This is a genomic window from Bradyrhizobium japonicum USDA 6 (assembly GCF_000284375.1).
Classification (GTDB): domain Bacteria; phylum Pseudomonadota; class Alphaproteobacteria; order Rhizobiales; family Xanthobacteraceae; genus Bradyrhizobium; species Bradyrhizobium japonicum.
On sequence record NC_017249.1, the window covers coordinates 1306736 to 1416156 of the forward strand.

The window sequence follows — 109421 nt, forward strand, 5'->3', positions numbered from 1 at the left end:
GCTCGCCGCCCTCGGCCTCGCCGTCTCCAAGATCAACCACGATCTGCGCAATCTGCTCGCGTCGGCCCAGCTTCTGTCCGATCAGCTCGCCAGCGTGCCGGATCCGCGGGTGCAGCGTTTTGCGCCGAAGCTGGTGCGCTCGCTCGAGCGCGCCATCGCCTTCTGCCAGTCGACGCTGTCCTACGGCCGCGCCCAGGAAGCGGCGCCCGACCGCCGCATGATCATGATCGAGCCCGTGGTGCTGGAGGTGCGCGAAACCGCGGGCCTCGCCAGCGATGCCTCGATCGCTTGGGTCGCCGCGATCGAGCGCGGGCTCGCGGTCGATGCCGATCCCGACCAGCTCTTCCGCGTGCTGCTCAACCTCGTCCGCAACGCCGCCCAGGCGCTGGAAAGCCATTCGTCGGGCGACGGCGGCGCGCAGCAGATCCGGATCACGGGAAAGCGCGAAGGTGCCGTCGCCATCCTGGAGGTCTCCGACACCGGCCCCGGCGTCCCCCAGAAGACCCGGGACCATCTGTTCGAGGCGTTCCAGACCTCCGGCCGCCCCGGCGGCAGCGGGCTTGGTTTGGCCATCGCCGCAGAGTTGGTCCGCGCCCATGGCGGCGAGATCCATCTGGTCGAGGGCACCATCGGCGCCACCTTCCGGATCGTCATCCCCGACCGCCCCGTGGAACTCCTCTCCATCCGCAACGAGCGTCAGAGGGCGTAGTCGGCCAGCGGCCGAGTGAGCGACCGGGGCAATCTCGACCACTCTCGTCATTCCGGGATGGCCAGAAGGGCCAGGCCCGGAATCCATAACCCCTGCTGTTGGTTATGGATTCTCAGGTGCGCAATTGCGCACCATAGCTCGCGACTTAGTCGCGCCCCGGAATGACGGTGAGAGGGGCAAATACGCGAAAATCTCCCCAATCCAGACCTTGCCAATCGAGACAAGAGCGGTTAGTCAGAGCGCTCTTTCGCACCCCTCCGGCGCTGTCCGGAGGCTGCCTGCGGGCCCAGCCCGCACTGTTCGCGAAAAACGCGCCCGTAGCTCAGCTGGATAGAGCATCAGACTACGAATCTGAGGGTCGGACGTTCGAATCGTTCCGGGCGCGCCATTTCGCTACAAAACTGGGCACTCCAAAACCTCCCATTTCCGCGCCGGACGACGTCGTCGCACGGCAGCTCACTATTCGTAATCGCGTAAGCCTGGAGCAGGTAACCGACGCCTTCCTGGCGAGGCGTAGCCGGGAGCACTTGGTCGGCCGCAGCATCATGGCACCACGGCGAAGCAGGAGTGGCCATCTTCACCGGCCGTGATGGCCCGTTTAGATTAAGGTCTCGCCAGAGACGCCTGGACATTTCGGTGAATACGGAGATGACCCATGAAGCTCGCGCATGACGGCATCCAGCTGTCCTTCGACATTGCCGGCGCGGGACCGCTTCAGTTCCTGTTCGTCCATGGCCTCGGCGGGGATCGCACGCATTTTGCGCCGCAGATGGAGTATTTCGCGCGTCAAGGTCGGGCGTTGAATGCCGAGCTGCGGGGGCATGGTGAGAGCGACAAGCCGCAACAGGCGTATTCGATCGAAAGCTTCGCCGATGATCTCGTCTTTCTGTGCAACCGACAGCAGATCACAAGGCCGGTCATCGTGGGTCAAAGCATGGGTGGCAACATGGCGCTCGAAATCGCCGCCCGCTATCCGGACTTTCCTGCAGGCCTGGTGCTGCTCGATTCAGGGGTGCTCTTCCCTGCCTCGGCAGGGGCGGTGTTCGCCGGGTATCTGGAGGGCTTGAGGGGCGCGAATTTTGCGGACGAGGTCCGGAAAATCGTCGCGGACTCCTGTCTGCCGACCGATAGATGCCGCGCCCATGTCGAACAGACCTTTCTGGCGACGCCACAGCACGTGCTGGTGTCCACGTTTACAAGTTTGTTCCCCTGGGATGTGCATCGGGCGCGTGAATGCGCCCAGGCGTGCCGGGTCCCGGTGCTCTACATCGAAGCGGCCCATCGGCTCGCGGATCTGGATCGTTTTGCGGAGCTGTGCCCGCAGCTGGTCACGGCCAAGGCGGTCGGCTCCGGGCATTTCCTGTCGCTGGAGGTGCCGGAGCAGATCAACCCGATGATCGACCGGTTCATCTCGCTCTACGTGCGGACACCCGGGTAAGCTTCGTCATCGGCCGTGGCGCGCCATTTCCAGTCTTTTGGCGGCGCCCCACAATCGGGCAAGGACGAAACCCTTTGCAGGCCGGGCGAAGCCGGCCGGAAACAAACCCGGCCTAACCTTGCCCGGGCTTTCCCGACCAACCCGATTCAAGGGAGGATCTCATGAAAGCAGCGCTTCTGGTCCTGCCGCTTCTTGGCCAGCCCGCGATGCCGATTTCGGACCGTGTACCCGTCTTCAACGTGGAAGCTCTCTGCCGCGACGTTTCCGCGGACGACAAGGCCTCGGGGCTCTCCCTGGCGCAGGACGCCGGCGAATGCGTGCGTGATGAGACAATTGCGCAGCAACAGCTGAGCTCGACCTGGCTGACAGTTCCGGGCCCCGCGCGCGATAGTTGCGAAGGCGAGGCTGCTGCAGGGGGAATAGAAAGCTATGTCGATCTGCTCACCTGCCTGCAGATGGCAGGCTGGGCGAATCCGACTCCGCCGCCGAAGCCCCCGCTCAGGGGAGCGAGCAAGATGCGGAACGCCAAGAATGAGCTGAAGAACGAATTGAAGAATTAGCTGCGCAGGTGACACTGGGGGAGAGAAGACTGCGGAGCAGCTTCTTGGCAGGTCGCGTGTCACTGCGTGCGCGTTCGCCGGCAGCGGGGTCCTGCGAGCGATGCGACGAAGTTCCGGGCGCCGGGTGGCGGTCGCCATCAATGATGGGCCGACACGCCCTTGACGCATTGGGTCAACAGATCAACGCTGGCGAATTGGCCGACATCGCCCAGGCTGATCATGCCGACCATCCGCTTGCTCTTGTTGATCACGGGCAGCCTGCGGATTTTCAGCGTCTCCATGTGATGCACGGCTTTCGCCAGATCGTCGTCTTCCCGGCAGCAATGGATGCCTTCGGTCATCACGTCCCGCGCCGTCATGCGCGCGGCGTTGAAGTTCTTGCTCGCGAGGCCTTTGCAGACGATGTCGCGATCGGTCACCATCCCGACCAGATGGTCGTCATCGCCGATCGGAATGCAGCCGATGTCGTGCCCTTGCATCAACTTCGCGATCTCGGTGATCGGGGTGTCCGGGCTGACCCAATCGACACCCTTGTGCATCACGTCCTTGACCTTCATGGAGGACCTCCGTTGCGAACGCAGCCCCCGTGACGCGATCATACTACGAACCGGGCGCGACCGCACGCGCGCCGCGACGAAGGCGCAGGAAAAATCATCCCGCAAAAATCATCCCGCCGCCATGCTGCGTCAAGCGTGGGTGCTGAAGCGTCCATGCGGCGCATTGGCCGTCAGCCGTTCGAACTGTGCATGCGTCAGGTGAAGCAGCGTCTCATGGTCGCCGGCTTCGATATAGATCTCGGGCTGCGCGCGGATGCTGTCATCGACGATGAGATCGAGCCCGTAACACCGGCCTACCGCCGGAACGGCGCCATGCGCGCAGTCAGCGAACAGCCTGTTGATCTCGGTTTCGTTCGCCATCACGAGATCCGCGCCGAGCTTCTCCTTCAAGTCCGGCAAGTTGAGACGGTGCGATGCCGGAACGATCGCGAGCATGTAGCCGCCGTCATGGCGCAGCACGACGGCCTTGGCATAACGATCGCCCGAGACGTGGCAGGCCTGCGCCGTGCGCGCGGATGACATGGTGAAAACGTGCGGGATCTCGACATACTCGATGTTCTCGGCAGCCAGGTATCGGTGGAGCGTGGGGGCAATGGTCATGGCATAGCCTTTCGGATGGATATGCGAGCCATCCACCGTGAGGCTGCCCCGCCGCACGATGGGCGGCCGCGTGATTGCCGGATGCCAACATAGGCCTCGCGCTCGAGAGCCGCAATCGGGTCGGGGGGGCGGATCGTTCCGGGCGCGCCACTTCGGTAGAGAGGGCTGAATAGGCTGCCACCGAATTGCGTGCGCAGCCGAACCACTAAGCCGGCTTGCACTTCGCAAGCGCCTGCCCTTTCCGATTGATAATTTTGAATGCGCGTATCAGCGGTGCCGCAGACCGCCATGCACATTCGGAGAGTGGGCCGTAATCAGGCTCTTGTGCTTCCGGGCCGCCGCTTCGGCCTCGCGAGCAAGTCGTTCAGCCTTTAACCTCTCGCGGTTTGCATGAAACGCCGCTTGGATGCGTTCATGCTCGGAAATCGCTACTTTGGCATCGGTTTCCTTGAAGACCCTTTGCGCCTCACGTTGGGCGGCAGTGGGCGGCTTCCATCCGTAATTCTTATGAGCGGTCATTCCCTCCTCCTTCGGTGATAGCCGTGGGGGCTTGTTGGGTCCGACTGTCAAACTCTCTTCCTGTTTTTCAATTACCGCAATCGAATATTCGCCAGTCGTTCCCGCGCCGGCCATAGATCCGCGCGGCTTACGGGATCCTTGCCACGACGCTGGGCCGGTTTTTCTCGAGCCAGGCGATGGCCTCGGGTCCATCGACGACACATTCGAAGGTTTCCCAGGTCGGGTCCTCCAGGGATTCCGATTGCAATCGCTTCGCCGCATACTCGACGAGATCGTGCAGGCCTTCGTATCCTCGCCGGTGCTCGAGGGACTCTGCAATCGCCGTGCTGGTCCAGCCTCGCCGGGCCAGATCGATGATGCTCGGAACGTCAGCCTCGCTGAACCAGGGCGTGGCATCGAACTCGAGGCATCGGATGTTATCGGCGGTATGGCAAGTGGCGTGGATCATGGGCTTCCTCCGTTCGCCGGCCAAAGCGCGATGAGATTGGGTTGAATCGTCATCGCGCATTAGCTCCTTGTTTGAGCATGATCTCCGCGCAAACGCGTTCCGCGTTTGTCGCGAGGGAAAACCGCTCCACACTTTTCCGGATCATGCTCTCAGTTTCACATCGCTGCGTCGCACGCTCTCAGACTTTGACCAGGTCCCCCAGCAGGTTCGCCGCCACCGTCAGCTTGGCGAGCGTCAGGCCGCTGGCTGCAATCTCCTCGACCGAGCGGCGGATGCGCGCCGCTTCGGGGTGAGCCGCGAGCCAAGTCTCGACAGCCTGCTGACCGGACTGGCCGGTTGCCAGCATATCCGCGGCCAGTCTTCTCTCGGCGCTGGCGATCTGCTCGACGGCGCGATCGACCGCCATGCGTTCGAAATAATCATTTGCCGGCACGCTGCGCGCGGCCGCGATGATGCGGTCGAGGCGGAAATTCGCCTCGGCGGCGAAGAAGGTCGCGGCGGCATCGCCGATGGCGCGGGAGGTGCGCTCGGCGACCGTCACGATATCGGGTGCCGCAATCAGAGGGTCGAGATCGGCGAGCTCGCCGGCGAGGCCGGCCGGGACGCCGGCATCGGTGAGTTCCTGGCGCCGCTTGCCGCGCGCGGCCTGCAGGTCCGGCGGCAGGGTGGTGTCGAGGGAGGCCGCGATCTCGCGGATACCCGGGCCAAAACGCCCGATCACTGCCTCGAGGCCGTCCTTGAAATCGACATTACGCACGTACCAGACCATGCGGGAAATCAGGAGGTCCTGGACCGTCGCGTAGAGGCCGAGCTGCACCTGCCCGTCGATGCGGGTGTCGAGCGCGTCGATCGCGTCATTGAGCCGCCTGAGCTCGTAGATCGCGTCCACCGCCACCTGCGCCATGACGATGGTGGGAATATCGGCGTCGGTCTCGTCGGTCAGGCGCACGATACACGCCGGGCCGCCGCGGTTGATCACGGCATTGACGAGACTGGTCGCGATGATCTCGCGTCGCAGGCGATGGAGCTCGACCGCGGCCGGGAATTTATCGGGAACCTCGCGCGGAAAATACAGGGACAGTCTGCGGGCAAGATAGGGATCATCAGGCACGCTGGTGGCGAGCAGGTCCTCGTAGAGCGTCAGCTTGGCGTAGGCGAGCAGCACGGCAAGCTCGGGCCGTGTCAGGGCCTGGCCGCGCCGGGTCCGTTCGGTGAGCGCTGCGTCGTCGGGCAGGAACTCCACGGCGCGGCTGAGCAGGCCGCGCTGCTCGAGCGACTGCATCAGGCGGGTGAGGAAGCCGGTCTCGGCCACGCCCTTGCGCTCGGCGAGCGAGAGCGCCAGCGTCTGCAGATAGTTGTTGCGCAGCACCAGCGTGCCGACCTCGTCGGTCATCGCGGCCAGCAGGCTGTTGCGGTCGGCGAAGCTGAGGCGTCCCTCGCGCTCCGGGCGCGCCAGCGCAACCTTGATATTGACCTCGACGTCGGAGGTGTTGACGCCGGCCGAATTGTCGATGGCGTCGGTGTTGAGCTTGACGCCCTTCTGTGCCGCTTCGATGCGGCCGCGCTGGGTGACGCCGAGATTGGCGCCTTCGCCGATCACCCGGGCGCGAACGTCGGTGCCTGCGATGCGGATCGGATCGTTGGCGCGGTCGCCGGCCTGATCGTCGCTCTCTGCCGACGCGCGGATATAGGTGCCGATACCGCCAAACCACAACAGGTCCGTGCGCGCTTTCAGGATCGCCGTCATCACCTCGAACGGCGTGGCCTGTTCCTTGTCGAGATCGAGCAGGCTGCGGACTTCCGGTGCGAGCGGGATCGCCTTGAGCGTGCGCGAGAACACGCCGCCGCCCTGCGAGATCAGCGACTTGTTGTAGTCCTGCCAGCTCGATCGCGGCAGGTCGAACAGACGCTTGCGCTCGGCGAAGCTGGTCGAAGGGTCGGGGGAGGGATCGATGAAGATGTCGCGGTGATCGAACGCCGCCACGAGCCTCGTCGCCGGCGAGAGCAGCATGCCGTTGCCGAAGACGTCGCCGGACATGTCGCCGACGCCGGCGACGGTGAACGGCATGGTCTGAATGTCGGTGCCGAGCTCGCGGAAGTGGCGCTTGACCGCCTCCCAGGCGCCGCGCGCCGTGATCCCCATCTTCTTGTGGTCGTAGCCCTGGCTGCCGCCGGAGGCGAAGGCGTCGCCGAGCCAATGGTTCTTCTCGGCCGAGATCGCGTTGGCGACGTCGGAGAAGGTGGCGGTGCCCTTGTCGGCGGCGACCACGAGGTAGGGGTCGTCGCCGTCATGGCGCACGGTGGAATCGGGCGGCACGACGGCGTCGCCGTCGAGATTATCGGTGAGCTCGAGCAGCGAGCGCACGAAGATGCGATAGGCCTCGGTGCCTTCCGCGAGCCAGGCGTCGCGATTGGACGGCGGCGGCAGGCGCTTGGGCACGAAACCGCCCTTGGCGCCGACCGGCACGATCACGGCGTTCTTGACCTGCTGCGCCTTCACGAGACCCAGGATCTCGGTGCGGAAATCCTGCGGCCGGTCGGACCAGCGCAAGCCGCCGCGCGCGACCTTGCCGAAGCGCAGGTGAATGCCTTCGACCCGCGGCGAGGAGACGAAGATCTCGTAGAGAGGCCGCGGTGCCGGCAAATCGTCGATCCGCTGCGCGTCGAACTTGAAGGAGATCACCGCACGCGGATGTCCATCCTCGCCGATCTGCCACAGATTGGTGCGGATGGTTGACTGCACCAGATTGGTGAAGCGGCGCAGGATGCGGTCTTCATCGAGCGAGGCGACGGATTTGAGCTGCTCCTCGATCTCGGCAAGGAGTGCCGTCTCGCGCGCCGAACGCTCGCGATCGGTAAGCACGAGGCGTGGATCGAGGCGGGTCTGGAACAGTGCGACGAGGGTGGCCGTGATCGCGGCGTTCTTGCGCAAGGTCTCCCACATGTAATCCTGGGTGAACGGAGCGCGGATCTGGTGCAGGTAGCGCGACAGCGCCCGGATGGTCGAGACCTCGCGCCAGCCCAGGGCGGTGCGCAGGATCAGGGCGTTATATCCGTCGGATTCGGCGCGGTCCGTGACCACCGCCATGATCGAGGCTTCGAGGCGATGGCTGAATTCGGGGTTGATCTCGATCGGCTGGCCGTCGCTGGTCTCGATCGTCATCTCGTGCAGCCAGACCGGCTCCGGCCTGTTGCCGGGCACGATCTGATAGGTGCGTTCGTCGACCACGCGCAGGCCGTGATTCTCGATCACCGGCACGCGATAGGACAGCGACAGCGGTGCGGCGTCGGAGAACACCTTCAGGCCGAAGCGCCTGGGATCGTCCTCGTCCTTGTCGCGGTGCACCGAAATCGTCACCGGGCGGGCCGGCGTCAGCCTTTCGATGGTCGCGATATCGGCGATGGCCTGCTCCGCCGTGAAAACCTCGGTATAGCCGCCGCTGAAGGCCTGGGCATAACGATTGGCGATCATGCGCGCCCGCATGCCGTCGGTCGACGCCGTGAGCGCGGCCTTCAGCTTGTCGATCCAGGTCGCGGCAATGGCGCTGATGCCGGCTTCGAGCGCGGTGCGCTCGACGACGGGCGTTTTGCCCTCATAGCGCCCGATGATGAAGTGGACGCGCGCAAGCGCGCCTTCAGGGAACGATACGTAGGACGCCGACAGGGTCCCCTTGTAGACCTGCGACAGGAAGGCTCCGACGCGCGTGCGCACATCGGTGTCGTATTTGTCGCGCGGAATGAAGGTGAGAATGGAGACGAAGCGATCGAACTTGTCGACCCGCGCCAGCGCCCGGACGCGCGGGCGCTCGTAGAGGATCAGGACCTCGATGACGAAATTGTAGAGCGTGTCGACGTCGATCTGGAACAGCTCGTCACGCGGATAATCTTCGAGGATATGCATGAGCGCCTTGCCCGAATGGCCGTTCGGGTCGAAGCCGGCGCGCTGCAGCACCCGCGAAACCTTGTGGCGCACATAAGGGATCTGCCGCACCGAGCGGGTATAGGCGCCCGAGGTGAACAGGCCGACGACGCGCAATTCGCCTTCGAGCCGGCCGTCGGGTGCATAGAGCTTGATCCCCACATAATCCATCCGGATGCGCCGATGGACGAGGCTTGAGACATTGGCCTTGATGACGATCAGCAGGGTCGGCTCGTGCATGAACTCGCGGATTTCCGAGGTCATCACCACCATTTCGGTTCCGCGGCGCAGGACCTTCACGTCGGGATCGCGCAGGATGCCGAGGCCTTCACCGGTCGTGATGTCGTCGGAGGCATCGCTGTCGGGCGAGAAGCGATATTCGCGCACGCCGAGGAAGGTGAAATTGTCCGCGCAGAGCCATTGCAGGAACTGATTGGCTTCGGCGACCTCGTCGATCGGCAACGGCGGCGGATTGGAGGAGAACGTCTTGATTGCCTCCTCGACGCGGTCGCGCATGGCGCGCCAGTCGGTGACGCAGGCGCGGACGTTGTTCAGCGCCCTGGTGAGTCCGTCGATCAGCTTCTGGCGATCGGCGTCGGCGTCCAGGCGGGTGATGTGGAGGTGAATCAGGCTTTCGCGCGCTCCCTTGGCTCCCTCCGGCAGTGCTTCGCCGTAGAACCGCAGCAGCTTGCCCTCGGCATCGCGCTCCACGGCGATGATCGGGTGGGCGACGAGGCTGACTTCGATGCCCTGCTCGGCGAGTTCCGCCATCGTGGAGTCGTAGAGGAAAGGCATGTTGTCGTTGAGAATTTCGAGCACGGAAATCTCGCGCCCGTTCGGCAACGTAGGATTGACCACGCGGATATCGGCACTGCCCGACGTGCGCCGCTGCACATGCTCCCAGGCGTGCTCCGCCAGGAGGGCGAGGGAGGCGGCATCGTAATTGTCGAGATCCTCGATATTGCTGTAGCCGAACAGGGGCTCGGCAAAGGCCCGCGGGCTCTTGCCCGGCGGCACGCTGCCCGCTGCATCGCGGATCAGGGTTGCCCGGGCCTTGTCGTCACGCCACGCCATCATGTCCTCCATTTGCCGCGCCGTCCGACCGCAGTCGCGATCATCAGCCAAAGTCTGGAGTGCATCTCGTCGAGCGCCGCGATCGCGTGGATACGCAAAATCCTCGATCTCGTGCGTCGGCGGTTTCCGACGACAATACTACGATCCCGGGGCGAAAGGCGCACGCTGTTGTGAGGCGTGCTGAAATTCCCGACGGCAGCGGGCGAGGCCGAGGTCGGCGCCGACGGCCGTCGAATCATGAGGGCGATAAAAATCGCGAGCAATTTCAAATGTGTATGAGTTCGTGGTTTCATTCGGAATGGCGCGCGCCATGTCGGCATGAATCATCGCAGCCAGGATCGACGGGTCCTCGCGTGGATTCGCCGGCGCCGCGCGTTATCTGGCCGCGCTGGACCTGCAATTTGGCGCCTTGTGGTTTCGAAGCCGGAACCGTCAGCCTGCGAGCCTTCAGCGGCCTGCCAGTACCTCCTTGCACTTGGCCGCGAAGGCGTTGAGGTACGAGCCGATCTCGCTCGCCAGCGCATCCGACCGATCGACATTCTGCAGACTCATGTTGAGCGCGTAGACTGGAAGCCCCTCCAGCACGATGGGCGTTGCGACGGCAAGAACGGCAGGCTGCCACGACACCGCGCAATAGCCGTCGCGTTCGACGGAGCTGATCGATGTCCTGACGTCCGCGAGCAGCGCCTTCGTGGCCGCAGCGCTGCGCCGTTTGAACAGCTTCAGCAATCGCTCTCGCTCGGCCTCTGCAACGCCGGCCAGATATGCACGACCGAGCGACGTCAATTCCATCGGCACCTGCTGCCCGGCGACCACGTTGCGCAGCGCCGCGCGGGGGCTGTAGCGGATCGATTCGAGATAGACCATCATGGTCCTATCGGCGGTCGCGAGCCCCACGTTCAGCCGGCGCTTCGCCGATTCTGCCCGCATCATTGCTCCGATCGCATTGAGCACGGGTGATCCTGTCCGCATCGCGTGACCGATGCTGACGACGGAGGCGGCAAGGCGGTAGGTCCGTTCGCTGCGGACTTCGTCGAGCATCCCGGAATTGACCAGCGTTCGCGTCAGCCGGCTGACCGTCGATCGCGGTAGTCCGGTTCGCTCCGCGATCTCGCCGTTGCCCAGCGTGTCGACGCCGGGCCGGAAGGCGCGAAGGATTTCCACGCCCCTTTCGAGCGACCGATTGCCGTCTACCCCGCCCGCATATCTGCGTAGCTTCGCCACATCGAGCCTCCCACCGCATTTCCACTAAGTGGAATTAGGGGGATGTTCCTGATGGTGCAAGCCGATATAGGCACCGGGAAGAAGAATGCCCGGTCGCGCACGGCTCAACGAAGAAGCGGCACGGTCTGAAATCGGCATTCGGGAGCCCGCACGGAGCCTGTCATGTCCTATCAGCTCATCGAGTTTTCCGTCGAAGCCGGTGTCGCGACGATCGCATTCAACCGGCCGGAACGGCGCAACGCCATGAGCGATGAGATGCGCGCCGAGTTCGTCAGTGCGCTTGAAACCGTCTCCCGAGACAAGGCGATCAAGGCCCTGGTGCTGACCGGGCGCGGCAACGCCTTTTGTGCCGGCGGCGATATCAGCGGTATGAAGCGCCGGCTCGAGGCGCCTCAGGGCGAAGTCGCATTCAACGGATGGAGCCGTCAGCAGGGCGTGCACCACGTGCAGTCTTTCCTGCTGGGCCTGCCGAAACCGACGATTGCCGCTGTCAACGGCGCCGCGGCGGGCCTCGGTGCGGATACCGCGCTTGCCTGCGACTTCGTCATGGGAACGGAACGGTCGAAGTTCACCTGGTCCTACATCAAGCGAGGCCTGATACCCGACGGCGGTGGCCTGTATTTTCTGCCTCGCCGGGTGGGGCTTGCCAGGGCAAAGGAGCTGATCTTCACCGGGCGCGTCGTCGAGGCCGACGAAGCGCTCTCGCTCGGCATCGTCGATCGCAAGGTGGCCTCGACCGAGCTCCTAACGGCCGCGCAGGCCTGGGCGGCCGAATTGGCCCAGGGGTCTCCCACCGCGCTGGCGCTGGGCAAGAAGATCCTGAACGAGACCTTCGAGCATTCCGCGCACGACATTTTCAGTCTCGGCAGCCAGGCGCAGGCCATCTGCTACACCAGCGCGGAGCATCGCGATGCCGTGACGGCGTTCCTTGCGCAATCCTCGTCGAAGGGCTGAGCGATGGATGCCATCGAGCGGCTGATCCGACCACGCAGCGTCGCCATCATCGGCGCGTCCGCAGACCCGAGCAAGACGTCGGGGCGGCCGGTCGCCTATCTCCAGAAACACGGCTTTGCGGGCGAGATCTATCCCGTCAATCCGAAGGTCGGAGAAATCGGCGGTCTGGCCTGCTACGCCGACATCGCCTCGCTGCCGGATGTGCCTGATGTCGGCATTGTCCTGCTCGGCGCGGAGCGGGCGCACGCCGCGGTGCGTGAATTGTCCGAGCGGGGAGCTGCGGCGGCGATCGTTCTTGCCAGCGGCTTCACCGAAACAGGCGCGGAAGGCGCCGAGCGTCAGAAGCAGCTCATGGAAGCCGCCGGATCCATGCGCCTTCTCGGGCCGAACACGATCGGGCTGGTGAACCTCACCGACAATATCGTGCTTTCGGCATCCGGCGCGCTGGCGATGGATCACTTCCCGACAGGCTCGATCGGGCTGGTCTCGCAAAGCGGGGGTATTCTCGGAGCCTTGCTGTCGCGCGCTGCGGCGCGCGGGGTAGGGCTGTCCAAGCTGGTGTCGACCAGCAACGAAGCCGATCTCGAGCTCGCTGATTTCGTCGACTTTCTTGCCGACGACGGCGCGACCAGGGTCATCGCGCTCTACATCGAGGCGATCCGCAATCCGGCTCGCTTTCGCCAGGCGGTCCTCAAGGCGCGACGCGCCGGTAAGCCCGTTGTCGCCTTCAAGATCGGGCGATCGGAGGCGGGTGCAAAGGCGGCCGTCTCGCACACGGGTGCGCTTGCGGGCTCCGACCGCATGTACGACGCCTTGTTCAGGCAGATCGGTGTGCTCCGCGCGAAAACGTTTGATGAGTTGCTCGACATTTCCGCAGCCCTTGCGGCGGAACGGAGGCTGTCCGGCAGGCGCGTGGCGATCCTCACCTCGACCGGCGGCGCCGGCACGATCGTTTCCGACAGTCTCGGCGTCGCCGGCTTTGCAACACCCGCTCCCGACACTGAGACGGCCGCGCAATTGCGCAGCCTGCAGTCGGGATCGCACGCCACGCTCGACCGCAATCCGATCGACGTGACCTTGGCCGGTCTGCAGCCGGATCTGCTTCGCTCGGCAATTCGCATCCTGCTCGCAAGTCCGTCCTACGATGCGCTGACCATCATTGTCGGCTCGTCGGCGGTGGGATCGCCAACGTTGATGGCTGATGCCATCAACGACTGTTTGCCGATGAGCGACAAGCCCGTCATTGCTTATGTAAGTCCCTACGCGCCCGACGTCGTCTCCGTCCTCACCCGGCGAGGTGTCCCGGCTTATACGTCTGCCGAGAGCTGTGCTGCCGCGCTCGACGGGCTCGTGCAGGCCGGGATGCCGGAACAGGTCCAGACATCCGGCTCGATTGAGCCGGCAGTCGATATCAGCGACTTCCCGGCGGGATCGCTGGATGAGGCACAAGCCAAGGCGCTGTTCGCCCGCTTCGGCGTTCCGATCGTCGCAGAGAAGGTGGTCGCATCTTCAGGCGAAGCGGAACTGGCGGCACGCGGCTTCGGCGGCCCGGTCGTGCTCAAGATTCTCTCGCGCGAGATTGCGCACAAGAGCGATGTCGGCGGCGTCGCGGTTGGCCTGACCGCTGAGACGATTGGCGGCCGCCTGACGGTGATGGCCGAAGAGGTCGAGGCGAGGACCGGGAAGCGACCCGAACGCTTCCTGGTTCAGGAGATGATCTCAGATGGCGTTGAAATCATTCTCGGGATGCATCGTGATCCCCTGGGCACCGCGATCCTTCTCGGAATGGGCGGCGTCACCGCCGAACTGCTCAAGGACACAACGATGCGTCTGCTTCCGCCGGAGGGCGGCCTCGGCCTGGCCGAGGCTCGCGAGATGGCGCGCGATCTCGTCACGTGGCCGTTGCTAGATGGTTTCCGTGGCCGGCCGAAATGCGATGTCGAAGCGCTCGCAGCAACGATCGTCGCTTTCTCGCGCATGGTTGCGCAACTCGGCGACCGCCTCGCCGAGGCTGAGATCAATCCCGTGTTCGTGCTGCCGGCGGGCCAGGGTGTGAAGGCCGCCGACGGACTGGTCGTTCTCAATGTCTGAACAAAAAACGAGGGAGGTCCATATGGCCATCGGCGAAATCGTCAATCACGAAGGCACTCGCGAGAGGCGTTTCGCCGTGCGGCGCCGGCTGAATCTCGCCGTCCTCGCCTGTGCCGTCTTGCCGGTGGTCGCGGGACTGGGAGTTGCGCCGGCGTGCGCCGAATATCCCGAAAAGATCATCAAGATCGTGGTGCCCTTCGCGGCCGGCGGCGGGACCGACATCATCGCGCGAACGACAGCGCAGGACATCCAGGGAGACCTCGGCAAATCCGTCATCATCGAGAACAAGCCGGGCGCCGGGACCATCATCGGAACCCAGACGGTCGCCACCAGCGATCCCGACGGCTATTCGCTGCTGATGGCGACCTTCGCACACGCGGTCAATCCGAGCCTGTACAACAAGCTGCCGTTCGATCCGCACAAGGATTTCGCGGCCGTCTCGCTGATCGCGCGGTCCTTCAATATCGTCGTCGTCAACCCCGCGTCCAAGATCAATTCGATCGCCGATCTGGTCGTCGAGGCCAAGGCCAATCCGGGCAAGCTCAATTTCGGTACGTTCGGCACCGGCACCTCGGCCCATCTGGCCGGCGAGTTGTTCAATGCGATGGCGAAGGTCAAGATGACGGCGGTGCCGTATAAGGGCGCGGCGCCTGCGATCAGCGATCTCCTGGGTGGGCAGATCGACGTGATGTTCACCACCGTGGCCAGCGCGGCCTCGCTGGTGGCCGCGGGTCAGCTCCGGGCGCTGGCCGTCACGTCCGCCGAGCGTTCGGCGGCGTTTCCCCAGTTGCCGACCGTCGCCGAGGCCGGGGTGCCCGGCTACGCTGCCGAGTCGTGGTATGGATTATACGCTCCGGCCAAGACACCCGCTCCCGTGATTACGCGCCTGAATCAGGCGGTCGCCAAGGCCGTTCAGTCCGGTGGATTCAAGCAACTCGAGGCGAACGAAGGCCTCATCATGGTCGGCGGCCCTCCGGAAGAGCTCGATCGCTATGTTGGTCGCGAGGAGGAACGCTGGCGCAAGCTGGTCAAGGACGCGAACATCGAAGTGCAATAGGCTCCGTTCGACACTCCGGGCCCGGACTCTGATCCGCTACGGGCGACGCGTCAGCTCCACGCCATCGACCACCATTTTCCAGGTTCCCGCCTCCCGGTGAGGCGGCGTCGACACCTCGAAGATCGTCGAGATAAATGGAATGCCGACAACGAAATTATCGCCCTCGAATCTGCGCAGCGGGGCGTTGATCGACGTCGTCATGGTGTCGGCGATCGCGCCGCCGTTCCTGACGCGCTGGTAGCGGACCGTCCCGTCCTTGGTGACCTCGACGTCCATCGCCTGCGCGTGCCACTTGCCGACATAGTCGGCCTTGTCGTCCGGGATCGCCTGCCCACAAGCCGACAGCATCGGCAGGGCTGCAACCAGGATCACCAATGCAATCGGCTTTCTCATTGTCGTTCGCCATTCGGCAGCCGGGGGCCGCCACGGAGATGCAACGGGGCACATCTTCGTCGGGTGTCGCGCCGGCCCGGTTCAACCGGACGCGCCGATGCAGCGCGGCGCATCGGCACGCGCGTTAACAGATTGTTCATTGACCATTGCGCGCCCGCCGTAACCGCCGGTTAACCATGGATATTTACGGTGTAGCAAGCCTCTGAACAGGGGCTGTCAGTTGATTTCGAGTCCAACCCCATGGCGTTCGGTAGAGGCGCATCTCCGCGAAGCATCGCCCCGACGGAGCCTGCGGCTTCGTGGGAAGCGCCGCGGGCTGCGACGGCGAGGCCGGACGGCGCTGCTCCGGCGCAGATCAAGGGATCGCTGACCGTCACCGGTGCGCTCTCCTTCCTGCGCGAGAATGGCCGGCGCATCCTGGCGCTGGCGCTGGCGCTGTTCGCCCTCGGCGTCATTGTCCTGATGGTCTTGCCGGTCCGGTATGCCGCGACGGCCCTGGTCGTCCTCGATCCCCGCGAGCTGCGCGTGACCTCGGAGCAGGACGTGCTGCCGGGCATCGGCCAGGATGCCGCGGCACTTCAGAGCCAGATCGAGATCGCCAAATCGGACGGCTTTCTCCGGCCCCTGATCGAGCAGCTCAAGATCGCCGACGACCAGGACATCGCGGGCGGTTACACCGACATGACGCGCCTGCTCGAAAAATTCCGCAACCGTCTCGATATCTCGCGCCGCGGACTGACCTACGTCATTGCGATTTCATTCACCTCGAACAATGCGGAGCGGGCCGCGCATTACGCCAATGCCATCGCCGAGGCATTCGTCGCGAGCCAGGGTCGTGTCCGCACCGAGGCGACGGACGAGGCGGCCGATTGGCTCAAGGACCGGCTGAAGGCATTGAACGAGCGCCTGCGCGCATCGGAAGATGCCGTTGCCGCCTTCAGGTTCGAGCACAAGATCCTCAATGCCGGCAAGGATTCCACGACCCAGCAATTGCGGGTGACCGACCTCAACCAGCAGGTCTCCGCCGCTCGCGCGCGCACCGAGGAAGCCAGGGCGCGTTACGAGCAGGTGCAGCGCGACCTCAAGGCCAATGTCGAAGGTCCGGTGAAGCAGGACCTCCTGAGCATGCTGCGCGCGCAGCGCTCGACCCTGAACGATCAGATCGCGCAGAAGAAAGCGGTGTACGGCGACCGCCATCCGGATCTTGCGATCTCCTACAGCCAGCTGGCTGACATCAACCGGCAGATCGAGGTCGAGCGGAAGAAGAACATCGACACGGCGAAGTCCGAATATGAGGCTCAGCTGGAGCAGCAGAACGCGCTGGAAAAGCAGCTCAAGACGGTCGAGACGCAGATGCTGGTCGACGGCCAGGCGCTGGTGAAGCTGCAGGAGCTGCAGCGCGACGCCGATGCCAACAAGAACATCTACGAGCAGTTCCTGTCGCGGTTCAAGACGACCAGCGAGCAGCGTCAGCTGCAGAGCTCCCAGACCAAGATCGCCTCGCTCGCGATCCCGCCAATGCGCTCGACGCGTCCGCCCCTCGCCTTGCTGCTGGCGGCGCTCGCGATCGGCTCGATCCTGACCTCGACGGCCGCCGTTGCGGCGATGGGAAACACGTCCGACAGGCCCGCGCCTGCCGAGGCTCCTGCTCAAACTCATTCTCAAACGCTTGCGCGTGCGGAAGCGGCGGACGCGCAAGTCCAGCGTCCGGCTCCGGCCGCGCGCCAGCCCGAGGCGATGCCAAACCTGCCTGTCTGGGCCCGCATTCCCGATCTGGCGCCTGGCGCCGTGCCCAACACCGTGTGGCAAAGGCCGATCGCCGCGACGGCCGAGCTCGATCTCGGCGCATATCTGCGTCCGCTTCTCGAGCGGATCGATCGCGCGCCGGTGCGTGGCTGCAAGGTCGCCCTCGTGCTGTCGGTCGGCAAAAGTGCCGGCGGCAACACCGTTGCGCGCTCGCTCAATCGCGCGGCGGTGAATCGGGGCATGATGAGCGTGCTGATCCGGCTCCTGCCGGAATTCGCCGGTCACCAGCCTCCGGTGACCGAATGGCAGGACGGCTCCACCACGGCAGGGCTGCAGTCGATCGACGAGCTGCTGAGCGCCGGCAGAAAAGCCGATGCCCGGCCCGAGGACGATATTCGCTCGGAGTTCGATCTGATCGTCGTCCATGCGAGCAATCTCGCCTTGCAGCCCGACGCCATCGCGCTGGCTGCGCACGCGGATCTGATCATCCCGGTGGTGGGTGCCGGCGAGCTCGGTTCGGCGGCGATGCGGCGGGTCACCGCAGCGCTGTCGAGGTACAACACGGTGCCGACCGGTCTCGTCGTCAATCACGCGCCGGCGGGTTCAGTGGCGCCTGAGGGCAGCGCGTTAAGCAGGGCGGTTTGACGCTGGCAAGGCTGCGGCTCATGCCTGAGGCGCAGCCCGCAAGCGCGCCTGTAATCTGCTTCACACGCAAACGCACCCAATGACGCTAGGTGAACCAGGGCCCGCCTCCGCGCGGCCCGGTTCGGGTGGCGATGATGGCTGCACTGGCAAAGGCGATATCCCGCGCGACGAGAACCAGCGTTGATGTCGAAACCGTAAAGGTGCTCGTGATCTTCTCGGGCGCGGGCTTGCTGCTCTCTCTCGTGGCCGCGATGATCTACGGACAGCCCCTCAACGCCGCCTTGTTCTGAGATCGCGCGAGTTGGCTCCCTTTCGCCCCGAAGGCGGGGTAGGCCCGGGCGCGGGACTGATGTCACCACGAATTCACGGGACTTCACCCTCCGCGCATCTGACAAATGTGAGATGCGGGGCGTCCGTGAGCCTCGGCCACCCCATTTTATCAGCCTGCGGTCTGGTTTATCTCTGTCACTCCGATGCCCGCGCAAGGAGACAGACGCGTGATCGAGCATATTCTCAGATTCATGACGCTCGCGACGGTCATCGTCGGCATGGCCGCGATCTACGCGGCGCTCCACACCAACAATCGGCGTCTGGGCGCGGATATCTTCCTGCGATATTCGGACCGGGTCTCCGACCTTCGACGCCGCCTTCCGGTCGCGGCATTCCTTGAGCGGGGAACTGCCGGCGACGTCGAGCTAACGGCGGACGAGCGGAGGGCCGTGCATGAGATCATCCACGCGATCTTCGAGCTCTACGAGCTCAAGGTGCATGGCTTCTTTCCGCCGGCGATCTGGAAGATCAGGGAGCCCGATATCGAACGGCTGCTCTCGCTGCCGGTCTTTCAGCAGGAACTGGCGGGCCTGGAGGGCCGATATACGCGACATCCGCGTTTGGCAGCCTGGCTTGAGAAGATCAGGTCTCAGCAAGAGACGGCCTGACTTGCGCGGTGAATCGGTCGCAGTGAACCGGTCGACGGTCTCACCGCCACCCCAGCGCCGGCGCGACGTGCGTCAAGATCGCCTCGATCGCATGCGCGCAATAGTCGACGCCGAGCTGGTTCGGGATCGTCAGCAACAGCGTATCCGCCTCGGCGATCGCCTCGTCCTGCCGTAGCTGCTCGATCAGTGCCTCCGGCTCGGCCGCATAACTCCGGCCGAAGATCGCGCGCGTTTGCGGGTCGATGAAGCCGATCTGGTCTTCGCCTCCGCGCTCCCCGCCGAAATAGGCGCGGTCGCGATCGTTCATCAGCGCGAAGATGCTGCGGCTGACGGACACGCGGGGCTCGCGGGTGTGGCCGGCTTCCGTCCACGCGGCGCGATAGCTACGGATTTGTGCTGCCTGCTGCACATGAAAAGCTTCGCCGGTCTCGTCGTTCTTCAGCGTCGAGCTCTGCAGATTCATGCCGAGCTTCGCCGCCCACACCGCGGTCGCGTTCGAGCCGGCGCCCCACCAGATCCGTTCGCGCAGGCCTGCCGCATGCGGTTCGAGGCGCAGCAGTCCCGGCGGATTGGGAAACATCGGCTGCGGATTGGGTTCGGCAAAACCTTGGCCGCGCAACAGGTCCAGGAAGACCTCCGCGTGGCGCCGTCCCATATCGGCATCGCTCTGGCCATCGGCCGGGCGATAACCAAAGTAGCGCCAGCCGTCGATCACCTGCTCCGGCGAGCCACGGCTGATGCCGAGCTGGAGCCTCCCGCCGGCGATGAGATCGGCGCTGCCCGCATCCTCGATCATGTAGAGCGGGTTTTCGTAGCGCATGTCGATCACGGCCGTGCCGATCTCGATCCTGCTGGTCTTCGCGCCGACGGCGGCGAGCAGCGGGAAGGGCGACGCCAGCTGGCGCGCGAAGTGATGCACGCGGAAATAGGCGCCATCCGCGCCCAATTGCTCCGCCGCGACGGCCAGCTCGATGGATTGCAGCAGCGTGTCCGCAGCGGAGCGGGTCTGCGATTGCGGCGAGGGCGTCCAATGTCCGAAGGACAGAAATCCGATCTTTTTCATGGGCGTCATTTAATGATGGCGGGGGCGTCGTCAACCGCCTGCGCCGGCGGCGGGGGTATGCGACGGGGCCGGCGTGAAATGCTCGGCGCGGTCGACCAGGAGATCCAGAAAGCTTCGCGCGCGCAGCGACATCCACTGCGTCTCCGGATAGACCGCGTGCAGGGGCAGCGCAGCGATGGTGTAGTCCGGAAGCACATGTTCGAGCTCGCCGCTGCGAAGCCCCTCCGCGGCATTCCATTCGGGCAGGATCGCGATGCCGAGATGCTGCATCGTCGCCTCCTGCATCGCATCGGCGTCGTCGACGTGAATGGGCCCGTTGATCGATGCGACGTGACGGCCATGCTCGGATTCGAAGGCCCATTGCTGCGCCGGCGACATCCGTGAATAGACGATGCACTGGTGCGCGCTGAGATCGTCAGGCGTCCGCGGCAGCGGGCGGCCGTGCAGATAGGTGGGTGTTGCAACCAGATGGCGCTGCACGGTCCCGAGCCGGCGGGCGACCAGCGTGCTCGCCTCCAGGTTTCCAATGCGCAGCGCCAGCTCGATGCCTTCTTCCACCAGATTGACGAACCGCTCGCTGAAGCGGATGTCGACCCGCACTTCCGGATAATTCCGAACGTACTCGGCGATGACGGGCATCATGTAGCGCCGTCCGAACGACGACGGCACGCCGATCCGGAGCGTGCCGGTCGGGCGTGGCGCGGCCTGTTCGACACTCGACCGCGCCATGTCGAAGCTGTCGAGGATCTGCCGCGCGAGATCGTAGATCCGGTGCGCCTCGGCCGTCGGCTTCAGCGTGCGCGTCGTGCGCGAAAACAGCTGCGTGCCGAATTCGCTTTCAAGCATCGCAATGCGCTTGCTGATCGCGGGCTGGCCGATCCCGAGCTCCTTGGCCGCGGCCGAGAAGCTGCCGCCCTCCAGGGCGCGAACGAAAGCGCGCAGGCAATCGATCCGGTCCATAATTCATTCCGATCTGGAATAAATTATATCCCATTTATTCCGTAGTGCGCAACACGGCGGGTCGCTAGGCTCCCTCAAAACAAGCCATCACAGGGCAAGGAAACAGGGAGGAGACCACGTGGCACGCAACATCGGAATCGTCGGCGCCGGCATCGCCGGCCTGCATCTCGCGCTTTACCTGCAGAAACATGGTGTGGACGCCACTGTTATCACCGACCGGCCGCCCGAGGACTACCGCGACATCCGCCTGCTCAACACCGTCGCGCATCACCATGTGACGATCGCGCGCGAGGACTATCTCGGCGTCAATCACTGGAGCGATCCGAAGGACCATTACTACTACCACGATCACGTCTTCAATTTTCCGCAGCCGCTGAGCTTTCGCGGCGATTTCTCGAAGCCGAGCCGCGCCGTCGACTACCGGATCTATCTTCCTGCCCTGATGCAGGACTTCATGAAACGCGGCGGTAGAATTGAATATCGCCGTATCGAGGAGCGCGACATCCGTCCGCTGGTCGCCCGTTTCGATCTCCTGGTCGTCTCGACCGGCAAGGGTCCGCTGGGCCAGCTCTTCACTTACCGGCCGGAGCACACGCCCTATTCGCAGCCGCAACGGCGGCTGTGCGTCGGGCTTTACACCGGCGTGCGGCAGCCCGATCCCATGAACGTCACGCTCTCGGTGTCTCCAGGCCATGGCGAGATGATCGTGATCCCGACCATTACGTTCGGCGGTGTCGCCAACGCGCTGCTGATGGAGAACGTGCCGGGCGGCGACATGGAGGAACTGGCCACGCTCAGCTATGACGACAACCCGAAGCACTTCTTGAAGGTGCTGCTGGGCAAGCTCGAGAAGCATCACCCGACGACCTACGACCGCATCGACACCGCGCGATTCGATCTCGCGCAGCCGCAGGACCTGCTGCAAGGCGGCGTGGTCCCGACGGTGCGCAACACTGTGGTCGAGTTCGACGACGGCAAATGCGCGATCGCGCTTGGCGACGTCCATGCGATCGTCGATCCCATGATGGGCCAGGGCGCCAATGTCGCCTCCTATGCGGCCTTCGTGCTCGGCGAGGAGATCGTCAACGCGGACGCGCTCGACGTGCGCCTGTGCGAGAAGATCGAGCTGAAACGACAGGATCGCGTGCTGGCGGCCTCGCGCTGGACCAACGTGATGCTGCAGCCGCCGACGGAAGCGCTGGGCATGCTGATCGGCGCGATGAGCCAGAACCCGGCGCTGGCCAACGAGTTCACCGAGAATTTCAACTACCCGGACCGGCAGTGGGACCGCATCTGCACGCCGCAGCGCATCCAGGCCTGGATCGAGCGCATGTCGGCGCCGCCTGAGCCGGTCAGGGCGATTGCGTGAGGACCGATGCGAGTGGGGACTGACATGCCGCGCGCTAATCCGGCCTCGTTCCGCGAGGCCGCATCGCGCTTTACGACCGGCGTCGCGGTGCTGACCGCGCTGGACGAGCACGGCCGCGTCTGCGGCATGACCGCGAACAGCTTTGTCACCGTCAGCCTGTCCCCGCCGACCGTGCTGGTGTCGGTCATGCCGGGACGCATGCACCGGGCGATCTCGGCGACCGGACGTTACTGCGTCAACGTCCTGCCCGAGCATGGCCGGGACCTGTCGCGGCACTTCGCGAGCCAGCCGAACACCGGCGCGACGCCGGATTACGACATCGTCGATGGCCTGCCGCGTCTGTCCGGTTGCATGGCCTGGTTCGCCTGCGAGGTCACACGCCACGTCGACGTCAGCGACCACACGCTGATCATCGCCGAAGTCTCGAACTGCGACTATCGCGACACCACGCCGCTGGTGTTCTTCTCAAGCCGGTATCATCTCGGCCCGGGTGTGCCGGTGGATCGGTGACGGGGTGCGGGGTACAAGCGACGAACATTTCCGTATTCTGTCAGCTCCGGGAGGAGTTCGCGCGTGCGCGCTTTGCACGAAGCAGCGTATCGTCGAGGCCACCGGCGTGCTTGGGATCACCGGCGGCGCGCCATCGTCTCGGCGTCACGCCGGTCCACCGCCTGAAGGCGTGTGTGAATGCGCTCACTTCCCCGTAGCCGAGGAGCCACGCGGTTTGTGAAATCGACAGTTCATCTTTCTTCAGATAGCTCTTGGCAAGGTCGATCTTCATCTCGTCGAGGATACCACTGAAGGTCAGTCCCTCCAAAGCGAGGCGTCGCACCAGCGTGCGATGACTCATCCCCAGCCGGCGGGCGATCTCTTCGACCCGTGCCTCACGATGCGGGAGCAATGGGGCGATTGCATTCTCGACGCTCGATCTGAGCGAGACTTCGCCGGATTTCCGGTGTGCGAGCGCCTGCTCGCAATACGTCACCAGCAGATCGTTCAGATAGTGATCAGCGCTTTCGATCGGCATCGGCCCCACGGATACCGGGAAAGCGATCTCGTCGACATCGGACCCGAACTCGATCTCGCACCCCAGGAACGACCTGACCTCTGTGGGCGTCGTTCGACGGCGATGTACCATTTTGAGCCGGCTCGGGATCAGGCGGCGGTTGGTCAGGGCGCGGTTCATGCGAACGATCGAGGTCAGCCAGAATTCGATCTGGTGCCGATCCGAGCGCCGTTCCACGCCGATATATTTCAGCGTGATCGTCATCTCTTTCGCGGCGAATCGCAGCGAAATCCCCTCGTTGGCGAGACGGCAATAGCGTTCGGCCTTTGCGAAGGCTTCGGCAATCGTCCCAGAGGATGCTGCCACGTAATAGAGCAGGCCAATTTCACGAAGGTCGAAGTCTCGTGCGAGGTGAAAACCGAGGCTGTCGTCCTGCAACGCCTCGGCCCCAAGTTCCAGAAACCTGATCTGGCTCTCGGCGCTCAGGCGCGCCTTGCGATCCTCGATCTGCTTGAGAGTCAATCCGACCCTGGACAGCAGACCGTCCGCCTCGATGCCGGCGTCCTGCAGGCGTGCCCAAACCAGGCGGGCGATTCCGCCGGTCGCACTGGGCATTGTTTCAGGATGGGGCGAATGGGCAGCCGGCACACCGAACCCTTTCGTCGTTGCCGCTGCGGGCCTCGCTCTTTGGGCTCGCCGATCGTGACTGCGGCATGAAAAATCAACTTATTGGCTCACGATAACAAGAAACCGGGGGTCTTGTGACTTAAATCGCTTGTCTGCCCTGAGACTGGTCTTGCGTTGTCGGGGCAGCCCCTTTCCCCGAAAGCTACGATGGCTTTGATGTCCAGCAGTGACGGCGTCGCGCCGCCCATAAACGTGAAGATTTTACGAGGTTACGGAACGTTGCTCGGAATTCCTCATATCGCCCATGGCTCCCGGACGGTTGCGCTCGAGCGGGTCGGGGATTGCGAGATTAGTATGTTCGAAGCGCTTGGGGCCGGCTTGCCCGAGAGCCCGCTCTTCTGGATGGAGCTGTTCGACCTCAGCGTTCATTCGTCGCTCGACAGTCGCGGTTGCCACAACATGCGTGATGCCGTCGCAGCGTTCGAGGATTTTGCTTCGCAAGCGAGTCGTTTGGCGGCGGCGCCGCTTTGTGCAGAGAGCGAAACGGCAGGCTGACCATCGCCGTGCAGACCGCCAGTTCCCGGCAAGGCGGTGCAGCTGATTTGCCTCAGGCGTACGCCACCCAACCGCGGAACGTGAAGCCGGCGTAGAATAGGGTTGGGTCGGTAAAGCCAACGTCGCGCAAAATCGCTTCATCTCGTGCGGGCGAAAGAATGCTCAATTGCCCGTCGACCGCTTGACGTGCGGCCGCCGCCTTGTCGGGCTCGACTCCGGATGCAGCCAGGAACGCGGAATAGCGCGAGAGCCAGCGCGGCCGCTCATCATCGCCGTCAGGAATGCTGAAATGAGCTGCCACGAATGCCGCGCCAGGCTTGAGGCGGCGGTGAATTTCCGAGGCGATGCGACGCCGTTCCTCGACATCGACGAAGTGCAAAGTCAGCAGGCATGTCGCGCCGTCGAACGGTCCCGCCGGCGCATCGTTGATATAGCCTTGATGCAGATGCGCGCGCGAGGCGAACGGACCCAGCGTTTGTGTCGCCAGATTGAGCATCGCCGCGGACGGATCCACCCCATCGAAGGTCCAGCGCGGCTGAGCCTGCGCGAAGGCCCTCAATTCGAGGCCGCCGCCGGCACCGAGCGCCAGTATCCGGGCGTCTTCAGGCGAGCGCTCGGCCAGCAGGATCGCGGCCATCGACAACATCGCATTGTAGCCGGGAACGAAGCGCGGCGGTCCCTCAGTGTATTTCGCCACCATCTGCGGATCGGCGAACGCGCTTTGAATGTCAGTCACGATATTGCCTTGCTGAATGGAGCACGTCACGCGTGCACGCTCATGCCTTGATGTTTTCGGGACCCGAGGCGCTGACGCAGATCGTCGCTCAGCATTGCGAGCGTCACCTCGCCAAAGCGCCTCAGCAGCAGCGCCTCTGCATCGTCAAAGGCGCGATTGAGCGCGGCATTGACCGCCTGCTCGACGAGACAGCCAGGCGCTTCCGTCCGGTTGCCAATGGCGAGAAGCGAAGGACAGCCAAGCGCGATGTAGACGTCGCGCAGCGTCACCTTCGAAAGGTCGCAAGCCAGCGTCCAGCCGCCGCCGTGCCCTTTCTCGGATCGGACATAGCCGAGGTCCCGCAGCCCCGCCATGATACGGCGGATCACCACCGGATTGGTGTCCATCGCCCTCGCAAGAGTCTCGGACGTGAGGGGGACGTCCTGCTGCGCCATGTGCAGCAGCACGTGGAGCACGCCGGACAAGCGGCTGTCTCGTTTCATGTAACTTCATATGTTGCATAATGGCGCCGGCGTCAACCGGTTTTGGCGCATGCATGTTTGAGCCGTGCTTCGACCGACAGTGGGGGTCTGCTGTCGAGGATGGCGCGGTGTCGATGCTGTCGGGACGATCGCGTCAAGGGGCAGCACGCCCACACACCGCGACCGTGCCATCATGCTCCTGTTTTGCCCGACGGATCAACGGTCTCCTCCGAACCGTCTAAACCATTGATCGCGCTCATGCCTTCTACTGTGCATGGGGTTGTTTTCGACATTTTTGTTTTTGCGCGCCATTTCCTGTCGCCATGATGAATTGTCACGGTGACGCCGCCGCGCGCGAGGGCAACAATCAACCGAGGCGACCGTAGGGACGTTTGGTCCCGGGCCTCGAACGACGCCCGCTTTCATCAGTCCATTTTCAGGAGACGCGCCATGCAGGTTTACAATGTGGTGAAGTTCAAGGTGAAGCAGGGTGAGGAAGCCGCCTTCCTCGACGCGCATCGGGGCGGCAAGGCCAAATGGCCGGGCCTGGAGCACGGCGTCATCATCAAGACCGGCGAGCAGACCTTCTGCCTCATCGGCATGTGGGCCAGCCAGGATGCGATGGTCGCGGCGCGATCGGCGATGATCAAGACGCTCGACAGTTTCAGGTCGGTGCTCGAGGACCAAGGCAACGGACGCGGCGTGACGGATGCCGTGTCGGGCGCGGTCGTGCTCGCGTTGTAGCAGGCGGCTAGCCGCCCGCTACTTCATCACCCGCAAGCCCTTGGTCGTGAACTTGTGCGTCTTGCCGCCGGGGCGAACCGGTCGCCGTGTGCCGGCGGCCTTGCCGGTGCCGGGGGGCTGATGCGCGGGGACGAGCTGGTCGGGGCGGGAGCCGATCAGATCGGCGCGACCCATCTCCTTCAGCGCCTCGCGCAGCACCGGCCAATTGTCGGGGTCGTGATAGCGCAGGAAGGCCTTGTGCAGCCTTCGCTGGCGCAGCCCCTTGATCGCCTCGACCTTGTCGCTGCCGCCGCGGCGCACGCCGCGTAAGGGGTTGACGCCGGTGTGGTACATCGCGGTCGCGGTCGCCATCGGCGAGGGCAGGAAGGTCTGCACCTGGTCGGCGCGATAGCGGTTCTTCTTGAGCCAGAGCGCGAGGTTCATCATGTCCTCGTCGGTCGTGCCCGGATGCGCCGCGATGAAGTACGGGATCAGGTAGTATTTCTTGCCGGCCTGCTCGGCCGCGGCATCGAACATCCGCTTGAACTGGTTGTAGGCACCGATGCCCGGCTTCATCATCTTGTCGAGCGGGCCGCGCTCGGTATGTTCAGGGGCGATCTTCAGGTAACCGCCGACGTGATGGGTGACGAGCTCCTTGATGTATTCGGGGCTCTCGACCGCGAGATCGTAGCGCACGCCGGAGGCGACCATCACCTTCTTGATGCCCTTGGTCTCGCGCACCTTGCGATAGAGCCGGATCAGATCGTCATGCGAGGTGTTGAGGTTCGGGCAGATTTCCGGGAAGACGCAGGACGGCCGCCGGCACGCGGCCTCGACCTTCGGATCCTTGCACGCCATCCGGTACATGTTGGCGGTGGGGCCGCCGATGTCGGAGATCACGCCGGTGAACCCCGGCGTCTTGTCGCGGATCTTCTCGATCTCGCGCAGGATCGAGCCTTCCGAACGGTTCTGGATGATGCGGCCTTCATGCTCGGTGATCGAGCAGAAGGTGCAGCCGCCGAAGCAGCCGCGCATGATCGTCACCGAGAACTTGATCATGTCCCAGGCGGGGATTTTTGCTTCGCCGTAGGACGGGTGCGGCGCGCGCGCATAGGGCAGGTCGTAGACCGCGTCCATCTCGTCGCTGGTCAGCGGGATCGGCGGCGGGTTGAGCCAGAGATCGCGATCGCCGTGGCGCTGCACCAGCGGCCGTGCATTGCCGGGATTGCTCTCCCGATGCAGCACGCGTGACGCGCGGGCATAGGCGTCCTTGTCCTGCTCGACCTGCTCCAGCGCCGGCAGCCGGATCACGGTGGCGCCTTTCGTCCGCGATGCGCCCTCATCGGCGGAGTCGAGATCGTCGGCGTGCAGCTCGGAATAGTCTTCGGGCACGCGGCGGAACAGCGCGACGCCCCTGATGTCGCTGAGCTCGCGCGGCGCTTCGCCGGCGGCAAGCCGGTTGGCCACCTCGACGACGGCGCGCTCGGCATTGCCATAGAGCAGCAGGTCGGCCTTGGCGTCGGCCAGCACCGAGCGGCGCACCTTGTCGGACCAGTAGTCGTAATGCGCGATCCGGCGCAGCGACGCCTCGATGCCGCCGAGCACGATCGGCACGTCCTTGAATGCCTCGCGGCAGCGCTGCGCGTAGACGACGGTGCAGCGGTCCGGCCGCTTGCCGCCTTCGCCGCCCGCCGTATAGGCATCGTCATGGCGCAGGCGGCGGTCCGCGGTGTAGCGGTTCACCATCGAGTCCATGTTGCCGCCGGTGACGCCGAAGAACACCTTTGGCTTGCCCAGCACCTTGAACGGCTCGGCCGAATGCCAGTCGGGCTGGGAGATGATGCCGACCCGAAAGCCTTGCGCCTCCAGCAGCCGGCCGATGATGGCCATGCCAAAGCTCGGATGGTCGACATAGGCATCGCCCGTCACCAGCACGATGTCGCAGGCGTCCCAGCCGAGCGCGTCCATCTCGGCGCGGCTCATGGGAAGGAACGGCGCCGGCTTGCGCGGGCGCGCCTGCGCCATCAGGGGCTTTTCGGCGGTGATGATCTGGGTGTCCATGGCGCCTACGCATAGGACTCCGGGCGTACGAATACAACCGACGGACGCGTGAAGATTTGCGGTTCCGCCAGGGGCAAACCGGCTTGCGGGAGCGCGTTAACCGTTCGCGAACCCCTGCCGGCTCGCCGCCACGCTGGCGGACCATCCGCCCGGCGTTCTCGACGAGGCGGAGATTGGTCACCGTCGAGCCCAGCAGCGCCGCCTCGATCCAGGCCTTGCGCATGGCGAGCATCGCCTCGCCGCCCGGAACGGTGCGCGTGCCGCATATGCATATGAGCGATCCCTCTTCCGGGTTCTCACCGCGGCCGACATCGGATATCCGATTGCGCCATGGGCAAGGAAATTTCTGATGGCGGTGATGACGCCGGCGCTGCGCCGTCCGCCGAGGCCTGGCTCGGTGCGGTTGCGCTGATCGGCTTCATCCTGGTGGCGACCGCGCAGGCCTCAAATCAGATTCTGGCGCGCGGGCTTGCGGGCTCGGTCCCGCCCTTCGCGCTCGCCTTCTTCCGCTGGAGCATCGTCGCCATCGGGCTCGCGCCGATCGCGTTCGCCGAAATCCGCGCCGGCCGCGTGCCACTCGGCAAGAACATCTGGCCGATCCTCGCCGCCGGCTTCATGGGCATGTTCCTCTGCGGCGGCCCGGTCTATGCCGCGGGCATCTCGACCACGGCGATCCACATCGCGTTGATCATGGCGCTGTCGCCGGTCACGGTGCTGATGATCTCTGCGGTGCTCGGCATCGAGCATGTCGGCCAGCTGCAATGGCTCGGCACGGCGCTTGCGCTCGCCGGCGCCTTGCTCATCATCTCCGGCGGTCATCCGGAGACCTTGTTCGCACTGGAGACGGCGGCGGGCGACGGCCTGGTCGTGATCGCGATGCTCGGCTGGTCCGGCTACACGCTGCTGCAATCGCGCGCGGCGCCCAAGGCGTCGCTGCTGGCGCGCATGAGCCTGTTCGCAGGCGCCGGCGCGCTGTTCTCGCTGCCGCAGGCGCTGATCGAGATGTGGACCACGCCGGCGCAGGTCTTCAGCACGAAAGCGGTGTCGGCTTACGTCTTCGCCGGGATCGTTCCCGGGTTGCTCGCCTATGCCGGCTTTGCCTGGCTCGGCGGTAAATTCGGTTCGGTCCGAACCTCGCTCGTGCTCTATCTCGGGCCGATCGCGAGCGCCCTGCTGTCGTTCGCAATTCTCGGTGAACCGCCAAAACTGATCCATCTGCTCGGCGGTGTGCTGATCCTCGGCGGGGTCTGGGCGAGCCTGCGCAAATAGTTCCATCGATCGGAGTTGTGGTTCATTCGCAGGAACCAACCGCCTCCGCGAACATTCTGATCAAGGGACCGGTGCGAGCCATGCTCGCGCGCGCCCCGACCATCCCGGCGCCAGTGCCGTAACCGGATTTTGCCTCGACGCTTCGTTTCGGGGCGATGGGGGACTTGTGAGTACGGTCATAGAGAACTTGTTGTCGCGGAAGCAGAAGCTTGTGGAACAGCTCGAGAAGGCGCAGTCGGTCGACGACCGCGACAAGATCGAGCACCAGCTCGAACAGATCAACACCGCGCTGGATTTCCTGGACAGGCCGGGATCGAAGGACGCGGGGTAGAAGCGCTCAGTCCACCTTCAGTGCCTCCACTTTCAAGGCCTCCACTTTCAAGGCCTTGGCGTAGACCAGGCCGGAATTGGTGATGTGCGTCGTCATCAGCGCTTCGAAGGCGGCAAACTCGCCGCGCGCGAACAGATCGAGCAGCTTGCGATGCTCGTCGAAGGACGAGCGCGTGCGCACGTCGATCGGCGACGTCAGATTTGTGCGCAGCGCGGCGACGCGGCCCGAAACGAGCTGGTAGGATTCGATGAGATAGCGGTTGCCGCAATGCGCGAACAATCCTTCGTGGAAGCTCGCATCGGCGCGGCTATAGGCGATGTTGTCCTTCGCCGCGATCGCCGGCTCCATCGCCGCGATTGCCTCGCTCATCGTCGCAATCGCGCCGTCGCGATCGTGACGGAACGCGAGCTCGGCGGCCTTGGGCTCGAGCGCGATCCGGAAGGTGCAGAGCGCGGTGATGTCCTCGGCGCTCGGCGTGAACACGAAGCTGCCGACCTGCGGCCGGATCACAACCAGGCCCTGCGCCTGCAACTGGCCCATCGCCTCGCGCACCGGCGTGCGGCTGACCCCGAAGGAGTTCGCCACCATCTCCTCGGAGATGGCGGCGCCAAGCGCGAACTCGCCGTCGATGATGGCCTGGCGCAGCCGCAGCACCACCCGCTGCGACAGCGATTTCGGCGTATCGAGCTTGAGCGATCGCATCTGCTGTCTCAGATCACCTTGCCGGGATTGAGCAGGTGATCGGGATCGAGCGCGGCCTTCAGCGTCCGCATCAACGCGATCTCGGCTTCGCTCCTGGCATGGCCCAGCCACTTCTTCTTCAGCGTGCCGATGCCGTGCTCGGCGGAGACGCTGCCGCCCAGCTCGCGCACCAGACCGTAGATGATCGCATCCATCTCTTCCTTCGGTTGCTGCTCGACGGAAAGGCCGGTAACCCAGGACACGAGATGCAGATTGCCGTCGCCGATATGGCCGTAATAGACGCTCTCGCCCCCCCTGATGCCGGAGGCCAACGCGGCCTTGCAGCGGGTGACGAACTCGTCCATCCGCGCCACCGCCAGCCCGATGTCATAGGAGATGTGCGGCCCCAGCACCTGGCCGAACTCGGCGCAGATGTCGCGCACGCGCCAGAACGCCTGCGTCTGCGCCAGCGATTGCGCCACGGCGGCATCTGCGAGCAGCCCGCGCTCCATCAGCTCTTCGAGCCAGGCCTGGAAGCGCGGCGCATCCAGGCTCTCGTCGGTGCCTTGGGCCTCGACGAGCACGTAGAGACCTTGGCCTGCGGCGACCGGCGGCTTCACCCCGGCGCGCGTCGTGATCACGTCCCAATAGTCCGGCCACATCACCTCGAATGCCGACAGCAGCGGCCCGAGCCCGCTTCGCGCGGCATCGAGCAGAGCGATCACCGCGGCATAGTCCTTCAGCGCGCACAGTGCCGCCATGGTCGAGCGCGGTTTCGGGAACAGCCGCAACACCACGCGGGTGATGATGCCGAGAGTGCCTTCGGAGCCGATGAAGAGATGCTTGAGGTCATAGCCCGCGTTGTTCTTCATCAGCTTGTTGAGGCTGGTGATGATGGTGCCGTCGGGCAGCACCACCTCCAGGCCGAGCACCAGTTCGCGCGTCATGCCGTAGCGGATCACGCGGTTGCCACCGGCATTGGTGGAGAGATTGCCGCCGATCGCGCAGGAGCCGCGCGAGCCGAGATCGAGCGGAAAGAAGAAGCCGGCTTCGTCCGCGGCCTTCTGGATCGTCTCCAGCGGCGTGCCCGATTTCACCGTCATCGTCATCGACGCCCGATCGATCTCCTCGATGCCGGTCATGCGCTCGAGCGAGATTGCGACCCAGCCTGCTTCGGGCGATGCGCCGCGGCACAGCCCGGTCAATCCGCCCTGCGGCACGAAGGGCAGCCGCGCCTGCCGGCAGGTCGCAATCGCATCGGCAACGCCTTGCGCATCGACCGGTCGGATCACCGCAAGCGGCGTTTGCGGCAGGCTCGCGCTCCAGTCGTTGCAATTGCGCGCGGGCACGTCGGTGCCAACAAGCACCGCGGCCGCGCCGAGCTTGTCGCGCAAGGCGCCGAGCAACTGATCGGGCCGCTCAATGGGGCTCACCATGTTCATGCGAGACCTCCTCGGAATCTGGCTGCGTCTCATGCGCGCCGTGAAGGTGGAAAGGATTTGCGTCCGTCTTGTATGTAAGGTACAACATAAAAAGTAAAGCAAAAACAAGGCTCGGAAGGCCTCCTAAGATCGTTCGAGATCAGGGGCTTAGTCCGGGACCGCAGCTAATGGGTGGTGAGATGACGGAGGCAATTCGCGGGTTCTGGGTGGCGTCGGCGACGCCGCTGGCGACTGATGGCAGCGTGGACTCCGCCAAGCTCGCCGCTCACGCCAGGCAGCTCTTCGGCAAGGGCGTCGACGGCGTCGTGCTGTTCGGCACCACCGGCGAGGGTACCTCCTTCAATGTCACTGAGCGTGTCGCGACCATCGAGGCCGTGCTCAAGGCCGGCGTCGCGCCCGAGCGGATCGGCATCGGCGGCGGCTTTCCCGCCCTCACCGACAGCATCGCGCTGACACGCGCCATGCTCGGTCTCGGCCTGCGCCACTTGCTGTATCTGCCGCCCTATTTCGATCGCGGTGTCACGCCCGAAGGCATCGAGGATGCTTTTGCCGCGATCATCGACGGCGTCGCCGACGATCGCCTGCGCGCCTCGCTCTATCACATCCCGCAGGTCTCCGGCGTTGCGATCCCGACCAGCGTCGCTGCGAACCTGCGCAAGCGTTACGGCAAGGTGGTTGCGGGCCTGAAGGATTCCAGCGGCGACTTCAAACAGTTCCAGGCGTTCCGTGCTGCCGCGCCGGAGCTCGCCATCACCGTCGGCAACGAAGCCGACATCACCCGCGCGATCGCCGCCGGCGGCGCCGGCACCATCTGCGGCATGGCCAACGTCGTGCCCGAGCTGGTCAAGGGCATGGTTGACGGCAAGGACGTCGAGGCGCGCATGCAAGCCGCGACAGATGTCGTGCTGAACACGCCGTCGTTCATCGCGACGCTGAAGGCAATCCTCGCCGCGCAGACGGGCGACGCGGGCTGGCTGCGCGTGCGCCCGCCGTTCCGTGCCTCGTCCGATGGTGCGGCGCTCAAGCGAAAGATTGACGAGCTGATTGCTCCTGCCATCGCGTGAAATGTCTAACCTTCGTGACACGTTGCCGTAAATTCGCGCGCAGCGTGTCGCGATCCCAGCGATATCAATCGGTGATTGCCGTTCGGTGCGCTGATGCGCTTAGAACGATTCAACACTAGAGCGATTCAAGCTCGCCTACGGTTCTCTTCGATCCCGCCGACTGTTACAGGCGCGCACTTCAATGTTCGTGACTTGAAGTGGAATGAAAGTGCGTGCCTTCGTGGATGGCCAGCGCGTCAGCGGCCATCGTCATCGTGCCGGCAAGAGCCGTGCAGGTCTTCTCCTCGGCGCAGCGGTGCTGATCGTCGAATCCCCCTCGAACACGACGACCGCGCAGGCGCAATCGGCGCTGCCGCCGGTGACAGTGGAAGCGCCGGTGCAGCGACCGAAACCGGCGCGCGCATCTGAATCGCCCCAGCGCCGGACGCAAGCCGCCGCGCGCCAGCGCAGCCGGAATGCCGCGACACCCGCAGCACCGACGATATCGGAACGTGCAGCCGCCGCGGCTGCCGCGCAGCAGGCTGCCAAGCTCGGTTACCGTGCGATGCCGAGTTCGACCACACTGCGCAGCGGCGCCTCGCCCCTCGATACCTCGCAGGCGGTCAACGTCGTGCCTGAACAGGTGTTGAAGGACCAGCTCCCGCGGAACATCGACGATGCGCTCATCAATGTCTCCGGCATCACTCAGACCAACACGCTCGCCGGCAGCCAGGACGCGGTGATCCGCCGCGGCTTCGGCGACAACCGCGACGGTTCGATCATGCGCAACGGCATGCCGCTGGTGCAGGGCCGAAGCTTCAATCCCGCGGTCGAAAGCGTCGAGGTGCTGAAGGGGCCGGCCTCGCTGCTCTACGGCATCATGGATCCCGGCGGCATCGTCAACACCATCAGCAAGCGCCCGGAGCTTTATCAGCACGGTTCGGTCACGCTGCTGGGCTCGGCATTCAGTGCCTCGAAAACCGGTGCCGACGGTCTGCTCGACGTTACCGGTCCGATCGGCGATCAGGGCCTTGCCTATCGCTTCATCGGCTACGGCGTCAGCGAGGATTACTGGCGCAATTTCGGCCGCCACCGCGAGATGCTGGTCGCACCGTCGCTGGCCTGGTACGGCCAGGACACCACGGTTCAGCTCAACTACGAGCACCGCGAGTTCATCTATCCGTTCGATCGCGGCACGGCGTTCAATCCGGTGACCAAGGCACCGCTCGCGGTGCCATCCACGCGCCGGCTCGATGAGCCCTTCAACAACACCTGGGGCACCTCGGACTTGATGCAAGCCTCGATCGAGCACCGCTTCAACCAGGATTGGAAGCTCTACGCCGGCTACAGCTACAACACCGAAACCTTCAGCGCCAACCAGCTCCGCATCTCCACCCTCAACTTCACGACGGGCGTTGAGACGCGCAGCAACGACGGCACGCAGGGCTCGCTCAGCAATGCCAGCTATGGAACGTCGTACATTTCCGGCAGCTTCTGGCTCGGCAATATGCGCAACGAGGTGGTATTCGGCGGCGACGGCCAGTATCGCACCATCTATCGCGACAATCTGATCCGGCAGGCGACTCCCGCCATCAACGTCTACAATCCCGTCTACGGGTTGGTCGGACCGGGCACGACGGTATCAAACAGCGATAGCGCACAGACCGACAAGCTCGGCCAATGGTCGCTGTTCTTCCAGGACACCCTGCATCTCACCGAACGGTTCGCCCTGGTTGGCGGCGTCCGTTACATGGACTACGACCAGATCGCCGGGCGCGGAAAGCCATTCGTCACCAACACCAACGTGTCGCAAGACAAGGTGCTTCCCCTCGGCGGGGCCATTCTCAAGCTGACCAAGGAGGTCTCGCTGTATGCGAGCTACACCGAGTCGTTGAAGCCCAATTCGACCATTGCGCCGATCGGTATCGTGATCGATTCGAATGTCGCGCCCGAAGAAGGCGTGTCATACGAGACCGGCGTGAAGTTCGATCTGAACAAGCGCATCTCAGGTACGCTGGCGCTCTACGATCTCGACAAGACGAACGTGCAGACGACGAAGACGAACAGCGCGGGTGTGGTCGAGCTCCACACCGTCGGTCGCGCCCGCTCGCGGGGCGTCGAGCTGGATGTCACCGGCAAGCTCACCGACAGCTGGGCCTTGATCGGCAGCTACGGCTACACCGACGCCCGCGTGACGGCGTCCGAGGATGTGACGCTGCTCGGGAAGAAGCTGCAGAACGTCGCGCTGAACACGGCCTCGCTCTATCTGGTCTATGATTTCGGTACAGCTTTGCCGGGCCAGCTCCGCCTCGGCGGCGGCGCGCGCTATGTCGGCGACCGTCCCGGTGATGCGATCAACAGCTTCTTCTTGCCGTCCTATGTGGTCGCCGATATTTTCGCGACCTATGAGACGAAATACCAGAATACGCCGGTGATCTATCAGCTCAACGTCAAGAACCTGTTCGACACCGTCTATTATCCCTCCGCCGTCAACAATCTGAACGTCGCGATCGGCGATGCGCGCCGCGTGTCGCTGTCCGCAACGGTGAAGTTCTAGCGATGGCGGTGCGGCACAAAGCCATCGCGGTCCTGATCGCGGCGACGTCTGCCTGCCTTGCTGCCACAGGTACGAGCCGCGCCGAGGAGATCACGCTCTATTCGACCAGGGAGGCCGCCCTGGTCGAGCCGGTCGTTGCGGCCTTCACGGAAGCCGGCGGCGTCAAGGTGAAAATCGTCTTCGTCGAGGATAGCCTCGTCAAGCGACTTGCGTCGGAAGGCGTCGCATCGCCCGCCGACGTATTGATGACGATCGGGCTGGACAAGACGACCCAGCTCTCCACCCGCGGTCTGACGCAAGCCTTCACGTCGTCGCGTCTCGACCAGGTGGTCCCTCCAAATCTCCGTGGTAACGGCGCGCAATGGCTTGCGCTTTCCGTCCGACCGCGTGTTGCCTTTGTGCGCAAGGACAGCGCGCTTGCTTCGATCGACTATGAAGATCTCTCCGCTCCCAATTGGCGCGGCGAGCTCTGCATGCGCTCGCCGTTACATCAGAACAATGTCGCGCTGGTTGCGGCCTATCTCGTCCATCACGGCGAGGCCGCGACGGAGGCCTGGCTCGCCGGCCTGAAGGCCAATCTCGCGCACAAGCCTGATGGCAAGGACAACGACGTGATCCGCGAGATCGCGCAAGGCACGTGCAAGATCGGCATCGGCAACACCGTGGCATTGGCGCAATTGCGCGACGGACGGGAAGGGGCCGACTGGCGTGCCTGGGCGATGGAGGTCAGGGCGGTGCCATCGACATTCAGGGGCGGCGGCACGCATGTGAACCTCACCGGCGCGGCCATCGCGAAACAGGCGCCGCATCCGGCGTTGGCGCGACAATTCCTCGAATTTCTTGTCACGCCGGCAGCGCAGCGGATCTTTGTCGCTGCCGAGTTGGAATACCCCGTGCTTGCAGCAGCGGAGCGTGCACTCATTGTTGCCGAAATGGGCACGTTCATCGCCGATGCAATTTCGATCGACCAGATCGCCGCACATCAGCAGGCCGCGATCTCGCTTATCAAGAAGGTTGGCTTCGATGAGTAGGGTGGGGCATCACATCAAGGCCGCTCTGCACCAGATTCACTCGATCGCGGGCCTCGTGCTTGCGCTGCTGCTGGCTCTGATCGCGCTGACCGGTTCGATCATGAGCTTTGAGGACGAGATCGGCGACTATCTGAATAGCGCTATCATGCAGGTGGCGCCGCGCCAGGCGCCGGCGTTGATGCCGGACGAACTGGTGGCCCGGCTGAAGGCGGAGCAGGACCTCGGCAAGGTTTCGGCCGTCACGCTGTCGAGCGATCCGGCCGCGGCGGTGCGTGTCCGCTTCGCGCGCGACGAGCAGGGCGCGCGGCCGACATCGCTCTATGTCGATCCCTACGACGCGCGCGTGCTGGGTGCGCCGCGTGGCGAGGAGTTCTTCGCGACCGTGCGCAGGCTGCATCGCTGGCTGTTGATCCCCGGCGATGCCAAGGGGTGGGGGCGCCAGATTACCGGCATCGCCGCGCTCGGCCTGATCGTCATGCTCATCTCGGGCCTCGTGCTGCGCTGGCCGCGCCGCGCCGCCAGCGTGAAGATGTGGCTGAAGCCAAATCTCGGTCTCAGTGGCCGCGGCCTGCACCGCTCGCTGCACGCGGTGATCGGCACCTGGGTGTTGCCGGTCTATTTGGTGATGACGCTGACCGGGCTCTGGTACTCGTTCGACTGGTACAAGGACGGCGTGGTCTGGCTGCTGTCGCGTCCGCATGTTGCCGCCGCGAAGATGCAGCCGAAGCAGCCGCGCGCCGCGGGGCGTTCCGAGCCGGCTCAGCCGGCGGGATTTGATCTTGCGTGGTCGACGCTCCAGCGCGAGGAAGGCGATCGTTTCTCCAAAGCGCTGCTGACGCTGCCAGCTGGTCCGGGCACGGTCATTCGGATCCGGTCGTGGCCGAAGGATTCGACGCTCGATACCACGCGCGACGAATTCCGCGTGGATGCGGTCACTGGGCAGGTGATCTCGGCGGAGCGCTATGCCGACAAGACGCTCGGCGAGAAGATCATCGCGAACGTGCTCGACATCCATCGCGGCGCGTTCCTGGGTTGGCCCGGCAAGCTCGCCTTCATGATTGCAGCAGCGTTGATGCCGCTGTTCTCGGTCACCGGCATTTTGCTCTATCTGTCGCGCCGCAGGCTGCGGCGCCCCGCGCAGCCGCCGCTCGGGCGGCTGGTTCCGGGCGAGTGAACGGCCGCGAAGACTAGCCAAGCGCGCGACAATCGTTCAAAAGCCCTTGGCCTTACTTGCCAGGGTTCACGCCATGAAGCTTCCAACTGTCACCCCCGCCGATATCCGCCGCGCGTTGCTGCTGCGCGAGGAGATCGCGCTGCTCGATCTCAGGTACGAGGCCGGCTTCGCCACCGGACATCCGCTTTTTGCCGCCAACATGGCCGCGGACCGGATCGCGATCGAGGCCGAGGTGAGGCTGCCGCGCAAGGACGTCGCGATCGCGCTCTATGATGATGGTGAGGGGCTTGTTGCAACCGGCGCCGAACGGCTTGCCGTGCTGGGCTACACCAATGTCAGTGCGCTCGACGGCGGGCTGAAGGCCTGGCGCGATGCGGGCTATCAGGTGTTCGAGGACGTCAATTCCTATTCCAAGGCATTCGGCGAGCTGGTCGAAGCGCGGCGGCACACGCCGTCGTTCAGCGCCGACGAAGTGGCAAAGCTGATTGCGGACAAGGCCAACATCGCGATCCTCGATGTTCGCCGCTTCGACGAATATGCGACCATGAACATTCCGGGCTCGGTCAGCGTGCCCGGCGCTGAGCTGGTGCTGCGGGCAGGGCAGGCCGCGCCCGATCCCGACACCACCATCATTGTCAATTGCGCCGGCCGCACGCGCTCGATCATCGGCACCCAGTCGCTGATCAATGCCGGCGTGCCCAACAAGGTGCGGGCGCTGCGCAACGGCACCATCGGCTGGACGCTGGCGCGGCACACGCTCGATCACGGTGCTGAGCGGCGCGGTGCGATCGGGCCGTTCGAGGGCGGCCCGGCCAATGCGCGCGATGTCGCCTATCGCGCCGGTGTTCGCCATATCGGAGCGAACGAGGCGAAAGCGCTCGCAGCGCGGACCGATCGCACGCTCTATCGCTTCGACGTGCGCGACGCGGAGGAATTTGCGGCCGGCCATCTCCCCGGCTTCCGCCACTATCCCGGTGGCCAGCTCGTCCAGGAAACCGACATGGCCGCGCCCGTGCGCGGCGCGCGCATCCTCCTGACCGACGACCAGGGCGTGCGTGCCGACATGACGGCATCCTGGCTCGCGCAGATGGGCTGGGAGGTCTACGTCCTCGAAGGCGGCTATGACGTCACGCTCGAGATCGGCCCGCCGCGGGTGCTGCCAAAGCCCGATCCGGCGCATCGCTACCGCCGGCCCTACGAAGGTACTGACGTCGCCGAGCGCGCGATGCAGGCCTATCTCGACTGGGAATACGGTCTCGTCGAGCAACTCCGGCTCGACGGCACGCATGGGTTCTATGTGATCTGACCGGGCGGCCACCGTAAACACTTACCGCCCCGCCATCTTCTCCCCATATCCTAACCCTATTGTGCTGCATCTCCCCCGCGGTCTATGAGCTGCGGCAAAGTTGTGACCAACGGAGATTCCATGCCAGCCCCAGGTCAAAGCCCCGAGCGGAATGCGAAGGCGCTGTTGCTCGAAGGCGTCAATGACAGCGCTGTCGACCTGTTCCGGAGCGCGGGCTTCGCCAATGTCGAGCGGCTGACCAAGGCGCTGGACGGCGAAGATCTGCGGCGCGCGCTGAAGGGCGTGTCGCTGCTCGGCATCCGCTCGCGCACCCAGATCACCGATGAGGTGCTCGCGGCCGCGGACGGGCTTCTCGCGGTCGGCTGCTTCAGCGTCGGCACCAACCAGGTCGATCTCCTGGCGGCCCGCAAGCGTGGCATTCCCGTGTTCAACGCGCCGTTCTCCAACACGCGCAGCGTCGCGGAACTCGTGATCGGTGAGATCGTGATGCTGCTGCGTCAGATCTTTCCGCGCTCGGTGTCCGCCCATGAAGGCGGCTGGGACAAGTCCGCTGCCGGCAGCCGCGAGGTGCGTGGCCGCACCCTCGGCATCGTCGGCTATGGCAATATCGGCTCGCAGCTGTCGACCCTTGCTGAAGCCATGGGCATGCGCGTGATCTATTACGATCGCACCGACAAGCTCCGACACGGCAATACCGAGCCGGTCGAGAAGCTCGAAGAGCTGCTGGCGCAGAGCGACGTCGTCAGCCTGCACGTGCCGGAGACACCGGAGACATCAGGCATGATCGGCGAGAAGGAGTTGCGGGCGATGAAGCCGGGCTCATTCTTCATCAACAACAGCCGCGGTACCGTGGTCGATCTCGATGCGCTCGCAGGCGCCTTGCGCGACGGTCACATCGCGGGCGCTGCGATCGACGTCTTCCCGGTTGAGCCGTCCTCGAATGCGGAACGATTCAAGAGCCCGGTGCAGGGCCTCAACAACGTGATCCTCACCCCGCATGTCGGCGGCTCGACCGAGGAGGCGCAAGAGCGCATCGGTGGGGAAGTCGCGCGAAAACTGGTCGACTATTTCATCACGGGATCGACCATGGGCGCGGTGAATTTCCCGGAGGTGCAACTGCACTTACGTCCCGCCGGTGCGCGCTTCAGCCATGTCCACCGCAACGTGCCGGGCATGCTGCGGCGGCTGAACGAGGTCTTCCTCCAGCGCGACATCAACATTGTCGCGCAATATCTGGAGACCGCCGGCGACCTCGGCTACGTCGTGCTCGACGCCGACCTCGGGGGTGAGGATTCGGCCGCGCTGCTTGCGCAGATCCGGGCGCTCGAGGGTACGGTTGGCGCACGGCTGGTATTCGAGCACTAGAACGCTCCACGTTCCGGTTGCAATCTGTAGCCACGGCTCTCTACACTGTTGTCATCTTCGGGTACTAAAAAGCACGTCGAATTTGAGCTTCAGTTGCGTGGGTGCCGCCATGGAACGGGACGCCGTACTGATCGATCTCGCGCTTCAAGGTGGCGGTTCGCACGGCGCCTTCACCTGGGGCGTGCTCGACCGTCTTCTGGAAGAGAAGTGGCTAGAGATCGCCGCGATCTCCGGAACGTCGGCAGGCGCAATGAACGCGGCCGTGCTTGCGGATGGTTGGACGGCCGGCGGCGCCGAGGGCGCGCGCGACGCGCTCGAAAAATACTGGCGCCGCGTCTCGAAGGCTGCCGCCTTCAGCCCGCTGCAACGCTCGCCGCTCGATCGATTGATGGGGCGCTGGACCCTCGACACGTCGCCCGCCTACATCCTCACCGATTTGATGTCGCGGGTGCTCTCGCCCTATGATCTCAATCCGACCGGTTACAATCCGCTGCGCGCGGTGCTGGCCGAGAGCATCGATTTCGAACGCCTCGCGCGCTCGCCGATCCAGCTGTTCATCACCGCGACGCGGGTGCGCACCGGGCGCGGCCGTATCTTCCGCAACGCGGAGATCACGGCGGATGTGCTGCTGGCGTCCGCCTGCCTGCCGACCATGTTCCGCGCGATCGAGATCGACGGCGAGCCCTATTGGGACGGCGGCTTTGCCGGCAACCCGACCATCACGCCGCTGGTTCGCGAGAGCGACGCACACGACACCATCCTGGTCCAGATCAATCCGACCGAACGGCCGGAGGAGCCGCGGACGGCAGCCGAAATCCTCAACCGGCTGAACGAGATCTCTTTCAACTCGCCGCTGGTGAAGGAGCTGCGCATGATCGCGTTGCTGCGCCAGGCCGCCGACCCCGGCAGCGGCGAGGGCGCGCGCTGGGCGAAGATGCGGACGCACCGGATCAAGAGCGACATGCTGGCGGGGTTCGGCGCCTCGTCAAAGCTCAACGCGGAATGGGAGTTCGTCTCGATGCTGCGCGCCGAGGGGCGCCTGGCCGCGGACGCGTTTCTCGCCGCGCACGGTGCCGACATCGGCCGGCAATCGACCGCCGATCTCGACATCCTCCTGTCGGAGTGCTGAGACATGGGTCTTCTCGGCCTCCTCGTCGGGCTCGCCCTGCTCGTCCTGTTCGCCTTTCGCGGCTGGAGCGTGCTTCTGCTGGCGCCGTTCGCGGCGCTCGTTGCCGCGCTGTTCGGCGGCGAGCCGCTGCTTGCGAACCTGACCCAGGTGTTCATGGTGCATGCGGCGGGATTTCTGGCGCAGTTCTTCCCGATCTTCCTGCTTGGCGCGGTCTTCGGCAAGCTGATGGACGATAGCGGCGCGGTCACGTCGGTCGCCGCCTTCATGGCGGAGCGCCTTGGCGAGCGCCGCGTGATCCTGGCGGTCGTGCTCGCCGGTGCCGCGGTGACCTATGGCGGCGTCAGCCTGTTCGTTGCGTTTTTCGTCATCGCTCCCATGGCCCGCTCGCTGTTTCGCGCGGCTTCGATCCCGCGTCGCCTGATCCCGGCTGCGATCGTGCTGGGGACGTCGACCTTCACCATGTCGGCCTTGCCGGGCACGCCGTCGATCCAGAATGCGATACCAATGCCGTTCTTCGGCACGACGCCGTTTGCCGCGCCGGGTCTCGGCATCATCGCCTCGCTCATCATGCTCGTGGCAGGGTTGTGGTGGCTGCACCGCGCCGAAGCTGCGGCGCGCCGTGCCGGAGAAGGTTATGGCGACGATATCGAGGGCGCGACCGAGCGCGCCGCCGCCGACGAGCTCGTGCGCGAGCGCGCAACGACGGCGCGCGAGTTCGATCCGGCGGAGCTCCAGCACGGTCAGCGCAGCGAGCGACCTTCGCCCGTGTGGAGCGCGATCGCGCCGCTGATCGTCGTCGTCACGGTGAATCTGGTGATGTCGCTCGTGGTGCTGCCGCGACTCGATGTCAGCTATCTCGCCGAGCAGCGCTTTGGGGAGACGTCACTCGCGGCCGTCGCGGGCGTGTGGTCGGTCGCGGTCGCGCTGACCGCGGCCATCGTCACGACCATCGCGCTGAACCGAGCCCGCCTGCCGGCGCTTCGCCGCACCATGGACGCCGGGGCCAATGCATCCGTCCTGCCTGCGTTCAGCGTCGCGAGCCTCGTCGGATTCGGTGCGGTCGTCGCCTCGCTGCCGGCGTTCGCGATCGTGCGCGACTGGGTGCTGGCGATCGAAGGCGGACCGCTGGTCTCGCTAGCGGTCGCGACCAACATCCTGGCCGCTCTGACCGGCTCGGCGTCAGGCGGCCTGACCATTGCTCTCGACGCGCTCGGCCAGACCTATGTCGAGCTCGCCGCGCGCACCGGCATCGCCCCCGCGCTGATGCATCGCGTGGCAGTGATCGGCGCGGGGACGCTCGACATCCTGCCGCACAATGGCGCCGTGGTCAGCCTGCTCGCGATCTGCGGCCTGACGCATCGCGACAGCTATTTCGACATCGTCATGGTCGGCATCGCGACCTCGCTGCTGGCGCTGGTGGCCGTAATCGCTTTGGGTAGTGCGCTGGGATCGTTCTGAGCAGAATGCGAATGTGAGCGATTGACGGAACGGCGAAGGTTGCATTCAATGCGGCCAACGGACCAAATCCAATAAACAGCGAACGCCGGGTGGAAACGATGACGCGAAAGAGAGCGAAGCTCTGTGCATGGCTCGTGGGTGCGATGGCAGCCATGAGCGCAAGCGGCGCGTCGGCGGTGACGCTGGCGGAGGACGCGGATACGGTCTGCAAGGGTCTTATCGGCGGCGCGGATGCTGTGAAGATCGATTCCGCGACGTCGCAGGCCCCATCACCTCTCGCCGTCGCTGAGCGCGGGCCGACGCCATCGGGGCGTATCACGCCGGCCAATCCCGGTTTCTGCAAGGTGCTGGGTCACATCGACCCCGTTGATCCCAAGGCGCCGCCGATCAAGTTTCAGGTCAACCTCCCCGTCGAATGGAACGGGCGCTCCGTCCAGTATGGCGGTGGCGGCTTTAACGGCGTGCTGATCACTGGCCTTGGGCTGCCGCCGGCCTATCCCTTCGACAAGCCGTCGCCGCTGGCGCGCGGTTATGTCACCTACGGCACGGACTCCGGCCACGAGTCCAAGCCCGGCGAGCCGCCGCAGGTCTTCGCGCTCAACGACGAAGCCTTCGAGAATTTCGCTCACCGCGCCTACAAGAAGGTGCGCGACGCTTCTGTCGCGCTGATGGAGCGCGCCTACGGCAAGAAGCCGGAGAAGATGTATTTCATGGGCTCGTCCGAGGGCGGCCGCGAAGGCCTCACCATGGCCCAGCGCTACCCCGACGATTTCGACGGCATCTTCGCCCGCGTGCCCGTGATCAACTGGGTCGGCCTGCAGCATGCCGGTACGCGCTCGGGCCTTGTGACCATGGGCGAGGGCTGGATCAATCCGGCGCAAGTCAAGCTCTTTGCCGATGCGGTGCGCACTGCCTGCGACAAGGCCGACGGCTCCGATAAGACGTTGGTGCACGATCCCGTGGCCTGCAAGGCCATGTTCAAGGTCGAGACGCTGCGCTGCGAGGCCGGCAAGGCCGGCGATCAGTGCCTGACCGAGGCGCAGATCAAGGCAGTCAGCACGCTGCATGGGACCTACAAATTCCCGTTCGTGCTCGCCAATGACCTCGACGACTATCCGGGCTGGGGCGTCTCTGGCGAGGATACGCCGGCGTTTGGGCCGACCGGCGGCTGGTCCGCGTGGTGGCTCGGCAGCGCGCCGCCGGCGCAGCCGCCCGCACCCAACAACGGCATCGCCTGGATCTACGGCGCCGGGGGCATTCAATATGTGTTCGCGCGTGATCCCAAGCTCGACGTCACCACCTACAAGGTGGAGGACCACAAGGCGCGGTTGCTCGAAGTCTCGAAGCTGATGGATTCGACCGATCCGGATCTCGGCCGTTTTCGCGGACGCGGCGGCCGGCTGATCGTGCTCGAGCACATGGCGGACTATGCGCAGAGCCCCTATGCCGGCATCCGCTATTTCGAGAGCGTCGAGCGCAAGCTCGGCAAGGCCGAGACGGCGGAATTCGCGCGGCTCTACACCGCCCCCGGCGTCGATCATGTCGGCTCCGGCGCGCCGGCCAATGTCGACATGCTGAGCGCCTTGGTCGACTGGGTCGAGAAGGGCAAGGCGCCCGGCGACCTCGAAGCCACCGAGCAGAAGGTCGAGGCGCCCTCATTCGCGGTGACGCGCGCACTCCCGCTGTGCCGCTGGCCGGCCTGGCCGCATTACAAGTCGGGGCCGGTGACGGAGGCGGCGAGTTTTACCTGCGCTCCGTGATCCTTCACCTCCTCCCGCAAGCGGCGCGAGGGAGACACGCACCGCTCACTCAGCTGCCATCGCCTGTGCACCACCGAGCAACTGTGCATTGAGCCGGCCGCCGGAGAACAGCATGTCGTCGAGCGCTTCGTCGATGTCGGCTGACACGACGGAATTGCCTCCGTCGCGTGCGAGACTGGCCTGCGCCAGTCGTCGCATCAATTCCTTGATGAAGGCGCAACTCGTGCCCTCGCTGCGGCGGGCGGCTTCGGCGATGACCGCGTCCTCGATCGGCAACCCCTTGCCGTAGAGCCGGACCAGCTTGCCGCGGCCGGTTTCGTCGGGAAGCGGCACTTCGATCGCCTGATCGATGCGGCCTGGCCGACCCGCAAGCGCTCCTTCGAGGTCCTCCGGCCGGTTGGTGGTCAGGACGAACAGAATGTCCGCGTCCTCCTTCAGTCCATCCATCTCGTTGAGCAGCTTGTTCAGCATGGATTCTTCGCACGGCCCCATGTCGTCGCGGTCGCGAGCGATGAGATCGACGTCCTCGATGACGACCATCGACGGTTGGAGCAGCCGCGCCAAGCTCATATAGGCGCCGAGAAGGCCGATTTGCTCGGCGGTGATGATCAGTGTCGTATGCCCGGGCAAATGCGTCGCGAGATAGCGGATTGTATGGGTCTTCCCGGTGCCGGGCGGTCCGTACAGCAAAATGCCTTTGCGCGTCGACTGGCCAAGCCGGCGCAATTGATCGCGGGTATTGACGAAGGTCAGCACATTGCGGTCGAGCAGCCGCAAGGTCTGCTCCGGCAGGATCACTTCACTACGAGCGACAAGCGGCAATCGATGCACGGTGATGCCGCGCGAGCGCCCGCGATAGTCGGAGTCGGCATCGAGCGACAGTATCTTGCCGCGATAGGTCCGCGCGGTTTGCACGGCCTCTTCCAGTTCGCCGAAGCGCTGCCGGACGAGCACCGCGCCCGCGGTGCCTGACGGTACCAGGATTTCGATCCGAATTCCCGGCTCGCGGCTGTACTCGCGGTGCGCGCAGAGCAAAACCGCATAGCGAAGATTATCGTGCTCGCACAGCCACAGTCCGTTATCCAGGCACTTGACTGGGCTGTTCTCGCCGACGTCGACATCGGAATATTGCAGCGGGGCAATTGCGGTTGCATAGCGGCCTTCGCGCAGCAGCCGCGATATCGACAGGGTCTCGTAGCGCTGCTCCTCATTGAGCCCGAGCAGCCGGATACCATCGCTGAACAATCGGTCGATGGCCGCCTGGACGTCGACGCGCATGTGGCCGGGAAACTGCCGGATCGTGGTCACAAGCTTGCTTCGCGGGACGTTGGCAAAGTGCCAGTCCAGTACGTCGCAGGCGAATTCGAACTCCTTGTCCGGTTCGACCGGCGTGCTCACGGTGTCTGCCGGGCGAATGCAGTCGCTGCACAGCCAGACCGTGCGGCTGCCGATGCGAACATCGGTCTGTCCCTCGGGCTTGCCGCAGAGCTCACACGGAGTCTTGATCTCTTCAAGCGTGATCTTCAGAGGATGCTGGCCGAGCCAGACATATTGCTTGGCCGACTTGAAAAGCGCTTCCGCGACGGATTGCGGGTAGGGTCCGCAGACGGCCTTTTCCTTCAGCTCGATCTGAGTGATCAGAGCGATCGCCTCGCGCTCCGTCTTGCCGAAAACTTGGCGGAGCAAGCCGATGACGAACTCGTCCGGCGTGTCGTCGTCATTGTGAATCACGAGCTGGGCCGGTTCATGCTCGCCGCGCATATTGCTCATTTGCAAATGACTCCGCTGCAACCAGTACTAGAATAGAACAAATAAGGAACATAAAAGGAAGCGACCGTCAAGCGTGACGGCCGCGACAAATTCCAATTGACGGCGAGGCCTTAATGCGCACCGCCTCCGCCGGCGGCCGCCTTCACCCGCCGCGTCAGCAGCACCGCGATCGCGGCGAGCACGAGCACCACGCCGATCACCGCGAAGGTGTCGGAATAGCCCATCACCAGCGCCTGGCGTTTCACCGTCTTGCCGAGTGCGATGATGGCCTGCTCGCGCGCGGCGTTGGGGTCGGGCACGCCGTGCGCGATGAAGTAATTGGTCGTCTGCGCGATGCGGGCACGGACCTCCTCGCGGCCGAGCGTGACGGAATGGCCGATGATGTTGGAGTGGAACTGCTCGCGCTTGGTGACGATGGTCGCAAGCACCGCGGTGCCGATGGCGCCGCCGAGATTGCGCATCATGTTGGAGATGCCGGAGGCGGCCGGCGCGTCCTGCGGCGCGACACTGCCGAGGCTGAGCGCCGACAGCGGCGCCAGCGTCAAGGCCTGGCCCACGGCGCGCACGACGTTGGGGATGAAGAACTGGTCGCCCGAATAGTCGAGCGACATCTCGATATTCAGGAAGGAACTCGCGGCGAACAGCAGCAGGCCGACGGCCGCGATGTAGCGCGCGTCGAAGCGCTGCATCAGCTTCGGCACCAACGGAATCAGAAGGAGCTGCGGCAGGCCGGTCCAGGCCAGCACGTTGCCGATCTGCTCGGCATTATAGCCCTGCACCTGCCCGAGATAGGCCGGCAGCAGATAGACGGAGCCGAACAGCGCAAATCCAAGGAACACGGCAGCGATCGTGCCGACCCCGAAATTCCACTGCGTCAGGAGGCGCAGGCGGAGCAGCGGCTTCTCCACCACGAGCTCGTTATAGATGAACAGCGACAGGCTGACGGCGGCGATGATCGCAAGGCGGACGATGAAGGGCGAGCCGAACCAGTCGTCCTTGTTGCCCTCCTCGAGCACGGCCTGAAGTGAGGCCAGGCCAACCGCCATGGTCGCGATGCCGAACCAGTCGCCCTCGCGCAACAGCCCCAGATTCATCGGCTGGCGCTCCAGGGTGAAGAACAGGATCGTCACCATGACGGCGGTCGGCAGCACGTTGACGAAGAAGATGGTCTGCCAGCCGTAATTCTCGGTGAGATAGCCGCCGATTGTCGGCCCGATCGCCGGCGCAAACGTCACGGCGAGTGAGAACATGGCAAGGCCGATCGGCTGCTGGCCCTTCGGCAGCTTGGTGAAGACCAGCGTGAAGGCCATCGGAATCAGCACGCCACCGAAGAAGCCCTGAAATCCGCGCATCGCGATCATCGAGGGCAAATCGTGGGTGAAGGCACAGGCGACCGAGAACGCGGCGAACAGCGTCGCGAAGCTCAGCATGATGTTACGGAACGAGAACACCCGCGACAGATAGTCGGTCAGCGGGATCACGATGATCTCGCCGATCAGGTAGGACGTCGAGATCCAGGAGCCGTTGTCGGCGCCGGTGCCGATGCCGCCCTCGATGTTGAGCAGCGAGGCGTTGGTGATCTGGATGTTCAGGATCGCCATGAAGGCGCCGATCATCGCCGCGAAGACGGCGATCCAGACCGTAGCGCTCGCGCGATTGGGATCGCTGGCGGCGCGATCAGGCGTCGCGGTCGGTCTTGCGGGTGCTGGCGTCGAGATTGTGAGGCTGTTTGACATGGCACGACCCTCCGGAAACAAGCTTCGCTTTGGGCGTCGTTGCCGCTTGCGCGGTCGGCGTTGAACGGGTTGCGATCGTCGGGATCACGGACATGCCGGGCCGCAGCTCGATCGCAGAGTGCGTCTCGGCATCCAGCGCGATCTTCACGGGGATGCGCTGCACGACCTTGGTGAAATTGCCGGTGGCGTTGTCCGGCGGCAGCAAGGCGAACTCCTGGCCGCTGGCGGGTGCGATGGAATCGACATGGCCGTGCACGACCTGGCCCGGGAAGGTGTCGACCTCGATCTCGACTTGCTGTCCCGCGCGGACATGGGTGAGCTGGGTCTCCTTGAAATTGGCGACCACATAGGCGCCCTCGGCCGGCACGATCGACATCAGCTGCGTTCCCGCTTGCACATATTGGCCGATGCGCAAGGTGCGGTTGCCGACGACACCGTCGATCGGAGAGACGATCGTGGTGTAGCTGAGATTGAGCTCGGCCTGATGTTGAAGCGCGGTCGCGCGGGCGGCCGCGGCACTGGCTTGCACGATCTCGGCCTTCAGCAGCTCGACCTGTTTCAGAGCCGAGGCGAGATTGGCGGTGTCGCGCTGGATCGCGGCATCGGCGCCGGCATCGCGCGCCTGGGCCTGCTGTGCATTCTGCACGCTGCCATAGCCGGTCTTGGCGAGGTCGGTGTAGCGCTTGTTCTCCTGCTCCGCGAAGGTCTTTGCAGCAGTGTCGACGTCGATGGTCGCCTTGGCGGCCGCGATCACCGCTTGCTGGACCTCGAGCTGCGCTTGCTTGCTCGTCACCGTCGCATTCGCGGCGGCGACATCGGCCTTGGCCTGGTCGAGCGCGACGCGGAAGTCGCGATCGTCGATCCTGGCGAGCACCTGGCCGGCCTTCACATGCTCGTTATCGCCGACCAGGACGCGGTCGAGGTAGCCGCTGACCTTCGGCGCGATGGTGGTGTTGTCGGCCTTCACATAGGCGTCATCGGTGGAGACGAGGAAGCGGCCGACGGTCCAGTAATCGTAGCCATACCAGCCCGCGCCGGCCAGCGCGACGACCGCCGCACCCATCAGCAACAGCTTGCGGAGATTGAGCTTTTGCCGGCGGACGCCGGTCAGTGCGGTGGGCAGCACGCCCTCCGGCACGGTTGCTGGAATAGCGGTTTGGGTCGCAGCAGATGGGGTGGTGTGGACGGACATGGCCGGCTCCCCTGAATTAGGAAACTTGACGATTTCCAAAATGAGACTAGCTTTGGAATTGTCAATGGAATGACAGTCGTCATTTAAAAGCATGGCTCAGACAAAACCTTCAGGTGAATGCCGTCCGCGCGGGCGGCCGCAACTGCGCAGCGACGAGGAGACGAGGCGGATCGTCTTCGACGCCGCGCGCCACGCCTTTGCCGTCGACGGCTACGCCGCGACCAGCACCGAAGAGCTGGCACGCCGCGCCGGCATCTCGACCAAGACGCTCTATCGCCTGTTTCCGGGCAAGGCCGCGCTGTTCGAGGCGATGTGCGCGGACAGGCTCGAGCAGCTGCTCTCCGCCGTCGACCTGCAAGGAAGCGACGAGGTCGATATCGAGACGGGCCTGCGTGCCGCGCTGCTGGCCTGCGCCGATCTCGCGCTCGATCCGGAGGTCGTGGCGCTGCAGCGCATGGTGCTGCAGGAATCCGCAGCGTTCCCCGAGCTCGCCGCCAACTTCTACAACAACGGCATTTCCCGCACGGTCAGGACGCTCGCGGACTGGCTGCGGGTCCAGGTCAAGCGCAAGCGCATCGCCATCGATGATGCGGAGGAAGTTGCCGGCATGCTGATCGGCATGGTCGCGTCGGCGCCGCAGCGCGCGGCGATCTATGGCGGCATGCCGCTGCCGTCACGCAAGCAGATCGAGCGCCGCGTGCAGACCTGCGCGGCCCTGTTCCTCGACGGCTGCCGCGCCGCGTAGCGGTCGCCCTTTGACAATCCGGTTCGGGTCGACTATCTACTTCGCATGCGAAATAAAGGGGCCGCAGCGAGGCATCATCGGCTTATTTACCTCCTGAACGTCGCACAGCGCCGCTTGCAGCGCTGGATGGCGGCGCAGCCGCAGAACGAGGTCACGCCGGCGCAGGCGGGGCTGTTGTTCATCCTCGGCAAGCAGGACGGCGTGCTGATGGGCGAGGCGGGCGCGGCGCTCGACATGGGGCCGGCCGGCATCTCAGGCCTCGTCGATCGCAGTGCTGCGGCGAGGCTGGTCGAGCGGCGGGCCGATCGCGAGGATGGTCGGGCCTGGCGCGTATGGCTGACGCCGAAGGGGCGCACCGTGCTGGCGCAGGCGAAGACCGACGCGGCGCAGATCAACGCCGCGTTGACGGACGGATTTACCAGCACGGAGATCGACATCGTCGCGCGCTGGCTGTCCAGCATTCAGGACAAGTTTCCAAGACCTTCAGACGAATAAAGGAGAGACCCATGACCGAGCACGTCCGGATCGAGAACAACAACGGAATTCTCACCCTCACGCTGGCGCGCCCCGACAAGAAGAACGCGCTGACGGATGCGATGTACGGCAAGCTCGCCGACACGATCGAATCCGCCGAGTTCGATCCGTCCGCCCGCGTGATCCTGATCCGCGGCGAGGGTGACATGTTCACCGCCGGCAACGATGTCGGCGAGTTCGCCGCCGTCGCAGCCGGCAAGTCGGAAGGCAGCCGCAACGTCGTGCGCTTCATCCAGTCGCTGGCGCGCTGCACCCGGCCGCTGGTCGCGGCCGTGCAGGGCCGCGCCGTCGGCGTCGGCACCACGATGCTGCTGCATTGCGACCTCGTCGTGCTCGCCGACAACGCACAATTGTCGACGCCCTTCGTCGGCCTAGCGCTGGTGCCGGAGGCAGCCTCCAGCCTGCTGATGCCGGCACGCATCGGCTACGCCCGCGCCTACGAGATGTTCGCGCTGGGCGAGACCGTAGCGGCCAGGTCGGCGCTGGAATGGGGCCTTGCCAACCGCGTGGTGCCGCTCGACAAGCTCGATGCCGAGGCGCTCGCGCTCGCCCAGCGTCTTGCCCGCCAGCCGGCCGGCGCGCTCACGGCCACCAAGAAGCTGATGCGCAATGGCGAGGCTCTGGTCGCGCAGATGAATGCCGAGGGCGAGCAGTTCGGACAGCGTCTGCGCACCGCCGAGGCGCGCGAGGCCTTCACCGCCTTCGCGGAGCGCCGGCCGCCTGATTTCACCAAGGTTGCCTGATTTCGCTAGTCTTAAAGCGCCTACAGACCGGGCACTCCCGGCAATTCGATTAAAACCTTAACCGATCCTTGGCATGTCGCGATGCAGGGTGGCCGGCAGTACAATGCAGGCCCCCTGACTCATGGCAATGTTTAAGAAATCGGTAAGCTCGCTTCTCCTGACCTTGATGGCCCTGCTGGCCGCCGGTGCGCTGGCCTCTACGGCGATCCAGATGTTCGGAGCGTTCGGTCGCTACAGCGACAGTCTCGAGACGGCGCGGCTCGCCGCTGCCGACAAGGCGATCTTCCATGGCGTGCTCGCGTTGCGCAACAATCGTGGCGATGCCCAGAGCGCCATCCTTGGCGAGGACGATCCCAAGGCAAAACTCGCTGAAGCCGAGAAGGCCGAGCAGGGCGGCTATGAAGGGATCAGCGCCGCGCTCTCGACCGTCGATTTCGCACGCCGCGACGAGCTCGCCGGCACGCTGAAGCAGCGCTGGAACGAAGCCGCGCCGCAATTCCAGCTGTTCTACGACGAGGCCAGGCTTCCGCGCGCCGAGCGCAAGATGGAGCGGACCAATTCCTGGTACGACGCCGTCACCAAGGTCATCGACACGGCGAACCTCGCCTCCACCGCGGTGTCGAACCGCGCCTGGATGAACGATCCCTACATCGCGCGCATGATCCAGGTCCGCCGCTTCGCCTGGCAGGTGCGCGACCGCTATGGAATCCATTGCTCGTCGCTTCGCTCGAACGTCAACAGCAGCAAGCCGCTCGACGACGCCCAGAAGCGGTCGGTGGCGCAATGGGACGGCACGATCGCCTCCGGCTGGGCGGGCATGGCCGAGTTGCTGGCTGCGCCCGACGTGACGGCGGAGCTGGTGACGGCAGCGTCGGACGCGAAGGCCAAGACCGATGGCGTCCTGAAGCAGATCGGCGATCTCACCAAGAATTTCGACGGCAGCGGCAAGCCTGCGATGCCCGCTTCGGAGTGGAATGCGCTCTGCCAGTCGCCGTTCCCGCTCATTGTCGGGGTCGCGACCAAGGCGCTGGATCAGTCGATCGCGCGTGCCGAGGCCGTGCAGACCAAGGCGCTCACCAACCTCATCGTGCAGTCGCTCGCGTTTCTGCTCGCGCTCGGCGTGACCCTCGCCGGCGTCTACGTGGTGCGCAATCGCCTGATGCGCCCGGTCCGCGCCATCCTCGACGCCATCGCGCGAATCGGCGCCCGCGATTACGCGACGCCGGTGCCGCAGTCGAAATATCCGGACGAGTTCGGCACTATGGCTGCCGCGCTCGAGAGCCTGCGCGAGAGCGCGGCGACCGCCGAGCGACTGGGCCAGGAACGCGAATCGCAGCAGGCGTTGCAACTCGCCCGCTCCGGTACCGTGGACGACGCATGCCGCAGCTTCGACGACACCGTGCAGGCGGTGATCCACAGCGTCGCTGCGTCGGCGAGGGAGCTCGATGCCACCGCGACCGATGTGCGCACGCTGGTTTCAGAATCGACCAGCCAGACCGCGGCAGTGTCCTCCGCAGCCGAGCAGGCCACCAACAATCTCGAGACCATCGCGGCCGCGACCGAGGAACTCTCCGCATCCGTCGGCGAGATCTCCGCACAGGTACAGTTGAGCGCCCGCGAGGCGCGCGAAGCCGTCTCGCAGGCCGAGCGGACCAACGCGACGGTCGAGATCCTCGATCAGACCGCGAGCCGCATCGGCGAGGTCGTGAAGATGATCAACGCCATCGCCGGCCAGACCAATCTCCTGGCGCTGAATGCGACCATCGAAGCGGCGCGTGCGGGCGAAGCCGGCCGTGGCTTTGCCGTGGTCGCCGGCGAGGTCAAGAGCCTCGCCGCGCAGACCGCAACTGCAACCGAGGAAATCTCGCGCCAGGTCGAGGAGATCCAGGGCGCGACGGGCCAGGCCGTGACCGCCATCCGCTCGATCGGGGGTGCCATCAGCGGCATCGACGAGAAGATGACGGCGATCGCAGCCGCGGTCGAGGAGCAGCGCGCGGCCACCACCGAGATCTCGCGCAACTTCCAGCAGGCCGCCCAGGGCACCCGCGAGGTCACCGACACTATCGGCAGCGTCGCCAGGCTCAACCAGGAAACCGGCAACGCCGGCACGGTGCTGTCCGAATCCGTGAAGAAGATGTCGGGCGATGCCGATCGTCTTCGCGTCGCGGTCGAAGGCTTTTTGGGGGCCGTGAAGACCGCATAACTTCGATCGTCGTCCATCCCGGCGTCGCGCGAACGGCATTGCCGCCGCTTCACGCGGCGGGTACATCTGTGCCGCTGCGGGAGTGCAGCAACAGACGTATCAAGGATGGAGAGTTCGATGCCGGTCACCCCACACAAGGCCCAGCGCCCCTATCGCGGCGTGTTCCCGGTCGCGCCCACCATCTTCGACGAGCGCGGCGAGCTCGACCTCGAGGGCCAGCGCCGCTGCATCGATTTCATGATCGATGCGGGCTCGAATGGTCTCTGCATCCTCGCCAATTTCTCCGAGCAGTTCGTGCTCACCGATGCCGAGCGCGAAACCGTGATGCATGCGGTGCTGGAGCACGTCGCGGGCCGGGTTCCCGTGATCGTCACCACCACGCATTTCAGCTCCGCCGTCTGCGCCGCGCGCAGCCAGCAGGCGGAGGCCGCCGGTGCCGCGATGGTCATGGTGATGCCGCCCTATCACGGCGCGACCTTCCGCGTGCCCGAGAAGGGCATCGTCGAATTCTTCAAGGTGCTCTCGGGCGCGATCAACATTCCCATCATGATCCAGGACGCGCCTGTCGCCGGAACGCCGCTGTCGGTCGAGCTGCTCGCGCGGCTGGCGCGCGACTTCGCCAACATCCGCTATTTCAAGATCGAGGTGCCGGGCGCGGCTGCAAAGCTGCGCAGCCTGATCGAGGCGGGCGGCAAGGATATCGAAGGCCCGTGGGACGGCGAGGAAGCCATCACGCTGCTCGCCGATCTCGACGCCGGCGCCACCGGCGCGATGACGGGCGGCGGCTATCCCGACGGCATCCGCCAGATCATCGATCCCTATTTCGCCGGCAAGCGCGAGGAGGCAAAGGCCGCCTATGAGCGCTGGCTGCCATTGATCAACTACGAAAACCGCCAATGCGGCCTGATCGCCTGCAAGGCCATGATGCAGGCCGGCGGCGTGATCAAATCGGACGCCGTGCGGCATCCGCTGCAGCCGCTGCACCCGGCGACGCGGGCAGGGCTGCTGGAGCTGGCGAAGGAGCGGGATGCGCTGGCGTTGCGCTGGGGCAAGTAGCCTCCGCCGGCGTCCCGGACAAGCGCGCCCTAAGTGCGCGCAGATCCGGGTCTCATAATCACAGGGAGAAGTTTGGCGAAGACTCGGAGTTGCCGGCTCGCTCCATAACTACTCCCTGGGGTTACGGGTCCCCGCGTTCGCGGGGACGACACCGAATGTGATGTGAGGCGCGCGCCCCAGCCTCTCATCCCGCCGGCTTCCGTTTGGCCTGAAGGCGGCGAATCATCGCGGTTCGGGCGGTTTCCCGCGGTCCGGCGATGACATATTGTATGCTCCTTGTACGCTCGCCGACCAGGTCCGCAGAGCTTCTCAAGACGTCGCTGAGCAGCTCTTCATTATGCCGCTATTCCGAGCCAGGTTGGAGCGAGCCGACGAAACAGGGAGGCAGTGCCATGACGATGAGGCCGGATCCCACCTTTCACGCATCGCCCAAGCTGGCGATGGAAGCACCGGCGGAGAACTTTGCCTACACGCTGCTGCTCAGTCCGGATTTCTCAAAACCGGATGCTCTCGCGGTCATCGACGTCAAGCCGGGATCGCCGACCTACAGCCAAATCGTCCACACGGTGACGATGCCCAACAAGGGCGATGAGTTTCATCACTTCGGCTGGAACGCCTGTTCCTCCGCCTTGTCGCCGCTCGTCGGACATGCCTTCATCGAGCGGCGCTACCTCATCATCCCCGGGATACGCTCGTCGCGGATCTACATCATCGATACCAAGCCCGATCCGACCAAAGCCAAAATCCACAAGATCATCGAGCCCGAGGAAATCTTCAAAAAGACCGGCTACTCGCGGCCGCATACCATCCATTGCGGGCCGGACGGCGTCTATGTGAGCACGCTGGGCGGCGGCGGCAAGGACGGCACCAACGGGCCTCCAGGCGTCTTCATCATGGATTGCGAGACGTTCGAGGTCCTCGGACGGTGGGAGATCGATCGCGGTCCGCAGACCCTGCACTATGATTTCTGGTGGAACCTGCCGCGCGACTACATGGTGACGAGCGAATGGGCGTTGCCGCCGCAGTTCGAGAACGGGATCGTCGCGGAAGATCTGCTGGCGAACAAATATGGCCATCGTCTCCACTTCTGGGATCTCCGCGCCCGTCGCAACGTGCAGACCATCGACCTCGGCGCCAATCATCAGATGGCGCTGGAGGTGCGGCCTGCGCACGATCCGGTTCGCGAATACGGCTTCGTTGGCGTTGTGGTCGACACCACCAACCTCGAGGCATCGATCTGGACCTGGTGGCGCGAAGGCGGCAAATTCCATGCGGAGAAGACGGCGACGATTCCGCCCGAGCCCGCGCCAAAGGAGAAGCTCCCGCCGCTGCTGCAGGTATTTGGCGCCGTGCCGCCGCTGGTCACCGATATCGACCTGTCGATGGATGACCGGTTTCTCTATGTCTCGTGCTGGGGCACGGGTGAAATGCGCCAATACGATGTGAGTGATCCGCGAAAGCCGAAGCTTGCCGGCTCGGTTCACATCGGCGGCATCGCGCGCCGCACGCCCCATCCGAACGGCAAGGCATTTGCGGCCGGTCCGCAGATGGTCGAGATCAGCCGCGACGGCAAGCGCGTGTACTGGACCAATTCGCTGTATTCCACCTGGGATGACCAATTCTATCCCGATGGAGTTCCGGGCGTGGAAGTCATGGCCAATGTCGGTCGCGACGGCGGCCTCGAGCTCGCCAAGGATTATTTCGTGAGCTTCCCCGACGGATATCGCGCGCACCAGATCAGGCTGGAGGGCGGCGATTGTTCGACGGACTCCTTTTGCTACCCGTCGGCCTAGGCTGGCAGCACGGGAGTTGGCCGCTCGGCTGGCTGTGGCTCGCTCTTGTCGCGAGCGGTCTTTATCACGGCGTCAATCCGGGAATGGGGTGGCCGCTCGCCGTTTCGGCCGGGCTCATGGACAAGAGCCCGCGCGCGCTGTTCCGTGCGTTGTGGGCTCTGGCGGCCGGGCATCTCCTGGCAACACTTCTCGTGCTGCTGCCATTCGCGTTCCTGCTCGTGCTGGCCGAGTGGCAGCGTTCGATCCAGCTCGGCGTGAGCCTTCTCGTCATCGGCTTCGGCATCTATCGGCTGATCGAGCGGCGCCATCCGCGCACGCTGGCACGAATTCCACCAACGCAATTGGCGCTCTGGTCATTCGCCGTTGCCGTTGCTCACGGCGCGGCCTTGATGCTCGTGCCGATCTATCTCGGGCTCTGCCGGGCGTTCGAGCTCGATGCCGGCCATGAGGCGGCGGGCGCGTTGATGAAGGCAAGTCTCGGGATGGCGGTGCTGGTGTCCCTGGTGCACGTTGTCGCCATGGTCAGTGCCGGCGGATGTCTGGCGTGGCTGGTCTACCGCTATCTGGGATTGAGGTTCGTCGCGCGAAGCTGGTTCAATCTGGATGCAATCTGGGCGACCAGCCTCATTCTGGTTGGCGCCGTGGCGCTCGCCTTCAATCTCGCGAGCTGGCGCTGAGGCCTACCTCGCCAACGCCCACTCGCCGACAAAGCGGAAGCGCGCCCTGGTATCATCCTGTTTGAACAGCGCGATCCGGTCGATCGCCAGCGTCTCCAGACCGAGCGCCGCAAATCTCGCGCGCAGCATCTCCAGGATCGGCCCGCGCCGCTCCGCATCCAGCCGTCCCGTCAGCGTCATGTGGAAGCGGAATTCTTCCATCACGTACGGGTAGCCCCAGCGGTCGAGATAGTCGCGCTGCCGCTCAGTGAGCTTGTCGGGCCTGCGCCGCGCGCGGTCTTCCGCCGTCATGGGCGCGCGGAAGTCGTCGAATTCGCGGACGCAATCGGCGGCAAGTTGCTGGAGCGCACCCACCGGCTCGGTCGGAATCACCGCGATGAAGCCGCTGATGGAGTCGACGACCGGGCGGATCGACGGCATCGGCCGCGCCTTGCCGGCAAAGGCCGCGCAGGCTGCGACGAGCTCGGCTTCAGTCCTGCCGGGCGCCAGCGCCATCGGCGCCTTCAGCGTGCCGTGGAAGCCGTATTTGCGGGGATCGGCCGTGACGTCGCGCCAGTCCGGCGCAACACGCGATGCGTCGGCAGGGAACGGCACCTCGTCGCCGGTATAGACGTCGTAGCCAAGCAGCTCGGCGCCGAAGCGGGAGACGGCGCTGTCGGCGCCGGCGGCAAAGTAGATCGCGTAACGGGGAAAATCTGTCATTGTCCGAGCATAACCGGTTCAGGCCGCAACAACAGCCTCGCGCGGCGTCGCCGCCGCAGCGAGCAGTCGCGTCGCATCGGTGAGATGCACGAGCTTCCCGCCTGATACCACCGCGATCAGCCGCGGCCGCAGCGGCACGCTGTCGTCGACCAGCAGCATGTCGGCGCGGCGTCCTTCCGCGAGCACGCCGCGATCGGCGAGGCCGGTCGCGCGGGCCGGTCCCGCGGACACCAGGCTCCAGGCCTCGGTCAGCGGCAGCACGCCGTCGGCGGCGAGGCGGAACGCCGCGAGCAGTTGCGCGGGATAGTAATAGTCCGACGCCAGCACCGAGCAGAGGCCCTTCGCGATCATGTCCGAAGCCCGGGTCCAGCCGGTATGGCTGCCGCCGCGCACGACATTCGGCGCACCGTAGACGATGGCATCGCCCGCAGACGCGGCCGCGCGCGCGGTCTCCTCGTTGATCGGAAACTCCGCAATGTCAGCGCCCAGCTCGCGAAACTCCTGCCGCATCGCCGGCGTCGCATCGTCGTGCGAGAGCATCCGCACCTCGGCCGCGCGAGCAGTTGCGGCGAGCCGCGACACGGAAGGTTGCACTTCACTGGCGCGCGAAAGCACACGCTCGACCAGCCGGTCGAATTCCTCGCCCGAGAGGCCGGTGCGCTCCACCATGCGGTTGCGCTTGCGAGGCTTGGCCATGTCGGCAACGGTGCCGTGCATGTGGTCGTTGAAGGCGAACAGGTCGACGCGGCCTTCGGCGAGCCACTGGCCGATCTCTGTCTCGGCGTCGAGATTGTAGGTCTCATGCCGCAGGTGGAAACGGGTGTCGGCGGCGAATTGCGGGCGCTGCCGTTCGATCGCCTCCATCAGGGCGCGCGCATTGCCGGCGCTGCGCAGGCCCGGCTCCCACGAGCAGGTCGTGGCGTGAAAGACGGTGGTGATGCCGTTGCTGATCGCCTGGCGGTCACTGTCGGCGAGCGCGACGTCGATCGGGAAGTCGACGCCGGCGCGCGGCATCATCTGTCGCTCGAAGGCATCGCCATGCAGATCGACGATGCCGGGCAGCACCAGCAGGTTGCGCGCATCGACCGCCAGCCGCGCACGGACGCGAGAGGCATCGACCTGCGCAATGTCCGCGCCCGACACCAGAATGGAAGTTTCGACGAGCTCGGAGCCGATCAGGGCCCGGCCGCCCTCAAGGAGGATGTCTGTCACGCGACCGCGCTTCGTTTGCTGGCAGGAGAACGGGGGAAGGAGCTTGCTCGTGCTTCATACGCCGAGAGGAAATCTTCAATCCCGAGCTTGCGGAAATCGGGCAGTGCTTCACGCAATTTGTCGTGATCCCAGTCCCACCAGGCGAGCCGCGCCAGCCGTCCGGCGACGTCTTCCGAGAACCGCCGCCGCACGATGCGCGCCGGATTGCCGGCGACGATGGTGTAGGCCGGCACGTCCTTGGTGACGATGGCGCCGGCCGCGATCACCGCGCCGGTGCCGATGTTGCGGCCCGGCAGCACGATCGCGCCATGGCCGATCCAGACGTCGTGGCCGATATGGACGTGATGCTGGCGCCGCCAGTCGAAGAACTCGGCGTCGTCGCTCTCGCCCTCGAAGTAGGCGCTGGAACGATAGGTGAAATGCGCCTGCGTGGCGCGATGCATCGGATGATTGCCGGGATTGATGCGCGTCATCGCCGCGATCGAGCAGAATTTTCCGATCGTGGTGTAGGTGATCTGGGCGTCGTTCACGACGTAGGAGTAATCGCCCATCGTGACTTCAGTGAGGATCGTGCGCGCGCCGACTTCGGTATAGGTGCCGAGCCTGGTCTCGTGCAGCTTCGCCGAAGGGTCGATGGTCGGTTGAACAGAGAGCTTTTTGCCGGCCATGCTACATCCGATAGGTCGAGGGCGGGCATACCTCTTCGAGCGGCCTGATGACAACGTCATGACGATACGATGACAGGGGAAGAGGTGTGTAGGATCGCCGCACCGCGATCCGCGTGTCACACAAGTGTCAAGTGCCAGCGTTAGCGGTGGCAGCCAGCTACTCTGGAGCCCTCTATGCTGGTGGTTGAAGGTCTGACGTGCCGCTTTGGCGCAAAAGCCGCGGTGGACGACGCTTCGTTTCAAATCTCCCCCGGCGGCTTCGTCGGTGTGATCGGGCGCTCCGGCGCCGGCAAGTCGACCATGCTGCGCATGATCAATCGCCTGGCGACGCCGACGCAGGGCCGCATCCTTTTCGACGGCCTCGACGTCACGGCGTTGCGCGGCAAGGAATTGCGGCAGTGGCGGGCGCGCTCAGCGATGATTTTCCAGCAGTTCAACCTGGTCGGCCGGCTCGATGTGCTGACCAACGTGCTGATGGGGCGTCTTGCCACGATGCCGGCCTGGCGCTCGCTGACGCAGACCTGGCCCGAGCACGACAAGGCGCTGGCGATGTCGGCGCTCGAACAGTTCGATATCGCCTCGCTCGCCGCCCAGCGTGCCGACCAGCTCTCCGGCGGCCAGCAGCAGCGTGTTGCGATCGCCCGCGCGCTGGTGCAGCAGCCCGACATCATCCTTGCCGACGAGCCGATCGCCTCGCTCGACCCGCGCAACACCAAGATCGTGATGGATGCGCTGCTGCGCATCAACAAACACTTCGGCATCACCGTGCTGTGCAATCTGCATTCGCTCGACCTGGCGCGCACCTATTGCGACCGCCTGATCGGCATGGCGCAGGGCCGCGTGGTGTTCGATGGCGTGCCGTCCGAGCTCACCGACCGCGTCGCGCGTGAGCTCTACGATCTCGAAGCCGCCGACGTCATGGGCGGTGCATCTGCACCGGCGCCCGAGGGCGTGCCGGCGCTCGGAACGGCCGCGGCGGCCTGAGCGGCACAACGCTGTCACGTCCTGCTGATAATTTCGCGTCAACCGACCCCAACCGATGAAGAGGGTATCATGATCACTCGCAGACTTATTCTTGCCGGCGCCGCCGCGCTCGCATTCACGACCTCGGCCTCCGCCGACGACTGGAAAGCCAAATATCCCGAACTGACTTTCGCGGTCGTCCCGGCCGAGAACGCCTCCGGCGTCACCGAGCGCTGGGCGCCGTTCGTGAGCTATCTCTCCAAGGAACTGGGCGTGAAGGTCACGCTGCGTATCGCCAACGACTACGCCGCGGTCATCGAAGGCCAGCGCGCCGGCAACATCCAGATCGCCAGCTACGGCTCGGCGTCGTTCGCGCGCGCCCGCCTGACCGGCGTCAAGACCGACGCCTTCGCCAACGACATCAACGCCGATGGCTCGACCGGCTACTATTCGGTGTTCTTCGTCAAGGCGAGCAGCGCCTACAAGAAGGTCGATGACCTCAAGGGCAAGAACCTCGGCCTGGTCGACCCGAACTCGACCTCCGGCAACAATGTGCCGCGCTTCGAGCTCGACAAGATGGGCATCCCGGATGCCGACACCTATTTCAGCAAGGTCGTCTTCACCGGCAGCCACGAGAACGCGATCCTGGCGCTGTCGCAGGGCACGGTCGACGTCGCCGCCAACCAGTGGACCAGCGACGACGATTCCACGCTGGCGCAGATGCTGACCAAGAACATGCTGAAGAACGCCGACGGCTCGGCGATGAAGAAGGACGATTTCCGCATCATCCACAAGTCGGCGCCGATCATCAACGGCCCCTATGCTTACAATTCCGACCTGCCGGAAGACGCCAAGGCCGCCATCGCCAAGGCGTTCTTCGACGCGCCGGCCAAGGACAAGGCGGCTTTCGACCGTCTGTCCGATGGCCAGAAGAAGGGTTTTCATCCCGCCACCACCAAGGATTGGGATGGCACGATCGAGCTGATCAAGTTCGTCGATGCACTGCGTAAGAAGAAGGCGTCCTGAGTTTCAGGACGATAGCACTGGAGCCGGGTCGATGGGCCCGGCTCCTTCTCTTTGACCGGCCACTTGTCCTGACCAGATGACCGTCGCGGTTTCGATCCTCCCCCAGCAGCAACTGGCTGCGTTGAACGCGGCCTATGACCGGGCGGTCGCGCGCAAGCGGCTCCGCCTCCTGTTGGGAGTTGTGATCTTCGCCGCCGCGCTGGTTCTCGCCGCGATCGGCGCCGAAGTGAACTTGCGCACGCTTTTCACTTACTTCGGCAATTTCATCAGCTATTTCGACCGCATCCTCACACTCGACAGCGGCCAGCGGGTCTGGACCGATGCCGGCGAGTGGCTGTGGGGCTGGCGCAAATGGCTGAAGATGCTGGGCGAGACGTTGCTGATCTCCTATGTCGGCACGCTGATTGGCGCGATCTTCGCCTTCGCCTTGAATTTCTTCGCGGCCGAGAACACCTCGCCGTCGCGCTGGCTGCGCTTCGTGGTGCGCCGCCTGCTCGAATTCGCCCGCACCGTTCCGGGCATCGTCTTCGCGCTGATTTTCGTGATCGCGTTCGGCCTCGGGCCGATGGCCGGCGTGCTCGCGATCGCGATCCACTCCACCGGCGCGCTCGGCAAGCTGTTCTCCGAGATCGTCGAGAATGCGGACATGAAGCCGGTCGAAGGCATCCGCTCGACCGGCGCGAGCTGGCTCTCCTGCATGCGCTTCGCCGTGGTGCCGCAGGTGTCCGCGGGCTACGCCAGCTATGCGCTGCTGCGTTTCGAGATCAATGTCCGCGAGGCCTCGGTCATGGGCTTCGTCGGTGCCGGCGGCATCGGACAGGAACTCGTCGTCGCCATCCGCAAGTTCTATTACTCCGACGTCAGTGCCATCCTGCTCACCATCATCATCACCGTCTTCATCATCGACATCACCACGGGCTGGCTGCGCGGCCGTCTGTTCGGCAAGGAGGCACGGACGTGACGAGACCGCAGGAGGTCGACACGCGAGAGCTTCGCGCGCGCTATCCCGATGTGTTCGACCGCCCGGCCTCGGCGCGGCTCGCGATGCCCGCGATGATCGTCGCGGCCTTCGCGATCCTGGTCTACGGCCTCGTCGATCTCGACTTCTCGCCGTCGCGATTCTTTGCAGGGCTGAGCCAGCTCGGCTGGATCAGCCTGATGATGATCCCGCCCGATCCCGGCTCTTCGCTCCCGGTCTATCTGAAGGCGCTGGGTGAGACGCTGTCGATCGCGCTACTCGGCACGACGCTCGCGGCTGTGTTCGCGCTTCCGGTCAGCTTGCTCGCCGCTCGCAACGTCATACCCTCGCAGATCCTGCGCTTTCCTATCAGGCGTCTCCTCGATTCGATCCGCGGCGTCGACACGCTGATCTGGGCGCTGGTGTGGATCAACGTGGTCGGGCTCGGTCCGTTCGCCGGCGTGCTCGCCATCGCCGTGTCGGATTTCGGGGCGTTCGGAAAATTGTTTTCGGAGGCGATCGAGGGCGCCGACCAGAAGCAGGTCGAAGGCGTGCGCGCCTCCGGCGGCAGTGCTTTGCACGAGATCCGCTTCGGCCTGCTGCCGCAGGTGCTGCCCGTGATCGCCGGCCAGGTGCTCTATTTCATCGAATCCAACACGCGCTCGGCCACCATCATCGGCATCGTCGGCGCCGGCGGCATCGGTCTCCAGCTCGCCGAGCAGATCCGCGTGCTGGAATGGCAGAAGGTGTCGTTCCTGATCCTGATGATTCTGGTTGCGGTCGCCGCGATCGATTTCATCTCGAGCAAATTGCGGTTTGCGATTATTGGAAGGCGGGCGGTCGCGTAATCGTAGCCACGAACTCCACTTCCCTTCTCCCCTTGCGGGCCTGTTGCGTTATCAGCTCTTGAGGCTGAAGACGTCAGGAACGAAGGCCTTGGTCCCGGCAATTGCCTGCCAAGATCTGTAGTTGTCGCCCTCGGAGGGTGGCTCACGCGGCGATTGTGGCCCACCGCCTCATGTTGAAGGCGATCGCGGCGAGCACGACTTGCCCGGTCGCCTTGATCAGACCGACGTAGCGGATGCAGGTCAGCCGCATGCGGCGTTTGAGAGTAGCGAAGGTGGTCTCGACCTGGGCTCGGCGGCGCGCGATGAGGAGGTTGTAGCGTTTGAGCCTGGGCGGCAGTTCCGGATGATGTCTGTTGGGCCGACGAGCGATGCGGGGTTTCTTGCCCTCCGCCTTCAGCCGGGCCCGTCGGGCATGGGTGTCGTAAGCCGCATCGGCCCACACCGCAGCTTCATCGCCCCGGATCAAAGCGTCCGCAGGTGTCGTATCGTTGACGTTAGCGGGTGTGGTCAGCACCGCGCGGATCAAGCCGGATCCTTCGTCCACACCCACATGGGCCTTGTAACCGAAGGTCGAGCCGCTTTTGCCCTGCCGTTTGGCAAACCGGGCATCAGGGTCGTTTGAGGGGCGATCCTCCTTGGGCGGAGCCGAGACTGCCTGGATCAAGGTCGCATCCAGCATCGTGCCGCGCTTGAGGATCACGCCAGCATTCTCAAGCTGACGATCCAATTCGCCAAACAGCTTCTCCAGCAGGCCCTGTTCAACGAGCTGGTTCCGGAAGCGGTTCAGGACCGTGTGGTCGGGCGTCGCATCCTCAAGGCTCAAACCGACGAAGCGCTTGAACGACAACCGGTCGCCCAGCGCTTCCTCGAGTTCGCGCTCCGAAAGACCATACAGCGACTGCAACAGCACAGCACGAAACAGCACCAACACCGGATAGCCTGGTCGACCGGGGCTCCCTTCATCCCGCAAATGGCCGATCAGCTTCTCGAACCGGTACCACTTGACCAGGCCAGCCAGCCGATCCAGCGCCGCATTGGCGCCGGCCCCCTTCGGCATCAGCGCTTCCACAAAGCTCGGCTGTCCCGTCCGCTTGACCGCCATCGCTACCCTCCAAGGCTTTGCCCTAGGGAATCACAATTGACGAATTACGCAACAGCCCCCTTGCGGGAGAAGGTGGCGCGAAGCGCCGGATGAGGGGGTGCTTCGGCGAGTTCAAATACTGAGACGTGGGCGCGGAGAGAGACCCCTCACCCGTCTCGCCGCTACGCGGCGAGCCACCCTCTCCCGCAAGGGGAGAGGGTGAAGAAGAGCAGCCTCACCCGTTCTCCACCAGAAACTCCACCCGCTCCGCTGCAAAGCGCGAGTGCTTGGTCACCAGCGGCTTGCCGGCGAGATCGTGGTCGGTCGCGTCGACCACGAGGATCGGCCGTCCCAGCGGCAGATCGAGCCGCGCGGCGTCGGTCGCGTCCACGATGCCGGCGGTGATCCGGGTCGCGCCGCGGCTGTAGTCGCGGACGCCGTAATGCTCGAGCAGTTTCGTCATCGATCGCGTCGCGGCGAACACATTGCCCGCGCCCGGGAACAATTCCGCTGACAGCCAGGTGGTGGAGACGCAGATCGGCGTGCGGTCGGCGAGGCGGATCGCCTCGATCCGCACCAGCGGCGCGCCGGCCTTCAATCCCAGTTCACGCGCCAGTTCGCGGGTCGCGACGTCGTCGGACGCCTCGATCAACCGGCCATGCGGTTCGCGGCCATCGGCGCCGACGATCTCGGAGAAGCGGGTGCGCGAGCGCAAGGGATAAGCAAGGCGCTGCGCCTCGACATAGGTTCCGCTGCCGCGTTCGGCGCGCACGAGGCCCCGCTCGGCAAGTGCGGCCAGGGCGCGCCGCACGGTGTGGCGGTTCACGCGATAGGTTTCGGCGATCTCCATCTCGCCCGGCAGCTTGTCGCCGGCCGCAAAGCGGCCGTCGGCGATACCGCGCTCGATGCCGTCGGCAACGAGGCGCCACAGCGCGACGCCCGAAGAGGCTGTGTCCTGCATGCTCATGTCGCCGAGAAGCCTACTTCAGAAATCACACGTTTGTCACGAAACAGTCATGGCGCGTCCGTATCAAGTTGTCTATTATCATAGACAACTTGGATTCGGCAAGTTCTGCAGAGAGTTTCGGTGGATTTGGTGACCCAGCACAACAACCAGCAAGTCCAGCGCAAGGCCGCGATGGCCGTGCTGGCGCACGCGGAGGCGGGCGAGATCGCCGCTCGCCTCCGCGCTCTCGCCCTGCCGGCTCATCAGGAGCTGCGCGCGCCGGAAAACGGTCTCGTCATGCTGCGCGGCCGGGTCGGCGGCGACGGCGCGCCATTCAATCTCGGTGAAGCCACGGTGTCGCGCGCGGCGGTCCGGCTCGCGAGCGGCGAAGTCGGCTTCGGCTACACGCTGGGGCGCGACGGCGAGAAGGCGCGGCTGATCGCGCTGTGCGACGCGCTGGCGCAGTCCAGTGATTTCGGCGAGGCGGTGGAGCGTGACGTTATCGCGCCGTTGCGCGAGCAGCTTATGATCCAGCGCAAGCAGGCGGCGGCCGAGACCGCCGCGACGAAGGTTGATTTCTACACCATGGTGCGCGGTGAGGGGTGAGGCCATGACCACGATTGCGGAACTGCCGCCGGGTTTCGTCGACAAGGTCTTGTCGGCGCAATCGACCTTTCGTTCCGTCATGGACGCGATGGCGCGGCCGGGTTCGGTCCAGCGCATCGTACCGATGGCGGGAGTGCCCGGGCCAACGATGCGCGGCACCGCCGCGATCGCGCTGACGCTGTTCGATCACGACACGCCGCTCTGGCTCGATGCGCGGATGGCGGAGAGATCGGACGTGGTGAAATGGCTCAAGTTCCACACCGGCGCGCCGGTGGTGCAGGATCCCTCGATCGCAAGTTTCGCGCTGATCAGCGACGGCGCGGCGTTGCCGGCGCTCGAGCGCTTCGCGCTGGGCACGAACGAGTATCCGGATCGTTCGACCACCGTGATCCTTCAGGTCGAGAGCCTGGACTCGGGTCGCAGTTTCGAACTGCGTGGCCCCGGCATCGACGGTGTCGCGACGCTTCAGGCCTCGATCAAGCCTTTCGATCTGTTCGAGCGCCTGCGCATGAACGAGGCGTTGTTTCCGCGCGGCATCGATTTGGTGCTGGTCGCCGATGACGCCGTGGTTGCGATCCCGCGCACCACGCGTGTCGTGAACAAGGGAAGCTAGTCGCATGTATGTCGCAGTCAAAGGCGGCGAGCGCGCCATCGAGAACGCCCATCGCCTGCTCGCCAATGCGCGGCGTGGCGACCAGAGCGTTTCCGAAGTCACGCTGGATCAGATCTCGGAGCAGCTTGGCCTCGCCGTGGACCGCGTCATGAGCGAAGGCTCGCTCTATGACCGTGAGCTCGCGGCGCTCGCCATCAAGCAGGCGCGCGGGGATCTGATCGAGGCGATCTTCCTGATCCGCGCCTTCCGCGCCACCCTGCCGCGCTTCGGCACCAGCGAGCCGGTCGAGACCGGCGCGATGCGCGTGCAGCGGCGGGTGTCGGCGACGTTCAAGGACATTCCCGGCGGCCAGATCCTCGGGCCGACCTTCGACTACACCCACCGCCTGCTCGATCCATCGCTTGGCCAGGGCTTTGTGCCTGAAGTGCCGGCGACGGCCGAAGCGTCGACGGCGCCCACGCCGCGTGTGACCGACATCCTGGGCCGGGACGGGCTGATCGAGTCCTCGCCGCGAGCCGAAGACGGCGCCAGCGTCGGCGATCTCACGCGCGAACCGCTGAACTTCCCGGCCGATCGCGACCTGCGCCTGCAAAACCTCGCGCGCGGTGACGAAGGGTTTCTGCTGGCGATGGGTTATTCCACCCAGCGCGGCTACGGCCGCAACCATCCCTTCGTCGGCGAGATCCGCTTCGGCGAGGTCGAGGTCGAGTTTTTCGCGGAGGACGTCGGCTTCGCCGTGCCACTCGGCTCCATCGAGCTCACCGAGTGCCAGATGGTCAACCAGTTCAAGGGTTCGGCGACGGAAGCGCCGTGCTTCACCCGCGGCTATGGTCTCGCCTTCGGCCAGAGCGAGCGCAAGACCATGTCGATGGCGCTGGTCGACCGCGCGCTGCGTGCCCGCGAGCTCGGCGAAGAAGCCGTGGCCCCGGCGCAAGATGAAGAATTCGTGATGTCGCATTCGGACAACGTCCAGGCGACCGGCTTCGTCGAGCATCTGAAGCTGCCGCACTATGTCGACTTCCAGTCCGAGCTCGGCCTGCTCCGCAAGCTGCGCAAGGAGTTTGCCGAGGCCAACGCGCCCGATGCCATGAAGGAGGCCGCGGAATGAACGCGCCCGCCTACAATTTCGCCTATCTCGACGAGCAGACCAAGCGGATGATCCGCCGCGCGATCCTGAAGGCGATCGCGATCCCCGGTTATCAGGTGCCGTTCGCCAGCCGCGAAATGCCGATGCCCTATGGCTGGGGCACCGGCGGCGTGCAGGTGACCGCGGCGATCCTGGGGCCGCAGGACGTACTGAAGGTGATCGACCAGGGCTCCGACGACACCACGAACGCGATCTCGATCCGCAAATTCTTCGCCAAGACCGCCGGCGTCGCCACGACCACGGCAACAGAAGATGCGACCGTGATCCAAACCCGTCACCGCATCCCGGAGACGTCGTTGCACGCAAACCAGGTGCTGGTCTATCAGGTGCCGATCCCGGAGCCGCTGCGTTTCCTCGAACCGCGCGAGACCGAGACCCGGCGCATGCATGCGCTCGCCGAATACGGCCTGATGCACGTAAAACTCTACGAGGACATCGCCCGCTTCGGCCACATCGCCACCGCCTACGCCTATCCGGTGAAGGTGAACGCGCGCTACGTGATGGACCCGTCGCCGACGCCGAAATTCGACAATCCCAAGATGGACAATTGCCCGGCGCTGCAATTGTTCGGCGCCGGCCGCGAGAAGCGGATCTATGCGATCCCACCCTATACGCAGGTGGTGTCGCTCGATTTCGAGGATCACCCGTTCGAGCCGTACCGCTTCAACGCGCCCTGCGCGCTGTGCGGCGCGGAGAATTCGTACCTCGACGAGATCGTCACCGACGACAAGGGTGGGCGCATGTTCGTGTGCTCGGACACCGACTATTGCGAGGGCCGCCAGGCCGCCGGCCATCACGGCAGCCTCAGCGCCGCGCCGTACAAGGAGAAGGCGCAGGAGGGATCAAATGGCTGAGGAGATGCTGGAGAACGATCAGCCGCTGCTGGTCGCGGAGACGCTCAGCAAGTCCTACGGCCGCATCGCCGCGTGCCGCGACGTGTCGTTCTCGCTCTATCCCGGCGAGGTGCTGGCGATCGTCGGCGAGTCCGGCTCGGGCAAGTCGACACTGCTGCAAATGCTGTCGGGCCAGCTCGCGCCGAGTGGCGGCCAGGTATCGTACCGGATGCGCGACGGCATCACCCGCGATCTCACGACGCTGGGCGAGGCCGAGCGGCGCTTCCTGTTCCGCACCGACTGGGGCTATGTGCACCAGGATCCCGCGCAGGGCCTGCGCATGGCGGTCTCGGCCGGCGCCAATGTCGGCGAACGGCTGATGGCGGTGGGCTGGAATCACTACGGCCGCATCCGCGACACCGCGTCGGACTGGCTCACCCGTGTCGAGATCGACATCGCGCGCATCGACGATGCGCCGCGCACCTATTCGGGCGGCATGCGCCAGCGCCTCCAGATCGCGCGCAACCTCGTCACCGAGCCGCGGCTGGTGTTCATGGACGAGCCGACCGGCGGTCTGGACGTGTCTGTCCAGGCTCGCCTGCTCGACCTCGTTCGCAGCCTCGTCGCCGAGCTGCACCTCGCCGTCATCATCGTCACTCACGATCTCGCTGTGGCGCGGCTGCTGTCGCATCGCGTGATGGTGATGAAGGGCGGCCGTGTCATCGAGACCGGTCTCACCGACCAGGTGCTCGATGACCCACGCGAGCCCTATACCCAGCTCCTCGTCTCCTCGATTTTGCCGCCATGAGTTTTCCAAGATGAGTTTTCCGATGACCGCCATGATCGACATCGCCGCCGCGAAAAAGACCTTTACGATGCACCTGCAGGGCGGCATCGAATTGCCTGTCGTCAGCGGCGTGACCTTCCACGTTGATTCGGGTGAATGCGTCGTGCTTTCCGGCCCGTCCGGGGCCGGAAAGTCGTCGATCCTGAAGATGATCTTTGGCAATTACCGTTGCGACTCCGGCCGCATCGGCATCCGCCACCGCGGCGCGGTGGTCGATCTCGCCACCGCCGAGCCGCGGCAGGTTCTCAACATCCGCCGCTCCACCATCGGGTATGTCAGTCAGTTTTTGCGGGCGGTGCCGAGGGTTGCCACGATCGACGTCGTCGCGGAGCCACTGATCGTGAACGGCACGGCCCGAGCCGACGCACAGGCCCGCGCCGGTGAGCTGCTGCACCGCCTCAATATCCCTGAAAGGCTCTGGCAGCTTCCGCCCGCGACTTTCTCCGGCGGCGAGCAGCAGCGCGTCAACATCGCGCGCGGCTTCATCTCGGAGCTGCCGATCCTGCTGCTGGACGAGCCGACCGCTTCGCTCGATGCCGCCAATCGCGCCGTCGTGGTCGATCTGGTCGCCGAGAAGAAGCGCCAGGGCGTCGCCATGGTCGCCATTGTCCATGACGACGAAATCCGCCATTTGATTGCCGACCGTATTGTTGACGTCACCAGCTTTGCCGCCGCCGCCTGAAGGAAATGGAAATGAACGCCAAGCCGAAGGAAACATTGATCGCCAACGCCAGGATCGTGCTGGCTGACCGGGTGATCGAGCAGGGCTGGCTCGCTCTCGCCGACGGACGTATTGCCGAGATCGGCGAGGGCAGGGCGCCTGCGGGTGCGGAGGATGCCGGCGGCGACCTCATCATGCCCGGCTTGATCGAGCTGCACACCGACCACCTCGAAGCGCACTACGTGCCGCGCCCGAAAGTGTTCTGGAATCCGGTCGCAGCCGTCATCTCCTATGACGGCCAGCTCGCGACCTCGGGCATCACGACCGTGTTCGACTCGCTGCGGGTCTGGCGCGAGGACGGCGCCGAGGAAGTCGATGGCCGCGCCGGCGTGCTCGCCGCCGCCATCACGACCGCGCGCGACGCCAGCCTGCTGCGCGCCGACCACTTCCTGCATCTGCGCTGCGAAATCCCGATGCCGAGCGTGGTGGAGGAGGCCAAGGAGCTGATCGACCGTCCCGACGTCAAGCTGATGTCGCTGATGGACCACACACCTGGCCAGCGCCAGTTCCGCGACGAGGTCAAGCTGCGCGACTATTACCGCGGCAAGGGCGGCGGCAAGACCGATGCCGAGCTCGACGAGCTGTTCGCGAAGCGCTTCGAATATCAGAAAGCCTATGCCGCGACCAACATGCGCGAGATCGTGGCGCTGGCCCACAAATACAACATTCCGCTCGCGAGCCATGACGACACCACCGAGGAGAATGTCGCGGATGCCGTGCGCGATCGCGTGTCGGTGGCGGAATTCCCGACCACGCTGGAGGCCGCGCGCGGCCTGCATCAGGCCGGCATCGACATCCTGATGGGTGCGCCGAACGTCGTGCGCGGCGGCTCGCACTCCGGCAACATCGCCGCGGTCGATCTCGCCCGCGAGGGCCTGCTCGACATCCTGTCGTCGGACTACATCCCGTCCAGCCTCCTGATGGCCGCGCTGCAATTGCCGGAGCATGTGCCCGCGATCAGCCTTCCGGCGGCGGTTCGCACCGTGACCAAGGCGCCGGCCGAGGCGGTTGGCCTCTCGGATCGTGGCGAAGTCGCGATCGGCAAGCGGGGCGACCTGATCCGTGTGCATGTCGCAGGCGACGTTCCCGTGGTCCGCAGCGTCTGGCGCGAAGGAAACCGCGTCGCATGAGCGAAACCGCGACCATGGCACACGATGAGGCCAGCGGGATCGGACCCGGGCGGCTCGTGCTCGTGGTCGGTCCCAGCGGTGCCGGAAAGGACACGCTGTTGCGGCTCGCGCAGGCGGCCTGCGTCGACGATCGCGACATCGTCTTTCCGCGCCGCGTCGTGACGCGCGAATCCTCCGAAGCCGAAGACAACATGGCGATGAGCCAGGACGAATTCCGCCGCGCGCGCGAGCACGGCGATTTCGCCGTGCACTGGGAAGCGCACGGCCATTCCTACGCTCTTCCGCTCGAGATCAACGATGACATCCTCGCCGGCCGGGCCGTCGTCGCCAATGTCTCGCGCACGGTGATCGGCGCGCTGCGCCAGGCCTATGCCAACGTCGTCGTGGTTGCGATCACGGCGCCGCCGGACGTGCTGGCGCAGCGGCTTGCTGCCCGGGCCCGGCACAGCGACGGCAACATCGCAGATCGCCTCGCGCGCAGCGTCGACGACGCATCGGCCAATGCCGATGTCACCATCCTCAACGCGGGTAGCGCGGACTATCACAGCCGCCAGCTCGTGCGCGTGATCAGGAACGAAGGCTGGCACGAATAGCCGGCGCAACAAGGAGAACGGAATGTCGGTGATTGAAACGGTCGAACAGCTGGAGGCCATCTACGGTGCCGTTGGTGATGCCTCGACCGTGAAAGTCGCCGACCACGTTACTCCGCTCTACCGCATCTTCATCGAGAAGGCGCCGTTTGCCGCGCTCGCCACCATCAGGCCGGAGGGGATCGACTGCTCGCCGCGCGGCGATCTCCCCGGCTTCGTCCGCATCCATGATCCGAAGACGCTGATGCTGCCGGATCGCCGCGGCAACAACCGGGTCGATTCCCTGCGCAACATCGTGCGCGATCCCAGGGTGTCGCTGATGTTCCTGATCCCCGGTTCCGGCAACGCGGTGCGGGTCAACGGCCGCGCCTATCTCTCCATCGATCCGGAACTGCTCGCCTCGTTCAAGGTCGAGGGCAAGGCGCCGCGCAGCGTCATGGTGATGAATGTGGACGAAATCTATTTCCAGTGCGCCCGCGCCATCGTTCGCTCCGACCTCTGGAATCCCGACAAGCGGATCGATCCGAAGACGCTGCCGACGCCTGGCCAGATCCTCGCCGAGATGAGCGAGAACAAGGTCGGCGGTGCGGAGTACGACCGGATCTGGCCGGAACGGGCTGCGGCGACGATGTGGTGATGTTTTCTTACCCTCTCCCCTTGTACAAGGGGAGAACGAAAGGCGGCGCCATCTTCACCCCTAGTTATACGCCATCCCACCGCTCAGCGCGATCGTCTGCCCGGTCATGTAGGCATTGTCGACCAGCAGCATCACGGCTTTCGCCACCTCATCCGCCGTGCCGAAGCGGCCGAGCGGGATGCGGCTGACGAGCCCGGGCTGACCGCTCATCATGTCGGTCTCGATCAGGGACGGCGCTACCGCGTTGACGGTGATGCCTTCCTTCACCAGCCGCGCCGCATAACCGCGCGTGAGACCCTCCATGCCGGCCTTGGATGCATTGTAGTGCGGACCGATCGAGCCGGCACCGCGCGCCGCGCCCGAGGAGATGTTAACGATACGGCCCCATTTCCGGGCGCGCATCTCCGGCAGCACCGCTCGCGTGCACAGGAAGGCGGATTTCAGGTTGACGAGGATGGTGCGGTCGAAATCGTCCTCGGTGAGATCGTCGACGCCGCGCGTGATGGCGATGCCGGCATTGTTGACGAGGATGTCGATCGGCCCGAGCCCGGCCGTGACGCGCTCGACCATTGTAGCCACGGCGTCGCGATGCGAGACGTCGGCGGCAACGACAATCGCGCGACCGCCTTGCTTGCCGATCTCGCCTGCCAGCTTTTCGGCCTGCCCGATCTGCTCCCGGCAGTTGATCGCCACCGCCGCGCCTGATGCGGCCAGGGCGCGACAGACGGCTGCGCCAATCCCGCGCGAGCCGCCGGTGACGAGCGCGGTGCGCCCCTTCAGATCATCCGCCATGTCCGGATCTCCCTAATTGTCTGTTCTGACGTTGCGCGAGCGTACCATGCCCGCCGCCCGCGCCTGTTGAACTCATTGCGAGATGAATCCGTCTGTTGGTGCTTGCGCCGGGAGAAGCGCGCCAGCGCGCTCGTGCCAAATATGGATAGCCATTTCATTGACCGAACGCGCCAATCGCTCGATATTCGCAAGCATCGAAACTGCTCCTCGAGCTTGATGCCGCACTATGAGAACCGATCACCAGCGTTACCTTGACGACATGCACGCGTGCATGACTCGGCGCTGTTTCTCGGCGGCAACCGGCGCCTGTTGTTGTTGCTGATCGCCTCCTAGCAACCTCCCACAGCACAAATCCCACGACAGGAACGCCGAGATTCCGGCGAACGAGCAGTCATGTCCCAAATCCAGTCCAACGCCTACATCATCGAAATCCAGGACCGCGCCGCCGGCATCATCACAAGAGATGTGCGCGGCTTCCGCTTCTTCTCCTCCGAGCGCCTGTTCGACAGCCTCGAAGGCCGCCAGTTCCGCTCGGCGCGCGACGCCGAACGAGCCGCACGTGCGGTGCTTTCGGAACGGAGCCGCCGCGCCAATTCCTCACGCTTCGCAAACTGAACCTGACGCAAAGGACCGCAACATGATTGCACGACGACATATCCTGACCGCAGCGCTTCTCCTTGCAACCGCCCTGGCCGCACCAGCACGCGCCGAGGACAAGCCGGCGGAAATCCGCATCGGTACCCAGAAGGGCGGCTTCTTCCCGGCGGTACGCCAGCGTCAAACGCTCGAAAACGCCTTCAGGCCGCTCGGTATCGAGGTCAAATGGATCGACTTCCAGTTCGGTCCGCCGCTGCTTGAGGCCATCAACGTCGGCAGCGTCGATTTCGGCTTCGTCGGCGACACGCCGCCGATCTTCGCGCAAGCCGGCGGCGCAAAAATCAAATATGTCGCGGCGGTGAAGTCCGAGGGCGATAACCAGGCGATCATCGTGCCGAAGAATTCAGCCATCAAGACGCTGGCTGATCTCAAAGGCAAGCGCGTCGCCTTCGGCAAGGGATCGAGCGCGCACAATCTCCTGGTCGCCTCGCTCGAAAAGGCCGGCCTGTCCTGGTCCGACATCACGCCCGCGCCGCTCGCGCCGGCCGATGCGACGGCGGCCTTCGTGAAGGGGTCGGTCGACGCCTGGTCGATCTGGGATCCCTATCTCGCGCTCGCCGAATTGAAGGAGAACGCCCGCGTTCTCGTCTTCGACAAGGACGTGCACAAGCCCAACGCCTACTACATCGCCAACACCGACTTCGTCGAGAAATATCCGTCGCTGGTCGCGAAGCTCAACACGACCTTCGCCTCCGAAGGCAAGTGGGCAGAGCAGCATCACGAGGAGGTCGCAAAGGCGCAGGCCGAGGCGACCGGCGTCGACATTGAAGCTGTCGGGCGCTTCGTCAACCGCTCCGTCTACAGCGTGGTGCCGCTCGACGCCGAGGTGATCAGGACGCAGCAGGCCGTCGCCGACCGTTTTGCAAAGCTCGGCCTGATCCCGAAGCCGGTCAATGTCTCCGATATCGTCTGGAAGTGGACGCCGGGGTCCTGAGCGGGCTCAGCCCCTCAACGCCGCCAGCAATTCATCCGGGCGCTCGGCCATGATCATGTGGCCGGCGCCCGGCACCACGACGGTTTTGGCATGCGGGATCGCCGCGGCGAGCGCCTTGCCCGCCTTCGCCGGCGTCATCATGTCGCGTTCGCCGAGGATGAGCGTCGTCGGCACTTTCACGCTCGCAGCAGCAGTCAGCGCATTCGCATAAGAATTGCAGGCCGACAGATCCCTGAACAGCACGCCGGGCTCGCAAGACTTCAGCACCGCCTGCGCGCCGCCATGCATCCACAGGCCCGGCGCAAGGCTGCCGCCGAGTTCGGCGTTGAAGCCAAGGCCCCAGATCGACACCATGTCGTTGGCATCCTGCGAGTTGGCTTCGGCCGCTTTGAGCAGATCCGGGCCGACTGTCATGGTCGCGGCGGTGCCGATCAGGCTCAGCGCGGACACCTTGTCGGGATGGCGCGCCGCCGTCTCCAACGAAATCAGCGATCCCATGGAATGGCCGATCAGGTGCGCCTTCGCAACGCCGGCGGCGGCGAGCAATGCCGCCGTCCAGTCCGCCATCTCGGCGATGGTCGACAGCGATGGTCCGGCCGAGCGGCCGTGGCCGGGCAGGTCGGGCGCCAGCACGCCAAAACCGTGATGCGCGAACCAGCGCGTATGCAGCGCCCAGGTCGAGTGATCGAAGCCGGCGCCGTGGATGAAGACGACGGCGGGCAAGGACTTGTCGAACTCGCGGCCGCCGTTTGCGGCAAACACCTCGGCGCCGTTGACAGTGAGCTTCATGGTGTCAGACCTTTTGCGAGATGCGCAGCGCCTGCGCAAGATCGTCGATGATGTCGCTTGCCGTCTCGATGCCGACCGACAGCCGCACCAGTTCCTCGCCGATGCCGGCGGCCTTGAGCTGCTCGGCGTCCATCTGCTGGTGCGTGGTCGAGGCCGGGTGGATCACCAGTGTCTTGGCGTCGCCGACATTGGCGAGATGGCTGATCATGCGCAGCGATTCGATGAATTTTCGGCCGGCGGGTCGCCCGCCCTTGATGCCGAAGGAGACGATCGAGCCGGCGCCGCGCGGCAGCAATTGCTTTGCAAGCTGGTAGTCCGTGTGGTCCTCCAGTGAGGGATGCAGGACCCAATCGACGGCCTTGTTCGACTTCAGCGCCTCCAGAATCAGATGTGTGTTCTGCATATGCCGGTCCATGCGCACGCCGAGCGTCTCGACGCCCTGCAAGAGCTGGAACGCGTTGGTCGGGGACAGGCAGGCGCCGAAATCGCGCAGGCCTTCGGTGCGCGCGCGCATGATGAAGGCGCTCGTGCCGAACTGTTCGTCGAAGACGATGCCGTGATAACCGCCATACGGCTCGGTCAGCACGCCGAACTTCCCGGAGCCGCGCCAGTCGAACCGGCCGCCGTCGACGATGGCGCCGCCGATCGCGATGCCGTGGCCGCCGATCCATTTGGTCGCCGAATGCATGACGATGTCGGCACCAAGCTCGATGGGGCGGCTGAGATAGGGCGTGGCAAAGGTGTTGTCGATCAGCAGCGGAATCTTTGCCTCATGCGCGATTCCCGCGACCTTCGGGATATCAAGCACCTCGAGCCCGGGATTGCCGATGGTCTCGCCGATCATGAGCCTGGTGTTCGGCTTGATCGCCGCGCGGAACGCGTCGAGGTCGCGCGGCTTGACGAAGGTCGTGGTGATGCCGAAGCGCGGCAGCGTGTGCGCCAGCAAATTGATGGTGCCGCCATAGAGCGAGCTCGACGCCACGATATGGTCGCCGGCATTCAAGAGCGTCGCGATGGCCAGATGCAGCGCGGCCATGCCGCTCGCGGTGCAGATCGCGCCTACGCCGCCTTCGAGCGCCGCGAGCCGCTCTTCCAGCACACCGGTGGTCGGATTGGAGATGCGCGTATAGATGTGGCCGGCGCGCTCCAGATTGAACAGCGCGGCGGCGTGGTCGGAATCCTGGAACACGTAGGACGTGGTCTGGTAGATCGGCACCGCGCGGGCGCCGGTCGCGGGATCCGGATGCTGGCCCGCATGCAGGCTCAGGGTCTCGAAGGCAGGCGGTTTCGGCGCGGGCATGCGTGGCCTCGTTGGTCGGTCGGCGGAGGCGGCTCTTGTGCCACAAAATGATGCGGCACGTCAGCCATTGACAGTGCGGCGTGACGGCTCGCAGCGGGAAGTGTGATGCGAGCCGTAGCCCGCAGCGTCAGTCGCCCCGTTCTTACGGGGAGAGGTGAAGCGGAGCCGTCAGCGCTATCCAACGTTACCCCGGATCGCCTGCTCGATGATCCGCGCCTCCCGCAGCAAAATCTCCGCCACCTCGTGCTCGCGACGCGGGCCGAGCCTCGTCCGAACGGCGGAGACGGTGATCGCCGCGGCTGGCTGTCCGTCCGGGGTCTTGATCCAGGTGGAGATCGACTTCGTACCCTGCACGAGGCCGATCTCCCTCATGCCGTACCCCAGCCGTCTCGCGGCGGTGACCTGGCCGAGCACCGACGCGACGTCGGTCCGGTAGGCCTCGAATCGCTTCTCGTTGGCCACGACGATTTTTCGCGCGTCCTGCGCCGGCATCGCGGCGAGGATGGCGACGCCTGCGCTAGAGACGCCGAGCGGCCGGCGCGCACCGACCTCGATCGACAGCACCTGGATCGGATAGATTCCGATCCTGCGATCGACGCACAGCGTGTCGTTGCCGGTCCGCACCGTCAGGAACAGGGTGTCGCCAATCTCGGTGGAGGCACGCCGCAGCGACGGATTTGCCGCGACCAGCAGCCGCGACGGCCGCGGGCGAGCAAGGGCGAGCTCCGGCACCTGCTTGCCGATCGCGTAACGGCCGGTTCGCTCGTAACGTTCGACGATGCCTTCCTCGATCAGCACGTGGACGATGCGATGCACGGTCGGGCGGGTGAGACCGGTCGCGCGCACGACCTCGGCCAGCGGCACGCCGTCCTCGCGGCCTGCGGCAAGAATACGCAGCACCGCGAGCGCGCGCCGGATCGCCTGGGCGCCCTGTCGCGGCTCTGCCGTTCCGCGGGCGGATCTTGCGGCGTTTGTCTTGTCCATATTATGGACAAGAACGCCACAATTCTCTCGACAGGTAAAGCGCTCATCTGGAGATTGCGCCGCGATCGAGCGCCATGCGCGACGTCACGGCACTCGATATGGAATTGGAAGCGCCGCCGGGAGGTTAACATGAGATTAATCTGGATCGCCATAGCTGCCGCAGCCGTGATGCTGGCGGGACCCGCATCGGGCCAGCCGGCGCGCAGCGTCAAGCTGATCGTGCCCTATCCGGCCGGCGGCAATGTCGACAGCGCCGCGCGCATCGTCGCCGACAAGCTCCAGGAAAAGCTCGGCCAGCCCTTCATCATCGAGAACAAGGCCGGCGCCGGCGGCATGATCGCGGGTGAAGCCTTCGCGAAATCGGCGCCCGACGGTTACACGCTGTTCGTCGGCGCCAACGGCCCGGTGCTGTTCGCGACCGAGATCAACAAGCGCGAAGCCTATAGCTGGAAGAAGGATTTTCTTCCGATCTCGACGATCTCGATGACGCCGCTGGTTCTCGAAGTGCACCCGTCCGTGCAGGCCACGACGTTCAAGGAATTCATCGAGCTCGCCAAGCGCGAGCCCGGCAAGCTGACGATGGCCTCGCCCGGCCCCGGCACAACCAACCATCTGCTCAGCGAGCTGATGCAGTCGAGCCTCGACCTGCAATGGGTCACCGCGCATTACCGCGGCAATGCGCCGGCGATCAACGATCTCCTGGGCGGCCAGGTGCAGTTCGCATTCGACCAGCTCACGGTCAGCCTCCAGCACATCAAGGCTGGCCTGTTCCGCGCGCTCGCCGTCACCAGCCCGCATCGCCTGAAGTCGCTGCCTGATGTTCCGACCTTTGCCGAGCTCGGCTACAAGGACTTCGACGGCCAGACCTTTACAGGCCTGTTCGCGCCCGCCGGCACGCCGGCGCCGATCGTCGACAAGCTGCATGAGACGCTGGTTGCGATCCTGAAAGATCCGGGTGTGATCGACAAGTTCGAAAAGCTTGGCGGCGAATCCACCCCGATGACGCCGGCCGAGTTCAAGGCCTATCTCGAGCGCGAGGACGCCAAGTGGATTCCGGTCGTGCGCAAGGCCAACATCAAGGCTGACTGATCGATGCGGATCGACCCCACCGAGCTCGGCGCGGAGCGCATCTACCGGCTGATGACCGGCATCGTGGTGCCGCGCCCGATCGCGTGGGTCACGAGCCTGTCGCGCTCCGGCGTGCTCAACCTTGCGCCGTTCAGCGCCTTCACCTTCGTCTCGCAGAAGCCGCCGATGCTCGCCATCAGCGTCGGGCGCAAGGGCGCCGATTACAAGGACACCGCGCACAACATCCTCGACACCGAGGAATATGTCATCCACATCGCCGACACTCCGTTGATGAGCGCAGTGCATGACAGCTCGGTCGAGCATCCGCCTGAAATCAGCGAGGTCGAGCATCTCGGGCTGGAGACGCTGCCCTGCGAGCGGATCAAGGTGCCGCGGCTCGCGGCGGCACCTGTCGCGATGGAGTGCCGCTTCCGGCAGTGCCTCGAATTCGGCGAGGCCCGCAGCCGGCTCATCGTCGGCGAGGTCGTGATGTTCCACATCCGCGACGGCCTCGTGAACGACGGCAAGGTCGAGACCGCGGCGCTCGACCCGATCGCGCGCATCGGCGGCCCGCGCTACGCCCGTCTCGGCGAGATCGTGACGCTGAACACCGTCTTCCAGACGCCCAAATCCAAAGACTGAGCGCGCGGCCCATCGCATCGGCCCTTGTGCCTGAAGACCATTGGAGAACACGACATGCGACTCGTAAGCTATCTCTTGGACGGAGCGCCGCGCTACGGCGCGGCTGTGGATGGCGGCGTCGTCGATCTGACCAGGCGGATCGGACGCGACTTCTCCGACGTGAAAGCGCTGATCGCGGCCAACGCGCTCGCGGACGCGCAGGAAGCGGTGGCTGGACAAAAACCCGACCACGCGCTGGAAAGCCTCGTCCTGCTTCCGCCGGTGCTGGCGCCGGAAAAGCTCTGGTGCATCGGCGTCAACTACGCCGAACGCAATGCCGAGTATAAAGACAGTTCGGACCTGCCCAAATATCCCAGCCTGTTCGTGCGCAGCATGTCCTCGATGACGGGCTCCGGCCAGCCGCTGGAGAAGCCCAAGGTTTCGGATCAGTTCGACTACGAAGGCGAGCTCGTCATCGTGATCGGGCAGGGCGGCCGTCACATCCCGCGCGAACAGGCCTTCGCGCACATCTTCGGCATGACCCTGTGCAACGAGGGTACGATCCGCGACTGGCTGCGCCATGGCAAGTTCAACGTCACCCAGGGCAAGAATTTCGACCGCTCCGGCAGCATCGGGCCGTGGATCGTCACGTCTGACGAGCTCGATCCGCGCGGACCTCATGACATCATCACGCGCGTCAACGGCGAGGTGCGGCAGCAGGACACGACCGAGCGGCTGATGTTCCCGTTCGATTTCCTGATCGCCTATCTCTCCACCTTCGCCACGCTGAAGCCCGGCGACATGATCGTAACGGGCACGCCGACGGGTGCGGGCGCGCGTTTCGATCCGCCGCGCTGGCTTAGGGTGGGCGACGTCGTCGAGGTCGAGTCGAGTCGTATCGGCGTTCTGCGCAACACCGTCGCCGCGGAGCAGTAAGCCATGCTCGATACCGCCACGATCGAACGCCTCGCCGCGCGCCTGGATGAGGCCGAGCGCGGCAAGACGCTGATCCCGATGTTCTCGAAAGAGCATCCCGATTTCGCCATCGAGGATGCCTACGCGATTCAGCGCGCCTGGACCAAGCTCCAGCTCGGCCGCGGCCGCGTCATCAAGGGGCACAAGATCGGGCTGACCTCGAAGGCGATGCAGAACGCGGTCGGCATCTCCGAGCCCGATTACGGCGTGTTGTTCGCCGACATGTTCTATGCCGACGCTACGCCGATCCCGTTCGACCGCTTCCACGCGCCGCGCATCGAGGTCGAGCTCGCCTTCGTACTGAAGGCGCCGCTCCGCGGACCTGACTGCACCATTTTCGACGTGCTCAACGCCACCGACTACGTCACGCCTGCGCTCGAAATCCTGGAGACGCGCATGCATCGCGTCGATCCTGAAACGGGCAAGACGCGGAAGGTGATGGACACGATCTCGGACAACGCGGCGAACGCCGCGCTGGTGCTCGGCGGCCGGCCGTTCCGCCCGATGGATGCGGATTTGCGCTGGATCGGCGCGCTGCTGTTCCGCAACGGTGAGGTCGAGGAGACCGGGCTTGCGGCCGGCGTGCTCAACCATCCCGCCAACGGCATCGCCTGGCTCGCCAATCGCCTTGCGCCGCATGAAGAACATCTCGCGGCCGGCGAGGTGGTGCTGGCGGGATCGTTCACCCGTCCCGTCGACATCCGCCGCGGTGACACCTTTCACGCCGATTATGGCGCGTTCGGCTCGGTGTCGTGCCAATTCGTCTGAACCAACACATAAGAGGGAGCACATCATGACGGGTCAAACGCGGCGCAAGAGCATCCACATCGGCGGCTTCAAGCACGCCAACCCGATTCCCAACGCCTGCCGCATCGGCAATCTCGTGATGTCCGGTGTCATCCTCGGCCGTGATGCGGCCGGCGTCATGCCCGCGAGCCTGGACGCGCAATGCGCCAACATGTTCGCGCATATGAAGGCGACGGTGGAAGCTGCCGGCGGCACCACGGACGACATCATCAAGATGACGGTGTGGCTGAAGGACCGTACGCAGCGCGGCCCGGTCAATGTCGAGTGGCTGAAGATGTTTCCGGACGAGCATTCGCGCCCGGCGCGCCACGCGCTGTCGATGGACAACATGGACGGCGGAGCACTGGTGCAGTGCGACTTCACCGCCGTGATCGACTGAAGGAGCATTTTGCATGCCGACCTATCTGCCGTTCGATCCGAACCCCCGCCGACCGGTCAGGGCGCCGCCGCCGAAGACCGTCGACAGCCAGTTTCACGTGCTGGGGCCCATCGACAAATATCCGGAGCGGCCCGGTGCGGCCTATCGGATGCCGAGCGCGACCTGGGAGGCGGCGCTGCGCGTGCACAAGACGCTCGGCATCGAGCGCGGCATCATCGTGCAGACCACAACCTATGGTGCGGATCATTCGGTCGTACTCGACGGTCTTGCGGCGATGGGCCCGAACTATCGCGGCTGCGCCAACGCACTGGTGTTCGCGGAAGCGAGCGACTCGTATCTTTCCAAGCTGCATGACGCCGGCGTCCGCGGCGCGCGCTTCAGTTTCCGCCAGGAGCTCGGCGCCGTGCTGTCGGACGCCGATTTCGCCCGCGCCATCGCGCGCATCCGCGAGCTCGGCTGGTACGTGAAGATCCAGCCCGAGAAGGACGGCATCGTCTCCAGCGTCGCCAAGTACGAGAATCTCGACGTGCCCGTGCTGATCGACCACATGGCGCGGCCCGATCCGGAAGCCGGCAAGGCCGATCCGAACCTGCGCAAGATGCTCGAGCTGCTCGCCAAGGGCAATTTCTGGGTGATGCTGTCGCTCGGCGAGAAGACCTCGAAGGCCGGCCCGCCTTACGACGACGTCATCCCGATCGCGCGCGCCTATATCGAGGCCGCAATCGACCGCTGCGTCTGGGCCAGCGACTGGCCGCATCCCGTCTCCGTCAAGCAGCCGCCCAACGACGCCGACCTGCTCGAGCTGATGTACCGCTACGCGCCCGACCAGACCGAGCTGGAGAAGATCCTGGTGCACAATCCGGCAAAGCTGTTCGGCTTTCCGGATTAGGGCGCAATTGATTCACACCGCCGGCTGCGCCGCCAGCCGGTCGCGCACCTCGGCTGCGATCTCGAACGAGCGCAGCCGCGCGGCGTGGTCGTAGATCTGGCCCGTCGTCATCAGCTCGTCCGCGCCGGTCTCGGCGATCAGTGCCTTCAGCTTCTGCTCGACCGTTTCAGGCGTGCCGACGGCGGAGCAGGACAGCGACTGGCCAACCATGGCTTTCTCGGCCGGCGACCACAGTGCGTCCATGTCGTCGACCGGCGGCGGCAGCGGGCCGGGCGTGCCGCGGCGCAGATTGATGAACTGCTGCTGGAGCGAGGAGAACATCCGCTGCGCCTCCGCGTCGCTCTCGGCGGCGAACACGTTGACGCCGACCATCGCGTAGGGTTTGTCGAGCTGTGCCGATGGCTCGAAGCGCGCGCGATATTCGCGCAGCGCCGGCATCATCATTTGAGGCGCGAAATGCGAGGCGAACGCGAATGGCAGCCCGAGCATCGCGGCAAGCTGCGCACCGAAGGTGCTCGATCCCAGGATCCAGAGCGGCACCTTCGTCCCAAAGCCGGGCACGGCGCGGATCGCCTGGTTCGGCTGGACATCACCGAGCAGCGCCTGCAATTCCAGCACGTCATGCGGAAAGTTCTCGGAACTGGTGGCAAGATCGCGCCGCAATGCCCGCGCGGTGAACTGGTCGGTGCCCGGTGCGCGGCCGAGCCCGAGATCGATGCGCCCGGGATAGAGCGACTCCAGCGTGCCGAACTGCTCGGCGATAACCAGCGGCGAATGGTTCGGCAGCATGATCCCGCCAGACCCGACCCGGATCGTCCTGGTCCCGCCCGCGACGTGCCCGATCACCACCGACGTCGCCGCGCTCGCGATGCCCGTCATGTTGTGATGCTCGGCCAGCCAGAACCGCTTGTAGCCCCAGGCCTCGGCATGCTGGGCGAGGTCGAGCGAATTGCGGAACGCCTGCGCCGCATCGCCACCTCTTCGGATGGGAGCGAGGTCGAGCACGGAGAAGGGGATCATGGGAGGGTACCGGGTGGGAGTGCGATGTGCTGCGGCCTCACATGTAGTGGCTTATTACGGAAATGTTAGCGCGGCCGTAGCGCGCAAATGCAATCCAAATCCGCTGTACAACGATGGTGTTGCCATTCCCTTTGTAACGCCCGCAGCGGTCGAGATGTGGCCGGCACCTTTCCCGTTGGCGGCAGCTACAGCAAGCCGCGCTTGTGCTGGATGATGATGATAACGCGAATGATGCAGTCCGATACTGACTCGCCGGGCCGCCGTGCCTTGTGCAGCATTTGCCACGTCGCCTCATCGATCTGTATCTGCCATTTGCCGCTTGCCAGGCGTCGTCCGGTATCGTCGGACGGGAACTCGGCCGCAATCAGAGCGCGGCACTCGTCGGTGATTTCAATTTCCGGCATTGTTGGTCGTTCTCGCGGACGGTGTACTCGCGTGCAGCCCTCGCCCGATCCGGAGAGATCAGCCAGTTAAATCGCGGTAACAACCGATCCAGCCGAAGCCGATGCCGATCGTCCTGACCATGGACGAGGAGCGCGACATCTGGACGCAGTCGCGGTAGGGCGGTGCGCCGCCACCAGTGGATGCCTGCTGAATATTGAGGGATGCGGCGCTGACAAGAAAGATCATTCAATGGCTTGGGTCGCGTTTGCGCAGCCGTGACGCTTGAGTCGTCGGGCTCCCGTCGTCGCCGGACATTGCCAATCCTTCACAACCTTAATGCGGTTTAACGAGGTTTCCGTAAGCGGTGCGGGTAAACCGCGTGTCGCGGGGGCGTCCTCCAGACACGAGATGACGCCGTGAAGTTTGACGAACAGGAACGCACCGCGCTGACGGACGCTGGGTTTTCCGTCGCCGACAACAGCAAGGCTGCCTACGTCGAAGCCGTCGTGGTGATCGCCGCGTACGACGCCGAAACCTATTGGCTGACGTTCGCCCTGCCGAATGATGCCCAGATCGTGTGCGTTGTGCCACGCGACCAGATTGCCGACGCGATCACGTATAACCACGCAGCTCGGCGGAACCAATTCCAGTGAAGCTGACCTTCCCTCATGCAAGGCTGAAGGCGCTCTGGAACGAGGCCGTCCGGCAATGGCCGGTTGCGGTGCGAGCCATGAACGGTCGAGATTCACCCGGTTTCTGGCTTGTCGGTGGCCAAGGCATCTATCTCGTGCATAACGGCGCCAGGCCTCGGGGCAGCGTGACTCTGGCCTACGCCAACGAATGCGACCCGCTCAAAGTGCCGGCCCAAAGTTGGTTGGGTATCAAGCGCGCCATCTTCGGCGATAACGATGGGAGGGAATTCGTCGATCTGGTGATGATCGGCACGGCCGTCGATGCCGGCGCCGACGTCGAGGTGACCTTCGAGCCCGACACGATGACGGTGGCTGTCGTCGAAAAAGGAACGGCGAGCATACGACTGCAATCGCCGCGCATCCGGGACAAAAATGACACGGCGTCAGGACGCAGTTGTCGGGTTTGAGTCTGAATCTCGGCTAAGGACCAGACGCGGTATCTTGGCCCGCTACTCTCTCCAAGCCCTGCACATCGTCGTCCTCCCAGTCCTCCCATTCCACGTTGTTGGTTTCGAGATAGCGGGCGACGGCTACGCCGATTGTCGGGAAGAAGTAATGCTCTCCAAGCTGCGCGAAGAGGCCAAATCTTTTCAGCTTGTCCTTCACGGGATCTTTGAGTTCGGCAAAGCAAAACTCTATGCCTTGCGCGTGCAACGATCGGTCCAGTTCGGCGACCACGTCGCAGGCGGTGACGTCTACGCTCGTGACCGGCTCCGCGGCAACAACTAGCCAATGCACGGGTGTTGGCGATGTCGCTACGGCATCCAGGACGCGTTCCCTGAAGAATTCGGCGTTGGCAAAGAACAGAGGTGCATCCCAGCGAAACAGGACCAGCCCGGGGACCCGGCGCGCATCCGGATATCGTGTGATGTCGTGATAGCCTTTGACGCCGTAGGCGCGCCCCAATATTGCGGAGTGTGGGCGCCAACCGTCCCACAGGAACTCGATGATGGCGATTGCGATCGCAAGACCAATTCCTGGAATGACTCCGAGCACTGCTACACCGACAAGGCAGACGATGGCCAGCCAGAATTCCCAGCGTTGAATGCGATAGATTCGCTTGAGGTCGGCAACTTCAATCAACCCAATCGCCGATGCGATGACGACGGCGGCCAATGCGGCGGTGGGCAAATGTTGAAGCAGGCTCGGCGCGACCAGGAGGAGCAACGCGATGGCAAGCGCGCCTACGACGCTGGTGAGTTGAGTGCGGGCACCGGCGGCTTCCGCAACGGGTGTCCGTGAACTACTGCTGCTGATCGGGAAGCCCTGGAAAAATCCCGTCGCCAGATTGGCGGCACCGAGCCCGACCATCTCTTGGTTGGGATCGACCCGAGACCCCAATCGCGCAGCGTAGGCACGTGAAAGTACGCTCGTATCGGCAAACGAAACCATCGCTACTGCACAACCGCCGATCAGCACCGGGATGAGATCGCTGGAGGTGATCCATGGGACAACGAAGCCCGGCAGGCCCTGGGGAAGGGGGCCCAGCACCTTGACGCCGTATTGCGTCCCGAGATCAAGCACCCCGACGACGAGCGTGGCCCCAACGACCGCGATCAGAAGGCCCGGTACCCGCTTGTTGTTCCCGAGAAGCAGGATCACGATCAACGTGGCGAGGCCAATCGCGAACGCGACCCAGTTTATCTGCCCCCCAAGGATCGCGCTGACAATCGCCCACAGGCTTCGCAGTGGCCCCTCGCTCTCGATGGAAAAGCCGAAGAGCTTGGGCAGCTGGCTGATCAATACGGTCAGGGCAATTCCGTTCATATACCCGTAGCGTATCGGCTTCGAGAGAAGCTCGGTGATAAAGCCAAGGCGCGCGACACCTGCCAGGACACAGACCGTCCCTGAGACAATCGCCATCATGCCCGCGAGTGTCACGGCCCGCAGGGGATCGCCCTGAGCCAAGGGAGCGATGACTCCAAGGAGTATTGCCGCCAGCGCCGAGTCGGGTCCGAGGACGAGAATGCGGCTTGGGCCGAACAGCGCGTAGGCCAGCAGCGGCACGATCGTTGCGTACAAGCCGTAGATGCCCGGCAGGCCCGATGCAGTTGCATAGGCAATGCCGACCGGGACCAGCATTGTCGCCAGGACGATGCCGGCGAAGATATCGTGCGGAAGCGATGCTGCCTCATATTGACGGAGAGTGTCGAACCCGGGCAACCAGCGCTTCATTGATGGTCTCTTCCAGCCCGCATCGAGCAAGTTTGCCCCGCAGGATGTGATGGACCGATCAGGCTATTACGCCCGCAGCAGGCTGAACAGTGGCCCGGCGCTATGGCCGAAGCAGCACAGCGGGCCATGAGTGCCAGCCGGCACCAAGTCTTCCCTGCGCCCTCTTCACGGAAGAGGGGAAGGACCAAAACCGAACTCGGACGTTTCATGCCGCGAGAATGGCGTTCATTCGCGGCTGTTCGAGCGGCCCGCACCTCCGTTCACAACCCTGTTATTGCGACCTGTGGCGCCCGTTGTCTCAACTGGGCGTTTTGCGCCTGTTGTTGTACCCTTGGTGAGACAACTGCTGGGGTCGCGAGGAGGAACTGACATGGCCATGGTCGTACTCAACCGACGCTATCTCCTCGCCGCCGGCGGCTCGGTCCTGGCGGCCGGGATGTCCGGGCTCCTGTTGCCTGCCCGCGCGGACGGCCTCGCACCGACCGAGTCGATGTCGGGTGGCGCGAACAACTACCGCAAGGGCGCGGCGATCGTGGACCGGATCGGCAAGGGCGGCTTCTGGATGAGCGGCACCGTACGCCGCGCAGGCGACGGGGCGCCGCTCGCCGGGCAGCGCATCCAGATCTGGGCGCACACGACCGAAGGGCAGGAGCACGAGCCGCAGAGTCATGGCGCCACGCTCAGCGACAAGGACGGCAAGTTCCGGCTCGAGATGCCGCAGATCATTCCGATCTTCGGCCAACCGCATGGTCACCTCGCCTATGACAGCGGTGAGTTCAAGACCGTCTTCCTGCGGCCGGTGATGCGGAGCGCGAAGGAGACGAGCCTGGAAGCGCACTTCGTCCTGCAGCCGGCCTGACCGGGTTGCGAATGAAGGGGTGGAGACTGGCCCGGGTGATCCTAATCTGGGTCGCCCTTGCTTTGGCCATTGGCGTGCCGATCGCCGCGGCAGCGGCAAGCGAGCAGCTCGCATGGCGCGGTCCGCTCTACATCCTGGCCGGGTTTGCGGGGATTGTTGCTCTCGGCCTCGTGCTCGTTCAGCCCCTGCTGATCGGCGGATATCTGCCGGGATTCCCGGCCTATCGCGGACGGCGCGCGCATCACTGGATCGGCGGCGCGCTGGTCGCAGCGATCGTGATCCATGTCGCTGGCCTCTGGATCACCAGTCCGCCCGACATGATCGACGCGCTGACCTTCTCATCGCCGACGCTGTTCTCTCCCTTTGGCGTAACCGCCATGTGGGCCATCTTCGCGGTCGCGCTTTTGGCCGCCCTGCGCCGGCGATTGGGACTGCGACCGCGAACCTGGCGCTTCATTCACATGCCGCTGGCGATCGTCATCGTCGCAGGCAGCGTGGTCCATTGCCTGTTGATCGAGGGGACGATGGAGACGATCTCGAAGGCGGCGCTCTGCGCGCTCGTCCTCGCGGCAACCGTAAAAGCCATGATCGACCTGCAGGTGTGGCGAAAGCGAAGGACGTTGCGCGGCGAGAGCACTGCGCCGCAGTGACATGGCTGCGCGTAGATGGCCGCGCGTAGGATGGGTAGAGCGAAGCGAAACCCATCGCACTGTGTCTGCGCGGAAGCACGATGGGTTTCGCAAGCGCTTTACCTACGAAACTTTTGCTGACCGCCTTGTTCAAACACGTTCGGCGTCGTCAGCACCAATCTCCGCTCCGCTTGTCGCAGATAGCGACGGGGCGTATCCTAGCGCGATGGTTGTCAGTGCCCCCGAGCTGAAAGCGTTCCTGCTCGCGACACCGTTCTTCGGCGGTCTTCCGGACCCGAGCCTCGACCTGCTGATTTCGATGCTGGTCGAGTGCCGCTTTGATGCCGGCGCGACCGTCGTGGCGGAAGGCGAGCCGGGACGCTCGCTGTTCATCGTCAAATCCGGCCGGCTGGCGGTGAGCAAGCAGGCGAACTCGGGGAACGTCATCCCGATTTCCGTTCTGGAGGCTGGCGATTTCTTCGGTGAAATGACGCTGATCGAAATGCAGAATCGCTCCGCCACGGTGGTCGCGGAGAGTCCGACGGTGCTGTACGAGTTGACGGCGCAAAAGCTCTACGCCTGCTACAAGGCCGATATCCACGCCTATGTGATCGTCCTGCAGAACGTCAATCGCGAGCTATGCCGGCGGCTGCGCCGTGCCGACGATCGCCTCACCGGACACCAGGCGGGCGAAGACGAAACCCCTGCGCGATGAATGTGGCCCCGGATTACGCTTGCGCGCCATCCGGGCTACGCCACTTCGCGCTTCAGCCCACCGGCCCCGGGATCCAATCGTCCCCTGAAAGCGGGCTGACCCTTACGCCAGCAATGACTCCGAGCTCCAGGGTTGGATCGAAATGGCGCATCGTCCGCTCGTTGAGGTCGATGATGCGGCCGGGCCTTAATGGCCCCACGTCATTTATCTTGACGATGACCTTCTTGCCGACGGCCTCGACGAGGGCATATTTCGGCCTCGCGCCAAATTGGACCCCACCGAATTTCCCGCGCAAATTCGTCTTGATGGCCGCCGCCCAGACAGAAGGATCATAGCGCTCGCCGGAGGCTGTGTTCGGACCGCCCTCTTCCTTGCCGGGCTTGAACGGATTGTACATGGATGCGGCGCCAACGATCGCCTCCCCGGAGGCGGCATCGACGACGGCGCTTGAGTGAGCGCCACGCGCTTCACTTCGAGCAACGGTAATGGAAACGGCAAGCGCAACCAGGGCGCCGCAAATTGCGGCGCTCGAGCGGAACAGCATTATAACTCCTGTGATTTTTTCGATCGTCCGGTTCCGACACCGCAAGCATGGTCGAGCGAACGCGGAAGCGTTCACGAACTTGCACCAATGCTTTGCGGATTCGAGCCAACCCCTGGCTACGGAACCGATGCGCGAACCAGAGCGGCCCGCACGCAGTGTTTTAGGTTGTCACCGGTTAAGACAGAGAATGCGTCAGCAGCATGACCTGATGGAACCTGCGGTGAGTGACACGTGCGGTGTCGCCACAAGCTGACATGCTCGCGCTAATTGATCCGCCGGGCAAAACACCCGCCTCTCGCACAAACACGTCAATCCTCTTCAGCAAAAATATTCCACTTTACCGAAATTCGGAATTGCGGCATTCTCTCCGCCGTCCCGGCCCGAGAAGAGGGGCGATCGTACGTCGTCACGAACGTGGGCCGGGGTGCGGTGGGCGCGGCGGTGCCGGGCACGCGAATGCGGGACCAGGGCGAGATGAACCTCGTGAGGGCCTTGACTGCGTGCGGAACGGACGGCGGTGTTGACGTACACGAACACGGTCATTCATCCCTCTTCAGCTTGCGCCGGCCCCAATGCGGCTCCTTTCCCTTCGGGTTAAACTCCGGGACGTAGTGACGGTTCAATGCCCGCAAGACGCGGATGCGGGCAAACACCGTCGGACCGCCGGCTTCCGCCACCAAGATCAGTGCCTCCATTGCCGCTTGCCATTCCGGCGCAGTGCGCTCCCTTCTGGGCATCGCAGCGATGTATTCGCCGGCATCGAGTAGTGTCAGCGGCGATCGACCACCTGAACTAACCCCGATGCAGGTATGCCGATATCGGCTGCTGGCCTAATCACTACTCTGGCTCAGAGGCCAAGATCGGACAGGCTCGGATGATCGGCGGGACGAGGTTTGCTGCGGTCCCAGTGGTATTTCCGTTCCGACTCTTTGATCGGGAGGTCATTGATACAAGCAAAGCGGCGGCGCATCAGACCATCTTCGTTGAAGTCCCAATTTTCGTTTCCGTATGAGCGGAACCAGTTGCCTGAATCATCGTGCCATTCATACGCAAATCGCACCGCTATAAGGTTGTCCGTGTACGCCCAAAGCTCTTTGATCAAACGATAGTCGAGTTCCTTTGTCCATTTCCGCGTGAGGAACGCAACAATCTCGGCGCGCCCTTTCGCGAATTCGGCTCGATTCCTCCAGTAGGAGTCAATGGAATAGGCGAGCGAGACCTTTTCCGGGTTGCACGTATTCCAGCCGTCTTCTGCCTGTCGCACTTTCAAAATCGCGGTTTCGCGCGTGAAGGGCGGAAAAGGGGGGCGACTTTCACTCATGATGCTTCTCCGGCTAAGTTTTGCTCGGGCGCAGGTGCCAGAGCTGCGTTACTCGTCGAAATTCCTAGAGAGAAACCATCTTGCTTGATGACACGCGAGTTTCTGTGATCGCATGTCCCCGTGGACCTGCTCGGGCCTCCACTCGTCAGGTGGGCCGTGACGGTAGGAGTGACCAAGAGCTAGATCAATAGACGACCACCAATCCGAGATTGGCGTTGGTGCTACCTATTACGGTAGTCGTGACCACGCTGCACGTCGCGCGCGAGAATTCGCGGCTATGCGATGAGCGTGCTCGATACCCTCTTCGGTCTTGCGGAAGGCGGCGACGCAAAAACTCCACTAACCAGAGTCAAAGGTAGGGAAGGCTCTAGCCTGGAAGCAAGTCGCCGCTCGCGAGAATCCTGACATAGGTCCCGCTCTCGTGCAGCTCGAGCCAGCCTTTCTCGACCAAGTGCTTGATGCCCGCCCTGAACTCCGGGCCGCTCGCCTTTCTGCATTCGTACTCATCGGCGCGTAGAGCACCGCTTTCCAAAAAAGCCCAACAAACAAGGGAAAGGCTGGTGCTGCCAGACAGGATTGAACTGTCGACCTCTCCATTACCAATGGAGTGCTCTACCACTGAGCTACGGCAGCATGTGCTGGGATAAGAATCGGCCGCCAGGGGGGCCTACCAAGCGGGCCGATATCTGCCACAAGCCCCCCTCCTGTGCAAGCTTGCTAGCTCCGCCAAAACGAGAAAATCGGGTCGATATCGGGGCCAAAATGCCCGTTTTCAGGTGAAAGTACCGACTTTCCGCCGATTTCGGTTCCGATATCCCCGGCCAACTGGCCAGTTGGCCGCGGCATGGCATTCGGCCCATTTTCGACTTTCGCACGAACAGTTCGCGAGGGGCCTCTTGAGCTGCCGCATTCTCCGGGCATGTTATCGCGGATCGCTGTAATGGACCGCTGATGGCTGACGAGAACGACAAGAGCACGAGACAAGTGAGAGGGGCGCGGGACGACCGGCTGAAATCGGCGCTGCGCGAAAACCTGAAGCGGCGGAAGGTGCAGGCGCGCGAACGTGCCGCGATCACCGACCCCTCGCAGAATGACGATGCTTCCCTAGATGAGGGGACCGCCGGCAAGACCGGCGATTGAAGTCTGGCGATTGGAATTTTTTGGAGTGCATGGACGTGGCAATGGGGCAGGACGAGCAGGAACGAAACGATGGTGACGCGCAGATGTCGCGGTTCACACGCCCCGAGCAGACCTTTCCAGCGTTGACTTCGGCCGAGATCGAGCGCATGCGCAATTTCGGCGAGGTCCGCACCTACGCCGACGGCGAATTCCTGTTCGAGACCGGCAAGCCCGGTCCGGGCATGTTCGTCGTGCTGAAGGGCCACGTCGCCATCACCCAGCGCGACGGGCTCGGCAATGTCACGCCGCTGATCGACCAGGGGCCGGGGCAATTCCTGGCCGAGCTCAGCCAGCTCTCGGGCCGGCCGGCGCTGGTCGACGGCCGCGCCGACGGCGAGGTCGAGACACTGCTGCTGCCGCCGCCCCGCCTGCGCGCGCTGCTGGTCGCCGAGGCCGAGCTCGGCGAGCGCATCATGCGCGCCCTGATCCTGCGCCGGGTCAATCTGCTTCAGGCCGGCGTCGGCGGTGTGGTGCTGATCGGACCCTCGCATTCGGCCGGCGTGGTGCGCTTGCAGGGCTTCCTCACCCGCAACGGCCAGCCGCATCATCTGCTCGATCCCGAGCGTGACCGCGATGCCGCCGAGGTGATCGCGCGTTATTCGCCGAAGCCGGAAGACTGGCCGCTGGTCGTCGCGGCAAGCGGCGAGGTGCTGCGCAACCCCAGCGAAACCGAGGTTGCGCGCGCGATCGGCATGATCGGCGGCCCTCGTAACGACCGCATCTACGATGTCGCGATCGTCGGCTGCGGACCCGCCGGGCTGGCGACCGCGGTGTATGCCGCCTCCGAAGGGCTTTCGGTCGCCGTGCTCGACACCCGCGCCTTCGGCGGCCAGGCCGGCGCCAGCGCGCGCATCGAAAACTATCTGGGCTTTCCGACCGGCATTTCCGGCCTGGCCCTGACCGCGCGCGCGTTCAACCAGGCGCAGAAGTTCGGCGCCGACATCATGATCCCGGTCACGGTGAAGTCGCTCGACTGCACGCGCAGGGACGGTGCCTTTGCGGTGACGCTCGACGGCAGCGATCCCTTGCGCTCGCGCGCAGTCGTGGTTGCGAGCGGCGCGCGTTATCGCCGCCCCGAGATCGAGAACCTCGACAAGTTCGAGGGCCGCGGCGTCTGGTATTGGGCCTCTCCGGTCGAGGCGCGGCTCTGCGCCGGCGAGGAGGTGGCCCTGGTCGGTGCCGGCAATTCGGCGGGGCAGGCGGCCGTGTTCCTGTCGGGTCACGCCAAGAAGGTGCTGATGATCATCCGCGGCGGGGGCCTGGGGGCCAGCATGTCGCGCTATCTCATCGAGCGCATCGAAGCGACGCCCAACATCGAATTAATGTTCAACACCGAGATCACCGCGCTCGAGGGCGACGAGGCCTCGCTGCTGCGGCGCATCCGCTGGAGGAGCCGGCTGTCTGATGACGAGGACTCCGCCGACATCAAGAATCTCTTCTTGTTCGTCGGCGCCGATCCCGCCACCAGCTGGCTCGACGGCTGCGGCGTCACGCTCGATCGCGGCGGCTTCGTCGTGACGGGCGCGCAGTCCGAGCTGAACCAGGGCAAGCTGGTGGCCCCACTGGAGACCTCGGTGCCCGGCGTCTACGCGGTCGGCGACGTCCGCTCCGGCTCGGTCAAGCGCGTCGGCGGCGCCATCGGCGAAGGCGCACAGGTCGTGGCCTCCCTACACGGCTATCTCGGCGACGCCGCAAAACCGGCGCTTTAGTCAAGGACAAGACAAGGGAATGGCAAGTCGAATGAGGCTTGCCATCCTGACGTGTCCCACAGACTATCCCTCATCCTGAGGAGCCGCGACAGCGGCGTCTCGAAGGATCGAGGCCCGGAACGATCAGCCGGGCCCTCATGGTTCGCGCGGCGATGCGAAGGCATCGTCCGCAAGCGTGCTTTGCACGCCATGAGGATCTACCAAGAAAACGCTTAATGGGAGGACTAAATGGCCGAACTCGTCGTGCTCTACAAGACGCCCAAGGACGCTGCCGCCTTCGACAAGCATTATGCCGAAACCCACATTCCGCTCGCCAAGAAACTTCCCGGCTTGAAGAAATACGCCGTCAGCACGGGGACGGTCGGCTCCCCCGCCGGACCTTCCGGGGTCCATCTCGTCGCCATCCTCAGCTTCGACAGCGTAGCCGACATCCAGAAGGCATTCGGCAGCGAAGCGGGCAAGGCGGCCGCGGGCGACGTGCCGAAATTCGCCAGCGGCGGTGCCGATCTGCTGATCTTCGACACCAAGGAAGTGTGATCCAACTTTCGTCGAAGACCTCGTAGCCCGGATGGAGCGACTTGTCCGCCGTAGCTCGAAGAGCGAAGGCGGAAGCACAATCCGGGCTATAAAATGCAAACTGCCGTCGTTTGTGACAGCGGTGCAAAAAATTCAGTCATGCGCTTGTCGATTCGCACGACGGCGCATGGCTCCGCACGAGCCTGTGACATCGCGCATGTAGCCATTCAATGAGGACCGTAATATCAATCGCCTGATCTCAATGCAGAGAGTAGGAGAGATGCCGTGGTTCTTGGGTTGAGCCTGCCCGCCTTCACGTTGGTCCATGTCATCGTCAGCCTGATCGGCATCGCCGCCGGCCTGGTCGTCATGTTCGGCCTGCTGGGGTCGAAGTCGATGCCGGGCCTCACCGCGATCTTCCTGCTGTTCACGATCCTCACCAGCGTCACCGGCTTCCTGTTTCCGTTCAAGGAGCTGCTGCCCTCGCATATCATCGGCATCATCTCGCTGGTGCTGCTCGCGATCGCCTGCCTCGCGCTGTACGGCATGAAGCTCAAAGGTGTGTGGCGTCCGGTCTATATCGTGACCGCGATGATCTCGCTCTATTTCAACTGCTTCGTGCTGGTGATCCAGTCGTTCCTGAAGGTGCCGGCGCTCGCCGCACTCGCGCCCGCCGTGCCGCCGAATCCACCGGGAGGCCCCGTCTTCGCCGTGGTGCAGGGCGTCGTGCTGGTGTTTTTCGTGGTGCTGACCATCGGTGCCTGGCGCCGCTACAAGCCGATGACGTTTGCCTGATTGCACGTTCGCGGTCGGTGCGCGGCATCGACCTCGCGATATCGCCCGACCATCTCCGGATTGCCGGCTCGCGTTTTGCGAGCCCCGGATTGATTCTCACTGAAGGAGCCATTCATGCCCACCATCACCACCAAGGACGGCGTCGAGATCTTTTTCAAGGATTGGGGCTCGGGCCAGCCGATCGTGTTCAGCCATGGCTGGCCGCTGTCGGCCGACGACTGGGACACGCAGATGATATTCTTCGCCAATCACGGCTACCGCGTCATCGCCCATGACCGCCGCGGCCACGGCCGCTCGTCTCAGGTCGCCGACGGCCACGACATGGATCACTATGCCGACGATCTCGCGGCGGTGACCGCGCATCTCGACCTCAAGAACGCCATCCATGTCGGCCACTCCACCGGCGGCGGCGAGGTCGTGCACTACATCGCCCGTCACGGCGAGAGCCGGGTGGCGAAGGCTGCGATCCTCTCGGCGGTACCGCCGCTGATGGTGCAGACGGCGGCCAATCCCGGCGGCCTGCCGAAGAGCGTGTTCGACGATCTCCAGAAGCAGCTCGCCGCCAGCCGTACCGGCTTCTACCGCGACCTCGCTTCCGGGCCTTTCTACGGCTACAACCGTCCCGGCGCGAAGCCGTCGGAAGCGGTGATCCAGAACTGGTGGCGCCAGGGCATGATGGGCGGCGCGAAGGCGCATTACGACGGCATCGTCGCGTTCTCGCAGACGGACTTCACCGAGGACCTGAAGAAGATCAGCGTGCCCGTTCTGGTGATGCACGGCGACGACGACCAGATCGTTCCCTACGCCGATGCCGGGCCGCTGTCGGCCAAGCTGCTGAAGAACGGCACGCTCAAGACCTACAAGGGCTTCCCGCACGGCATGCCGACCACGCACGCCGAAACCATCAACGCCGACCTGCTGGCGTTCTTCAAGGCGTGAGGGAGTCTTCCTTCTCCCCTTGTGGGAGAAGGTGGCGCGAAGCGCCGGATGAGGGGTCTGCTTCAACGGGTCGAACTGCAAGAGTTCACGCGCGGAGACAACCCCTCACCCGTCTCGCCGCTTCGCGGCGAGCCACCCTCTCCCACAAGGGGAGAGGGAAGAGTGTCACTTCAAGATCGCCCTGATCGCATCGAACGTGCGCTTCACGAAGACCTCCGGCTTCTCCCGCACATCTTCGCCGATCCAGCTCTCGCCGCCGACGCGCATCGCGCCGGTGGCGATCATGGCGACGAGCCGCGCCTTCAGCCTGTCCGATTTGGTTTTGGCACGCTGCGAAAGCCCTTCGGCCAGCGCGCGCTCGAGCTTCTCGTATTTGAGCTGATCGCGCGCCTGAAGCGCGGGATTGTCGCGCTTGAGCCGCGACATCGCCGCCGCTTCCGCCGGGTCGATCCGCCTGACCGCCGCCGCGATCGCATTCTCCGCCGCCGTCAGCATGGTTTCGCCCGCTGGCCGCGCCACGACCTCTGCGACCAGCGCGCTTGCTGCGCCTTCCTGCCAGGCGGCGACCACGTCCTCTTTCGACGCGAAGTAGTGGAAGAAGCTACGGCGTGACACGTCCGCCGCGGTCGCGATGTCGTCGATGGTCGTGGCCTCGAAGCCGCGCTCCAGGAACAGCGCCATCGCCGCGCGGGTCAGCCGCTCGCGCGTCGCCTGCAGCTTGCGCTCGCGCAGGCCGGGGCCATCAGGGGATTTTGCCCCTGCCGCCAATGGCTTGGCGCCTTTCCTGGCTGATGTCCCGGTGGCCTTCGAAGCCTTCAATTATTTCACCTCTTGCAAACTTGCACTCAGTGCACATTTAGACCGGTCGCGGGGCTTTTCCAGCCCCGAACGGAGATATGGCATGACCGACTGGAGCACGGCAGACATCCCCTCTCTCAGCGGCAAGACGGCCGTCGTGACAGGAGCGACGGGCGGCCTCGGCTACGAGACGGCGATGGCGCTGGCGGGCGCCGGTACCATTGTCATACTCACCGGACGCAACGACGCAAAGGGCCTGCGGGCGATCGAGGGCATTTGCGAGCGGTTTCCCAACGCATTGATCGCCTACGAGCATCTCGATCTCGCCAGTCTTTCCTCCGTCGCCGATTTTACCAGGCGCTTTGCCGCCAGCAACGAGCAGCTCGATCTCCTGATCAACAATGCCGGCGTGATGGCGCTGCCGAAGCGGCAGCAGACGGAGGATGGTTTCGAGATGCAGCTCGGCACCAACTATCTCGGCCATTACGCGCTGACGGCACAGCTGTTGCCGCAGCTTCGCCGCGCGAAGGCGCCTCGCATCGTCAATCTGTCGAGCCTCGCGCACCGCTCCGGCGCGATCAATTTCGACGATCTGCAAGGCAAGCGTTCCTATCGTCCCTGGCGCGCCTATTGCCAGTCCAAGCTGGCGATGCTGATGTTTTCGCTGGAGCTGCAGCGCCGCAGTCTCGCCGCCGGCTGGGGCCTGACGAGCCTTGCTGCCCATCCCGGCTACGCGCGGACCGATCTCATTCCGAACGGGCCGGGCGCCAACACCTTCCAGTCGCGTGTGAGCCGTTGGCTCCAGCCTTTCATGAGCCACTCCGCAGCCGAAGGCGCGCTGCCCACGCTGTTCGCGGCGACCTCTCCGGCTGCAGAGCCCGGTGGCTATTACGGTCCGAACTGGTTCTACGAATTGAAGGGGCCGCCCGCACCAGCGGAGATCATGCCGCAGGCGAAGGATTTCGCCGCGGCCGCCATGCTGTGGGATGTCTCGGCGACGTTGACCGGTGTATCCTTCGACGAGATCGCGGTCGCCGCATGAGCCGCGGGCCGGTTGGGGACGTCACGATGCAAGTCATCATCTTCGGCGCGACCGGCATGGTCGGGCAGGGCGTGTTGCGCGAATGCCTGATTGACACCGGCATCGACCGCGTGCTCGTGGTCGGCCGCAGCCCGACCGGCGTCCGCAGCGCCAAGCTCACCGAAATCACGCACGGCGATTTCACGGACTATTCGGCGATCGAAGCGCAGCTCACGGGCTTCGATGCCTGCTTCTTCTGCCTCGGCGTCTCTTCGATCGGCATGAGCGAGGATCGCTATCGCCATCTCACCTACGATCTCACGCTTGCGGCGGCGACGACGCTCGCGAAGCTCAATCCGCAGATGACGTTCGTCTACGTCACCGGCGCCGGCACCGATTCCACCGAGCAGGGATCGCGGATGTGGGCGCGGATCAAGGGCAAGACCGAAAACGATCTGCTCAGGCTGCCGTTCAGGGGCGCCTACATGTTCCGGCCCGGCGCGATCCAGCCCCTGCACGGCGCCCGCTCCAAGACCGCCTGGGTGCAGGCCGTGTATGCCGCAACCGGGCCGCTCTGGTCGGCGCTGCGCCGGATCTCGCCGCGGCTCGTCACCTCGACCGAGCAGATGGGCCGCGCCATGATTCGTGTCGCCCGGGAGGGGTATCCGCGCAAGGTGCTGGAGATGGAGGATATCAATAGCCTCTAGCCGGCCGGCCCGTTAGTTTCGCGGAAATTTCCGCGTCCGCGCGCGTTGAGCCTTATCGGCCCCCGAGGAGAAATGCCGGCGATGTCTTCCCAGCTCAAACTGATCGCGCTCGACGCCGACGATCTCGCCGTGATCTCGACCCATGTGCAGGACGCCCGCGTCCAGGCCGCCGACATCATCTGGCGGCAAAGCGAGAAGCGGCTGGTGGTCGGGATGAGCCGGCTGGACTGGGAGCAGACTCTGGACGGCGAGGCCGAACCCCGCCGGCTGGTCGCCGCGCTCCGCTTCGACCGCGTGCTCGCCTGCAAGTCGCGCAACATCGACCTCGGCGCGCTGGACGAGATTCTGGACCTCGTCGGCATCGAGTTTCACCCCCAGGACGGCCGCGACGAGGAGCCCGGCGGCAGCGCGCTGCTGCTGTTCGCCCATGGCGGCGCCATCCGCCTCGACGTCGAATGCCTGGAATGCGAGTTGACGGATCTGGGGACGGACGAGCTGGGGGCGGGACTGGGCCTCGAGGAGGAGGGGTGAGTTGGCCGGTATACCAGTCAAGCCAGGTCGGGCCGCTGCCGGAACGGCATCTCCCGAGGGTTGACGCAGCTTCCCCGCCGCGCCATTGAGCAGGGGGTCGGTGAGCTAATCCGCCCTAAAGACCAGCCGGAAGCCAAGCCAAAAATGCCCGTTCGTCTCGACCGCAGCAGCGCCGATTTTGACCAGCGATTCGCGGCCTTCCTCGCCGCCAAGCGCGAGGTCTCGGCCGACGTCGAGGCCGCCGTGCGCGTCATCGTCGACGATGTGGCGAAGCGTGGCGATGCGGCCCTGCTCGAGGCCACGGCAAAGTTCGACCGGCTGAAGCTGGATGCATCCGGCCTGCGCGTCTCCGCCGCCGAGATCGAGACGGCCGTGAAGGCCTGCGATGCCGCGACGCTGGATGCGCTCAAGCTCGCGCGCGACCGCATCGAGACCTATCACCGCCGCCAGCTCCCGAAGGACGAGCGCTTCACCGATCCGCTCGGCGTCGAGCTCGGCTGGCGCTATACCGCGATCGAATCCGCGGGCCTCTACGTGCCCGGCGGCACCGCGGCCTATCCCTCCTCGGTGCTGATGAACGCGGTGCCCGCGAAGGTCGCCGGCGTCGCGCGCCTCGTCATGGTGGTGCCGTCGCCGGACGGCAAGCTCAATCCGCTGGTGCTGGCGGCCGCTTCGCTTGGCGGTGTCAGCGAGATCTACCGGGTCGGCGGCGCGCAGGCGGTGGCGGCGCTCGCCCACGGTACCGCCACGATCGCGCCGGTGGCCAAGATCGTCGGCCCCGGCAATGCGTATGTCGCCGCCGCAAAACGGCTGGTGTTCGGCAAGGTCGGCATCGACATGATCGCGGGCCCCTCCGAGGTGCTGGTGATCGCCGACGACACCGGCAATGCCGACTGGATCGCCGCTGATCTGCTGGCGCAGGCCGAACACGACGCCAGCGCGCAATCGATCCTGATCACGGATTCCGCGCGCCTCGCCACCGATGTCGAGAAGGCCGTCGAAGCGCAGCTGAAGACATTGCCGCGCACAGCAATTGCCGGCGCCTCCTGGGCCGATTTCGGCGCCATCATCATGGTGAAGAATCTTGCCGACGCCATTCCGCTCGCGGATGCGATCGCGGCCGAGCATCTCGAGATCATGACTGATGATCCCGACGCGCTTGCCGCAAAGATCCGCAATGCTGGCGCGGTGTTCCTCGGCGCGCATACGCCCGAGGCGATCGGCGACTATGTCGGCGGCTCCAACCACGTGCTGCCGACGGCGCGCTCGGCGCGGTTCTCCTCAGGCCTTGGAGTTGCCGACTTCATGAAGCGCACCTCGATCCTGAAATGCGGTCCGGACCAGCTGCGTGCGCTCGGACCTGCCGCGATGACGCTCGGACAAGCGGAGGGGCTGGACGCTCATTCGCGCTCGATTGGATTGCGCCTCAATCTGTCATGACCCAGCCGCCCGAACAGGACGACTCGACCAATCGCATCGTCGCGGTCACCCTCGACGAGGACTCGATCGGCCGTTCCGGGCCCGACATCGAGCATGAGCGCGCGATCGCGATCTACGATCTGATCGAGCAGAATCTGTTCGCACCTGACGGTGCCGACGGGAAGGGGCCGTTCACGCTGCATATCGGCATCACCGGCAGCCGGCTGATGTTCGACATTCGCTACGAGGACGGCACGCCCGTGGTCGCGCATCTGTTGTCGTTGACGCCGTTCCGGCGGATCGTGAAGGATTACTTCATGATCTGCGACAGCTACTATCAGGCGATCCGCACGGCTACACCGGACAAGATCGAGGCCATCGACATGGGCCGCCGCGGCATCCATGACGAGGGATCGCGCACGCTCCAGGAGCGGCTGAAGGGCAAGGTGCGGGTCGACTTCGAGACCTCGCGCCGGCTGTTCACGCTCATCACCGTTCTGCACTGGAAGGGTTAGGCGCATGATCCCGAAAAGTGGACATCGGTTTTCGGACCAGATCATGCGCAAGACAGAAGGCTTTATGGCCCGGAAAAATGTGCAGCGGTTTTCCGACAAGGCCATGCCCTCTTTCAAAAGAGGCTAGGCGCGATGGCGGCGCCGCCACGCGCACGCGATCCGCAATCGGTGCTGTTCGCCTGCGCGATGAACAGCGTGCGCTCGCCGATGGCCGAGAGCCTGCTGCAGCACATGTTTCCGCAGGGCCTCTACGTGAAGTCGGCCGGCGCCAGGAAAGGCGAGCTCGATCCCTTCGCGGTCGCCGTGATGGACGAGCTGGGGCAGGACATCTCCGCCCACAAGCCGCAGACCTTCGAGGAGCTGGAGGATTGGGAGGGGCTGAATTTCGACCTCATCATCACGCTCTCGCCCGAAGCGCACCACAAGGCGCTGGAGCTGACCCGCACGCTCGCCGCCGACGTCGAATACTGGCCGACGCAGGATCCCACCACCATCGAAGGCAGCCGCGACCAGAAGCTCGCCGCCTACCGCGAGGTCTGCGACCAGCTCCTGATGCGCATCCGCAGGCGTTTTGCGAAGGTCGGCGCGGCGAGCGGTTAGCCGTAACACCCGCGTCACAGACCGAGGGCACACGCATGTTGGACGCCTCGAATCAGTAAAGTCCGGGTTCCCGGGTTGTGAAATCAGCCCCCTTCCGATAGGTTCCGCGCGCAATTCACCCCCTGCTTCATCCCCCAATCACCTGATGCTCGGCCGCCCCAAATTCGTACTTGCCTCCGGTTCGCCGCGGCGCCTGTCGCTGCTCAACCAGGCCGGCATCGAGCCGGACGCGCTCCGGCCGGCCGACGTCGACGAGACGCCGAAGCGGGGCGAGCTGCCGCGCGCCTGCGCCAACCGTCTCGCGAGGGCCAAGGCCGATGCGGCGCTGAAATCGGTGCAGCTCGACGACGAGCTGCGCGGCGCCTTCATCCTCTCGGCCGATACGGTTGTGGCGGTCGGCCGCCGCATCCTGCCCAAGGCCAATCTGGTGGACGAGGCGGCGCAGTGCCTGCGGCTGCTGTCGGGCCGCAACCACCGCGTCTACACCGCGATCTGCCTGGTCACGCCGCGCGAGGCCTTCCGCCAGCGCCTGGTCGAGACCCGCGTCCGGTTCAAGCGCCTGTCGGAAGACGATATCCAGGCCTATATCGGCTCCGGCGAATGGCGCGGCAAAGCCGGCGGTTACGCCGTGCAGGGCATCGCCGGCTCCTTCGTGGTCAAGATGGTGGGGTCCTACAGCAACGTCGTCGGCCTGCCGCTCTACGAGACCACGACGCTGCTCGGCGGCGAAGGTTTTCCGACCCGCTTCGGCTGGCTCAACGCCACGGCCATCTAGCCGCCGACAAAAATCTCGAAAACAACCCCATGCACAGTAGAATGGGGCCACCGGACCCGGCCCGCGATGCCTGCGCGTCCGCCCGAGGAACCGCTTTGCCGACAGGCTCTTGAACGCTTTCACCCCGAGTAAGCCGCCGACATCATGGACGAGCACGTCAAAAAGCCCGCCGGCCCGCTCAAAACCTGCCCGATCTGCGGCAAGCCGCAGTCGGAAGCCACCCGCCCGTTCTGCTCCTCGCGCTGCCGCGACGTCGACCTGAACCGCTGGCTGAAAGGCTCCTACGTCATCCCCGGCCGCGATGACGAGGCGGACGGCGAGGAATAACTAAATAATATCAATTTGTTATTCCGACCTCCGATTCTCCGCGCGCCAGCCGCAGCAAGCCCACCCCAGCTTGTGCACAGGCGGGCCGCGCCAGGCGAAGCCACTTGGCGAAGCCGGGTGGACATGCCGCTCCTAGCCCACTATAAACCGCCCGCTCGATGGGCCTTGGCCCCTCTTTGGAGCACGCCCAGGTAGCTCAGTTGGTAGAGCATGCGACTGAAAATCGCAGTGTCGGTGGTTCGATTCCGCCCCTGGGCACCAACAGCTCGTTTGCTGGATCTCGCAAGCCTTCATAGAGACTGAAAGACGGCCGCGAGATCAGCCCTCGTGCACGTTCGCCGGCTTCCGCTGACAACTCCTGCGAACCCAGAGTCCAGTCAAGCGCGGCGCCAGTTCCGGACAGAGATCGCGTGGCCATCCTGGCACTCTGCTTGCTCAGTCACGACCAAAGCCAGGCCCGTGCAAAGGGGCCGTTTCAGGTTGAGGCAAAAGCGATGCAGGAAGTGTCCCGTTCTGGTGCTGTTGGCGAACTCCGGCTTGATGGGTTGATCGCCGATTTGTGGTGGCGCGTTCGGCTCATCAACACCGACATTCTCGAGGAAGAAGCCCGGGCTGGGGTATTTGACGTGCTGCAACCAACATATCCGCTTCTCGCGCTGAATCTTCGAGCGCGACGCGACAATCTGGTCTCGACGATCGGCGTGCTCGAGCAGCGTGCGAGATCGACGTCGGAAGCGGCTTGAGAGCGGTCTTCGGTTGACGGCGGCGATCAACGGTCCTCGTTCCGGCGACCGCCCGCGCGATGGACGAAAGCGAGCAGGCGCTGAACCAGCGTCTTGGTGCGCTCGGCCGCCTGCGCTGCGCCGGCAATGAGGCGATGCTCGCGCTAGCCGCCGATGCCGCTTGGCTTCAAAGTCGAGGTCGACAAGGACGGATGGCGGCACTCACGCTTGCGGTTCCGGTCGAAAACGCGACCAAGCAACCTGCAAACCCGCAAGACGAAGTCTGCCTTCTAATTCCCTTTTGGCCCGGGCGGTCCGATCGGGCCTGCAGGTCCGGCCGGCCCTGGAGGACCCGCTGGTCCGGGGAGGCCGCAATTCTGTATGACCACGTCTCTCGTATCCGGTCCGGACGTGATCTTTACGATGCAAGTCGATGGAAACTCCGGTCCAATCCACCGAAATCCTCCGGTCGAAGTGCTCTCGACTTTCACGGTTTTGCTCGGACTGATCTTCATTTCCACGCTGGGCTCGCGGGGCCGTCTTACTCTTCCGACGATGACCAACTCGCCCCGCGATATGGTGGCGGTTGTTATGAATATTTCCGCATGCGCGCTTTCAGTCCACGCAATTGCAAAGCCAGCAATAAGAGCTCCAACGGTGCCGAAAGGCTTTGCGAACATCATGGGCCTCCCCGCTTCCCTCACCGATGGTTAGGAGACCAGCTTGGTGCGAAGGCGCCCGTACTCGGCGTCGGTTATGGATCCCGATTTTTTGAGCTGATCGAGCTTGGAAAGCTCGTCGGCGACACTAAAGCCGACGATGTGCCGTAATTCCTCGCGCGCCCGCTGAGCCTGCTCAGCGCTGCGTTCCGCCATCCCCCTGCCTTGGGTGATGAGGTAAGCAAAGATGCCGAGGTAGGAGGTCAGAACAAGTGCAAGCACCCACAGTGCCTTACCCCATCCAGAAATGTCGTGGCGCCTGAACAGGTCGCCATAGATGACAATGAGCAGCCAGAACCAAACGACAAATGCGAATACAGCGATTATATCCATCAGAAAATTTCGATATGTGAATCCTTCCTGAGCGAAGAACATTGCGATCTCCTTATTGAGTTGCCGTTCCCGATCTTTTCTGCAGGCCAGTCGCACGGCCCGCTACGCGAAGGCTCAACGGCAGTACCGATGCGACACGCGGTGCGACCTTCCGCTGGTCGAGCGGTACCAGCAGTTGCCGTTCCTCCAATAATATCGATGCCAATGGTGATGTCGCCGGTGGGCGCCCGCGATGGCTCCGGCCGTCGCCCCTATGGCAGCGCCGCGGCGACCACCAACAGCACCACCGATGACGGCACCTCGAAGCGCACTCTGAGCAAATGATTCACTGGAAGGGACCATTCCTGCGAGCGAGAGCAGGATGACGAACAGTGCAAGCTTTCGCATCGGGGCCTTCCTTGATTGACCGCTTCTGCCATGCCGCCGAATGGCTCCGAGCGGTGGTTAGCGCCGCCGCGGAGCGGCATAGCGCGGGTTGATGCCGCAATATGCGTTCGTGCCAGAAGCAGCAGCCAGGCATTGCGAGCGGGTCGCGAACTGACAATTGCCCGGAAAGCCCCAATTGCGACCTCGCAGGCAGTATCGATCCGCCTCGGCAGCTCGGACTGGCTCCAAAAAAGCAAGGAACACAGCGGCAATGAGTAACGTCAGCATCGGAGCGACACGATGCATCTCGATCTCCGTGGGTGGATGAAGGTGAATATACCGGCGGCGCGAGGGGAATACCGCCGGTAAAAGCCCTTGCCAGACGCTGGGGCGTTTATTGATGCTACCTGGCGCGAAAAGCGCTCATGCCATTCAGGCTCGGAAACGCTTGTCCTGAGGGAGTGGCGTTCGAATACGAGGTTCTCGATGAACCGGATCGGCCGTAGGACCATCTACGCCATGCTAGTAATCGTTGTGCTGCTGATCGTCTGGTAGATTCTCGCGCCGCTTTGAAGGAGTGAGACGTCGTCGCGCAAGGCCAATGAACCTTGCATACTTGTAACGAGGCGGACACCGAAGCGCCTTCTGGGTGGCCAAATGCTGGCGGAATGTGAGGGCTTATAAAAGCCGACCCTGGCCCACGGAATTTACTCCGATGTTATTTCAAGCGGCGATTATTTGCCTGATCGTACTCAGCATTGGCGTTCTCGTCGCCCATGCGGTTGACGCTCTCAGAACGTAGCGAGCCCGCCAGCGTGGGCCGGCGGGCCTCCACCTCGGTCTTGTCAGTTCACGCCAAGAGTCTGGCGTTGAAGTAGATGCGGCTGGGGTTGAGGAGGTTCGTCCGCTGGGCAGCCTCCTCCGATCGGATGGGGTACAGTCGCCCGCGTATCGATAATCACGGCGTCGCTCATGCGAGCTGCTCGCTGCTTGCGTCGCCTACCGCCCCGCCTTCGCCAAGCCCGCGAGACTCGCCGCCAGCTCATCGCTTCGGAACGGCTTCGTCAGCCGCGACAGGTCCGGCGTGATGCCTTCGTTGTTGGCGTAGCCTGACACGACGAGGATCTGGATTTCAGGATATTGGTTGCGCAGCGCGAGGCCGAGGTCTGTGCCGCTCATGCCGGGCATCAAATGGTCGGTGACGAGCAGGTTCGGCCGCAGGCCTTCCCTGACGCGCTGAAGCGCATCCTCCGCCGAGCCGGCTTCGACGACGCTGTAGCCGAGCTCGCCCAGCATCTCGGCGGTGCTCATGCGCACCAGCGGTTCGTCATCCACCAGCAGAGCCGTGCCGACGGGCTGTGGCCGCAGTTTTGATTGCGGGACGGCATCGATGGCGCCCGCAACGGCGTGGCTGACCGGCAGCCACAGCTCGACCGTCGTCCCCGCGCCCACGGCGCTCCTGATCGTCAGCGCGCCCCCGAGCTGTGACGCAAGGCCGTGAACCATCGAGAGGCCAAGACCGGTGCCTCGCCCGACGCCCTTGGTCGAGAAGAACGGTTCGACCGCGCGGGCCAGCGTGGACTCGTCCATGCCGATGCCGGTGTCGGCGACGGAGATGCAGACATAGGCGCCCGGTGCCAATTCCGAGTTGTGAGAGTCTCCAACCGTCCGGGCCTTCGCCGAGATGCGCAACTTGCCGCCGTCGGGCATGGCATCCCTGGCGTTCACGCTGAGGTTCAGGATCGCCATCTCGATCTGGTTGGGATCGGCCATGGCCGCGGGAAGGTCTTCCGGCGTGTCCACGGTCACCTGGATCTGCGGCCCGGTCGTGCTGGAGATCAGGTCTCCCATCTCGGCAACGAGGAGACCGATGTTGACGGGAATGGCCTGAAGCGGTTGCCGGCGCGCGAAAGCGAGCAGGCGCTGAACCAGCGTCTTGGCGCGCTCGGCCGCCTGTGCTGCGCCGGCAATGAGGCGATGCTCGCGCTCGCCGCCGATGCCCTTGCGCTGAAACAGGTCGAGCAGGCCGACGATCGGCGTGAGCAGATTGTTGAAATCGTGCGCGACGCCGCCCGTGAGCTGGCCCATGGCCTCCATCTTCTGGGCCTGGCGGAGCGCTTCCTCCGCCTGGGCGAGCCGCGCCTGCTCCTCCAGGCGATCCGTCACGTCAATCCCCGTCAGGAACGCGCCGATCCGCGTGCCATCAGGAGCGCGCAGCGCCTCGAACTTCATCTCGTACACGCGGCGATCGAACCGGGGATCGCCGAACTCATCGATGTTGGTGAAGGCTTCGCCGGCCAGCGCCCGGCTCCAGATCGCGATTGCCGCAGCGAGATGCCCGGGCCGGTCGGCCAGGAATTCGTGCAGGGAATCGCCGATCCGCGGGCGCTTGCCGTAGATGCGCTGATAGGCATCGGCGCAGGACGTGTTGATCGCGAGCCAGCGATAATCGAGATCGAGCGCCTGGATCTGTCCGTCGGTAGTCTCCACGATCGTCGCCAGCAAATGACGCTCGGCGGTCCGTTCGGCCACGCGCTGCTCGAGGGTCGTGGTCAGCTCCCTGTATCGCGCTTCGCTCGCCCGCAGCCGCGTCTCGCCCAGCACGCGCTTGGTCGTCTCGGACACGATGCAAAGCACTCCGCCGACCGAGCCGTCATCGTCCCGCACGGCCGAGTAGGAGACATCCCAGTAGCTGGTTTCGCCGTAGCCGTGGCGCTCGACGTAGAACGGACGATCCTTGGCGGCGAATGTCTTTCTGGTTCGGCGCACGCCTGACAGCAGCGGTTCGAGATCGTCCCACAGCTCGCCCCAGTTTTCGATCGCGGGGCGACCGAGGGCGCGGGGGTGATTGGCGCCGATGCCCGGGGCGTAGGCGTCATTGTAGAGCGCAACGAAGTCGGGCCCCCAGAACAGGACGATCTGGGCTTGCGCGGCCAGCAGCATGCTGACCGTCGTTTTCAGTGCCTGAGACCAATCGCGGGGATGACCGAGTGGTGAATCCGACCAGTCGCGGGCACTCATCATGGCGCCCAGCTCGCCTCCGTCAGCGAGGAAGCCCGTTTCAGTTGACTGTCGAGCGGTCTTCTCCGACAGCACCGGATCCCCCGTTACACGTGACATGGGCATCCTTGCCCATTCGAGCCGGCTTTCGAGGGCTCGTCCTCAAGCGCAGATAACATCCGGCGCGCGCTCTGGTTCCATTCCAGTCCATTCCCGCCGTCCTTGTGCTATTGCTGCTCCCGCAACTTGACGCGAGGTTCCCATGCTCCCCATTCCCGCCGACATCTTCACCGAGCCCGAGGACGTCTCGCCCGACGGCCTTGCCAATCTCGGCCCGCTCCGCCGTCTCGCAGGGAGCTGGCAGGCGGACAAGGGCATCGACATCAATCCGAAGGCGGAAGGGCCGGAGCGGCGGACCTTCATCGAGCGCATCCGCATGGACCCGATCGACCCGCAGGCCAACGGGCCGCAGCTGTTTTACGGGCTGCGCTATCACATCCACATCAACACGCCCGAGGAAGACATCACCTTCCACGACCAGGTCGGCTACTGGCTGTGGGAGCCCGCGACCGGGCTGATCATGCAGACGCTCGCGATTCCGCGCGGACAGGTCTTGCTCGCCTCGGGCAAGGCCGCCCCGGATGACAGGAAGATGTCGGTCACGGCGAAGCGCGGCGATACCGCTTACGGAATCTGCTCGACCGATTTCCTGGAACAGGCTTTCCGCACCGACTCCTATCGCTGCGACATCACCTTCAACGATGACGGAAGCTGGAGCTATCTGATCCAGACCGAGTTGTTCGTGCGCGGCGCGCCGTTCGACCATCACGACAGCAACACGCTCAAGCTCGTCGCGCCGCCCAAGCTCAATCCACTGGCGGTGATCGTGAAAGATCGCGCCGGGCGCGATGGATCGGCGGCCTGAAGCGTACCCGGAGAATTCCATGAAGCCCTACGTCA

At 64.7% G+C, this 109421-nt stretch carries 116 protein-coding genes and 3 tRNA genes (2 of these 119 running past the window's edge); 77 read left to right on the forward strand and 42 right to left on the reverse strand.

Annotated elements, in window-relative coordinates:
• From BJ6T_RS05970 to BJ6T_RS05985, 4 genes are all read left to right on the forward strand, one after another.
• Positions 1-709 carry the final stretch of an ATP-binding protein gene (locus BJ6T_RS05970; RefSeq protein ID WP_028160145.1) on the forward strand. Its footprint begins 791 nt before the window's first position, so only the last 709 of its 1500 coding nucleotides appear in the window; its start codon lies off the left edge, out of view; its stop codon occupies positions 707-709.
• 311 nt (positions 710-1020) lie between these two features.
• Positions 1021-1097 (forward strand) — tRNA-Arg (locus tag BJ6T_RS05975).
• A 267-nt stretch (positions 1098-1364) separates the two neighbouring features.
• A complete protein-coding gene (locus BJ6T_RS05980; RefSeq protein ID WP_014491398.1) occupies positions 1365-2147 on the forward strand; it encodes an alpha/beta fold hydrolase in 783 nt (260 codons plus the stop codon).
• 161 nt (positions 2148-2308) lie between these two features.
• Entirely contained in the window at positions 2309-2707 is a 399-nt protein-coding gene (locus BJ6T_RS05985) for a hypothetical protein (protein WP_014491399.1), read from the forward strand.
• A gap of 137 nt (positions 2708-2844) precedes the next feature.
• Here BJ6T_RS05985 and BJ6T_RS05990 read toward each other — a convergent pair whose 3' ends face one another.
• From BJ6T_RS05990 to BJ6T_RS06015, 6 genes are all read right to left on the reverse strand, one after another.
• The gene (locus tag BJ6T_RS05990; RefSeq protein ID WP_014491400.1) at positions 2845-3264 is read right to left on the reverse strand and encodes a CBS domain-containing protein; all 420 of its coding nucleotides are present in this window, start codon (positions 3262-3264) and stop codon (positions 2845-2847) included.
• 129 nt (positions 3265-3393) lie between these two features.
• Positions 3394-3864 (reverse strand): aminoacyl-tRNA deacylase, encoded by a 471-nt coding sequence (locus BJ6T_RS05995; RefSeq protein ID WP_028160507.1) that lies wholly within the window; start codon positions 3862-3864, stop codon positions 3394-3396.
• Positions 3865-4131: 267 nt separating this feature from the next.
• Positions 4132-4383: a hypothetical protein gene (locus BJ6T_RS06000; protein ID WP_014491402.1), complete on the reverse strand. Its 252-nt coding sequence runs from the start codon at positions 4381-4383 to the stop codon at positions 4132-4134.
• 127 nt (positions 4384-4510) lie between these two features.
• Positions 4511-4891 (reverse strand): hypothetical protein, encoded by a 381-nt coding sequence (locus tag BJ6T_RS06005; protein WP_240537947.1) that lies wholly within the window; start codon positions 4889-4891, stop codon positions 4511-4513.
• Between the two features lie 118 nt (positions 4892-5009).
• Positions 5010-9836, reverse strand: a complete 4827-nt coding sequence (locus tag BJ6T_RS06010) for an NAD-glutamate dehydrogenase (protein WP_014491404.1) — start codon at positions 9834-9836, stop codon at positions 5010-5012.
• Positions 9837-10271: 435 nt separating this feature from the next.
• A complete protein-coding gene (locus BJ6T_RS06015; protein ID WP_240537948.1) occupies positions 10272-10988 on the reverse strand; it encodes a helix-turn-helix domain-containing protein in 717 nt (238 codons plus the stop codon).
• Between the two features lie 222 nt (positions 10989-11210).
• Here BJ6T_RS06015 and BJ6T_RS06020 point away from each other — a divergent pair, with 222 nt between their 5' ends.
• The 3 genes from BJ6T_RS06020 to BJ6T_RS06030 are packed head-to-tail and all read left to right on the forward strand — an operon-like array spanning position 11211 to position 15150.
• The gene (locus BJ6T_RS06020) at positions 11211-12002 is read left to right on the forward strand and encodes an enoyl-CoA hydratase/isomerase family protein (protein WP_014491406.1); all 792 of its coding nucleotides are present in this window, start codon (positions 11211-11213) and stop codon (positions 12000-12002) included.
• Between the two features lie 3 nt (positions 12003-12005).
• On the forward strand, positions 12006-14093 hold the full coding sequence (locus BJ6T_RS06025; protein WP_014491407.1) for an acetate--CoA ligase family protein: 2088 nt from the start codon (positions 12006-12008) through the stop codon (positions 14091-14093).
• A gap of 22 nt (positions 14094-14115) precedes the next feature.
• Complete coding sequence (locus BJ6T_RS06030; RefSeq protein ID WP_014491408.1) at positions 14116-15150, forward strand: tripartite tricarboxylate transporter substrate binding protein; 1035 nt, start codon at positions 14116-14118, stop codon at positions 15148-15150.
• A gap of 36 nt (positions 15151-15186) precedes the next feature.
• Here BJ6T_RS06030 and BJ6T_RS06035 read toward each other — a convergent pair whose 3' ends face one another.
• On the reverse strand, positions 15187-15543 hold the full coding sequence (locus BJ6T_RS06035; RefSeq protein WP_014491409.1) for a hypothetical protein: 357 nt from the start codon (positions 15541-15543) through the stop codon (positions 15187-15189).
• A gap of 240 nt (positions 15544-15783) precedes the next feature.
• On the opposite strand from BJ6T_RS06035, the gene BJ6T_RS06040 reads away from it, so the two are divergent.
• The 3 genes from BJ6T_RS06040 to BJ6T_RS06045 all read left to right on the forward strand — a co-directional run bounded on the left by BJ6T_RS06040 (position 15784) and on the right by BJ6T_RS06045 (position 18872).
• Positions 15784-17934: a GumC family protein gene (locus BJ6T_RS06040; protein WP_014491410.1), complete on the forward strand. Its 2151-nt coding sequence runs from the start codon at positions 15784-15786 to the stop codon at positions 17932-17934.
• A gap of 134 nt (positions 17935-18068) precedes the next feature.
• The gene (locus tag BJ6T_RS46945; RefSeq protein WP_162177121.1) at positions 18069-18224 is read left to right on the forward strand and encodes a hypothetical protein; all 156 of its coding nucleotides are present in this window, start codon (positions 18069-18071) and stop codon (positions 18222-18224) included.
• A gap of 207 nt (positions 18225-18431) precedes the next feature.
• Positions 18432-18872, forward strand: coding sequence for a hypothetical protein (locus BJ6T_RS06045; RefSeq protein WP_014491412.1), 441 nt, complete (start codon positions 18432-18434; stop codon positions 18870-18872).
• Positions 18873-18912: 40 nt separating this feature from the next.
• Here BJ6T_RS06045 and BJ6T_RS06050 read toward each other — a convergent pair whose 3' ends face one another.
• Positions 18913-19935 carry an LLM class flavin-dependent oxidoreductase gene (locus tag BJ6T_RS06050; protein WP_014491413.1) on the reverse strand — a complete coding sequence of 341 codons (1023 nt, stop codon included), beginning with the start codon at positions 19933-19935 and terminating at the stop codon, positions 18913-18915.
• Positions 19936-19965: 30 nt separating this feature from the next.
• Positions 19966-20895, reverse strand: a complete 930-nt coding sequence (locus BJ6T_RS06055; protein WP_014491414.1) for a LysR family transcriptional regulator — start codon at positions 20893-20895, stop codon at positions 19966-19968.
• 118 nt (positions 20896-21013) lie between these two features.
• Between BJ6T_RS06055 and styA the strand changes: the two genes are divergently transcribed.
• Positions 21014-22264: a styrene monooxygenase subunit StyA gene (styA, locus tag BJ6T_RS06060; RefSeq protein ID WP_014491415.1), complete on the forward strand. Its 1251-nt coding sequence runs from the start codon at positions 21014-21016 to the stop codon at positions 22262-22264.
• Between the two features lie 24 nt (positions 22265-22288).
• Positions 22289-22774, forward strand: coding sequence for a styrene monooxygenase NADH-dependent flavin reductase subunit StyB (gene styB / locus BJ6T_RS06065; protein ID WP_039154610.1), 486 nt, complete (start codon positions 22289-22291; stop codon positions 22772-22774).
• Positions 22775-22814: 40 nt separating this feature from the next.
• Here styB and BJ6T_RS06070 read toward each other — a convergent pair whose 3' ends face one another.
• Positions 22815-23918, reverse strand: a complete 1104-nt coding sequence (locus BJ6T_RS06070) for an AraC family transcriptional regulator (protein ID WP_240537949.1) — start codon at positions 23916-23918, stop codon at positions 22815-22817.
• 195 nt (positions 23919-24113) lie between these two features.
• Between BJ6T_RS06070 and BJ6T_RS06075 the strand changes: the two genes are divergently transcribed.
• Positions 24114-24452, forward strand: coding sequence for a hypothetical protein (locus tag BJ6T_RS06075; RefSeq protein ID WP_225895094.1), 339 nt, complete (start codon positions 24114-24116; stop codon positions 24450-24452).
• Positions 24453-24504: 52 nt separating this feature from the next.
• On the opposite strand, the gene BJ6T_RS06080 is transcribed toward BJ6T_RS06075, so the two are convergent.
• The 3 genes from BJ6T_RS06080 to BJ6T_RS45240 all read right to left on the reverse strand — a co-directional run bounded on the left by BJ6T_RS06080 (position 24505) and on the right by BJ6T_RS45240 (position 26020).
• Positions 24505-25218, reverse strand: coding sequence for a class I SAM-dependent methyltransferase (locus BJ6T_RS06080; protein WP_014491419.1), 714 nt, complete (start codon positions 25216-25218; stop codon positions 24505-24507).
• The gene (locus BJ6T_RS06085; RefSeq protein ID WP_014491420.1) at positions 25215-25670 is read right to left on the reverse strand and encodes an Rrf2 family transcriptional regulator; all 456 of its coding nucleotides are present in this window, start codon (positions 25668-25670) and stop codon (positions 25215-25217) included. Before BJ6T_RS06085 ends, BJ6T_RS06080 begins: the two co-directional genes overlap by 4 nt.
• Positions 25671-25840: 170 nt before the next feature.
• A complete protein-coding gene (locus tag BJ6T_RS45240; protein ID WP_141379281.1) occupies positions 25841-26020 on the reverse strand; it encodes a hypothetical protein in 180 nt (59 codons plus the stop codon).
• Between the two features lie 79 nt (positions 26021-26099).
• Between BJ6T_RS45240 and BJ6T_RS06090 the strand changes: the two genes are divergently transcribed.
• The gene (locus BJ6T_RS06090) at positions 26100-26393 is read left to right on the forward strand and encodes a hypothetical protein (RefSeq protein WP_014491421.1); all 294 of its coding nucleotides are present in this window, start codon (positions 26100-26102) and stop codon (positions 26391-26393) included.
• Positions 26394-26411: 18 nt separating this feature from the next.
• Here BJ6T_RS06090 and BJ6T_RS06095 read toward each other — a convergent pair whose 3' ends face one another.
• Complete coding sequence (locus BJ6T_RS06095) at positions 26412-28433, reverse strand: YgiQ family radical SAM protein (protein WP_014491422.1); 2022 nt, start codon at positions 28431-28433, stop codon at positions 26412-26414.
• A 173-nt stretch (positions 28434-28606) separates the two neighbouring features.
• Between BJ6T_RS06095 and BJ6T_RS46950 the strand changes: the two genes are divergently transcribed.
• The 3 genes from BJ6T_RS46950 (at position 28607) to BJ6T_RS46955 (ending at position 30033) form a co-directional block, all read left to right on the forward strand.
• On the forward strand, positions 28607-28783 hold the full coding sequence (locus BJ6T_RS46950) for a hypothetical protein (RefSeq protein WP_157788327.1): 177 nt from the start codon (positions 28607-28609) through the stop codon (positions 28781-28783).
• Positions 28764-29702, forward strand: coding sequence for a DMT family transporter (locus BJ6T_RS06100; RefSeq protein WP_014491423.1), 939 nt, complete (start codon positions 28764-28766; stop codon positions 29700-29702). The genes BJ6T_RS46950 and BJ6T_RS06100 overlap by 20 nt, the downstream gene beginning before the upstream one ends.
• Before the next feature lie 190 nt (positions 29703-29892).
• Entirely contained in the window at positions 29893-30033 is a 141-nt protein-coding gene (locus tag BJ6T_RS46955) for a hypothetical protein (RefSeq protein WP_162131457.1), read from the forward strand.
• A gap of 6 nt (positions 30034-30039) precedes the next feature.
• On the opposite strand, the gene BJ6T_RS06105 is transcribed toward BJ6T_RS46955, so the two are convergent.
• Both BJ6T_RS06105 and BJ6T_RS06110 read right to left on the reverse strand, forming a co-directional pair.
• Positions 30040-30735 carry a GntR family transcriptional regulator gene (locus BJ6T_RS06105; RefSeq protein WP_014491425.1) on the reverse strand — a complete coding sequence of 232 codons (696 nt, stop codon included), beginning with the start codon at positions 30733-30735 and terminating at the stop codon, positions 30040-30042.
• A gap of 8 nt (positions 30736-30743) precedes the next feature.
• The gene (locus tag BJ6T_RS06110) at positions 30744-32156 is read right to left on the reverse strand and encodes an FAD-binding oxidoreductase (RefSeq protein ID WP_014491426.1); all 1413 of its coding nucleotides are present in this window, start codon (positions 32154-32156) and stop codon (positions 30744-30746) included.
• Positions 32157-32335: 179 nt separating this feature from the next.
• Here BJ6T_RS06110 and BJ6T_RS06115 point away from each other — a divergent pair, with 179 nt between their 5' ends.
• The 9 genes from BJ6T_RS06115 to BJ6T_RS06155 all read left to right on the forward strand — a co-directional run bounded on the left by BJ6T_RS06115 (position 32336) and on the right by BJ6T_RS06155 (position 44979).
• Positions 32336-33220, forward strand: coding sequence for a dihydrodipicolinate synthase family protein (locus BJ6T_RS06115; RefSeq protein WP_028170373.1), 885 nt, complete (start codon positions 32336-32338; stop codon positions 33218-33220).
• Positions 33221-33422: 202 nt separating this feature from the next.
• Positions 33423-35756, forward strand: coding sequence for a TonB-dependent siderophore receptor (locus tag BJ6T_RS06120; protein ID WP_014491428.1), 2334 nt, complete (start codon positions 33423-33425; stop codon positions 35754-35756).
• A 2-nt stretch (positions 35757-35758) separates the two neighbouring features.
• Complete coding sequence (locus tag BJ6T_RS06125; RefSeq protein WP_014491429.1) at positions 35759-36787, forward strand: extracellular solute-binding protein; 1029 nt, start codon at positions 35759-35761, stop codon at positions 36785-36787.
• Positions 36780-37961, forward strand: coding sequence for a PepSY-associated TM helix domain-containing protein (locus BJ6T_RS06130; protein ID WP_014491430.1), 1182 nt, complete (start codon positions 36780-36782; stop codon positions 37959-37961). The genes BJ6T_RS06125 and BJ6T_RS06130 overlap by 8 nt, the downstream gene beginning before the upstream one ends.
• A gap of 73 nt (positions 37962-38034) precedes the next feature.
• A complete protein-coding gene (locus tag BJ6T_RS06135; protein WP_014491431.1) occupies positions 38035-39267 on the forward strand; it encodes a rhodanese-like domain-containing protein in 1233 nt (410 codons plus the stop codon).
• A gap of 120 nt (positions 39268-39387) precedes the next feature.
• Positions 39388-40632 carry a phosphoglycerate dehydrogenase gene (gene serA / locus BJ6T_RS06140; RefSeq protein ID WP_014491432.1) on the forward strand — a complete coding sequence of 415 codons (1245 nt, stop codon included), beginning with the start codon at positions 39388-39390 and terminating at the stop codon, positions 40630-40632.
• A gap of 109 nt (positions 40633-40741) precedes the next feature.
• Positions 40742-41761 (forward strand): patatin-like phospholipase family protein, encoded by a 1020-nt coding sequence (locus BJ6T_RS06145; protein ID WP_028170372.1) that lies wholly within the window; start codon positions 40742-40744, stop codon positions 41759-41761.
• A gap of 3 nt (positions 41762-41764) precedes the next feature.
• On the forward strand, positions 41765-43219 hold the full coding sequence (locus BJ6T_RS06150; protein ID WP_014491434.1) for a GntP family permease: 1455 nt from the start codon (positions 41765-41767) through the stop codon (positions 43217-43219).
• A 98-nt stretch (positions 43220-43317) separates the two neighbouring features.
• Entirely contained in the window at positions 43318-44979 is a 1662-nt protein-coding gene (locus BJ6T_RS06155) for a tannase/feruloyl esterase family alpha/beta hydrolase (protein ID WP_028170371.1), read from the forward strand.
• Positions 44980-45024: 45 nt separating this feature from the next.
• On the opposite strand, the gene BJ6T_RS06160 is transcribed toward BJ6T_RS06155, so the two are convergent.
• The 3 genes from BJ6T_RS06160 to BJ6T_RS06170 form a co-directional block, all read right to left on the reverse strand.
• Positions 45025-46749 (reverse strand): ATP-dependent Clp protease adaptor ClpS, encoded by a 1725-nt coding sequence (locus BJ6T_RS06160; protein WP_028170370.1) that lies wholly within the window; start codon positions 46747-46749, stop codon positions 45025-45027.
• Between the two features lie 110 nt (positions 46750-46859).
• Complete coding sequence (locus tag BJ6T_RS06165) at positions 46860-48485, reverse strand: MDR family MFS transporter (protein ID WP_028170369.1); 1626 nt, start codon at positions 48483-48485, stop codon at positions 46860-46862.
• The gene (locus BJ6T_RS06170) at positions 48427-49677 is read right to left on the reverse strand and encodes an HlyD family secretion protein (protein ID WP_014491438.1); all 1251 of its coding nucleotides are present in this window, start codon (positions 49675-49677) and stop codon (positions 48427-48429) included. Before BJ6T_RS06170 ends, BJ6T_RS06165 begins: the two co-directional genes overlap by 59 nt.
• A gap of 91 nt (positions 49678-49768) precedes the next feature.
• Between BJ6T_RS06170 and BJ6T_RS06175 the strand changes: the two genes are divergently transcribed.
• From BJ6T_RS06175 to BJ6T_RS06205, 7 genes are all read left to right on the forward strand, one after another.
• Complete coding sequence (locus BJ6T_RS06175) at positions 49769-50422, forward strand: TetR/AcrR family transcriptional regulator (protein WP_014491439.1); 654 nt, start codon at positions 49769-49771, stop codon at positions 50420-50422.
• Positions 50423-50467: 45 nt separating this feature from the next.
• Complete coding sequence (locus BJ6T_RS06180; protein WP_028170367.1) at positions 50468-50917, forward strand: MarR family winged helix-turn-helix transcriptional regulator; 450 nt, start codon at positions 50468-50470, stop codon at positions 50915-50917.
• 11 nt (positions 50918-50928) lie between these two features.
• Positions 50929-51699, forward strand: coding sequence for an enoyl-CoA hydratase (locus tag BJ6T_RS06185; protein ID WP_014491441.1), 771 nt, complete (start codon positions 50929-50931; stop codon positions 51697-51699).
• Between the two features lie 121 nt (positions 51700-51820).
• A complete protein-coding gene (locus BJ6T_RS06190; protein WP_014491442.1) occupies positions 51821-53902 on the forward strand; it encodes a methyl-accepting chemotaxis protein in 2082 nt (693 codons plus the stop codon).
• Between the two features lie 117 nt (positions 53903-54019).
• The gene (locus BJ6T_RS06195; RefSeq protein ID WP_014491443.1) at positions 54020-54958 is read left to right on the forward strand and encodes a dihydrodipicolinate synthase family protein; all 939 of its coding nucleotides are present in this window, start codon (positions 54020-54022) and stop codon (positions 54956-54958) included.
• 392 nt (positions 54959-55350) lie between these two features.
• Positions 55351-56751, forward strand: a complete 1401-nt coding sequence (locus tag BJ6T_RS06200; protein ID WP_014491444.1) for a selenium-binding protein SBP56-related protein — start codon at positions 55351-55353, stop codon at positions 56749-56751.
• A gap of 83 nt (positions 56752-56834) precedes the next feature.
• Positions 56835-57428 (forward strand): hypothetical protein, encoded by a 594-nt coding sequence (locus BJ6T_RS06205; protein WP_141379291.1) that lies wholly within the window; start codon positions 56835-56837, stop codon positions 57426-57428.
• 3 nt (positions 57429-57431) lie between these two features.
• On the opposite strand, the gene BJ6T_RS06210 is transcribed toward BJ6T_RS06205, so the two are convergent.
• From BJ6T_RS06210 to BJ6T_RS06220, 3 genes are read right to left on the reverse strand one after another with little or no spacing between them, the layout of a single operon-like run.
• On the reverse strand, positions 57432-58130 hold the full coding sequence (locus tag BJ6T_RS06210) for a DUF1045 domain-containing protein (protein WP_014491446.1): 699 nt from the start codon (positions 58128-58130) through the stop codon (positions 57432-57434).
• 18 nt (positions 58131-58148) lie between these two features.
• Positions 58149-59342: an alpha-D-ribose 1-methylphosphonate 5-triphosphate diphosphatase gene (locus BJ6T_RS06215; protein WP_014491447.1), complete on the reverse strand. Its 1194-nt coding sequence runs from the start codon at positions 59340-59342 to the stop codon at positions 58149-58151.
• Positions 59339-60010, reverse strand: coding sequence for an LbetaH domain-containing protein (locus tag BJ6T_RS06220; RefSeq protein ID WP_014491448.1), 672 nt, complete (start codon positions 60008-60010; stop codon positions 59339-59341). Before BJ6T_RS06220 ends, BJ6T_RS06215 begins: the two co-directional genes overlap by 4 nt.
• A gap of 174 nt (positions 60011-60184) precedes the next feature.
• Between BJ6T_RS06220 and phnC the strand changes: the two genes are divergently transcribed.
• The 4 genes from phnC to phnE (BJ6T_RS06240) all read left to right on the forward strand — a co-directional run bounded on the left by phnC (position 60185) and on the right by phnE (BJ6T_RS06240) (position 63805).
• On the forward strand, positions 60185-60994 hold the full coding sequence (phnC, locus tag BJ6T_RS06225; protein WP_014491449.1) for a phosphonate ABC transporter ATP-binding protein: 810 nt from the start codon (positions 60185-60187) through the stop codon (positions 60992-60994).
• Between the two features lie 69 nt (positions 60995-61063).
• Positions 61064-61999 (forward strand): phosphonate ABC transporter substrate-binding protein, encoded by a 936-nt coding sequence (gene phnD / locus BJ6T_RS06230; protein ID WP_014491450.1) that lies wholly within the window; start codon positions 61064-61066, stop codon positions 61997-61999.
• 76 nt (positions 62000-62075) lie between these two features.
• Positions 62076-62960 carry a phosphonate ABC transporter, permease protein PhnE gene (gene phnE, locus BJ6T_RS06235; RefSeq protein WP_014491451.1) on the forward strand — a complete coding sequence of 295 codons (885 nt, stop codon included), beginning with the start codon at positions 62076-62078 and terminating at the stop codon, positions 62958-62960.
• Positions 62957-63805 carry a phosphonate ABC transporter, permease protein PhnE gene (phnE, locus tag BJ6T_RS06240; RefSeq protein WP_014491452.1) on the forward strand — a complete coding sequence of 283 codons (849 nt, stop codon included), beginning with the start codon at positions 62957-62959 and terminating at the stop codon, positions 63803-63805. The genes phnE (BJ6T_RS06235) and phnE (BJ6T_RS06240) overlap by 4 nt, the downstream gene beginning before the upstream one ends.
• 142 nt (positions 63806-63947) lie before the next feature.
• Here phnE (BJ6T_RS06240) and BJ6T_RS06245 read toward each other — a convergent pair whose 3' ends face one another.
• Both BJ6T_RS06245 and phnF read right to left on the reverse strand, forming a co-directional pair.
• A complete protein-coding gene (locus BJ6T_RS06245; protein ID WP_014491453.1) occupies positions 63948-64907 on the reverse strand; it encodes an IS5 family transposase in 960 nt (319 codons plus the stop codon).
• A 214-nt stretch (positions 64908-65121) separates the two neighbouring features.
• Complete coding sequence (gene phnF / locus BJ6T_RS06250; protein WP_014491454.1) at positions 65122-65853, reverse strand: phosphonate metabolism transcriptional regulator PhnF; 732 nt, start codon at positions 65851-65853, stop codon at positions 65122-65124.
• Positions 65854-65973: 120 nt separating this feature from the next.
• Here phnF and phnG point away from each other — a divergent pair, with 120 nt between their 5' ends.
• The 9 genes from phnG to BJ6T_RS06295 are packed head-to-tail and all read left to right on the forward strand — an operon-like array spanning position 65974 to position 72956.
• Positions 65974-66438 (forward strand): phosphonate C-P lyase system protein PhnG, encoded by a 465-nt coding sequence (phnG, locus tag BJ6T_RS06255; RefSeq protein WP_014491455.1) that lies wholly within the window; start codon positions 65974-65976, stop codon positions 66436-66438.
• Positions 66439-66442: 4 nt separating this feature from the next.
• Positions 66443-67051, forward strand: coding sequence for a phosphonate C-P lyase system protein PhnH (phnH, locus tag BJ6T_RS06260; protein WP_014491456.1), 609 nt, complete (start codon positions 66443-66445; stop codon positions 67049-67051).
• Positions 67052-67055: 4 nt separating this feature from the next.
• Positions 67056-68159 (forward strand): carbon-phosphorus lyase complex subunit, encoded by a 1104-nt coding sequence (locus BJ6T_RS06265; RefSeq protein ID WP_014491457.1) that lies wholly within the window; start codon positions 67056-67058, stop codon positions 68157-68159.
• The gene (locus BJ6T_RS06270; protein ID WP_014491458.1) at positions 68156-69052 is read left to right on the forward strand and encodes an alpha-D-ribose 1-methylphosphonate 5-phosphate C-P-lyase PhnJ; all 897 of its coding nucleotides are present in this window, start codon (positions 68156-68158) and stop codon (positions 69050-69052) included. The genes BJ6T_RS06265 and BJ6T_RS06270 overlap by 4 nt, the downstream gene beginning before the upstream one ends.
• Complete coding sequence (phnK, locus tag BJ6T_RS06275) at positions 69045-69839, forward strand: phosphonate C-P lyase system protein PhnK (protein ID WP_014491459.1); 795 nt, start codon at positions 69045-69047, stop codon at positions 69837-69839. Before BJ6T_RS06270 ends, phnK begins: the two co-directional genes overlap by 8 nt.
• A gap of 22 nt (positions 69840-69861) precedes the next feature.
• Positions 69862-70560, forward strand: coding sequence for a phosphonate C-P lyase system protein PhnL (gene phnL, locus BJ6T_RS06280; RefSeq protein WP_014491460.1), 699 nt, complete (start codon positions 69862-69864; stop codon positions 70558-70560).
• A gap of 11 nt (positions 70561-70571) precedes the next feature.
• Positions 70572-71729 (forward strand): alpha-D-ribose 1-methylphosphonate 5-triphosphate diphosphatase, encoded by a 1158-nt coding sequence (locus BJ6T_RS06285; protein WP_014491461.1) that lies wholly within the window; start codon positions 70572-70574, stop codon positions 71727-71729.
• Entirely contained in the window at positions 71726-72322 is a 597-nt protein-coding gene (phnN, locus tag BJ6T_RS06290) for a phosphonate metabolism protein/1,5-bisphosphokinase (PRPP-forming) PhnN (protein ID WP_014491462.1), read from the forward strand. The genes BJ6T_RS06285 and phnN overlap by 4 nt, the downstream gene beginning before the upstream one ends.
• Positions 72323-72344: 22 nt before the next feature.
• A complete protein-coding gene (locus BJ6T_RS06295; RefSeq protein ID WP_014491463.1) occupies positions 72345-72956 on the forward strand; it encodes a pyridoxamine 5'-phosphate oxidase family protein in 612 nt (203 codons plus the stop codon).
• Positions 72957-73016: 60 nt separating this feature from the next.
• Here BJ6T_RS06295 and BJ6T_RS06300 read toward each other — a convergent pair whose 3' ends face one another.
• Both BJ6T_RS06300 and BJ6T_RS49090 read right to left on the reverse strand, forming a co-directional pair.
• Positions 73017-73748 carry an SDR family NAD(P)-dependent oxidoreductase gene (locus tag BJ6T_RS06300; protein ID WP_014491464.1) on the reverse strand — a complete coding sequence of 244 codons (732 nt, stop codon included), beginning with the start codon at positions 73746-73748 and terminating at the stop codon, positions 73017-73019.
• Positions 73749-73820: 72 nt separating this feature from the next.
• Positions 73821-73943, reverse strand: a complete 123-nt coding sequence (locus tag BJ6T_RS49090; RefSeq protein ID WP_259226607.1) for a hypothetical protein — start codon at positions 73941-73943, stop codon at positions 73821-73823.
• 198 nt (positions 73944-74141) lie between these two features.
• Here BJ6T_RS49090 and BJ6T_RS06305 point away from each other — a divergent pair, with 198 nt between their 5' ends.
• Complete coding sequence (locus BJ6T_RS06305; protein ID WP_014491465.1) at positions 74142-74363, forward strand: hypothetical protein; 222 nt, start codon at positions 74142-74144, stop codon at positions 74361-74363.
• Between the two features lie 22 nt (positions 74364-74385).
• Positions 74386-75339 carry an aliphatic sulfonate ABC transporter substrate-binding protein gene (locus BJ6T_RS06310; RefSeq protein WP_014491466.1) on the forward strand — a complete coding sequence of 318 codons (954 nt, stop codon included), beginning with the start codon at positions 74386-74388 and terminating at the stop codon, positions 75337-75339.
• Between the two features lie 6 nt (positions 75340-75345).
• Here the strand turns inward: BJ6T_RS06310 and BJ6T_RS06315 are convergent, their stop codons facing one another.
• The 3 genes from BJ6T_RS06315 to BJ6T_RS06325 all read right to left on the reverse strand — a co-directional run bounded on the left by BJ6T_RS06315 (position 75346) and on the right by BJ6T_RS06325 (position 78412).
• Positions 75346-76128 carry an alpha/beta fold hydrolase gene (locus BJ6T_RS06315; protein WP_014491467.1) on the reverse strand — a complete coding sequence of 261 codons (783 nt, stop codon included), beginning with the start codon at positions 76126-76128 and terminating at the stop codon, positions 75346-75348.
• A 4-nt stretch (positions 76129-76132) separates the two neighbouring features.
• A complete protein-coding gene (locus BJ6T_RS06320; RefSeq protein WP_014491468.1) occupies positions 76133-77428 on the reverse strand; it encodes an O-acetylhomoserine aminocarboxypropyltransferase in 1296 nt (431 codons plus the stop codon).
• Between the two features lie 174 nt (positions 77429-77602).
• Positions 77603-78412: an IclR family transcriptional regulator gene (locus BJ6T_RS06325; protein ID WP_014491469.1), complete on the reverse strand. Its 810-nt coding sequence runs from the start codon at positions 78410-78412 to the stop codon at positions 77603-77605.
• A gap of 129 nt (positions 78413-78541) precedes the next feature.
• On the opposite strand from BJ6T_RS06325, the gene BJ6T_RS06330 reads away from it, so the two are divergent.
• The 6 genes from BJ6T_RS06330 to BJ6T_RS06355 are packed head-to-tail and all read left to right on the forward strand — an operon-like array spanning position 78542 to position 83151.
• Entirely contained in the window at positions 78542-79501 is a 960-nt protein-coding gene (locus BJ6T_RS06330; RefSeq protein ID WP_014491470.1) for a Bug family tripartite tricarboxylate transporter substrate binding protein, read from the forward strand.
• A gap of 3 nt (positions 79502-79504) precedes the next feature.
• The gene (locus BJ6T_RS06335; RefSeq protein WP_014491471.1) at positions 79505-80122 is read left to right on the forward strand and encodes a flavin reductase family protein; all 618 of its coding nucleotides are present in this window, start codon (positions 79505-79507) and stop codon (positions 80120-80122) included.
• 54 nt (positions 80123-80176) lie between these two features.
• On the forward strand, positions 80177-81037 hold the full coding sequence (locus tag BJ6T_RS06340) for a fumarylacetoacetate hydrolase family protein (protein ID WP_014491472.1): 861 nt from the start codon (positions 80177-80179) through the stop codon (positions 81035-81037).
• Between the two features lie 3 nt (positions 81038-81040).
• Positions 81041-81844: a 2-oxo-hept-4-ene-1,7-dioate hydratase gene (hpaH, locus tag BJ6T_RS06345; protein ID WP_014491473.1), complete on the forward strand. Its 804-nt coding sequence runs from the start codon at positions 81041-81043 to the stop codon at positions 81842-81844.
• Between the two features lie 25 nt (positions 81845-81869).
• On the forward strand, positions 81870-82262 hold the full coding sequence (locus BJ6T_RS06350) for a RidA family protein (protein WP_014491474.1): 393 nt from the start codon (positions 81870-81872) through the stop codon (positions 82260-82262).
• A 13-nt stretch (positions 82263-82275) separates the two neighbouring features.
• Positions 82276-83151, forward strand: coding sequence for an amidohydrolase family protein (locus tag BJ6T_RS06355; RefSeq protein ID WP_014491475.1), 876 nt, complete (start codon positions 82276-82278; stop codon positions 83149-83151).
• Positions 83152-83163: 12 nt separating this feature from the next.
• Here BJ6T_RS06355 and BJ6T_RS06360 read toward each other — a convergent pair whose 3' ends face one another.
• From BJ6T_RS06360 to BJ6T_RS46960, 3 genes are all read right to left on the reverse strand, one after another.
• Positions 83164-84171 (reverse strand): LLM class flavin-dependent oxidoreductase, encoded by a 1008-nt coding sequence (locus tag BJ6T_RS06360; protein ID WP_014491476.1) that lies wholly within the window; start codon positions 84169-84171, stop codon positions 83164-83166.
• A 185-nt stretch (positions 84172-84356) separates the two neighbouring features.
• Positions 84357-84575: a hypothetical protein gene (locus BJ6T_RS06365; protein ID WP_014491477.1), complete on the reverse strand. Its 219-nt coding sequence runs from the start codon at positions 84573-84575 to the stop codon at positions 84357-84359.
• Positions 84576-84633: 58 nt separating this feature from the next.
• Positions 84634-84801, reverse strand: coding sequence for a hypothetical protein (locus BJ6T_RS46960; RefSeq protein WP_155256735.1), 168 nt, complete (start codon positions 84799-84801; stop codon positions 84634-84636).
• A 170-nt stretch (positions 84802-84971) separates the two neighbouring features.
• Between BJ6T_RS46960 and BJ6T_RS06370 the strand changes: the two genes are divergently transcribed.
• Entirely contained in the window at positions 84972-85208 is a 237-nt protein-coding gene (locus BJ6T_RS06370) for a hypothetical protein (RefSeq protein ID WP_014491478.1), read from the forward strand.
• Positions 85205-85654, forward strand: a complete 450-nt coding sequence (locus BJ6T_RS42455; RefSeq protein WP_014491479.1) for a DUF3085 domain-containing protein — start codon at positions 85205-85207, stop codon at positions 85652-85654. Before BJ6T_RS06370 ends, BJ6T_RS42455 begins: the two co-directional genes overlap by 4 nt.
• Before the next feature lie 13 nt (positions 85655-85667).
• Here BJ6T_RS42455 and BJ6T_RS06380 read toward each other — a convergent pair whose 3' ends face one another.
• A complete protein-coding gene (locus tag BJ6T_RS06380; protein ID WP_014491480.1) occupies positions 85668-87422 on the reverse strand; it encodes a SulP family inorganic anion transporter in 1755 nt (584 codons plus the stop codon).
• Between the two features lie 370 nt (positions 87423-87792).
• Here BJ6T_RS06380 and BJ6T_RS06385 point away from each other — a divergent pair, with 370 nt between their 5' ends.
• The 3 genes from BJ6T_RS06385 (at position 87793) to BJ6T_RS06395 (ending at position 89625) form a co-directional block, all read left to right on the forward strand.
• The gene (locus BJ6T_RS06385) at positions 87793-88281 is read left to right on the forward strand and encodes a peptidase associated/transthyretin-like domain-containing protein (protein WP_014491481.1); all 489 of its coding nucleotides are present in this window, start codon (positions 87793-87795) and stop codon (positions 88279-88281) included.
• 11 nt (positions 88282-88292) lie between these two features.
• A complete protein-coding gene (locus BJ6T_RS06390; protein ID WP_028170136.1) occupies positions 88293-88931 on the forward strand; it encodes a ferric reductase-like transmembrane domain-containing protein in 639 nt (212 codons plus the stop codon).
• 205 nt (positions 88932-89136) lie between these two features.
• Positions 89137-89625, forward strand: coding sequence for a Crp/Fnr family transcriptional regulator (locus BJ6T_RS06395; RefSeq protein WP_014491483.1), 489 nt, complete (start codon positions 89137-89139; stop codon positions 89623-89625).
• Positions 89626-89677: 52 nt separating this feature from the next.
• Here the strand turns inward: BJ6T_RS06395 and BJ6T_RS06400 are convergent, their stop codons facing one another.
• The 4 genes from BJ6T_RS06400 to BJ6T_RS06415 all read right to left on the reverse strand — a co-directional run bounded on the left by BJ6T_RS06400 (position 89678) and on the right by BJ6T_RS06415 (position 92123).
• Positions 89678-90169: a septal ring lytic transglycosylase RlpA family protein gene (locus BJ6T_RS06400; RefSeq protein ID WP_014491484.1), complete on the reverse strand. Its 492-nt coding sequence runs from the start codon at positions 90167-90169 to the stop codon at positions 89678-89680.
• A gap of 539 nt (positions 90170-90708) precedes the next feature.
• Positions 90709-90864, reverse strand: coding sequence for a hypothetical protein (locus BJ6T_RS06405; RefSeq protein WP_307724527.1), 156 nt, complete (start codon positions 90862-90864; stop codon positions 90709-90711).
• Positions 90865-91016: 152 nt separating this feature from the next.
• Positions 91017-91490: a nuclear transport factor 2 family protein gene (locus tag BJ6T_RS06410; protein ID WP_014491487.1), complete on the reverse strand. Its 474-nt coding sequence runs from the start codon at positions 91488-91490 to the stop codon at positions 91017-91019.
• 558 nt (positions 91491-92048) lie between these two features.
• Positions 92049-92123, reverse strand: a tRNA-Thr gene (locus BJ6T_RS06415).
• A 318-nt stretch (positions 92124-92441) separates the two neighbouring features.
• Between BJ6T_RS06415 and BJ6T_RS06420 the strand changes: the two genes are divergently transcribed.
• The 5 genes from BJ6T_RS06420 (at position 92442) to BJ6T_RS06440 (ending at position 96628) form a co-directional block, all read left to right on the forward strand.
• On the forward strand, positions 92442-92630 hold the full coding sequence (locus tag BJ6T_RS06420; RefSeq protein ID WP_014491488.1) for a hypothetical protein: 189 nt from the start codon (positions 92442-92444) through the stop codon (positions 92628-92630).
• 41 nt (positions 92631-92671) lie between these two features.
• Positions 92672-94378: an FAD-dependent oxidoreductase gene (locus BJ6T_RS06425; RefSeq protein WP_028170134.1), complete on the forward strand. Its 1707-nt coding sequence runs from the start codon at positions 92672-92674 to the stop codon at positions 94376-94378.
• A 228-nt stretch (positions 94379-94606) separates the two neighbouring features.
• Entirely contained in the window at positions 94607-94915 is a 309-nt protein-coding gene (locus BJ6T_RS06430) for an EthD family reductase (protein WP_014491490.1), read from the forward strand.
• 264 nt (positions 94916-95179) lie between these two features.
• A complete protein-coding gene (locus tag BJ6T_RS06435; protein ID WP_014491491.1) occupies positions 95180-95689 on the forward strand; it encodes a hypothetical protein in 510 nt (169 codons plus the stop codon).
• Between the two features lie 114 nt (positions 95690-95803).
• On the forward strand, positions 95804-96628 hold the full coding sequence (locus tag BJ6T_RS06440; protein WP_014491492.1) for an alpha/beta fold hydrolase: 825 nt from the start codon (positions 95804-95806) through the stop codon (positions 96626-96628).
• Positions 96629-96793: 165 nt separating this feature from the next.
• Here the strand turns inward: BJ6T_RS06440 and BJ6T_RS06445 are convergent, their stop codons facing one another.
• Positions 96794-97447 (reverse strand): TetR/AcrR family transcriptional regulator, encoded by a 654-nt coding sequence (locus tag BJ6T_RS06445; protein WP_014491493.1) that lies wholly within the window; start codon positions 97445-97447, stop codon positions 96794-96796.
• An 82-nt stretch (positions 97448-97529) separates the two neighbouring features.
• On the opposite strand from BJ6T_RS06445, the gene BJ6T_RS06450 reads away from it, so the two are divergent.
• The 11 genes from BJ6T_RS06450 (at position 97530) to BJ6T_RS45250 (ending at position 104757) form a co-directional block, all read left to right on the forward strand.
• Positions 97530-98468, forward strand: coding sequence for an SDR family oxidoreductase (locus BJ6T_RS06450; RefSeq protein WP_014491494.1), 939 nt, complete (start codon positions 97530-97532; stop codon positions 98466-98468).
• A 26-nt stretch (positions 98469-98494) separates the two neighbouring features.
• Positions 98495-99154, forward strand: coding sequence for an NAD(P)H-binding protein (locus tag BJ6T_RS06455; RefSeq protein ID WP_028170133.1), 660 nt, complete (start codon positions 98495-98497; stop codon positions 99152-99154).
• An 81-nt stretch (positions 99155-99235) separates the two neighbouring features.
• Positions 99236-99685, forward strand: a complete 450-nt coding sequence (locus BJ6T_RS06460) for a DUF2948 family protein (protein WP_014491496.1) — start codon at positions 99236-99238, stop codon at positions 99683-99685.
• Between the two features lie 144 nt (positions 99686-99829).
• Positions 99830-101125 carry a histidinol dehydrogenase gene (gene hisD, locus BJ6T_RS06465; protein WP_014491497.1) on the forward strand — a complete coding sequence of 432 codons (1296 nt, stop codon included), beginning with the start codon at positions 99830-99832 and terminating at the stop codon, positions 101123-101125.
• Positions 101122-101619: a UPF0262 family protein gene (locus tag BJ6T_RS06470; protein ID WP_014491498.1), complete on the forward strand. Its 498-nt coding sequence runs from the start codon at positions 101122-101124 to the stop codon at positions 101617-101619. Before hisD ends, BJ6T_RS06470 begins: the two co-directional genes overlap by 4 nt.
• A gap of 132 nt (positions 101620-101751) precedes the next feature.
• Positions 101752-102219, forward strand: a complete 468-nt coding sequence (locus tag BJ6T_RS06475) for an arsenate-mycothiol transferase ArsC (protein ID WP_014491499.1) — start codon at positions 101752-101754, stop codon at positions 102217-102219.
• A gap of 145 nt (positions 102220-102364) precedes the next feature.
• Positions 102365-102994: a Maf-like protein gene (locus tag BJ6T_RS06480; protein WP_014491500.1), complete on the forward strand. Its 630-nt coding sequence runs from the start codon at positions 102365-102367 to the stop codon at positions 102992-102994.
• Between the two features lie 144 nt (positions 102995-103138).
• Positions 103139-103321, forward strand: a complete 183-nt coding sequence (gene yacG, locus BJ6T_RS06485) for a DNA gyrase inhibitor YacG (RefSeq protein WP_014491501.1) — start codon at positions 103139-103141, stop codon at positions 103319-103321.
• 185 nt (positions 103322-103506) lie between these two features.
• Positions 103507-103582 (forward strand) — tRNA-Phe (locus BJ6T_RS06490).
• 149 nt (positions 103583-103731) lie between these two features.
• A complete protein-coding gene (locus tag BJ6T_RS06495) occupies positions 103732-104064 on the forward strand; it encodes a hypothetical protein (RefSeq protein ID WP_014491502.1) in 333 nt (110 codons plus the stop codon).
• A gap of 360 nt (positions 104065-104424) precedes the next feature.
• Positions 104425-104757, forward strand: a complete 333-nt coding sequence (locus BJ6T_RS45250) for a hypothetical protein (protein ID WP_014491503.1) — start codon at positions 104425-104427, stop codon at positions 104755-104757.
• Here BJ6T_RS45250 and BJ6T_RS06500 read toward each other — a convergent pair.
• From BJ6T_RS06500 to BJ6T_RS06505, 4 genes are all read right to left on the reverse strand, one after another.
• The gene (locus BJ6T_RS06500) at positions 104754-105137 is read right to left on the reverse strand and encodes an SHOCT domain-containing protein (RefSeq protein ID WP_014491504.1); all 384 of its coding nucleotides are present in this window, start codon (positions 105135-105137) and stop codon (positions 104754-104756) included. The genes BJ6T_RS45250 and BJ6T_RS06500 overlap by 4 nt on opposite strands.
• A 72-nt stretch (positions 105138-105209) precedes the next feature.
• On the reverse strand, positions 105210-105482 hold the full coding sequence (locus tag BJ6T_RS49875; RefSeq protein WP_080584198.1) for a glycine zipper domain-containing protein: 273 nt from the start codon (positions 105480-105482) through the stop codon (positions 105210-105212).
• A gap of 57 nt (positions 105483-105539) precedes the next feature.
• The gene (locus BJ6T_RS43095; RefSeq protein ID WP_014491505.1) at positions 105540-105767 is read right to left on the reverse strand and encodes a DUF3551 domain-containing protein; all 228 of its coding nucleotides are present in this window, start codon (positions 105765-105767) and stop codon (positions 105540-105542) included.
• 693 nt (positions 105768-106460) lie between these two features.
• Positions 106461-108581 carry an ATP-binding protein gene (locus BJ6T_RS06505; protein WP_014491506.1) on the reverse strand — a complete coding sequence of 707 codons (2121 nt, stop codon included), beginning with the start codon at positions 108579-108581 and terminating at the stop codon, positions 106461-106463.
• A 142-nt stretch (positions 108582-108723) separates the two neighbouring features.
• On the opposite strand from BJ6T_RS06505, the gene BJ6T_RS06510 reads away from it, so the two are divergent.
• Together BJ6T_RS06510 and BJ6T_RS06515 are read left to right on the forward strand one after the other, a co-directional pair.
• Positions 108724-109386 carry an FABP family protein gene (locus BJ6T_RS06510; RefSeq protein WP_014491507.1) on the forward strand — a complete coding sequence of 221 codons (663 nt, stop codon included), beginning with the start codon at positions 108724-108726 and terminating at the stop codon, positions 109384-109386.
• 19 nt (positions 109387-109405) lie between these two features.
• On the forward strand, positions 109406-109421 hold the beginning of the coding sequence (locus tag BJ6T_RS06515) for a RibD family protein (RefSeq protein WP_014491508.1). It continues 695 nt past the right edge of the window; the window shows 16 of its 711 coding nt (coding positions 1-16); the start codon lies at positions 109406-109408; its stop codon lies off the right edge, out of view.

Excerpts from the sequence above, each read along its gene's own strand:
- BJ6T_RS05980 (WP_014491398.1), top strand. The coding sequence starts at position 1,365 with ATGAAGCTCGCGCATGACGGCATCCAGCTGTCCTTCGACATTGCCGGC.
- BJ6T_RS05985 (WP_014491399.1), top strand. The coding sequence starts at position 2,309 with ATGAAAGCAGCGCTTCTGGTCCTGCCGCTTCTTGGCCAGCCCGCGATG.
- BJ6T_RS05990 (WP_014491400.1), bottom strand. The coding sequence starts at position 3,264 with ATGAAGGTCAAGGACGTGATGCACAAGGGTGTCGATTGGGTCAGCCCG.
- BJ6T_RS05995 (WP_028160507.1), bottom strand. The coding sequence starts at position 3,864 with ATGACCATTGCCCCCACGCTCCACCGATACCTGGCTGCCGAGAACATC.
- BJ6T_RS06000 (WP_014491402.1), bottom strand. The coding sequence starts at position 4,383 with ATGACCGCTCATAAGAATTACGGATGGAAGCCGCCCACTGCCGCCCAA.
- BJ6T_RS06005 (WP_240537947.1), bottom strand. The coding sequence starts at position 4,891 with ATGCGCGATGACGATTCAACCCAATCTCATCGCGCTTTGGCCGGCGAA.
- BJ6T_RS06010 (WP_014491404.1), bottom strand. The coding sequence starts at position 9,836 with ATGGAGGACATGATGGCGTGGCGTGACGACAAGGCCCGGGCAACCCTG.
- BJ6T_RS06020 (WP_014491406.1), top strand. The coding sequence starts at position 11,211 with ATGTCCTATCAGCTCATCGAGTTTTCCGTCGAAGCCGGTGTCGCGACG.
- BJ6T_RS06025 (WP_014491407.1), top strand. The coding sequence starts at position 12,006 with ATGGATGCCATCGAGCGGCTGATCCGACCACGCAGCGTCGCCATCATC.
- BJ6T_RS06030 (WP_014491408.1), top strand. The coding sequence starts at position 14,116 with ATGGCCATCGGCGAAATCGTCAATCACGAAGGCACTCGCGAGAGGCGT.
- BJ6T_RS06035 (WP_014491409.1), bottom strand. The coding sequence starts at position 15,543 with ATGAGAAAGCCGATTGCATTGGTGATCCTGGTTGCAGCCCTGCCGATG.
- BJ6T_RS06040 (WP_014491410.1), top strand. The coding sequence starts at position 15,784 with ATGGCGTTCGGTAGAGGCGCATCTCCGCGAAGCATCGCCCCGACGGAG.
- BJ6T_RS46945 (WP_162177121.1), top strand. The coding sequence starts at position 18,069 with ATGGCTGCACTGGCAAAGGCGATATCCCGCGCGACGAGAACCAGCGTT.
- BJ6T_RS06050 (WP_014491413.1), bottom strand. The coding sequence starts at position 19,935 with ATGAAAAAGATCGGATTTCTGTCCTTCGGACATTGGACGCCCTCGCCG.
- BJ6T_RS06055 (WP_014491414.1), bottom strand. The coding sequence starts at position 20,895 with ATGGACCGGATCGATTGCCTGCGCGCTTTCGTTCGCGCCCTGGAGGGC.
- styB (WP_039154610.1), top strand. The coding sequence starts at position 22,289 with ATGCCGCGCGCTAATCCGGCCTCGTTCCGCGAGGCCGCATCGCGCTTT.
- BJ6T_RS06075 (WP_225895094.1), top strand. The coding sequence starts at position 24,114 with ATGTCCAGCAGTGACGGCGTCGCGCCGCCCATAAACGTGAAGATTTTA.
- BJ6T_RS06085 (WP_014491420.1), bottom strand. The coding sequence starts at position 25,670 with ATGAAACGAGACAGCCGCTTGTCCGGCGTGCTCCACGTGCTGCTGCAC.
- BJ6T_RS06090 (WP_014491421.1), top strand. The coding sequence starts at position 26,100 with ATGCAGGTTTACAATGTGGTGAAGTTCAAGGTGAAGCAGGGTGAGGAA.
- BJ6T_RS06095 (WP_014491422.1), bottom strand. The coding sequence starts at position 28,433 with ATGGACACCCAGATCATCACCGCCGAAAAGCCCCTGATGGCGCAGGCG.
- BJ6T_RS06100 (WP_014491423.1), top strand. The coding sequence starts at position 28,764 with ATGGGCAAGGAAATTTCTGATGGCGGTGATGACGCCGGCGCTGCGCCG.
- BJ6T_RS06105 (WP_014491425.1), bottom strand. The coding sequence starts at position 30,735 with ATGCGATCGCTCAAGCTCGATACGCCGAAATCGCTGTCGCAGCGGGTG.
- BJ6T_RS06110 (WP_014491426.1), bottom strand. The coding sequence starts at position 32,156 with ATGAACATGGTGAGCCCCATTGAGCGGCCCGATCAGTTGCTCGGCGCC.
- BJ6T_RS06115 (WP_028170373.1), top strand. The coding sequence starts at position 32,336 with ATGACGGAGGCAATTCGCGGGTTCTGGGTGGCGTCGGCGACGCCGCTG.
- BJ6T_RS06120 (WP_014491428.1), top strand. The coding sequence starts at position 33,423 with ATGAAAGTGCGTGCCTTCGTGGATGGCCAGCGCGTCAGCGGCCATCGT.
- BJ6T_RS06125 (WP_014491429.1), top strand. The coding sequence starts at position 35,759 with ATGGCGGTGCGGCACAAAGCCATCGCGGTCCTGATCGCGGCGACGTCT.
- BJ6T_RS06130 (WP_014491430.1), top strand. The coding sequence starts at position 36,780 with ATGAGTAGGGTGGGGCATCACATCAAGGCCGCTCTGCACCAGATTCAC.
- BJ6T_RS06135 (WP_014491431.1), top strand. The coding sequence starts at position 38,035 with ATGAAGCTTCCAACTGTCACCCCCGCCGATATCCGCCGCGCGTTGCTG.
- serA (WP_014491432.1), top strand. The coding sequence starts at position 39,388 with ATGCCAGCCCCAGGTCAAAGCCCCGAGCGGAATGCGAAGGCGCTGTTG.
- BJ6T_RS06145 (WP_028170372.1), top strand. The coding sequence starts at position 40,742 with ATGGAACGGGACGCCGTACTGATCGATCTCGCGCTTCAAGGTGGCGGT.
- BJ6T_RS06150 (WP_014491434.1), top strand. The coding sequence starts at position 41,765 with ATGGGTCTTCTCGGCCTCCTCGTCGGGCTCGCCCTGCTCGTCCTGTTC.
- BJ6T_RS06155 (WP_028170371.1), top strand. The coding sequence starts at position 43,318 with ATGACGCGAAAGAGAGCGAAGCTCTGTGCATGGCTCGTGGGTGCGATG.
- BJ6T_RS06160 (WP_028170370.1), bottom strand. The coding sequence starts at position 46,749 with ATGAGCAATATGCGCGGCGAGCATGAACCGGCCCAGCTCGTGATTCAC.
- BJ6T_RS06165 (WP_028170369.1), bottom strand. The coding sequence starts at position 48,485 with ATGTCAAACAGCCTCACAATCTCGACGCCAGCACCCGCAAGACCGACC.
- BJ6T_RS06170 (WP_014491438.1), bottom strand. The coding sequence starts at position 49,677 with ATGTCCGTCCACACCACCCCATCTGCTGCGACCCAAACCGCTATTCCA.
- BJ6T_RS06175 (WP_014491439.1), top strand. The coding sequence starts at position 49,769 with ATGGCTCAGACAAAACCTTCAGGTGAATGCCGTCCGCGCGGGCGGCCG.
- BJ6T_RS06180 (WP_028170367.1), top strand. The coding sequence starts at position 50,468 with ATGCGAAATAAAGGGGCCGCAGCGAGGCATCATCGGCTTATTTACCTC.
- BJ6T_RS06185 (WP_014491441.1), top strand. The coding sequence starts at position 50,929 with ATGACCGAGCACGTCCGGATCGAGAACAACAACGGAATTCTCACCCTC.
- BJ6T_RS06190 (WP_014491442.1), top strand. The coding sequence starts at position 51,821 with ATGGCAATGTTTAAGAAATCGGTAAGCTCGCTTCTCCTGACCTTGATG.
- BJ6T_RS06195 (WP_014491443.1), top strand. The coding sequence starts at position 54,020 with ATGCCGGTCACCCCACACAAGGCCCAGCGCCCCTATCGCGGCGTGTTC.
- BJ6T_RS06200 (WP_014491444.1), top strand. The coding sequence starts at position 55,351 with ATGACGATGAGGCCGGATCCCACCTTTCACGCATCGCCCAAGCTGGCG.
- BJ6T_RS06205 (WP_141379291.1), top strand. The coding sequence starts at position 56,835 with ATGGGGTGGCCGCTCGCCGTTTCGGCCGGGCTCATGGACAAGAGCCCG.
- BJ6T_RS06210 (WP_014491446.1), bottom strand. The coding sequence starts at position 58,130 with ATGACAGATTTTCCCCGTTACGCGATCTACTTTGCCGCCGGCGCCGAC.
- BJ6T_RS06220 (WP_014491448.1), bottom strand. The coding sequence starts at position 60,010 with ATGGCCGGCAAAAAGCTCTCTGTTCAACCGACCATCGACCCTTCGGCG.
- phnC (WP_014491449.1), top strand. The coding sequence starts at position 60,185 with ATGCTGGTGGTTGAAGGTCTGACGTGCCGCTTTGGCGCAAAAGCCGCG.
- phnD (WP_014491450.1), top strand. The coding sequence starts at position 61,064 with ATGATCACTCGCAGACTTATTCTTGCCGGCGCCGCCGCGCTCGCATTC.
- phnE (WP_014491451.1), top strand. The coding sequence starts at position 62,076 with ATGACCGTCGCGGTTTCGATCCTCCCCCAGCAGCAACTGGCTGCGTTG.
- BJ6T_RS06245 (WP_014491453.1), bottom strand. The coding sequence starts at position 64,907 with ATGGCGGTCAAGCGGACGGGACAGCCGAGCTTTGTGGAAGCGCTGATG.
- phnF (WP_014491454.1), bottom strand. The coding sequence starts at position 65,853 with ATGAGCATGCAGGACACAGCCTCTTCGGGCGTCGCGCTGTGGCGCCTC.
- phnH (WP_014491456.1), top strand. The coding sequence starts at position 66,443 with ATGACCACGATTGCGGAACTGCCGCCGGGTTTCGTCGACAAGGTCTTG.
- BJ6T_RS06265 (WP_014491457.1), top strand. The coding sequence starts at position 67,056 with ATGTATGTCGCAGTCAAAGGCGGCGAGCGCGCCATCGAGAACGCCCAT.
- BJ6T_RS06270 (WP_014491458.1), top strand. The coding sequence starts at position 68,156 with ATGAACGCGCCCGCCTACAATTTCGCCTATCTCGACGAGCAGACCAAG.
- phnK (WP_014491459.1), top strand. The coding sequence starts at position 69,045 with ATGGCTGAGGAGATGCTGGAGAACGATCAGCCGCTGCTGGTCGCGGAG.
- phnL (WP_014491460.1), top strand. The coding sequence starts at position 69,862 with ATGACCGCCATGATCGACATCGCCGCCGCGAAAAAGACCTTTACGATG.
- BJ6T_RS06285 (WP_014491461.1), top strand. The coding sequence starts at position 70,572 with ATGAACGCCAAGCCGAAGGAAACATTGATCGCCAACGCCAGGATCGTG.
- phnN (WP_014491462.1), top strand. The coding sequence starts at position 71,726 with ATGAGCGAAACCGCGACCATGGCACACGATGAGGCCAGCGGGATCGGA.
- BJ6T_RS06295 (WP_014491463.1), top strand. The coding sequence starts at position 72,345 with ATGTCGGTGATTGAAACGGTCGAACAGCTGGAGGCCATCTACGGTGCC.
- BJ6T_RS06300 (WP_014491464.1), bottom strand. The coding sequence starts at position 73,748 with ATGGCGGATGATCTGAAGGGGCGCACCGCGCTCGTCACCGGCGGCTCG.
- BJ6T_RS49090 (WP_259226607.1), bottom strand. The coding sequence starts at position 73,943 with ATGCTTGCGAATATCGAGCGATTGGCGCGTTCGGTCAATGAAATGGCT.
- BJ6T_RS06305 (WP_014491465.1), top strand. The coding sequence starts at position 74,142 with ATGTCCCAAATCCAGTCCAACGCCTACATCATCGAAATCCAGGACCGC.
- BJ6T_RS06310 (WP_014491466.1), top strand. The coding sequence starts at position 74,386 with ATGATTGCACGACGACATATCCTGACCGCAGCGCTTCTCCTTGCAACC.
- BJ6T_RS06315 (WP_014491467.1), bottom strand. The coding sequence starts at position 76,128 with ATGAAGCTCACTGTCAACGGCGCCGAGGTGTTTGCCGCAAACGGCGGC.
- BJ6T_RS06320 (WP_014491468.1), bottom strand. The coding sequence starts at position 77,428 with ATGCCCGCGCCGAAACCGCCTGCCTTCGAGACCCTGAGCCTGCATGCG.
- BJ6T_RS06325 (WP_014491469.1), bottom strand. The coding sequence starts at position 78,412 with ATGGACAAGACAAACGCCGCAAGATCCGCCCGCGGAACGGCAGAGCCG.
- BJ6T_RS06330 (WP_014491470.1), top strand. The coding sequence starts at position 78,542 with ATGAGATTAATCTGGATCGCCATAGCTGCCGCAGCCGTGATGCTGGCG.
- BJ6T_RS06335 (WP_014491471.1), top strand. The coding sequence starts at position 79,505 with ATGCGGATCGACCCCACCGAGCTCGGCGCGGAGCGCATCTACCGGCTG.
- BJ6T_RS06340 (WP_014491472.1), top strand. The coding sequence starts at position 80,177 with ATGCGACTCGTAAGCTATCTCTTGGACGGAGCGCCGCGCTACGGCGCG.
- hpaH (WP_014491473.1), top strand. The coding sequence starts at position 81,041 with ATGCTCGATACCGCCACGATCGAACGCCTCGCCGCGCGCCTGGATGAG.
- BJ6T_RS06350 (WP_014491474.1), top strand. The coding sequence starts at position 81,870 with ATGACGGGTCAAACGCGGCGCAAGAGCATCCACATCGGCGGCTTCAAG.
- BJ6T_RS06355 (WP_014491475.1), top strand. The coding sequence starts at position 82,276 with ATGCCGACCTATCTGCCGTTCGATCCGAACCCCCGCCGACCGGTCAGG.
- BJ6T_RS06360 (WP_014491476.1), bottom strand. The coding sequence starts at position 84,171 with ATGATCCCCTTCTCCGTGCTCGACCTCGCTCCCATCCGAAGAGGTGGC.
- BJ6T_RS06365 (WP_014491477.1), bottom strand. The coding sequence starts at position 84,575 with ATGCCGGAAATTGAAATCACCGACGAGTGCCGCGCTCTGATTGCGGCC.
- BJ6T_RS46960 (WP_155256735.1), bottom strand. The coding sequence starts at position 84,801 with ATGATCTTTCTTGTCAGCGCCGCATCCCTCAATATTCAGCAGGCATCC.
- BJ6T_RS06380 (WP_014491480.1), bottom strand. The coding sequence starts at position 87,422 with ATGAAGCGCTGGTTGCCCGGGTTCGACACTCTCCGTCAATATGAGGCA.
- BJ6T_RS06385 (WP_014491481.1), top strand. The coding sequence starts at position 87,793 with ATGGCCATGGTCGTACTCAACCGACGCTATCTCCTCGCCGCCGGCGGC.
- BJ6T_RS06390 (WP_028170136.1), top strand. The coding sequence starts at position 88,293 with ATGAAGGGGTGGAGACTGGCCCGGGTGATCCTAATCTGGGTCGCCCTT.
- BJ6T_RS06395 (WP_014491483.1), top strand. The coding sequence starts at position 89,137 with ATGGTTGTCAGTGCCCCCGAGCTGAAAGCGTTCCTGCTCGCGACACCG.
- BJ6T_RS06400 (WP_014491484.1), bottom strand. The coding sequence starts at position 90,169 with ATGCTGTTCCGCTCGAGCGCCGCAATTTGCGGCGCCCTGGTTGCGCTT.
- BJ6T_RS06405 (WP_307724527.1), bottom strand. The coding sequence starts at position 90,864 with ATGGAGGCACTGATCTTGGTGGCGGAAGCCGGCGGTCCGACGGTGTTT.
- BJ6T_RS06410 (WP_014491487.1), bottom strand. The coding sequence starts at position 91,490 with ATGAGTGAAAGTCGCCCCCCTTTTCCGCCCTTCACGCGCGAAACCGCG.
- BJ6T_RS06420 (WP_014491488.1), top strand. The coding sequence starts at position 92,442 with ATGGCTGACGAGAACGACAAGAGCACGAGACAAGTGAGAGGGGCGCGG.
- BJ6T_RS06425 (WP_028170134.1), top strand. The coding sequence starts at position 92,672 with ATGGGGCAGGACGAGCAGGAACGAAACGATGGTGACGCGCAGATGTCG.
- BJ6T_RS06430 (WP_014491490.1), top strand. The coding sequence starts at position 94,607 with ATGGCCGAACTCGTCGTGCTCTACAAGACGCCCAAGGACGCTGCCGCC.
- BJ6T_RS06440 (WP_014491492.1), top strand. The coding sequence starts at position 95,804 with ATGCCCACCATCACCACCAAGGACGGCGTCGAGATCTTTTTCAAGGAT.
- BJ6T_RS06450 (WP_014491494.1), top strand. The coding sequence starts at position 97,530 with ATGACCGACTGGAGCACGGCAGACATCCCCTCTCTCAGCGGCAAGACG.
- BJ6T_RS06455 (WP_028170133.1), top strand. The coding sequence starts at position 98,495 with ATGCAAGTCATCATCTTCGGCGCGACCGGCATGGTCGGGCAGGGCGTG.
- BJ6T_RS06460 (WP_014491496.1), top strand. The coding sequence starts at position 99,236 with ATGTCTTCCCAGCTCAAACTGATCGCGCTCGACGCCGACGATCTCGCC.
- hisD (WP_014491497.1), top strand. The coding sequence starts at position 99,830 with ATGCCCGTTCGTCTCGACCGCAGCAGCGCCGATTTTGACCAGCGATTC.
- BJ6T_RS06470 (WP_014491498.1), top strand. The coding sequence starts at position 101,122 with ATGACCCAGCCGCCCGAACAGGACGACTCGACCAATCGCATCGTCGCG.
- BJ6T_RS06475 (WP_014491499.1), top strand. The coding sequence starts at position 101,752 with ATGGCGGCGCCGCCACGCGCACGCGATCCGCAATCGGTGCTGTTCGCC.
- BJ6T_RS06480 (WP_014491500.1), top strand. The coding sequence starts at position 102,365 with ATGCTCGGCCGCCCCAAATTCGTACTTGCCTCCGGTTCGCCGCGGCGC.
- yacG (WP_014491501.1), top strand. The coding sequence starts at position 103,139 with ATGGACGAGCACGTCAAAAAGCCCGCCGGCCCGCTCAAAACCTGCCCG.
- BJ6T_RS45250 (WP_014491503.1), top strand. The coding sequence starts at position 104,425 with ATGACCACGTCTCTCGTATCCGGTCCGGACGTGATCTTTACGATGCAA.
- BJ6T_RS06500 (WP_014491504.1), bottom strand. The coding sequence starts at position 105,137 with ATGTTCTTCGCTCAGGAAGGATTCACATATCGAAATTTTCTGATGGAT.
- BJ6T_RS49875 (WP_080584198.1), bottom strand. The coding sequence starts at position 105,482 with ATGCGAAAGCTTGCACTGTTCGTCATCCTGCTCTCGCTCGCAGGAATG.
- BJ6T_RS43095 (WP_014491505.1), bottom strand. The coding sequence starts at position 105,767 with ATGCATCGTGTCGCTCCGATGCTGACGTTACTCATTGCCGCTGTGTTC.
- BJ6T_RS06505 (WP_014491506.1), bottom strand. The coding sequence starts at position 108,581 with ATGTCACGTGTAACGGGGGATCCGGTGCTGTCGGAGAAGACCGCTCGA.
- BJ6T_RS06510 (WP_014491507.1), top strand. The coding sequence starts at position 108,724 with ATGCTCCCCATTCCCGCCGACATCTTCACCGAGCCCGAGGACGTCTCG.